The organism is Halomonas profundus, from assembly GCF_020865425.1.
Classification (GTDB): Bacteria; Pseudomonadota; Gammaproteobacteria; order Pseudomonadales; family Halomonadaceae; genus Vreelandella; species Vreelandella titanicae.
In genome coordinates this window covers 690848-806190 of sequence record NZ_CP086344.1, presented here as the reverse complement: position 1 = coordinate 806190, position 115343 = coordinate 690848, and the positions used below count along the sequence as shown (strand labels likewise).

At 55.6% G+C, this 115343-nt stretch carries 103 protein-coding genes, 3 tRNA genes and 1 pseudogene (2 of these 107 running past the window's edge); 36 read left to right on the top strand and 71 right to left on the bottom strand.

Going from position 1 to position 115343, the window contains the following annotated elements; translation table 11 throughout:
* Nucleotides 1–563: the 3' portion of a hypothetical protein gene (locus LMS44_RS03785; RefSeq protein ID WP_009286809.1), read on the top strand. 166 nt of this gene lie to the left of the window's left edge; only the last 563 of its 729 coding nucleotides appear in the window; its start codon lies off the left edge, out of view; the stop codon is at nt 561–563.
* Between the two features lie 20 nt (nt 564–583).
* Here LMS44_RS03785 and LMS44_RS03780 read toward each other — a convergent pair whose 3' ends face one another.
* The gene (locus tag LMS44_RS03780) at nt 584–1096 is read right to left on the bottom strand and encodes an opioid growth factor receptor-related protein (protein ID WP_009286808.1); all 513 of its coding nucleotides are present in this window, start codon (nt 1094–1096) and stop codon (nt 584–586) included.
* Nucleotides 1097–1258: 162 nt separating this feature from the next.
* Nucleotides 1259–2035: a DeoR/GlpR family DNA-binding transcription regulator gene (locus tag LMS44_RS03775; protein ID WP_039858762.1), complete on the bottom strand. Its 777-nt coding sequence runs from the start codon at nt 2033–2035 to the stop codon at nt 1259–1261.
* A gap of 111 nt (nt 2036–2146) precedes the next feature.
* Here LMS44_RS03775 and LMS44_RS03770 point away from each other — a divergent pair, with 111 nt between their 5' ends.
* From LMS44_RS03770 to LMS44_RS03735, 8 genes are all read left to right on the top strand, one after another.
* Nucleotides 2147–2794 (top strand): TIGR00725 family protein, encoded by a 648-nt coding sequence (locus tag LMS44_RS03770; RefSeq protein ID WP_051051937.1) that lies wholly within the window; start codon nt 2147–2149, stop codon nt 2792–2794.
* Nucleotides 2795–2862: 68 nt separating this feature from the next.
* The gene (locus tag LMS44_RS03765) at nt 2863–3429 is read left to right on the top strand and encodes an ABC transporter permease (RefSeq protein WP_498946849.1); all 567 of its coding nucleotides are present in this window, start codon (nt 2863–2865) and stop codon (nt 3427–3429) included.
* Nucleotides 3378–3653 (top strand): hypothetical protein, encoded by a 276-nt coding sequence (locus LMS44_RS03760; protein ID WP_498946847.1) that lies wholly within the window; start codon nt 3378–3380, stop codon nt 3651–3653. Before LMS44_RS03765 ends, LMS44_RS03760 begins: the two co-directional genes overlap by 52 nt.
* On the top strand, nt 3650–4678 hold the full coding sequence (locus LMS44_RS03755; RefSeq protein WP_039858759.1) for an ABC transporter ATP-binding protein: 1029 nt from the start codon (nt 3650–3652) through the stop codon (nt 4676–4678). Before LMS44_RS03760 ends, LMS44_RS03755 begins: the two co-directional genes overlap by 4 nt.
* 9 nt (nt 4679–4687) lie before the next feature.
* On the top strand, nt 4688–5752 hold the full coding sequence (locus LMS44_RS03750; RefSeq protein ID WP_009286804.1) for an extracellular solute-binding protein: 1065 nt from the start codon (nt 4688–4690) through the stop codon (nt 5750–5752).
* A 9-nt stretch (nt 5753–5761) separates the two neighbouring features.
* Complete coding sequence (locus LMS44_RS03745; RefSeq protein ID WP_009286803.1) at nt 5762–6586, top strand: ABC transporter permease; 825 nt, start codon at nt 5762–5764, stop codon at nt 6584–6586.
* A gap of 92 nt (nt 6587–6678) precedes the next feature.
* Nucleotides 6679–8028: an exodeoxyribonuclease VII large subunit gene (gene xseA, locus LMS44_RS03740; RefSeq protein ID WP_039858757.1), complete on the top strand. Its 1350-nt coding sequence runs from the start codon at nt 6679–6681 to the stop codon at nt 8026–8028.
* 80 nt (nt 8029–8108) lie between these two features.
* The gene (locus LMS44_RS03735; RefSeq protein ID WP_498946843.1) at nt 8109–9068 is read left to right on the top strand and encodes a hypothetical protein; all 960 of its coding nucleotides are present in this window, start codon (nt 8109–8111) and stop codon (nt 9066–9068) included.
* A gap of 88 nt (nt 9069–9156) precedes the next feature.
* Here LMS44_RS03735 and LMS44_RS03730 read toward each other — a convergent pair whose 3' ends face one another.
* Nucleotides 9157–9300, bottom strand: a complete 144-nt coding sequence (locus tag LMS44_RS03730) for a hypothetical protein (RefSeq protein WP_022519932.1) — start codon at nt 9298–9300, stop codon at nt 9157–9159.
* Between the two features lie 425 nt (nt 9301–9725).
* Between LMS44_RS03730 and LMS44_RS03725 the strand changes: the two genes are divergently transcribed.
* Both LMS44_RS03725 and LMS44_RS03720 read left to right on the top strand, forming a co-directional pair.
* Complete coding sequence (locus tag LMS44_RS03725) at nt 9726–10580, top strand: SDR family oxidoreductase (protein ID WP_039858755.1); 855 nt, start codon at nt 9726–9728, stop codon at nt 10578–10580.
* A 229-nt stretch (nt 10581–10809) separates the two neighbouring features.
* Entirely contained in the window at nt 10810–11064 is a 255-nt protein-coding gene (locus LMS44_RS03720) for a helix-turn-helix domain-containing protein (RefSeq protein WP_041157636.1), read from the top strand.
* A 90-nt stretch (nt 11065–11154) separates the two neighbouring features.
* Here the strand turns inward: LMS44_RS03720 and LMS44_RS03715 are convergent, their stop codons facing one another.
* The gene (locus LMS44_RS03715; protein ID WP_414123722.1) at nt 11155–12042 is read right to left on the bottom strand and encodes a MurR/RpiR family transcriptional regulator; all 888 of its coding nucleotides are present in this window, start codon (nt 12040–12042) and stop codon (nt 11155–11157) included.
* A 163-nt stretch (nt 12043–12205) separates the two neighbouring features.
* Here LMS44_RS03715 and LMS44_RS03710 point away from each other — a divergent pair, with 163 nt between their 5' ends.
* Complete coding sequence (locus tag LMS44_RS03710; RefSeq protein WP_009286799.1) at nt 12206–13531, top strand: aspartate aminotransferase family protein; 1326 nt, start codon at nt 12206–12208, stop codon at nt 13529–13531.
* Nucleotides 13532–13590: 59 nt separating this feature from the next.
* On the top strand, nt 13591–14148 hold the full coding sequence (locus LMS44_RS03705; RefSeq protein WP_039858752.1) for a carboxymuconolactone decarboxylase family protein: 558 nt from the start codon (nt 13591–13593) through the stop codon (nt 14146–14148).
* Nucleotides 14149–14179: 31 nt separating this feature from the next.
* Here LMS44_RS03705 and argA read toward each other — a convergent pair whose 3' ends face one another.
* The 3 genes from argA to LMS44_RS03690 form a co-directional block, all read right to left on the bottom strand.
* Nucleotides 14180–15493, bottom strand: a complete 1314-nt coding sequence (gene argA, locus LMS44_RS03700; RefSeq protein WP_039858750.1) for an amino-acid N-acetyltransferase — start codon at nt 15491–15493, stop codon at nt 14180–14182.
* Nucleotides 15494–15719: 226 nt separating this feature from the next.
* Nucleotides 15720–16985: an inorganic phosphate transporter gene (locus LMS44_RS03695; RefSeq protein WP_009286797.1), complete on the bottom strand. Its 1266-nt coding sequence runs from the start codon at nt 16983–16985 to the stop codon at nt 15720–15722.
* Nucleotides 16986–16995: 10 nt separating this feature from the next.
* Nucleotides 16996–17676, bottom strand: a complete 681-nt coding sequence (locus tag LMS44_RS03690; RefSeq protein ID WP_009286796.1) for a TIGR00153 family protein — start codon at nt 17674–17676, stop codon at nt 16996–16998.
* 137 nt (nt 17677–17813) lie between these two features.
* Here LMS44_RS03690 and LMS44_RS03685 point away from each other — a divergent pair, with 137 nt between their 5' ends.
* Nucleotides 17814–18713 carry a CYTH domain-containing protein gene (locus tag LMS44_RS03685; protein ID WP_039858749.1) on the top strand — a complete coding sequence of 300 codons (900 nt, stop codon included), beginning with the start codon at nt 17814–17816 and terminating at the stop codon, nt 18711–18713.
* A gap of 51 nt (nt 18714–18764) precedes the next feature.
* Nucleotides 18765–19682, top strand: a complete 918-nt coding sequence (locus LMS44_RS03680; protein WP_009286794.1) for an ion transporter — start codon at nt 18765–18767, stop codon at nt 19680–19682.
* A gap of 106 nt (nt 19683–19788) precedes the next feature.
* On the opposite strand, the gene LMS44_RS03675 is transcribed toward LMS44_RS03680, so the two are convergent.
* The 3 genes from LMS44_RS03675 to LMS44_RS03665 all read right to left on the bottom strand — a co-directional run bounded on the left by LMS44_RS03675 (nt 19789) and on the right by LMS44_RS03665 (nt 22385).
* Nucleotides 19789–20565: an HAD family acid phosphatase gene (locus LMS44_RS03675; protein WP_022519942.1), complete on the bottom strand. Its 777-nt coding sequence runs from the start codon at nt 20563–20565 to the stop codon at nt 19789–19791.
* A gap of 188 nt (nt 20566–20753) precedes the next feature.
* A complete protein-coding gene (locus LMS44_RS03670) occupies nt 20754–21377 on the bottom strand; it encodes an L-threonylcarbamoyladenylate synthase (RefSeq protein ID WP_138800955.1) in 624 nt (207 codons plus the stop codon).
* 87 nt (nt 21378–21464) lie between these two features.
* Complete coding sequence (locus LMS44_RS03665; protein WP_230804895.1) at nt 21465–22385, bottom strand: PHP domain-containing protein; 921 nt, start codon at nt 22383–22385, stop codon at nt 21465–21467.
* 144 nt (nt 22386–22529) lie between these two features.
* Here LMS44_RS03665 and LMS44_RS03660 point away from each other — a divergent pair, with 144 nt between their 5' ends.
* A complete protein-coding gene (locus LMS44_RS03660; RefSeq protein ID WP_022519945.1) occupies nt 22530–22829 on the top strand; it encodes a YciI family protein in 300 nt (99 codons plus the stop codon).
* 158 nt (nt 22830–22987) lie between these two features.
* On the top strand, nt 22988–24994 hold the full coding sequence (gene mnmC, locus LMS44_RS03655; RefSeq protein ID WP_230804898.1) for a bifunctional tRNA (5-methylaminomethyl-2-thiouridine)(34)-methyltransferase MnmC2/FAD-dependent 5-carboxymethylaminomethyl-2-thiouridine(34) oxidoreductase MnmC1: 2007 nt from the start codon (nt 22988–22990) through the stop codon (nt 24992–24994).
* Between the two features lie 1149 nt (nt 24995–26143).
* Here the strand turns inward: mnmC and LMS44_RS03650 are convergent.
* The 13 genes from LMS44_RS03650 to ccmA form a co-directional block, all read right to left on the bottom strand.
* Nucleotides 26144–26419 (bottom strand): YheU family protein, encoded by a 276-nt coding sequence (locus LMS44_RS03650; protein WP_022519947.1) that lies wholly within the window; start codon nt 26417–26419, stop codon nt 26144–26146.
* Entirely contained in the window at nt 26419–28452 is a 2034-nt protein-coding gene (gene ligA / locus LMS44_RS03645) for an NAD-dependent DNA ligase LigA (protein ID WP_230804900.1), read from the bottom strand. Before ligA ends, LMS44_RS03650 begins: the two co-directional genes overlap by 1 nt.
* 196 nt (nt 28453–28648) lie before the next feature.
* Entirely contained in the window at nt 28649–30487 is a 1839-nt protein-coding gene (gene zipA, locus LMS44_RS03640) for a cell division protein ZipA (RefSeq protein ID WP_159176101.1), read from the bottom strand.
* Between the two features lie 640 nt (nt 30488–31127).
* Nucleotides 31128–34622, bottom strand: coding sequence for a chromosome segregation protein SMC (gene smc / locus LMS44_RS03635; protein WP_230804902.1), 3495 nt, complete (start codon nt 34620–34622; stop codon nt 31128–31130).
* A gap of 24 nt (nt 34623–34646) precedes the next feature.
* Nucleotides 34647–35885: a c-type cytochrome biogenesis protein CcmI gene (gene ccmI / locus LMS44_RS03630; RefSeq protein ID WP_039858736.1), complete on the bottom strand. Its 1239-nt coding sequence runs from the start codon at nt 35883–35885 to the stop codon at nt 34647–34649.
* On the bottom strand, nt 35882–36352 hold the full coding sequence (locus LMS44_RS03625) for a cytochrome c-type biogenesis protein (protein ID WP_039858734.1): 471 nt from the start codon (nt 36350–36352) through the stop codon (nt 35882–35884). Before LMS44_RS03625 ends, ccmI begins: the two co-directional genes overlap by 4 nt.
* Nucleotides 36343–36870 carry a DsbE family thiol:disulfide interchange protein gene (locus LMS44_RS03620; protein ID WP_041157622.1) on the bottom strand — a complete coding sequence of 176 codons (528 nt, stop codon included), beginning with the start codon at nt 36868–36870 and terminating at the stop codon, nt 36343–36345. Before LMS44_RS03620 ends, LMS44_RS03625 begins: the two co-directional genes overlap by 10 nt.
* A complete protein-coding gene (locus LMS44_RS03615) occupies nt 36867–38900 on the bottom strand; it encodes a heme lyase CcmF/NrfE family subunit (protein WP_022519954.1) in 2034 nt (677 codons plus the stop codon). The genes LMS44_RS03620 and LMS44_RS03615 overlap by 4 nt, the downstream gene beginning before the upstream one ends.
* Before the next feature lie 52 nt (nt 38901–38952).
* The gene (gene ccmE, locus LMS44_RS03610; RefSeq protein ID WP_230804904.1) at nt 38953–39462 is read right to left on the bottom strand and encodes a cytochrome c maturation protein CcmE; all 510 of its coding nucleotides are present in this window, start codon (nt 39460–39462) and stop codon (nt 38953–38955) included.
* Nucleotides 39459–39650 (bottom strand): heme exporter protein CcmD, encoded by a 192-nt coding sequence (gene ccmD, locus LMS44_RS03605; RefSeq protein WP_022519956.1) that lies wholly within the window; start codon nt 39648–39650, stop codon nt 39459–39461. The genes ccmE and ccmD overlap by 4 nt, the downstream gene beginning before the upstream one ends.
* On the bottom strand, nt 39650–40417 hold the full coding sequence (locus LMS44_RS03600; protein ID WP_230804905.1) for a heme ABC transporter permease: 768 nt from the start codon (nt 40415–40417) through the stop codon (nt 39650–39652). The genes ccmD and LMS44_RS03600 overlap by 1 nt, the downstream gene beginning before the upstream one ends.
* Before the next feature lie 14 nt (nt 40418–40431).
* Nucleotides 40432–41100, bottom strand: a complete 669-nt coding sequence (gene ccmB, locus LMS44_RS03595) for a heme exporter protein CcmB (protein WP_223828158.1) — start codon at nt 41098–41100, stop codon at nt 40432–40434.
* Nucleotides 41101–41225: 125 nt separating this feature from the next.
* Nucleotides 41226–41846 (bottom strand): cytochrome c biogenesis heme-transporting ATPase CcmA, encoded by a 621-nt coding sequence (gene ccmA / locus LMS44_RS03590; RefSeq protein ID WP_190373954.1) that lies wholly within the window; start codon nt 41844–41846, stop codon nt 41226–41228.
* A 197-nt stretch (nt 41847–42043) separates the two neighbouring features.
* Between ccmA and LMS44_RS03585 the strand changes: the two genes are divergently transcribed.
* Both LMS44_RS03585 and LMS44_RS03580 read left to right on the top strand, forming a co-directional pair.
* On the top strand, nt 42044–42424 hold the full coding sequence (locus tag LMS44_RS03585) for a LexA family protein (protein ID WP_230804907.1): 381 nt from the start codon (nt 42044–42046) through the stop codon (nt 42422–42424).
* A complete protein-coding gene (locus LMS44_RS03580; protein ID WP_022519960.1) occupies nt 42424–43050 on the top strand; it encodes an IMPACT family protein in 627 nt (208 codons plus the stop codon). The genes LMS44_RS03585 and LMS44_RS03580 overlap by 1 nt, the downstream gene beginning before the upstream one ends.
* Before the next feature lie 230 nt (nt 43051–43280).
* Here LMS44_RS03580 and LMS44_RS03575 read toward each other — a convergent pair whose 3' ends face one another.
* The 3 genes from LMS44_RS03575 to LMS44_RS03565 all read right to left on the bottom strand — a co-directional run bounded on the left by LMS44_RS03575 (nt 43281) and on the right by LMS44_RS03565 (nt 46777).
* Nucleotides 43281–44603 carry a sodium ion-translocating decarboxylase subunit beta gene (locus LMS44_RS03575; RefSeq protein ID WP_022519961.1) on the bottom strand — a complete coding sequence of 441 codons (1323 nt, stop codon included), beginning with the start codon at nt 44601–44603 and terminating at the stop codon, nt 43281–43283.
* 10 nt (nt 44604–44613) lie between these two features.
* Nucleotides 44614–46428 carry a sodium-extruding oxaloacetate decarboxylase subunit alpha gene (gene oadA / locus LMS44_RS03570; RefSeq protein WP_230804909.1) on the bottom strand — a complete coding sequence of 605 codons (1815 nt, stop codon included), beginning with the start codon at nt 46426–46428 and terminating at the stop codon, nt 44614–44616.
* A gap of 91 nt (nt 46429–46519) precedes the next feature.
* A complete protein-coding gene (locus tag LMS44_RS03565) occupies nt 46520–46777 on the bottom strand; it encodes an OadG family protein (protein WP_022519963.1) in 258 nt (85 codons plus the stop codon).
* A gap of 159 nt (nt 46778–46936) precedes the next feature.
* Here LMS44_RS03565 and LMS44_RS03560 point away from each other — a divergent pair, with 159 nt between their 5' ends.
* Nucleotides 46937–47932: a tRNA dihydrouridine synthase gene (locus LMS44_RS03560; RefSeq protein WP_223828023.1), complete on the top strand. Its 996-nt coding sequence runs from the start codon at nt 46937–46939 to the stop codon at nt 47930–47932.
* A 173-nt stretch (nt 47933–48105) separates the two neighbouring features.
* Here LMS44_RS03560 and LMS44_RS03555 read toward each other — a convergent pair.
* The 9 genes from LMS44_RS03555 to LMS44_RS03515 all read right to left on the bottom strand — a co-directional run bounded on the left by LMS44_RS03555 (nt 48106) and on the right by LMS44_RS03515 (nt 55487).
* Nucleotides 48106–48182 (bottom strand) — tRNA-Arg (locus LMS44_RS03555).
* A 142-nt stretch (nt 48183–48324) separates the two neighbouring features.
* A tRNA-Arg gene (locus LMS44_RS03550) sits at nt 48325–48401 on the bottom strand.
* Nucleotides 48402–48457: 56 nt separating this feature from the next.
* A tRNA-Ser gene (locus tag LMS44_RS03545) sits at nt 48458–48550 on the bottom strand.
* A gap of 133 nt (nt 48551–48683) precedes the next feature.
* Nucleotides 48684–48872: a carbon storage regulator CsrA gene (gene csrA / locus LMS44_RS03540; protein ID WP_007111501.1), complete on the bottom strand. Its 189-nt coding sequence runs from the start codon at nt 48870–48872 to the stop codon at nt 48684–48686.
* Between the two features lie 194 nt (nt 48873–49066).
* Nucleotides 49067–50317: an aspartate kinase gene (locus tag LMS44_RS03535; RefSeq protein ID WP_009286781.1), complete on the bottom strand. Its 1251-nt coding sequence runs from the start codon at nt 50315–50317 to the stop codon at nt 49067–49069.
* 99 nt (nt 50318–50416) lie between these two features.
* The gene (alaS, locus tag LMS44_RS03530; RefSeq protein ID WP_230804911.1) at nt 50417–53026 is read right to left on the bottom strand and encodes an alanine--tRNA ligase; all 2610 of its coding nucleotides are present in this window, start codon (nt 53024–53026) and stop codon (nt 50417–50419) included.
* A gap of 214 nt (nt 53027–53240) precedes the next feature.
* Nucleotides 53241–53705 (bottom strand): regulatory protein RecX, encoded by a 465-nt coding sequence (locus LMS44_RS03525; RefSeq protein ID WP_022519966.1) that lies wholly within the window; start codon nt 53703–53705, stop codon nt 53241–53243.
* Between the two features lie 39 nt (nt 53706–53744).
* Entirely contained in the window at nt 53745–54818 is a 1074-nt protein-coding gene (gene recA / locus LMS44_RS03520) for a recombinase RecA (RefSeq protein ID WP_009286780.1), read from the bottom strand.
* Nucleotides 54819–54947: 129 nt separating this feature from the next.
* On the bottom strand, nt 54948–55487 hold the full coding sequence (locus LMS44_RS03515) for a CinA family protein (protein WP_230804949.1): 540 nt from the start codon (nt 55485–55487) through the stop codon (nt 54948–54950).
* 83 nt (nt 55488–55570) lie between these two features.
* Between LMS44_RS03515 and mutS the strand changes: the two genes are divergently transcribed.
* Both mutS and fdxA read left to right on the top strand, forming a co-directional pair.
* Nucleotides 55571–58132, top strand: coding sequence for a DNA mismatch repair protein MutS (mutS, locus tag LMS44_RS03510; protein ID WP_009286779.1), 2562 nt, complete (start codon nt 55571–55573; stop codon nt 58130–58132).
* Nucleotides 58133–58452: 320 nt separating this feature from the next.
* Nucleotides 58453–58776, top strand: a complete 324-nt coding sequence (gene fdxA / locus LMS44_RS03505) for a ferredoxin FdxA (protein WP_007111508.1) — start codon at nt 58453–58455, stop codon at nt 58774–58776.
* 565 nt (nt 58777–59341) lie between these two features.
* Here fdxA and eno read toward each other — a convergent pair.
* The 12 genes from eno to pilM all read right to left on the bottom strand — a co-directional run bounded on the left by eno (nt 59342) and on the right by pilM (nt 76731).
* Nucleotides 59342–60631, bottom strand: a complete 1290-nt coding sequence (gene eno, locus LMS44_RS03500; protein WP_041157616.1) for a phosphopyruvate hydratase — start codon at nt 60629–60631, stop codon at nt 59342–59344.
* 66 nt (nt 60632–60697) lie between these two features.
* A complete protein-coding gene (kdsA, locus tag LMS44_RS03495; RefSeq protein ID WP_022519970.1) occupies nt 60698–61561 on the bottom strand; it encodes a 3-deoxy-8-phosphooctulonate synthase in 864 nt (287 codons plus the stop codon).
* 12 nt (nt 61562–61573) lie between these two features.
* Nucleotides 61574–63229: a CTP synthase gene (gene pyrG / locus LMS44_RS03490; RefSeq protein ID WP_022519971.1), complete on the bottom strand. Its 1656-nt coding sequence runs from the start codon at nt 63227–63229 to the stop codon at nt 61574–61576.
* 446 nt (nt 63230–63675) lie between these two features.
* Nucleotides 63676–65094, bottom strand: coding sequence for an FAD-dependent oxidoreductase (locus tag LMS44_RS03485; protein ID WP_009286775.1), 1419 nt, complete (start codon nt 65092–65094; stop codon nt 63676–63678).
* A gap of 36 nt (nt 65095–65130) precedes the next feature.
* Nucleotides 65131–69573, bottom strand: coding sequence for a glutamate synthase large subunit (gltB, locus tag LMS44_RS03480; RefSeq protein WP_041157615.1), 4443 nt, complete (start codon nt 69571–69573; stop codon nt 65131–65133).
* A gap of 527 nt (nt 69574–70100) precedes the next feature.
* Nucleotides 70101–71219 (bottom strand): 3-dehydroquinate synthase, encoded by a 1119-nt coding sequence (aroB, locus tag LMS44_RS03475; protein WP_041157614.1) that lies wholly within the window; start codon nt 71217–71219, stop codon nt 70101–70103.
* A complete protein-coding gene (gene aroK / locus LMS44_RS03470) occupies nt 71216–71794 on the bottom strand; it encodes a shikimate kinase AroK (protein ID WP_009286772.1) in 579 nt (192 codons plus the stop codon). Before aroK ends, aroB begins: the two co-directional genes overlap by 4 nt.
* Complete coding sequence (locus LMS44_RS03465) at nt 71794–73854, bottom strand: type IV pilus secretin PilQ (RefSeq protein ID WP_230804913.1); 2061 nt, start codon at nt 73852–73854, stop codon at nt 71794–71796. The genes aroK and LMS44_RS03465 overlap by 1 nt, the downstream gene beginning before the upstream one ends.
* Before the next feature lie 13 nt (nt 73855–73867).
* Nucleotides 73868–74434: a pilus assembly protein PilP gene (locus LMS44_RS03460; protein WP_041157612.1), complete on the bottom strand. Its 567-nt coding sequence runs from the start codon at nt 74432–74434 to the stop codon at nt 73868–73870.
* A complete protein-coding gene (locus LMS44_RS03455; protein WP_027957366.1) occupies nt 74431–75090 on the bottom strand; it encodes a type IV pilus inner membrane component PilO in 660 nt (219 codons plus the stop codon). Before LMS44_RS03455 ends, LMS44_RS03460 begins: the two co-directional genes overlap by 4 nt.
* Entirely contained in the window at nt 75087–75659 is a 573-nt protein-coding gene (locus LMS44_RS03450) for a PilN domain-containing protein (protein WP_041157611.1), read from the bottom strand. The genes LMS44_RS03455 and LMS44_RS03450 overlap by 4 nt, the downstream gene beginning before the upstream one ends.
* 10 nt (nt 75660–75669) lie before the next feature.
* Complete coding sequence (gene pilM / locus LMS44_RS03445) at nt 75670–76731, bottom strand: type IV pilus assembly protein PilM (RefSeq protein WP_041157610.1); 1062 nt, start codon at nt 76729–76731, stop codon at nt 75670–75672.
* Nucleotides 76732–76933: 202 nt separating this feature from the next.
* Between pilM and LMS44_RS03440 the strand changes: the two genes are divergently transcribed.
* Nucleotides 76934–79459 carry a penicillin-binding protein 1A gene (locus tag LMS44_RS03440; RefSeq protein ID WP_230804915.1) on the top strand — a complete coding sequence of 842 codons (2526 nt, stop codon included), beginning with the start codon at nt 76934–76936 and terminating at the stop codon, nt 79457–79459.
* A 118-nt stretch (nt 79460–79577) separates the two neighbouring features.
* Here the strand turns inward: LMS44_RS03440 and LMS44_RS03435 are convergent, their stop codons facing one another.
* From LMS44_RS03435 to LMS44_RS03425, 3 genes are read right to left on the bottom strand one after another with little or no spacing between them, the layout of a single operon-like run.
* Complete coding sequence (locus tag LMS44_RS03435; RefSeq protein WP_041157609.1) at nt 79578–81596, bottom strand: TRAP transporter permease; 2019 nt, start codon at nt 81594–81596, stop codon at nt 79578–79580.
* A gap of 32 nt (nt 81597–81628) precedes the next feature.
* Complete coding sequence (locus tag LMS44_RS03430) at nt 81629–82141, bottom strand: DUF1850 domain-containing protein (RefSeq protein WP_009286764.1); 513 nt, start codon at nt 82139–82141, stop codon at nt 81629–81631.
* Nucleotides 82142–82187: 46 nt separating this feature from the next.
* Nucleotides 82188–83159, bottom strand: a complete 972-nt coding sequence (locus LMS44_RS03425; RefSeq protein WP_027957372.1) for a TAXI family TRAP transporter solute-binding subunit — start codon at nt 83157–83159, stop codon at nt 82188–82190.
* A gap of 361 nt (nt 83160–83520) precedes the next feature.
* Between LMS44_RS03425 and csiR the strand changes: the two genes are divergently transcribed.
* The 6 genes from csiR (at nt 83521) to gabT (ending at nt 90197) form a co-directional block, all read left to right on the top strand.
* Nucleotides 83521–84240 carry a DNA-binding transcriptional regulator CsiR gene (gene csiR / locus LMS44_RS03420; protein ID WP_022520012.1) on the top strand — a complete coding sequence of 240 codons (720 nt, stop codon included), beginning with the start codon at nt 83521–83523 and terminating at the stop codon, nt 84238–84240.
* A gap of 136 nt (nt 84241–84376) precedes the next feature.
* The gene (locus tag LMS44_RS03415) at nt 84377–85555 is read left to right on the top strand and encodes an acyl-CoA dehydrogenase (RefSeq protein ID WP_022520013.1); all 1179 of its coding nucleotides are present in this window, start codon (nt 84377–84379) and stop codon (nt 85553–85555) included.
* A gap of 42 nt (nt 85556–85597) precedes the next feature.
* A complete protein-coding gene (locus tag LMS44_RS03410) occupies nt 85598–86812 on the top strand; it encodes a CaiB/BaiF CoA transferase family protein (protein WP_498946816.1) in 1215 nt (404 codons plus the stop codon).
* Between the two features lie 278 nt (nt 86813–87090).
* Entirely contained in the window at nt 87091–87900 is an 810-nt protein-coding gene (locus LMS44_RS03405; protein ID WP_051051935.1) for an EAL domain-containing protein, read from the top strand.
* Complete coding sequence (locus LMS44_RS03400; protein WP_009286759.1) at nt 87887–88825, top strand: GGDEF domain-containing protein; 939 nt, start codon at nt 87887–87889, stop codon at nt 88823–88825. Before LMS44_RS03405 ends, LMS44_RS03400 begins: the two co-directional genes overlap by 14 nt.
* A 94-nt stretch (nt 88826–88919) precedes the next feature.
* The gene (gene gabT, locus LMS44_RS03395) at nt 88920–90197 is read left to right on the top strand and encodes a 4-aminobutyrate--2-oxoglutarate transaminase (protein WP_009286758.1); all 1278 of its coding nucleotides are present in this window, start codon (nt 88920–88922) and stop codon (nt 90195–90197) included.
* A 78-nt stretch (nt 90198–90275) separates the two neighbouring features.
* Here the strand turns inward: gabT and LMS44_RS03390 are convergent, their stop codons facing one another.
* From LMS44_RS03390 to LMS44_RS03360, 7 genes are all read right to left on the bottom strand, one after another.
* A complete protein-coding gene (locus tag LMS44_RS03390; RefSeq protein ID WP_476488969.1) occupies nt 90276–91580 on the bottom strand; it encodes a TRAP transporter large permease in 1305 nt (434 codons plus the stop codon).
* Nucleotides 91581–91605: 25 nt separating this feature from the next.
* Nucleotides 91606–92118 (bottom strand): TRAP transporter small permease, encoded by a 513-nt coding sequence (locus LMS44_RS03385; protein WP_022520019.1) that lies wholly within the window; start codon nt 92116–92118, stop codon nt 91606–91608.
* Entirely contained in the window at nt 92115–93134 is a 1020-nt protein-coding gene (locus LMS44_RS03380; protein WP_476488968.1) for a TRAP transporter substrate-binding protein, read from the bottom strand. The genes LMS44_RS03385 and LMS44_RS03380 overlap by 4 nt, the downstream gene beginning before the upstream one ends.
* A 134-nt stretch (nt 93135–93268) precedes the next feature.
* The gene (locus tag LMS44_RS03375) at nt 93269–93517 is read right to left on the bottom strand and encodes a YkoF family thiamine/hydroxymethylpyrimidine-binding protein (protein WP_039858708.1); all 249 of its coding nucleotides are present in this window, start codon (nt 93515–93517) and stop codon (nt 93269–93271) included.
* Between the two features lie 9 nt (nt 93518–93526).
* Nucleotides 93527–94354, bottom strand: coding sequence for an alpha/beta fold hydrolase (locus LMS44_RS03370; RefSeq protein WP_233974428.1), 828 nt, complete (start codon nt 94352–94354; stop codon nt 93527–93529).
* A gap of 130 nt (nt 94355–94484) precedes the next feature.
* On the bottom strand, nt 94485–95531 hold the full coding sequence (dinB, locus tag LMS44_RS03365) for a DNA polymerase IV (RefSeq protein ID WP_498946811.1): 1047 nt from the start codon (nt 95529–95531) through the stop codon (nt 94485–94487).
* A 44-nt stretch (nt 95532–95575) separates the two neighbouring features.
* Complete coding sequence (locus LMS44_RS03360) at nt 95576–97039, bottom strand: protein adenylyltransferase SelO (protein WP_498946809.1); 1464 nt, start codon at nt 97037–97039, stop codon at nt 95576–95578.
* Nucleotides 97040–97206: 167 nt separating this feature from the next.
* On the opposite strand from LMS44_RS03360, the gene LMS44_RS03355 reads away from it, so the two are divergent.
* Nucleotides 97207–98430 (top strand): helix-turn-helix domain-containing protein, encoded by a 1224-nt coding sequence (locus LMS44_RS03355; RefSeq protein WP_498946807.1) that lies wholly within the window; start codon nt 97207–97209, stop codon nt 98428–98430.
* The gene (locus tag LMS44_RS03350; protein WP_138800933.1) at nt 98411–98911 is read left to right on the top strand and encodes a PIN domain-containing protein; all 501 of its coding nucleotides are present in this window, start codon (nt 98411–98413) and stop codon (nt 98909–98911) included. Before LMS44_RS03355 ends, LMS44_RS03350 begins: the two co-directional genes overlap by 20 nt.
* A gap of 50 nt (nt 98912–98961) precedes the next feature.
* Here LMS44_RS03350 and LMS44_RS03345 read toward each other — a convergent pair whose 3' ends face one another.
* Nucleotides 98962–99819 carry an NAD-dependent protein deacetylase gene (locus LMS44_RS03345; RefSeq protein ID WP_138800932.1) on the bottom strand — a complete coding sequence of 286 codons (858 nt, stop codon included), beginning with the start codon at nt 99817–99819 and terminating at the stop codon, nt 98962–98964.
* A gap of 106 nt (nt 99820–99925) precedes the next feature.
* Between LMS44_RS03345 and LMS44_RS03340 the strand changes: the two genes are divergently transcribed.
* The 3 genes from LMS44_RS03340 (at nt 99926) to LMS44_RS03330 (ending at nt 103808) form a co-directional block, all read left to right on the top strand.
* Nucleotides 99926–101098 (top strand): UbiH/UbiF/VisC/COQ6 family ubiquinone biosynthesis hydroxylase, encoded by a 1173-nt coding sequence (locus tag LMS44_RS03340; RefSeq protein WP_498946804.1) that lies wholly within the window; start codon nt 99926–99928, stop codon nt 101096–101098.
* A 9-nt stretch (nt 101099–101107) separates the two neighbouring features.
* Entirely contained in the window at nt 101108–102349 is a 1242-nt protein-coding gene (locus tag LMS44_RS03335) for a PDDEXK-like family protein (protein ID WP_022520027.1), read from the top strand.
* 265 nt (nt 102350–102614) lie between these two features.
* Complete coding sequence (locus tag LMS44_RS03330; RefSeq protein ID WP_022520028.1) at nt 102615–103808, top strand: E22 family MetX-like putative esterase; 1194 nt, start codon at nt 102615–102617, stop codon at nt 103806–103808.
* A 99-nt stretch (nt 103809–103907) separates the two neighbouring features.
* On the opposite strand, the gene LMS44_RS03325 is transcribed toward LMS44_RS03330, so the two are convergent.
* Entirely contained in the window at nt 103908–104561 is a 654-nt protein-coding gene (locus tag LMS44_RS03325) for a DsbA family oxidoreductase (RefSeq protein WP_022520029.1), read from the bottom strand.
* 665 nt (nt 104562–105226) lie between these two features.
* Here LMS44_RS03325 and LMS44_RS03320 point away from each other — a divergent pair.
* Together LMS44_RS03320 and LMS44_RS03315 are read left to right on the top strand one after the other, a co-directional pair.
* Complete coding sequence (locus tag LMS44_RS03320; protein ID WP_022520030.1) at nt 105227–105748, top strand: NADPH-dependent FMN reductase; 522 nt, start codon at nt 105227–105229, stop codon at nt 105746–105748.
* A gap of 545 nt (nt 105749–106293) precedes the next feature.
* Nucleotides 106294–106713: a putative periplasmic lipoprotein gene (locus tag LMS44_RS03315; RefSeq protein ID WP_022520033.1), complete on the top strand. Its 420-nt coding sequence runs from the start codon at nt 106294–106296 to the stop codon at nt 106711–106713.
* 106 nt (nt 106714–106819) lie between these two features.
* On the opposite strand, the gene LMS44_RS03310 is transcribed toward LMS44_RS03315, so the two are convergent.
* From LMS44_RS03310 to LMS44_RS03255, 12 genes and pseudogenes are all read right to left on the bottom strand, one after another.
* The gene (locus LMS44_RS03310) at nt 106820–107107 is read right to left on the bottom strand and encodes a HigA family addiction module antitoxin (RefSeq protein WP_022520034.1); all 288 of its coding nucleotides are present in this window, start codon (nt 107105–107107) and stop codon (nt 106820–106822) included.
* Between the two features lie 10 nt (nt 107108–107117).
* Nucleotides 107118–107396, bottom strand: coding sequence for a type II toxin-antitoxin system RelE/ParE family toxin (locus LMS44_RS03305; protein WP_053856897.1), 279 nt, complete (start codon nt 107394–107396; stop codon nt 107118–107120).
* A 108-nt stretch (nt 107397–107504) separates the two neighbouring features.
* Nucleotides 107505–108467, bottom strand: a complete 963-nt coding sequence (locus LMS44_RS03300; protein WP_498946801.1) for a ribonuclease Z — start codon at nt 108465–108467, stop codon at nt 107505–107507.
* Nucleotides 108468–108586: 119 nt separating this feature from the next.
* Entirely contained in the window at nt 108587–108880 is a 294-nt protein-coding gene (locus tag LMS44_RS03295) for a helix-turn-helix transcriptional regulator (RefSeq protein ID WP_498946799.1), read from the bottom strand.
* Nucleotides 108880–109158, bottom strand: a complete 279-nt coding sequence (locus tag LMS44_RS03290) for a type II toxin-antitoxin system RelE/ParE family toxin (protein WP_498946797.1) — start codon at nt 109156–109158, stop codon at nt 108880–108882. Before LMS44_RS03290 ends, LMS44_RS03295 begins: the two co-directional genes overlap by 1 nt.
* A 77-nt stretch (nt 109159–109235) precedes the next feature.
* Nucleotides 109236–110081, bottom strand: coding sequence for an EamA family transporter (locus LMS44_RS03285; protein ID WP_498946795.1), 846 nt, complete (start codon nt 110079–110081; stop codon nt 109236–109238).
* 86 nt (nt 110082–110167) lie between these two features.
* Nucleotides 110168–110388, bottom strand: a pseudogene (locus tag LMS44_RS03280) (MBL fold metallo-hydrolase); the annotation flags it as partial.
* 218 nt (nt 110389–110606) lie between these two features.
* Entirely contained in the window at nt 110607–111740 is a 1134-nt protein-coding gene (locus LMS44_RS03275; RefSeq protein WP_498946793.1) for an MAE_28990/MAE_18760 family HEPN-like nuclease, read from the bottom strand.
* Nucleotides 111741–112922 (bottom strand): DUF262 domain-containing protein, encoded by a 1182-nt coding sequence (locus tag LMS44_RS03270; RefSeq protein ID WP_498946791.1) that lies wholly within the window; start codon nt 112920–112922, stop codon nt 111741–111743. It lies immediately after the preceding gene.
* A 200-nt stretch (nt 112923–113122) separates the two neighbouring features.
* Nucleotides 113123–113989 (bottom strand): DUF7281 domain-containing protein, encoded by an 867-nt coding sequence (locus LMS44_RS03265; RefSeq protein ID WP_498946789.1) that lies wholly within the window; start codon nt 113987–113989, stop codon nt 113123–113125.
* Nucleotides 113986–115230: a hypothetical protein gene (locus tag LMS44_RS03260; protein WP_498947290.1), complete on the bottom strand. Its 1245-nt coding sequence runs from the start codon at nt 115228–115230 to the stop codon at nt 113986–113988. Before LMS44_RS03260 ends, LMS44_RS03265 begins: the two co-directional genes overlap by 4 nt.
* 2 nt (nt 115231–115232) lie before the next feature.
* Nucleotides 115233–115343, bottom strand: partial view of a condensin complex protein MksE gene (locus tag LMS44_RS03255; RefSeq protein WP_022520046.1) — the 3' portion only. 525 nt of this gene lie beyond the right edge of the window; the window shows 111 of its 636 coding nt (coding positions 526–636); its start codon lies off the right edge, out of view — the gene reads right to left on this strand; the stop codon is at nt 115233–115235.

The window sequence follows — 115343 nt, the reverse complement described above, 5'->3', positions numbered from 1 at the left end:
AACTCTACGGTACCTTTATCAAGGCGCTGCTAAGTGATGGCTTTAATAGCCAGATTGGCCACATTGCCACTGAAGTACAGGTATCTCGTCAGACAGATGAAGCCAGCGGCAAAGGCCGAGTGGATATCATTTTCGACTATCGCAGCACCAGTTTTCTCGTCGAACTGAAAGTCATTCGTGCTTCTGTGAACGGTCGTCAACCTGGTGAAGAATACGCAACAACGACACAGCGACTCGTTCGCCCATGGCAGAAAGCCGTCAATCAGCTCATCGAGCTTGATGAAACAAGCCTGGGAAAAGCACTAAAGAAGAAGGTTATCAAGCTCCCTATCGCCCTCTACCTGCATGTGGATAACAGACAAAAGGGCAATACGGATCAATGGGAAGCACTCTGCTCTGCAACACACGAAAGGATCGTATCTCAGTTATACGCGAGCTACCACTTCAGCTATTTCCAGCCACTGACAGACCCGGTGACCACATCACGCCGAAGAGGCTGCCTCGTAGAGGGAACGCCAGACGTAAGGCTTTACGGCTTTACCATTATTGCGGCATGCCAGTAACAATATCCGAATAATACAGGCTACTCCTTATGTGCCTCGCTCCAATACTGGATCGAGGCATCTGAAACGATGCCCTGCTCGGTACCAATACGTATCACCGCTTCCTGTAAAGCCAGCGCCAGATCGTACTGATGGCAAAGCGCCAACGAACGAATCATCCGCGAGATACGTAGGTGATTATGCCCGCCTGCTTTGAGCCAAATATGATCGCGGATATTGAGGCTCGGCTGGGCAGTAATGTTGAGCCCATCCCGCACTAAACCCAAAAAACTTAACATCACATCCAGCGAGACTCGCTGCTGCTCACGCAACGCGCTATCGTCGTGAAATACTTCACGCTCGACATCAGTCAGTAGCGGGGCAAAAGCGTTAAAACGGCCAGCCTCGGGAATGGGAAAAAGCCACTGAATATAATCGTGGGTATGCTCTAGCCAGAAGTGAGATAAGGCCCAGACGGCATCGATATAGCGCCCTTTATGATCCGGTGCCTCGCCACGGTAAAAAGCGATCAACGGTGTTGGGTGGTGGCCCATAGCATTTCCTCGTCATCTCCTGGGTAATACAATGATATTTCGTAACAACAACGCCATTTTACGCCACTAGCCGTAAAGATTCCCGGATTCCCTAAAGCAAGGGACAGCAATGAACGCACCAACGCCCACTGCCCTCTACGTCAGCCAACTCAACCAGCGAGCCTATAAAGCTTCTTGCCAACGCTCAGGGTAGGTCATGAGCGCCTGAATTTCTTCGGGTGCAGGCGCATCACAAATCACTTGATCAAACTCATCAAGATGAGCAACACGCTGGATACCGCGCTGGCATAATTTCGCTGACCCCATCAGCAGAACTTTACGGCCAGCGTGGCGCATCATGGTTTGTTTTACTTCTATTTTTTCACTATCGAAGTCGAGCAGGTAACCCTCTGCATCTATGCCTGAAACGGAAATCATCGCCACATCCAGCCGATAGCTGGTCAGCTCTTTGATGGTGCGCGACCCAGTCAGCGCCCCATCCCGCCCCGCTACCTTGCCGCCCACCACATGGATATCCAACAACTGATGCTGGGCAGCGAGCGTCAGCGCAGCCGTTAGATTATGGGTGACCACGTGCAGCCTTTTACGGTAGTTCAGCAGCTCGCGGGCAACGTGATCGCAGGTTGTGCCCGTATCCAGAAACAGCGCCTCGCCTTCCTGCAACTGCGATACCGCCAGGGTCGCCATACGCCCCTTCTCTACCTGCTGCGAATCCTGTTTGGTGGCGTAGCCAAGCCTAACCTGGGGTTTTTCGATCCGGGCCCCGCCCCGAAAACGCTGCAGCACATTAGCGTCACACAGTTTACGAATATCGCGCCGCACGGTTTGAGCGGAGCAGTTGAGTCGCTGGGCAAGAAATTCGATCGAGGCATGCCCATGCAATTCAACCAAGGCAATGAGTTCGCGATGGCGTGGGTTCAAATGCGCTAGGTCAGTCATCGGTAACAAACAATCCCCTGATAAAAAAATCCGGCCTTGCGACCGTCCGTCATCAAATTGACACAGCGGGGCGCGACCATAACGATCAAATTCTTACATTTTGATCAAAACATGACTCAGACATTACAAATTTATCTTGATGAATGCCAGCGTATCATGACGCACGCAGATGAGCCTCTGTCGCCCAAAATGCGTCCGCTGGGCAAGGCCAGTTGGCCAGCTGTACTGCAATCCCCCTGTTTGCCCCGCGAAGCGCTGATTGCATTAAAGCGCAGTAACACGCCGATGCAGCGCCCCCCGGTAGGCGTTATTGGCCCCCGCGAGGCCACTCAGCAACAGCTTGAAATAGCCTATGCCTTAGGCGCAGGTCTGGCCGAGCTGGGCATTCCGCTGTTATGTGGCGGCCGGGGCGGCGTTATGGAAGCGGCCAGCAAAGGGGCCGCGCTCAAGGGAGGTGAGGTCATCGGTCTGCTTCCCGATACTAGCGCAGAAGCCGCCAATCCCTGGGTCACCCTACCTATTGCCAGCGGCTTGGGCGAGGCACGCAACGTGCTTATCGCCCGAGCCAGTGTGCTGCTGATCGCCGTTGGCGGAAGCTTGGGCACGCACACCGAGGTAGCCTTTGGCCGTCACTTTAATAAGCCTGTACTCACCTTCCCTGATGCCCCTAATGCCGAAGGCACTACGCCTATCTGCAGCGTGGAAGAAGCCTTAGCGCTAACGGCCGCACACCTATGGGGAGTCACACAACCATCATGAATATATCAACAAACGATCAAATTCTTACATTATGGTCATTTATCTCTATTAACAGTTAGGGGCCAGATATGCGACTGATCACTTATTGCTACTTGGTTTACCTGTTGGCCCCTATCGTCCTACTGCTCGTAGGCGCTTTCGGCGACCAGTGGAGCAATACGCTGCTACCTGAGGGGTTAACCTGGCGTTGGTTTATCAGCGTATGGGAAGAAACCACCTATCGAAACGCCATGTTGACGACGCTCAAACTGGCCTTAACCACCTGTCTGATCAATATATTATTAGTCGTACCGCTGGTATATGGCGTAACGCTTAAATTCCCTGCTGTGGCTCAGAGCATCACGCGTCTTCTGGTCATGCTGCCGGTAGCCGTTCCCCAGTTGGTCATAGGCTTTGCTTTCATTCTGGCTTTTAGCACGGCCATGCTGCCCTGGCTAGGCAGCCCCTGGCTGCTAGTGGCAGGGCATGTGGTGGTGACGTTTCCCTACTTTTTTACACCGTGTATGCCGATATCGAAGCCTCTCCCCTCAAAGCCTATGAACGCATGGCTCAATCCCTTGGGGCAGCCGAGTGGCAACGTTTTGTGCATCTCTATTTGCCGCTGGTATACCGCTCGGTATTTACCGGCAGCTTAACGGTTGCGGCGCTGTCCATTGGCGAGTTTGAGCTGAGCAACCTGATTTCAGGTTTTATGACCCAGCCCTACCCGGTGGTGTTGATCCAAGCGTTTTACCGCACCACAGGCTTCGCCTGCGCCGCAACGCTGTTTCTGCTCTCACTCGCTCTGCTGTTCTCGCTGTTTTCCACCCTGGTGCAGTGGCGGCTGGGCCGATCCTCTTCCCGGGAGTTACCGCAATGATTGCGCTAGAAAACATCCAGTTCCACTACCCCCATAGCAGCGTGGGTGTTCACGACATCAACCTGCAGGTAGAAACGGGCGAATTTCTTGTGGTGGTGGGTGCCAGCGGATCGGGAAAAAGTACGCTGTTACAGCTTATCGCGGGCTTCCTCACCCCGCTTCAAGGGCGCGTTCTACTTGATCATCAGGATGTTACCCAACTCTCTTGCGGCGAGCGCGGGCTGGGAATCGTGCCGCAGGATTATGTGCTCTTCAACCATATGACGGTGCTTGGCAACGTCGCCTACCCGCTTAAGGTTAAAGGTGTTCGCCAAGGAGAGCGCCACCGACGCGCCCGCAAGATCCTCCATGATGTAGGCCTTGAGGCGTTGGAACATTGCTATCCATCCCAGCTTTCTGGTGGCCAGCAGCAGCGAGTGGCCATTGCACGCGCGCTGGTATTCGAGCCCCGTGCCCTTCTGCTCGACGAACCGTTTTCGGCGCTCGACGCTTCCCGGCGGGAGTCGATGCGCCAGGAGCTCAAGCATATACAGCGTCAATTCGGCGTCACCACGCTGATGATCACCCATGATCAAGAAGAGGCGCTGATGCTGGGCGATCACGTTGCCGTGCTTGAACAGGGCAAGCTCCTTCAACACAGCGCGCCCCACCAGCTTTACACGCAGCCTGTGAGTGAAGCCGTGGCACGTTTCATTGGTCGCACCAACTTTATCGACGCTCAGGTACTTGATTCGCAGCGGATTGAAACCGCCGACCTGGGCATCCTGGAAGTGGCACCACACGCCTTTACAGTGGGGCAAACCGTGCGCGCCATGATTCGTCCCGAAGCCATTATTGCCAACCCAGCTAGCGATATCGCTAACCAGGCACCTGCCACGGTGATAGAGAGGCAGTTTCTGGGCGCCCAGCAACGTCACTACCTTCTCTGCGGCACTACCACGTTGTCGCTTGAGTCGGCTTCACCGCCGGAAATCATCACTCACGTGGCGCTTCCTCCCACACATATCCACCTGTTCAATCGCTGAGGTACTACCATGAAACGCTCTTTTGCTTACGGCCTACTCTCCGCCCTTAGCCTGCTGCCTTTATCGGCGTATGCGGCTAACACGCTTGACGCTGAGCTCTACGACGGCGAACAAGCACTCTACGATGCCGCCCAGGAAGAAGGGCTGGTTGTATCATTTGATACCGGCCCAACCTGGGCCAATTGGCAAAGCCAGTTTAACCGTTTTACAGAGCGCTACCCCGGCGTTCAGATTGTCTTTAACGACCTGGGCTCGGGTGCCACCGTGGTCGCTTTGGAGCAGGCCCGCAACCGCCCCCAGGCCGATACCGCCTACTACTACGCTTCTTCAGCAATTAATGCGCATGAGAAAGAGCTGTTAAGCCCCTTTACCCCCATCAATTTCGACAGCATTCCCAATGTCTTCAAAGCAGACGCGGGTGAGTGGTTCACGATCCACTCCTTGAACGTGGCCTTTATCGTTAATACGCAGTTAGTCGATGAAGTGCCGCAAAGCTGGGAAGACCTGCTCGATGAGCAGTACCGTAACAGCATTGTGTACCTTGACCCGCGCTCGACCGGGCAAGGCCAAGTTCTTACCCTGGCCGCCAACTATGCAATGGGGGGCGATCTCGATAATTTAACCCCGGGCATCGATTATCTTGCGGAATTGAGCCGCATCGGTAATGTTGCCCGTGTGGTTGGTACCACGCCCTATGCACAGTTCGTGCGCGGTGAAATTCCTATCTGGATCGGCTATGAAAACGACGGTCTAAAAGCCAGCATTACCGATGGCATGGGCGACAACGCAGCGGTGGTGATCCCCGAAGAGGCGTCGGTCGCAGCGCCGTACGCTATTTCACTGGTCAAGAACGGGCCAAACCCGAATGCCGGGCGTCTATGGCTCAACTATGTCATGTCGGACGAGGGGCAACGTACCTTTGCGGAAGGATTTGTTCGCCCTGTCAACGGAGATATCGAGCTGCCCGACACGCTGGTAGAGGCACCGCAGATTCGCCCGCTGGATGTGCAAAAAGCGTCGAGCATTAGCGCTGACCTCAGCCACCAGTGGACTCAGCACGTCCTTAATCAATAAGGCCACGCCATGCCTCGTCTGCGCTTTTTTAGCGTTTTGCCGCTGGTTCTACCCAGCGGCATTATTTACACGCTTTTTTTTATGGTGCCGCTGACACTGCTAATCATTGCAGCACTTGAGTCACCTTTGGTCACGGGTGCTCGTCTTCTTGACGAAGGGCTGGTGTTTAAAAGCCTAATAACCAGCGTTGCTTTATCAATTAGCACTGCGCTCTTGTCGGTCATCGTTGGTGTCGTGATTGCTGAGTTTCTCTATCATCAGCCGGAACGGCGACGCTTTTTTCTTCTTTGGCTGATCTCTCTCCCGCTGATTTTCAGCGGCTTGATTGTGGCATATGGTTTTATCCTCTTGTTGGGGCGGGCAGGCTTTATCACACTGTCCCTGGCATCGCTGGGCGTAGACCCGGCATGGTTTGGCCGCTTTGTGTATACCCCACAGGGATTGGTGTTGGTGTATGCCTACTTCTTGGTACCCCGCGTGGTGTTACTGATGCTGCCGGTGGTTCAAGGGCTTGACCGCCGCCAACTGGTGATGGCCGAAAGCTTCGGTGCCTCTCGGTGGCAGCAAATTCGTGACGTGTACCTACCGCCGTTACTGCCTGCGTTGATCTCCTCTTGGAGCCTTTGTGCTGCAGTGGCTTTTGGCGCCTATGGTACGGCCCTGGCGCTTACCGGTTCACAGATCAACCTGCTGCCGCTCCTGCTTTACAGCAATATTTCCGACGCAGGGTCTGATATGGCTTCTGTTGCTCTTCTTGCGCTGCTAATGATGTGTTGCTGCTTGTTGCTAACCCTTCCCGGCGAATGGATTCGTCGACGTTCTCAGCATCGATAGCGCTTGCGGGGCAACGAATTTGCCCCGCTCTATATTCGATGAGAGCTAGTATTTGATGCTAGGCTACAGTGCCCTGCATTCAGATATCCGCCATGACCCAAACACCCGCCCAAACACTCTCCGTCAGCCAACTCAACCAGCGCGCCAAGCAAACCCTCGAGCGCGATGTGGGCGAGGTGTGGGTAGAGGGCGAGCTCTCTAACGTTTCTCGCCCCGCTTCCGGGCATGTTTATTTCACGTTGAAGGATGACCGGGCGCAGATTCGCTGTGCGCTGTTTCGTCAGCGGGCGCGGTTTGTGTCGGCGCCGATGCGCGATGGCGATCAGGTCAAGCTGCGCGGGCGGGTATCACTGTTCGAACCTCGCGGTGACTACCAGCTAATTGCCGAAGCCGTGCAGGCGGCGGGCCTGGGGGAACTGCTGGCGGCGTTTGAGCGCTTAAAAGCGCAGCTGGAAGGCGAAGGCGTGTTTGCCAACGCCCGACCGCTGCCCTTCCCGCCCCGCAAGCTGCTGATATTGAGCTCCGCCACCGGGGCAGCCATTCGCGATGTGCTGGCGGTACTGGAAGCGCGCTGGCCGCTGGCGGACGTGACGCTGATCCCGGTGCCCGTTCAAGGTGCCGAAGCCGCCCCGGCGATGATTTCAGCACTGGCGCTGCTTAACCGTCAGGCGCGGCTAGACCCTGAGCGGGACGTGATTCTGATCACTCGCGGTGGCGGTAGCCTGGAAGACCTCTGGGCGTTTAATAACGAACACTTGGCACGGGCGATTTTTCACTCCCGGCTGCCGGTGATGTCGGCGGTGGGTCACGAGGTAGATATTACCCTGGCGGATTTTGCCGCAGACATGCGCGCGCCCACCCCATCGGCCGCCGCCGAACGCTTGGTTCCCGACCAACACACCCTTAAGCGCCAGCTTGAACATCAACACAGCCGTTTGCAGAGGGCGATGCAGGCCCGCCTGGAGCGCGACAGCCAGCGGCTGGATACCCTGCGCGCCAAGCTGCGCCACCCCGGCGAACAGCTCAACCGTCAGCGCCAGCACTTAACCGCCCTTGATCAGCGCTTGAATCGCGCCATGCAGTTAACGCTCGGCCAGCAGAAAGCCCAGGTGACACAGCTGAGCAGGCGCTTGGCCAGCCAGGATATGGCGCGGTTGCATCGCGCAGAAAGCGAACGTGTGAGCCAGTTACAGCGCCGTTTGGGGAGTGCGATTCAGCGCCAGTTGGAGAGCCGACAGGCACGCTTGAAAGCCGCGGCGCGGGAGTTAAACGCGGTCAGCCCGCTGGCGGTGCTGGGGCGCGGCTATGCGATTGCCCAGGATGAGCAGGGCCAGGTCATTCGCCGCGCGGAAGATACCCAGCCCGGCCAGAAGCTGAAACTGAAGCTAGGTGAAGGCAGGCTAAGCGTGGAAGTTAAGCGGCGTCTAAAGTCCGGGGGTTAAAGACCGGGGGTTAAAGACCTGGGGTTAAAGACCTAAGCTAAATGGCCGATATCTTCTAACAATGAGGAGAGGATACCGCCATGAAGATTGGATTTTCGTCTTTTACACTAATTAATCAGCGCCAAGATAAGCCGCAGTTTTTAACGCCTACCCGCGTCGCCCCCCAAAAAAGCGAGCCTGCTGAAGACGACCCGTTCACAAAGCGGCTTAAAAAGCAGCAGGAAGCGCTGGAAAGCTTGGCGTCGCTACCTACGCCAAAGGAAGCCTCCCAGCAGCAGGCCACCGATAAAGTGGGCTTCCTGCGTCAGCGGATTGAAATGCTGAAAGCCATGATGGCCTTCGCCTCTCCTGAACAGCTTAAAAACATGGCCAAGGAGCTCAAGAGCATCGCCCGTGAGCTTGCCGGTGCGGCTAAGCTGTTGAACAACCAAGGTGGCGGTGGTGCAGGCATGACCGCTATCCCGTCCGTGGTTGCAACGCCAGCAGTTCCCACGACAGCAGCTCAACCGGCCGTGGCTCAAACCAGCGGGGCCGAATCAGCCGGGGCCCCGGCGGGTGGCGATGAGAGCGCCCAGGCAACGGTTTCCAGTGACGCGCAGCAAGCCGAAGCCAGTGCGCAAACAGCCGAAGATGATGCTGAGAAGGCTGCTGAGCAAGAGGCCGAGAAGGCAGCGGGCGAGCCTGAAAGCGATGAATCCACCGAGCTCGGCGTATTACCAAGCCTACCTAACCTCATTCAGAATGAAGACAACCGCTCGAAATCCAATGGCCCCAGCGCTAGTGAACACGCACTACGCGGCGTACTGACTGACGCCCAAAAAGCGCTGCGCGAAGCAGTTAACGAACTTAAGGTTCGGCTGAATGAAGAAGATAAAGAAGCTCGTCGTGAGCTAAAGAAAGCTGAAGAAGCCATGGAAAAGACTGATCGAGCGGTGGCAGCATCCACTTCTGAGGCCCTCTACTCCTCATTGGGGCAGTTACTGCCTACCTCGCTAGGTGACGTTTCCGTATCAACGTCCTCTATCAACATAGAGGTTTAGCGCTAATAGAAAAGGCGCTACCGGAAGTAGCGCCTTTGTTGTTTTGCGTTGGCCTAAACAATTCTGCATAGAAACAGTGTTGCATAGATTATTTCTTGGTATCCCTGCCTGACTTTTTATCGTCATCGGACTCCGGGTTTACATGATGAGTATCCGGCATCGGATTGGCCTCATCATGGTGGTCATCCTTCTCTTTAGGGGCTTTCTGGTCTTTATCGGGAACTTGAGTCATCGCTTCTTCCTTACCGTAGTGGGTGAGCGAAAGAGTGGGAGGCGTTCGTGGTGCCTCCTATCCCTGGCTGACTTAACTGTAGCCCTTCCCCTTCAACTTGCAATTCACCCTCATAAGCACTCACGACATAACTGCAATTAAACAATATTTAAAACAAACACTTAAAACAAGTAAATAGCTTTATAGCAGCTACATTAGCAATATTGATAGCATCAATAACCTGCCACTATCATTTCTCTGCATGACCAACCGTTTTATTGCTCAGCGTTCGCTTCCTGGTTTGCCGTTGTTACTACCTTGGTCTACGTTTACAGCGTGTAAGGTACTCGAGGATACGAGGGCCTGAACAGTGGTTAGTAAGTGATGTTTTACGATGACTAACCGTATGTGCAAACCAAATTGTGCCAACAATGGAGTGACCGCACATGAGTGATCAACACCAACCACCCCAGCATCAGGATAAACAGCCTGGTGATGAATACGTCATGCGCCCGGAGCCCGAATACATCCGTGAAAGCTACCGGGGCGCCGATAAGTTACTGGACAAGGTCGCGATTATTACCGGTGGCGACAGCGGCATAGGGCGTTCAGTCGCCGTTCACTATGCCCGCGAAGGTGCCGACAGCGTGATCGTGCATCTTAAAGAAACCAAAGATGCAGAAGAGACCAAGCGGCTGGTGGAAGCCGAAGGTCGTCGCTGCTTGGTTTTGAAAGGCGATGTGGCAGCGCCAGCGTTTTGCCGCGAGATCGTCAAGCGCACCCTCGACCACTTCGGCAAGATCAATATCGTCATCAACAACGCCGCAGAGCAGTACGACTGGGACGACATTACCGAGATCCCCGATGATCAACTGCTGCGCACCTTCCAGACCAATATCTTCAGCCACTTCTATCTGAGCAAATCTGCCCTGCCGCACCTCAGCGAAGGCGACACCATTATCGCCACCTCATCGATCAATGCCTTTAAGGGCAACGACACGCTGATCGATTACACCGCCACCAAGGGCGCTATTCAGGGGCTGGTGCGTTCATTGGCGATGTCGCTGATGGATCGTGGCATTCGCGTGAATGCCGTAGCGCCAGGGCCGGTATGGACCCCGCTGATTCCTGCCAGCTTTGAAGATGAGAAGGTAGCGTCATTCGGCGGCCAGGTGCCCATGAAACGCGCCGGGCAGCCCAGCGAAATGGGCCCTGCCTATGTCTATCTGGCCAGCGAGGAGTCTTCCTACATGAGTGGCCAGACCATGCACCTGAATGGCGGCGTTATCTTAAATACCTAAGCGTTTCTTATATAAGATATAGCGCGCATTCCCGGGGTGGCTTTGAGCCACCCTTTTGTTAGAACACTGTTCATACAATCACGGCAACGCCAAAATATTCCCGCTCGGGAATATTTCCTTCCAGAAAGCCTCTCTAATCACTGAAAATTACCGATCGGGAATAATCATAGCGTTTTGATCACTAATATGGTCTATCATTACCGTACGGTAATTTTATTGGACAGTCGCTATGACCTCCCAGATAGAGAGCGCAAAACGTATTCGCAACAGTGAAGAGCTGGGCAAGCTAGTTCAACAAACCCGGCGTGATCAATCATTGCTGCAAAGTGATATTGCCGGGCTTGCGGGTACAGGCAACCGCTTTATCGTCGATCTTGAGCGCGGCAAGCCAACCCTGCAGCTACAAAAAGTACTCGATGTTTTGGATCTAATGGGATTGGAAGTGATTATACAGCGCAAAGGGAATCACCATGGCCGCCCATAGCGAAGCGCTTGCCTGTTGCATGAATGACAAAACGCTGGTCGGCTTAAGTAATGATCTACCCAGATCAAAATGACTGACTGGCCTCGCTTCTCACTGCCGCCTGGGGATAGCCGTCGCATACGTATTGAGATGCGAGAGGTGTTCATCCGCTTGCTGCAAAGCGTCTAGCGTCTTAGGCCTATCGAATTCCGCCAATAAACTGCACAGCACTTCGGAGACGGCTAATGCCGGGGTTAGCGTGTGAAAAAAGCTATCGGTTTCCGTGGGGCATAGAATCGTCTGCGCTGACATCCCCACCAGCGGCGACACTTCACTATCGGTGATAGAAACAATGCCTGCCCCCTTATCTTTTGCCAGTTGGGCCAGTTCCAGCGTCCCTGTTGCATAAGGTTTGATGGAGATAACGAGCAATACATCCTCAGATGTGGCACGAATTAGTCCATCTCCGCCGGTTCCCCCAGGCCCATCCAGGTGAACCGAGCGCTCGCCCAGCAGGGTCATCACGTAATGGAAATGCCAGGCAACGGCATGGCAGGAACGTAAACCCAGCACGTATACCTTTCTCGCTGATCTCAGCCTAGTGGCGGTGGCTTCCAGCTGCCGCAGCGAATCAGGCTCGCAGAGCTTAGCAAGCTGGGCACTTAGCCCCTGAAGCATATGCGAAGCGGTATCGCAGGCTCCCCTTTCACTGCCTTCATCTACCCGCTGGCGAACCTTGGCCGCAAAACCATCGCTCCCCTGACGTAACGCCGCTGCATGCTGCGCCCGAAGTTCGTCGTACCCTGGCAACCCCAAGAATTTGGCAAGCCGTGTCATGGTGGCGGGTTGCACACCCGCTAGGCGCGCCACCTCGCGCATGGACACCAGCGCCACTTCCTCTGGATGCTCAAGCACGTAGCGAGCGGCCTGTTGCAGCTGCGCAGACATGGCATCGTACTGGGCAATAATCTGCTCTCTTAGGGAATCGCTCGGCTGCATAGTAGTTGGCTCTGTGAAGAAATAGTCGGTTGGCTCTGTGAAGATATGATCTACATGTTTCACACTATATTTAAATGATTTATTTGTTGCAAATATCTTTGTGAGTGTGCCAATCTCATTGTCATATGAATTACTCACCGTTTGATAATGAGGGAAAGAGGCTATGACGCGTATTCTTCACCGCGGTATCGGGGCGCAGCTACCTCATGCTGCGTCGGCACAGGGCGTCTATATCACGGATACCACGGGGCGTCGCTATCTGGATGGGTCGGGAGGCGCTGCAGTCACCAGCGTCGGGCACGCCCACCCGGAAGTGCTGGCCGCCATGCGCTCACAGATCGATAGCCTCTGTTACGCCCACACCTCATTTTTCACTACCGATGCCGCCGAAGCACTTGCCGAAAAGCTCGTGGATTTAGCCCCCGCAGGGCTGGATTACGTCTACTTGGTGTCGGGTGGGTCAGAAGCCGTCGAAGCGGCGCTGAAAATGGCCCGGCAGTACTTTGTAGAGATTAATCAGCCCCAGCGACGGCATATCATTGCCAGACGCCAGAGCTACCACGGCAATACCATCGGCGCGTTGGCAACCGGTGGCAATGCCATGCGGCGCCAGCAGTTTCAGCCCATCCTGCCAGAAACCCACCATGTATCGCCCTGCTATGCGTATCGCGACAAGGGCACCGATGAGACGCCCGAGGCCTACGCGGCACGGCTTGCCGAGGAGCTTGAGGCAAAGATTCTGGGACTTGGCCCTGAAGAAGTCATGGCCTTCGTTGCCGAACCCATCGTCGGTGCCACCTTAGGGGCGGTCGCTTCTGAGGCGGATTACTTCAAACGCGTACGTAGCATTTGCGATAAATACGGCGTACTGCTGATCCTCGACGAAGTGATGTGCGGCATGGGAAGAACTGGCACCGTCTTCGCCTGCGAACAAGATGGGGTAGTCCCGGATATCGTCACGATTGCCAAGGGTTTGGGCGGCGGTTATCAGCCTATCGGCGCGGTGATGCTATCGGCCAACATCTACGCCAGTTTTGCCAATGGGTCTGGGCTGTTTCAGCATGGCCATACCTATCTTGGGCACCCTGTGGCCGCCGCGGCCGCCAACAAAGTGGTTGAGATCATTGCACGGCCGGAGACGCTGGCGAACGTCAATGCCATGGGCACGAGGTTACAGAGCGGCCTTGAAGCGGCGCTCGGCGCATCCCCCCATGTGGGCGATATTCGCGGCAGGGGCTTGTTTCGCGGTATCGAGATTGTCGCGGACAGGGAGAGCAAAACGCCTTTCGATCCGGCTAGAAAGATTTACGCCAAGATCAAGCGACAGGCCATGGCGCGTGGCCTGATCAGCTACCCGATGGGCGGCACTATTGATGGCATTAACGGTGATCATATCTTGCTGGCTCCGCCCTATATCATTGCGCCTGACGAAGTAGACCTGATCATTGAGCGTATTGCCGAGGCCATAACCGCCGCCATCGCAGAGTAATAACTCACTCAACAGCTATCTAAACTAAGATTTGAATGACGACTGAAAGGAGACCACCCATGCACTCTTCTCCCTGCCCGCCTGTTTCCGACGCCGACTGGCCTGAGGAGATCCCTGATTTACGCGAGGGCTTTGCTGGCGCACTCAACGTTTATCGCACCATGGCCCATCACCCGGCCTTGCTTAGAGCGTGGGCGCCCTTGCGCCAACACGTTGTTAAGGAGAATGCGTTAGGCCCGGAACTGACTGAAGTGGTGATTTTACGCGCGGGTTTGCGTATGGGCTCTGCCTACGAGTGGGCTCATCATGTTAGTCGTGCACTCGCCCTGGGATTCTCCGAACACCGGATCACGGCTATTCGCGGTACTCCCGAAGGCGTTGACGGTCTTATCGTCAATGCCGTGGATGCGTTATTCGATGAGCGCATGCTGACCAAGGAGCAGGAAGCAGAACTTGCCGAGGCGATTGGACGCAAAGCAGTGATCGACCTGATCGCCATGGTGGGTTTTTATTCGGTGCTGGGCTATCTGCTCAAAACCTACGACACACCGATTGACGACACTATTCAACAAGAAGCGCAAAAACAGCCGGAGCTGTTTTCGCTAATGCCACGTTAAACCAGCTAATCCAGATCTGCTAATAAGCGAATTACGCTAATTGCTTAACCAACACCTTCGATTTACGGGCGTGATTGTAGGTTTCGCGTTTCAGCGGGGGTAGGTCTTCCAGGCTGGCGGCGCGGAAGCCGTGTTCCACAAACCAGTGGGCGGTGTGGGTCGTCAGCACGAAAACTTCAGTTAAGCCGCGCTGGCGGGCGCGGCGCTCCATGGCTTCCACCAGGCGCTCGCCCCGCTCGCCACCGCGGTAGCTGTCGTGCACCGCCACGCAGGCGAGTTCGGCAATGCTGGTATCCGTAAATACATGCAGCGCGGCGCAGCCAATCACCATGCCGTCACGCTCAATCACCATGTAGTCATCGATTTCATGCTCCAGGCGCTCTCTTGAGCGCGCTACCAGCATGCCCCGGCGCTCAAGCGGTTCCAGCAGTTCCAGCAAGCCCGCTACATCGTTGAGCGTGGCCGGGCGCAGCTGTTCGTAGCGGTGCTGGGTAATCATGGTGCCCACGCCGTCGCGGGTGAACAACTCACCCAGCAGGGCATCGTGGTTGCGCCAGGAAAGCAGGTGCGTGCGCGCCACGCCTTCCCGTGCGGCTGTGCAGGCGGCCTGTAAGTGGCGGGCTAGCTCGCTACCTGGCACCGCGGCGCTTAAACGCGGCTCGGCCTCCGCTGGCGAAAGCTGGCGCAGCAGCGCGCCCTGCTCATCTTCCAAGCCTTCGGATTCCCCCAGCAAAATCAGCTTATCGGCTTTCAGCGCCACGGCGGCGTGTTGAGCGACTTCAGAGGCATCCAGATCAAACACCTCGCCGGTACTGGAGAACCCGAGCGGTGGCAGTAGCACCAGCGAGCCTTTTTCCAGCAGGCCTTCAATGGCGCTGGCACGCACCCGGCGTACTTCGCCGCTGTGGTCGAAATCCACCCCTTCGCGCACGCCTAATGGCTTGGCGGTCACCAGATTGCCGGAGATCACGCTCAATTCCACACCGTGCAGCGGCGTGCTGGGCAGGCCAAGGGAGAGCCGCGCTTCAAGCCATAGCCGCTGGTGGGCAGCTACCTGCTCAACATGAGCCATCACCGCGCGATCCGCGACCCAGCGGCCATCGATGCGCGTGGGCTCTACGCCAGCGGCGGTTAGCGACTCGTGCACCTGGGGGCGAATGCCGAACACGACGACCAGTCGCACACCCAGGGTATGCAGCAGCGCCAAATCCTGAATCAGTTGCTCCCCTCGGCCAGACGCCATGGCTTCGCCTTCAATTAAGATGACAAAGGTTCGCCCCCGGTGGGCATTGATGTAGGGGGAAGCGTTACGAAACCAATCAACAAAGGGGAAGCGCGTATCCAAGGGCCGCTCTCCGGCAGCAGGTGAAAGAAACAATCTCAAAAACAATTTCAAAAACAATCTCCAGTTACTTTACCAGAGCACGAAAAACAGCGGCACCTTCAAATGCAAATCTGCTCAATCTAATGCAGATAAACATGAAGATGCCGCTGTGATCTTATCGCTCAGATGCTTCTAAAGCCTTTCGAGCCTTGGCGTACTACGTTTACAACGTGCTGCTTATTATTCGTTAGCCGAACATGCCCTTGAACATGAAGAAGAACAGAATCGCCAGGCCAGCGCCTGCTGGTAGCGTGATCAGCCACGACATGGCAATCGTGCCGATGACCCGCAGGTTCAATGCCGCCATGCCGCGTGCCAACCCCACCCCAAGAATCGCGCCGACCAGGGTGTGGGTGGTGGAAATCGGCAGGCCAGTGCCCGAGGCCAGCACCACCGTCGTGGCTGCCGCCAGGGTAGCGGCAAAGCCACGGCTGGGGGTCAGTTCCGTAATCCCGGTACCCACGGTAGCGATGACTTTATGACCGTAGGTGACCAGCCCCACCACGATACCGCTGCCGCCAAGTACCAGCACCCACCAGGGCACCAGTGCAGAGCCGCCAATTTCACCGCCGGTTTGCACCACGCTGATGACTGCCGCCAGTGGGCCAACCGCATTCGCCACATCGTTAGAACCGTGGGCAAAGGCCATGGCACAGGCAGTGAAGATCATCAGCACGCCGAACACACGCTCAACGTTGGCATAGCCGAAGTGGTCGTTGGTATTGTGCTCAAACTTGATACGCCGCTGCATGATCAGGCCAATGCCCATAATCACCAGGCCCAGCAGGATCGACAGCAACAGGCTCTGATTGAAGGTTAGATCCAACCCCACATGAGATAACCCTTTGGTCAGCGTGACCATCGAAACGATGAAGCCCACCAGAAACACATAACCGGGTACGTAGCGTTTGGCGGCCGTGAACGGGTTGTCGTCCTCGAAAATCAGGTGGTGTACCGATTTAAACAGCACGAAACCGATGGTACCTGCCAACAAGGGGGAGACCACCCAACTGGCGGCAATCTTGCCTACCGCACCCCAGTCCACCGTGGCAGGACCTAGCCCTGCAACCGCAAAGCCTACGATCGCGCCGACAATCGAGTGCGTCGTGGAAACCGGCCAGCCTTTCATGGAGGCCACCAGCAGCCATGTCCCCGCCGCCAGCAGGGCTGCCAGCATGCCGTAGACCAGCAATTGTGGGTCGTCCTGTAGCAGTTCGGGGTCGATAATACCTTTACGGATCGTATTGGTAACTTCGCCACCGGCTAGCCAGGCACCCAGGAATTCAAAAATGACCGCAATCAGGATAGCCTGTTTGATGGTGATCGCTTTCGACCCCACCGAGGTTCCCATGGCATTGGCCACGTCGTTGGCGCCAACGCCCCAGGCCATGAAAAAGCCAAACAAACAGGCCAGGATGATAAAGATTTCACCGTGCTGGGCAATAATCAGCATGAAAGTCCCCTTAGCGGGCAGTCAGGATCTGCAGACGGCTACCCACGCGCTCGGCGCGGTCGGATAGTTCGCCAACCCATTCAATGATCTTGTAGAGAAAGATCACGTCCACTGGCGGTAGCTGGCTCTCAAGCTTGAACAGCTGGCGGCGAATGGTGATCTGTTGGTCGTCGGCTTGGTGTTCGAGGGTGTGCAGCTCACGGATCATCTTCTGCATCACATCCGAGACGTTTTTGCCAAAGCCGGACTCGAGTAGATCCTTGAGCTCTTCTAGCGCTTGACGCGCTTGCGCCACGCAGGCAACGCTGGTTCGAATGTAGTCGCGCATCGGCGCGGCCAGCTCATCCGGCACGCGCATTTTACGCCCCAGCATAATGCCGGTAATGTCACGCACCTTGTTGGCGATCTTGTCCTGCACGCTGATCAGATCAAGCAGATCGGAGCGCGACACCGGAAGAAACATGGTGTTGGGCAGGTTCAACCGCAGCTCTGTTTTCAGCGTATCGGCGTCATGCTCTAGGCGGGTGACGTTTTCGCGCAGCTCAGCCGCTTTGTCCCAGTCATCAACCAGGGTTGCTTCAAAAAACGGCAACAGCTGATCGGCACACTCATTCGTCTTGACGATATGGGCCAATAACGGCTGGAATGGCGAGCGGCCAAACATCGAAGAAAAAGGATTGGAGGTAACCATAATGCCTTTTAGCCTGTTTTCGGGGAGCCTGGAAATGGCGGCGCCAGTATAAAGAGTGCGCCTGCCGCCGTCATGAAAAGTTCACAAATGTAATCAAATATTCATTTAAATGTCACGATAACGAGGTGGCTAGCGTCATGAAAAGCCCAAACCCCATGGAAGTGGAACTTAAACTGGCCCTTGCCCCGACAGGGCCTGCGGCGCTGACTCAACACCCGTATCTCGCTTCACACGCCGTGCGTAAACAATCGCTGACCAATACCTACTTTGATACCCCTCAGGGTGATCTGGCGAAAGCACATATTGCGCTGCGACTTCGCCAGGTAGACGGCCAGGTGCTGCAAACGGTGAAAACCGCTGGCCAAGGTGGCGGCGGGCTTTCCCAGCGCGAAGAGTGGGAGTGGCAGGTTGTTGGCCCACAGTTGGATCTCGCTTCAATTGCCAAGCTCCCCCCTTTTCAAGGCGAACTTAGCGGTGTGCTAGATGCCCTCGCCCCCCAACTCAGCACCGATTTCACACGGCGTAGCTGGCAGCTAAAAGAGGGCGGACAAGGTCAGGAGAGTCATGTCGAGCTGGTATTGGATGAAGGCGAAATTATTAGCGGTGACTACCGCACGCCGATTCGCGAAGCAGAACTCGAATTAAAAGGCGGCGAGCCCGAAGCTCTGTGGGCGCTGGCATTGACCCTTGCTGAACAGGTACCCCTGCGACCCTCGGACAGTAGCAAGGCGGCCCGTGGCAATGCGCTTAGTACCCAACACTGGCCGCTCCCCGAAGCACACTCCCCGGCAGAGTGGCTGCACCGTGCCACGCTGGCGCTGGACGCCTACCACGACAGCCAACAAGCCAGCTTTTTAAACGATGCCCAGCAGGCGCTGGCCACTCTCGCCGAACATCCCGAACTGGATGCCACCGCACGCGCTTATGCCCAGGCGCTGCCTGGCGCGCTCGATGCGGACGGCCAGCCCAATGCAGCCTACGGTAAAGCGGCGTTAGCGCTCGCCCATCGCTTGGCGTACCAAACCGCGCTACGCTAGGTCCTAGCGCACTTTTCAGGACGGCATTGAGGTCCACTTCAGGATGATGCAATGAATTTAAACTTAACCCCCGGCGCGGAAGGCCTACGCACCCGCCTGTTTCATATCATATTTGAGTCTGACACGCCGGGGGCCAAAGCGTTTGATATCGCCTTGATTGTGGCGATTCTACTCAGCGTTGCGGTCATTATGCTGGGCAGTATCGAGACTTATGCCGAGCGGTACGGAGAACTCTTCTTTTATCTGGAGTGGGCATTCACTCTGTTATTTAGCATTGAGCTCATCCTACGCATTTACTGCCTGGAAAAACCGACCCTTTATTTAAAAAGCTTTTATGGCATCGTCGACTTAATCGCGATTTTGCCCATTTGGCTAGTACTACTGGTGCCCGGAGCCCATGGGCTGGTGATTGTTCGCCTGCTGCGGGTACTGCGCATTTTTCGTATTCTGCGCCTGATGGAGTTTGTCGGCGAGGCGCGTCTTTTAATGGATGCCCTTAAACGCAGCATGCGCCAGATATTGCTGTTTTTTAGCGCCATATTAATGGTGATTACCCTGTTCGCGGCGCTGATGTACACCATCGAATCCTCTGAGGCGGGCTTCACCAGTATTCCGATGTCGATGTACTGGGCCATTGTCAGCATGACCACCGTCGGCTATGGCGACATCGTCCCCGCTACTGCGCTGGGTAAATCGATTACGGTGGTACTCATGCTGCTCGGCTACTCGATCATTGCCGTGCCCACCGGGGTGTTTTCCGCCCAGGTGATTCGCTCGATCCGTGAAGAGCGTTACTCCGAAGAAGCCTGCCCCGGCTGCGGTCACGAACGCCATGAAAAACGCGCCCGCTACTGCCTGCGCTGCGGCACCTGGCTGGATGAAGACAGCGAAGACCCGCGCAAGAAGGATGACGACAAAACAGATGACGCTCAAGAAAATAGCCACGAGAGTGACGAAGACAAGAACTAAGACAAAAACACGCCCCAAGACAGCTAAACTAAATCGTCAAACAAAATAGCCAAACCTGGGGCGCGCAGCGTTTATTTAATGCGGTATGGAGTGGTTATCTAACCGATCACTCCACTTCGTGCGGGGCTTCCCAGGCGTCTAACTCAGCCTCGCTCCAGGCACCGTAAGTAGCGTTGGGGAACACGATCCAATCGTTGCCAAAACGCTCGGCATTCTCTTCAACAAGCGCATGCTGCTGGTCAAGGTCGGCGCCCGCGAAGTCACCCGCGAAATCGTGAAGGGAATCCCCCAGCTGCATCACCAGAGTGTGGTTATCCACCACTTCCGCGCGACGTTCTGCCTTGGCAGGCCCCAGCAACATCACGCTCTGTTCAGAGACTTGGGGTAGCTCTAGCGCTTCCAAGGTGGCGATAGTGTCGGCCTCGTTCTCCTGGTAGCGATCAGAGACGTAAAAAATGGCCACGCCCTGCTCATCCGCGTAATCCAGGAACGCTTTGGCACCCGGCATCAAACGCGGCTCGCCTTCACGCTCCCAATGCTTCCATGTGTCCCAAGTGGTGTAGTCGTGGCATGCCTGCATGTCGCGAACCAACAGAGCGCTATTATCCAGCACCGTTTCATCCAGGTCGGTAATGATCGCCAAGTCGTCGCTACCACCATGCGCCTCAATCTGATCCTCAAGCCGGTAGGTGGCGAGGGCAAAACCCTGACGCTGCAGAGCAGCGGCTTCAGCAGACTGCTGTTGATAGCGCAGGCCCATTGCATAAGCTTCCTGGGCACATATTTCTGCGTCATCACTATTTGCATGGCTGGTCAGCGGTAAAGCGGTGAGGCTGGCTAGAGCAGCAAGGGTGCAGAGGCGAGAAGGGAATGGCTTCGTCATTGAATGATCTCCTGGGCTAGGCGATCTCAAAAAGACGAGGCGATTCCTCGCCTTAAAGGATCACAATTTATTATCGAAAAGAACCGTTAGGATCATATTTTATTTTCATTGAACATTCAAATAATGAAAAATAGACAAACTCCCTGCTCATTAAAGCTAAAAGCAGGGATTTGCTCTGAAAAGTGTTTTTAGACGACGAAAGGAGAAATATCGCCGCGCCCTTCACGGATGATTTTCGGCGGCAGTTCGCGCAGGTCGATGACGCTGGTGGGGTCTAAATGGCAGGCGCCGCCGTCGATAATGGCATCCAGGTGGGCGCCAAAACGCTCGCGGATCTCTTCCGGGTCGTTCATGGGCAGGTCATCGCCCACCGGAATCAACGTTACGCTCATCAACGGCTCGCCTAATGCGGCCAGTAACGCGTGGGTAATGCGGTGATCCGGTACGCGCACGCCAATGGAGCGCCGCTTGGGATGCAGTAGCAGGCGCGGCACTTCTGAAGTGGCATCCAGAATATAAGTATAAGGGCCTGGGGTATGGGCTTTCAGCAACCGAAATACATCGTTATCCACCTTGGCGTAGGTGCCAATTTCCGAGAGATCGGAGCACACCAGGGTGAAGTTGTGTTTATCGTCCAGTGAACGTAGCCATTTTATCTTCTCAATGGCTTTCTTCTCACCCAGATGGCAGCCAAGCGCATAGCCCGAATCAGTGGGGTAAGCAACCACACCGCCTTTACGAATGATCTCAATCGACTGATCGATGAGGCGTTTCTGAGGGTTTTCCGGGTGAATCTGAAAATATTGGCTCATTGGTAACTCCTGTCCGTAGGCCCTGCCTATACAGCATAGCCGACTTGGCTTTTAACTGACCGGGCTTTGCAATGACCCGGCTGTGATTTAACCGACCGCCAGCAGGCCGGGTGACGCATCGCGCAGGTGCAGCAGCCGGGGATGCTGCCATATGGGGGGCGCCGCAGTGCGCGGCACTAGGCTCATGCTGCCGGGGGCCGCATGACTGCCAGGGAAGTGAAAATCGCTGCCCATAGAAGCGTAAAGGTCGCGCTCCACTAGCTGACGCGCCAGGTCGCGGGTGCTATCCGGGTTCTGCTGGCCGCTGACCAGTTCAACCGCTTGGCCGCCCGCCGCTTGGAAGGTATCCATCAACAGGCCTCGCTTGCGCCGGGTTAAGCCGTGGCGCAGTGGATGGGCAATCACGGCCACACCGCCGGAATCGACAATCCAGCTCACGGCTTCGCTGATTTCCGGCCAGTGGGCTTTAACATCGCCCTTTTTGCCGCTGCCCAGATAGCGCTTGAAGGCGCTGGCCCAGTCGGGCACCACGCCTTCCGCTACCAGCGCGCGGGCAAAGTCCGGGCGGCCTAGCGGGCGGTCACTGCCAGCGTGCAGGCGCGCTTTTTCCAGCGCGTTGGATAAACCGACTTTTTCCAGCCTTTCGGCGATCACTGCTGCACGCTGTATCCGAGCTTCACGCTGCTGAATCAGGCCTTCCACCATTGCCCCCTGCAAGCCACCGGGCATCAGCGCCACCACATGGATATTGACGCCCTGCCAGCGTGTGGATAACTCACAGCCGGGGATAAGACACAGCCCTGCTTGCTCCGCCGCGCGGCCCGCTTCTTCAATGCCGTCCATGGTATCGTGATCGGTGAGCGACATGTGCGTCAGCCCGCGTTCGGCACACAGGGTTACCAGCTCGGTGGGCGTTAACGCGCCATCGGAAGCGGTTGAGTGCATGTGCAAATCAACTGGGTAGCGCTGATCGGCATCAAAGGTATAGGGAAGTCGAGGCATAAGCATGACGCCGTGTGGCCAGTTTGTCAGAATGCGCTTTTCAGCTGTGAATGAACCCTTCGCAATGGGTAAGATATGGTGCGCGCTTATGCCAGTGCGGTCAATTAACGGTCACTTTGCATCCTCGTCTTATCAAGGAGTTATACCCAAATGCTGTATGCCATTATGAGTGAAGATGTACCCAATAGCTTAGAGCGCCGCTTAGCGGCCCGGCCAGACCACTTGGCACGCCTGGAAGCGCTGCGCGATGAAGGCCGCCTGGTACTGGCTGGCCCTCACCCTGCCATCGACGCTGAAAATCCTGGCGATGCAGGCTTTTCCGGCAGCTTGGTGGTAGCGGAATTCGACAGCCTGGAAGACGCCAAGGCGTGGGCCGACGCTGACCCATACATTATTGCAGGGGTGTATGCCAAGGTAATTGTTAAGCCGTTCAAGAAAGTTATGCCTTGACGCCAATAGGCAAGTATGGAGGGTTCGTCGGCTTTTTCACAGAGCCTGTGGAAAACTCTGTGCAAACCCGGCGGACGCTTTGCGCTAAGCCAGAGATAACGCCAGCGCTAACAAATTGATCATTTTTTAACCACCTGTTCATCAATACGGATACCTGCGTGACCCAACGTTCAAACGCTTTGCCACCGCTTGCGGCATTAACGACGCCAACCCTTACCTGGAACGAGGGAGCCCCCCACGCAACAGCGTTTGATGACATCTATTTCACCCGTGGCGATGGGCGCGCAGAGACCGAACATGTCTTTCTGGGTGCCAATCACCTCCCCGAACGCTTTGCCGCCTGGGAAGCCGCGCGGCCCTTTGTGATTGGCGAAACCGGCTTTGGCACCGGGCTCAATATGCTCTGCGCCTGGGCCTGTTTTGAACAACATGCCCCTTCTTCTGCACGACTGCACCTGTTATCCACAGAGAAGTTTCCCCTTGAGCTAGCTGCCCTTGAACAAGCATTAGCTAGCTGGCCCTCGCTGGCGACTTATACACAGGCGCTCTGTGCCCAGTGGCCCGCCGCGGTTAGCGGTATTCACCGCCTGCACTTAACCGATCGCGTCACCCTTGATCTGCATTTCGGCGATACCACTGAGCGCCTGGAGCAGTTGGATGGTCAGGTCGACGCCTGGTTTTTAGACGGCTTTGCGCCGTCTAAAAACCCCGATATGTGGCAGCCTGAATTGTTTAACGCCATGGCCGCCCGTTCACGCCCCGGCGCGACTTTCGCCACTTTCACCTGCGCAGGCATCGTTAAGCGGGGCCTGAAAGCGGCGGGCTTTAACTGGAAGAAAGTGCCGGGCTATGGCCGCAAGCGGGAAATGCTAGCGGGCAGTATCGAAGCTCCACCAGCGGATCACCGCCGCCAGGCCACTCCCTGGTTTATCCCACCGCCTGCGACACCGGCCAAGCACGTTGTGATAGTCGGCGCCGGGTTGGCGGGAAGCAGCGTAGCGGCAGCGCTGGCACGGCGGGGCATTAAGGTGACAGTGGTGGAGCGCGAAGCACCCGGTGCGGGCGGTTCGGGTAATCGCCAGGGCGCGCTATATGTAAAGCTTGCCGCCGAGACCAATCACCAAAGCCGGGTTTATCTTGCTGGGCTGTTGTACAGCCAGCGCTGGTTAACGCAGCAAAACTCCCCCCAAAGCTTATGGCAGCCCTGCGGCGTGGTGCAGTTGGCAAGCAGTGATAAAGAGGCACGCCGCCAGCAGCGTTTTATCGAGCAACACCCGCTGCCACCTGAAGTCGTCACGGGCATGGAGAACCCGACGTTAACCGAAACGGCGGCAATCACCGTCAGTGCACCTCACGGGCTTTATTATCCACAGGCGGGGTGGGTAAGGCCTAAGGCGCTGTGTGAGTACTTGCTTAGCCAACCAGGCATTAGCTTGCAGCAAGGCGACGTTAGCTCCCTTACCCAACTAGAAAACGGCTGGCAACTGAACTTGGCCGATGGCAGTACGTTGCGGGCGGATCAGGTGGTGATTGCCAGCGCGCATTTGGCTAACTGCTTTACGCAAACGGCGGAATTACCGCTACAGTCGGTGCGCGGCCAGATTAGCGAGCTAACGCTACCCAATGAGGTAGCGGGCCCTAAACGCGTCGTCTGTGCTGGCGGCTATGTGGCGCCCGCTTTAGAGGGTGTGCTGACCTTCGGGGCTAGCTTTGTACCCAACAATGCGACAACTGATGTGACGGATGACGACCATCAGCGCAATATCGATGAGCTGCGCCAGACGCTGCCCGCGTTGGTAAAGGCGTTGGAACAGGCAGGCATTGAGCTGAGCCCTGAGAACCTTAAGGGCCGTGCCGCCGTGCGTGCAGCAAGCCCCGACAAAACCCCTTACGCTGGGCCGGTGCCGGTGGCAGAAGCATGGCGGGCAGACTATTCGCTGCTGAGCAAAGATGCCACCCGCGTGGCGGAGATACCTGGCAGGCACCATCCAGGCCTGTGGATATCCACCGCCCACGGCTCAAGGGGGCTCGCCAGCGCGCCGCTTTGTGCCGAGGTAATCGCCTCACGAATCTGCGATGAACCAATGCCACTAGAAGCGCCGCTGGTCGATCACTTACACCCAGGGCGGCGGATTATTAGTGCAATTATTCGTGGGCAGACTTAATAGACAAGCTTGAGATTGCCGCGTCGCTGCGCTCCTCGCAACGACATTTTTGGGTGGGCGCCTGGCTACAACACTCTCTTGTCATCGCGAACGAAGCGCGGCGATCTCGGATTTGCCTGCCAATGCCAGCAAAGATTGCTTCGTCGCTGCGCTCCTCGCAACGACATATTGGGTGGGCGCCTGACCACAACATTCTTTTGTCATCGCGAGCGAAGCGCGGCGATCTCGGGTTTGCCTGCCAATGCCAGCAAAGATTGCTTCGTCGCTGCGCTCCTCGCAACGACATATTGGGTGGGCGCCTGACCACAACATTCTTTTGTCATCGCGAGCGAAGCGCGGCGATCTCGGGTTTACCTGCCAATGCCAGCAAAGATTGCTTCGTCGTTTCACTCCCCGCAATGACACATTGGCTGGGCGCCTGGCTACAACATTCTTTTGTCATCGCGAGCGAAGCGCGGCGATCTCGGGTTTGCCTGCCAATGCCAGCAAAGATTGCTTCGTCGTTTCACTCCTCGCAATGACACATAGGCGTCATTGCGAACGAAGTGAAGCAATCTGGGGTGGGTGCCCCGACAGGCTGAGATTGCTTCGTCGTTTCACTCTCGCCATGACACATAGGCGTCATTGCGAACGAAGTGAAGCAATCTGGGGTGGGGGCCCCGACAGGCTGAGATTGCTTCGTCGTTTCACTCTCGCCATGACACATTGGCTAGGCGCCTGGCTACAACATTCTTTTGTCATCGCGAGCGAAGCGCGGCGATCTCGGGTTTGCCTGCCAATGCCAGCAAAGATTGCTTCGTCGTTTCACTCCTCGCAATGACACATAGGCTGGGCGCCTGGCTACAACATTCTTTTGTCATCGCGAGCGAAGCGCGGCGATCTCGGGTTTACCTGCCAATGCCAGCAAAGATTGCTTCGTCGTTTCACTCCTCGCAATGACACATAGGCGTCATTGCGAACGAAGTGAAGCAATCTGGGGTGGGTGCCCCGACAGGCTGAGATTGCTTCGTCGTTTCACTCCTCGCAATGACACATAGGCGTCATTGAGAACGAAGTGAAGCAATCTGGGGTGGGTGCCCCACAGGATGAGATTGCCGCGTCGCTGCGCTCCTCGCGACGACATATTGGGAGGCTTTTCGCAAGATGAGGCTAAATATCGCCCTCTTCTTCGTCGTCGGCGACATCGCGCCCAAACGAGCGCCACTGAGCCAGGGTCATCACTTCGGTCATCTCTAGCTCAAGGTCGTGAGCGATAATCAGTTCATTGCGCTCAAGCTGCTTTTTCAGTTCGGCTACCCAGCCGTGCATGCCCTCGCCCGTGGTATCAGTAGTGTCGTAGCCCTGGCGGGTCACAAACGCCTCTAGCAGGGCATTGAGGGTGTCCGGCGGCAGCATTCGGGCGGGTACTTCAATAAAACGGCTCATTAACGCTGCTCCCACTCAGCCAAACGTTCGATAAAGGTGGCTTCGTCCACGACTTCCACGCCCATCTGTTCAGCTTTAGTAAGTTTACTGCCCGCCGCTTCGCCTGCGACCAGGCAGGTAGTCTTCTTCGATACACTACCCGCCACCTTAGCACCCAACGCCTGCAAGCGTGCTTTACCCTCATCCCGGGTCATACTCTCCAGCGAGCCGGTGAGCACCCAGGTCTGGCCTTCCAGCGGAGTAGGGCCTTGGGTGACTTCCGCCTCCTGCCAGGTAATGCCCGCATCAATCAGCGCGGCAATGGTTTCCTGATTGTGCGGTTGGCGGAAGAAAGTATGCACATGGGCGGCCACTATCGGGCCGACATCGTTGACCGCTTCCAGCGCTTCCAACTCAGCGGCTTGAATGGCCTCAAGGGTACCAAAGTGGTTGGCGAGATTGGCCGCCGTCGCCTCGCCTACTTCACGAATACCTAAGGCGTAAATAAACCGCGCCAGCGTAGTCGATTTAGCAGTTTCAAGTGCGTTGACCAAGTTGGTGGCTGATTTCTCGCCCATACGCGGCAGGCTTTGAAGCTGTTCGACAGACAAGTGAAACAGCGCCGCCGGCGTTTCTACCCAGCCCAAATCAACTAACTGCACGATCAACTTTTCGCCCAAGCCGTCAATATCCAGCGCTTTGCGACTGGCGAAATGCTTGAGCGCTTCTTTACGCTGCGCCGCACAGTAAAGGCCCCCCGAACAGCGAGCGACCGCTTCACCTTCAATACGCTCGATATCCGAACCGCACACCGGGCAATGTTCGGGAAAAATGATCTCCCTTGCATCCTCTGGTCGCAGCTCGGTATGCACGCTCACGACTTGAGGAATCACATCACCGGCCCGGCGAATCGACACCGTATCGCCGATCATGACATCCAAGCGTTTGATCTCATCGGCGTTGTGCAGCGTCGCGTTAGACACCGTTACCCCGGCCACGGTGACTGGTTCCAGGCGCGCCACGGGCGTAATCGCCCCGGTTCGGCCGACCTGGAACTCCACATCGTTAAGCGTGGTGACCTCTTCCTGAGCCGGATACTTGAACGCCACCGCCCAGCGCGGCGCGCGGGCAACAAAGCCAAGTTCGCGCTGGTGGCGCAGGTCGTTCACCTTGATCACCACACCGTCGATATCGAAACCTAAATCATCTCGCCTTTCGCCTAACTGGTCACAGTAATCGGCAACGGCCTGAGGGCCTTTGACCACCTTCAATTCTGAACTGGCGCGAAAGCCTAACGTGGACAAACGCTGCATTAGTTCGCTGTGCGCAGTATCCCCTAAGTCTGGCTCCAAGCGCGCAGCCTGATAAGCATGAAACTCTAGCGGGCGTTTTGCCGTGATGCGTGGATCCAACTGGCGCAGGCTGCCTGCCGCCGCGTTGCGGGGGTTGGCAAAGACCTTGCTGCCCTCTTCCCGGGCGCGCTCGTTCAGCGCCTCAAAGCCCGCATGGCGCATAATGACCTCACCCCGTACTTCTAACAGCGCAGGCACGTTTTTACCCATCAGCTTGAGCGGTACCGAGCGCAGCGTGCGCAGATTAGAGGTAATGCCTTCGCCGGTGCGGCCATCGCCGCGGGTCGCACCGCTCACCAACATGCCCTGCTCATAGACTAGCGAGACGGCCGCGCCATCCAACTTTGGCTCGCAGGTAAATTCAAGGTCGTCTGCCGTGCATTCGAGGCGTTCGGCCACCCGTTCAGCAAAGGCGAGGATATCGTCACGGCTAAAGGCGTTATCCAGCGACAGCATGGGGATAGCGTGGGCCACCGATGGAAAGCCATCCGCAGGGGCAGCGCCCACACGCTGAGTGGGTGAATCGGGAGTGACCAACTCCGGATGCTCAGCCTCCAACTGCTGTAAACGCTGAAATTTACGATCATAGTCGGCATCCGTCAGCGTCGGTTCATCCAGTACGTAGTAACGGTAGTTGGCCTCGTCCAGGGCGGCCCGCAGTTGGTTAATCTCTTCCAGAGATTGAGAATCAGACTGACTCATTGGGGTGGGTTCCAGTACTAGCTAAAATCGGCAGCGAAAACGCAAAAGCTAAATTTCAAAAGCTAAATTTCAAAAGCTAAATTTCAAAAACATAAAAAATGACAAAACAACAGCGTATTGAACAGAAACACCCGCCTCCTGGCAAGAAGGCGGGTGTTTCACAGCAAGTGCTGCTTCGTCGGTTAGTAGGCGACGATTAGCGGGCTTGCAGTTGACGATGCAGGCGATGGCGGCGCTCAAACTCACGCACCCGCTGGCGGGCAAACTCGATCGTTTGTGCGGTCATCACGCTGCGGTTTTCGTCTTTTAGCTCGCCGCCCATATGGCGAACCACCACCATGGCGGTTTCTACCATCGCCTCAAAGGCAGCGGCGCTATCGATGGCGCCAGGTAGCGGCATCAACAGCGTGATACCGGGCGTCATAAACTCACCCATCTCTTCAATGGGGAAAGTACCCGGTTTAACCACATTCACCATCGAGAACTGAAGCTCACTAGCATCGCTCTCGGTTTCAAAGCGGTGGAAAACACCCATTTCACTGCTGTAGCGCAAACCGCACACCATCATCAGCTCAAGTAGTTTGGTGCCATCGAAGCCTTCTGGATCACGGGACAGAACGCTAATCACCACGACTTCTTCGGCATTGGACAGCGTCTCTTTAGCGTGTTCACCGTTCACATCATGGCGCAGAGCTTTTTCTAACGTTGGGTGTACGCGGACTCGCTCGTTCATCCCACGCTCGCCGGCCGTTTGGCCGTCATAAGCGTCTGCCTCGAAGCTTTCTTCAAAACCTTCTTCGTGGGCTGCATACTCATGGCTTGCGTAGCGACGCGCCTCTTCATCGGCAGCATGCTGCTGGGCGGCTAGCCTTTCGGCGGCAGCCGCTTCTTCACGAGCTTGGGCCTGCTCTTGAGCAAGGCGGGCACGCTCTGCGTCAGCGGCTTCTTTGGCTTCACGCTTCTGCTCTGCTTCCAGCGCTTTGCGCTCGGCCTTCTGTTGGGCCAAGGCTTGATCACGCACCGCTTTCTCAGCTTTTTTGCGCTGCTTCTCTTTACGCCGCGCAATCAAACGACGCTTCAGCGAGCGCCCCATGCCTTCAAAGTCGACCAGGCGATACTCATCAACTTCGTCATCATCCAACTCGTCGTATTCGCCCGCGGTATCAGAACGCAACTGACGCCGTTTCGGCGAATGCTCATTGGCGTGTTTAGCAAATACTGCATCTTCTGGCTCAGCCCGCAGCACAGGCTCCTGGGTGTGCTCTGGTTCCTGCTGAGTGCGAGGCTGTGCCGCCATTTCGCTGTCTGTTTCAGTGGCAGCTGCGTCACTGGCGGTGAACGAGATAGCATCTGAAGCAGCAGGTTGAGACGCTTCAACGTTCTCTTCTGCCACCGGAGAGCTAGGCGTTGCAGCAGAAGACGCAGGCTGCTCAATTTGTGGTTCCGGCTGCGAAGGTGCTGTCGCCTTGACCTGCGGCCTCTCGGTTTGAGGAGAGCCAGCTTGAGGAGAACCAGTTTGTGCAGAGTCAGTCATTGAGATACTGGGCTCGCGGCGCTCATGTTCAGTGGGCGCATTGTGGGCAGCATAACTAGCAGAAGACGTCGCCGCAGAAGTGACTGGCGGCTCTGTCTTAACGGCTACGCTTGGTGCTGGCTTAGCAACTGATGCTGCTTTATCGAGTTTATCTGCCTTATCAGCTTTGCGCTTGGCGGCTTTAGCAGAGGCGGAACGTCTAAACTCTGAAAGCACTCTAGAAGGCCCAGGATGCTCTTGACGTTCTAACTTTGGTTTATTACCTAAGCCACTATAGTCTGCGGGTTTAACAACTCGAGCACCGCCATTTGGAAGTTCCCAATTGATCTCCGCAGCTTTAGCAGCCTCCTCGGGATCATCTAGCGAACTCCCGGATAGGTCTTTCTCCGCCTGATCCAGACGGGGTACACGACGCTGCCGTTGAAGTCTTCGCACACCGTCAATAACGATGAGCGATACCAACGCCAGCCCTAAAATGATTAGCCACTCTCTTAGTTCCATGTCGAACGTTCCATGGTCGTCTTGCCGGTTGCTAAGGCACGGTGTCTAAAATGTCATGCCTGAATATAGGTAACGGCTATTGAATAATTACCTGCTATCAATAAAGCCAAGCATAGCGCGATTACTACCAAAAGGGCCAATTTTTGCTGCATTTAACGCGATTTTCACGCCATGGCAGAATTCTGCCTCTCTTTAGGCCAGAGAAATCTGACCTTAACTTCAAACAAAAGTGCCGCAATCATTAGATCTAACATCTATAAATAGCTTTATAAAGGAATCCGAGAAGCAAGAAAAGCCGTTTTGACAACCGACACACCCGCCATTGCGTATTGCCTCTATAAGCCGTTTAACCATCTCAAGCGCGCTATTAGTAGGGTTAATATAGTTAAGAAGAACGCTTTAGGACATTTTTTTACGCATTTTTCCAACAAAAAGTTTATCTACTTGGCGTTTGCCGCTTCAGCTTTGCTCACTCTACTATCGCCAATAGTGCTTTCGCTAACTCTGCTTTCGACAATAGCCTCCTTGGAAAAACGCTCTCAACAGAAGTGCTCTTCCAAGAACTCTGCTGCTTAGTCTTCGTTCTCCCAGGTCTCAATCAGAATGCTTTCACTGCTGCTTGGTAGGATAGGGAGTTAGTTTAATCGACCAGCGCCGCCGCTTCTTCAATACCCACCGAGACTAACCGCGATACGCCGGGCTCTTGCATGGTGACACCCATCAAGCGCTCGGCGGCTTCCATGGCAATCTTGTTGTGGGTGATGTAGATAAACTGAACGTTTTCAGACATCTCTTTCACCAGCCTGGCGTAACGGCCCACGTTGGCGTCATCCAAGGGGGCATCGACTTCATCCAGCATACAGAACGGCGCGGGGTTAAGCTGAAAGATCGCAAATACCAGCGACAGCGCAGTCAGCGCCTTCTCGCCGCCCGAGAGCAGATGAATGGTGCTGTTCTTCTTACCCGGCGGGCGGGCCATAATCGCCACGCCGGTTTCCAACAGATCATCGCCGGTTAGCGTTAGCCATGCAGCACCGCCGCCGAATACGCGAGGGAAAAGGGTTTGTAGCCCAGTGTTCACCTGATCAAAGGTTTCGCGGAAACGCACACGGGTTTCTTGATCGATACGCTTAATCGCCCTTTCGAGGGTTTCCAGCGCTTCGGTCAGCTCAGCATGCTGCGCTTCCAGATAATTTCGCCGCTCGGCCTGCTGGTCGTACTCCTCAATGGCAGCGAGGTTGATCGCCCCCAAGCGGCGAATTTTATCCGTGGTGCTTTCCAGGCGTTCCTGCCAACGGGTTTCCGTCGCTTCCTGGGGTAACTGTTCGGCAAGAGTCTCGACGTTATGACCAAGCTCAGCTAACTGCTCATCCTGGGTGGTGGCTTTAAGCGCCAGCGCCTGCACGTCCATGCGCCGCTGCTGGAGCTGCTCGCGGCTCTGTTCCAGGTTGCGCTCGTGCTGCTGGCGGGCAAGTTCATCGTTACGCAGCTGTTCTGCCAGTGCCTGAGCCTGCTGACGAGTGGCGTTTAAGCGCCCTTCCTGCTGCTCGCGCTGATGAAGCAGCTCTTCAAGCTCTTCACCGGCCAGCTCGTCGGGTTCGATCAGCATTTCCCGTGACTCTTCCAGCTCGGCAATCCGCAGCGAGAGCCGCTCTTCAGAGTCACTTGAACGCGCCTGCTGTGAGCGCAGACTATCGCGCTCGGCACTCAAGCGTTCACGCTCCAGCGCCAGCGCCTGCTGCTGCGCTTTGAGCGGGGCGTGCTGCTGGGTCAACTGGTCACGCGCTTCACGCTGCCGGTTGCGCTGTTCGGCGCTGGTTTCCCGCGCTTGCGCCGCGCTTTCCAACTGTTCCATCGCCACATGCCAGCGGGCACGCTGCTCGTCGATGGTAAGCGCCAACTCCGCCTCATCTTCTTGCAGCTGGGCAAGCTCTTCATCGAGTTCAGTGGCGCGACTCTCCAGATGTTCCAAGCGCTGGGCCAGGCTGCGCTCTTTTACCGCCAGCTGTTGCAGGGTGGCGGCGTGGGCGCGCTCCTGTTCGGCCTGCTGTTCACGGGCCTGTTCCAGGGTTTCAATGGTTTCACTGGCCGCTTCACACTGCGCTTCTGCCAGCGCCAGCGCCTCTTCTTCGCTTTCGCGCTGGGCGGTCAGTTCGGCGTAGCGGCGGCGCGTTAATAGCAGCCCGTCGATACCTTCGCCGTTGGCCTGCTGGTTCAGCCAGCCGCGGCCCAGCCAAACGCCATCCTGGCTTACCACGCTTTCGCCAGGTGCGAGGTGCGCTACCTGCGCCTCCGCTTGTTCTGCCGTTTGCGTATAGTGAATGCTCGCTAACCATTCACCCAACGCACCGGCGCCTTTGACCAAGCTGTCTAATCGCTGGCCAGAGGTTGAGGCGGCGGATGGTGTTTGATCAATCAGCCGCCACTCCGTGGCTAAGGCTTCAGGTAAAGCGGCCAGTTGGTGGCGGTTCACCAGGCGGGCATTGAGCCAAGGCGCGAGCAGCCAGGACACCAGCGTTTCCCAGCCGGGCTCAACCTGCAGTGCTTCGCCCAGTTGAGGGGCATCCGCTAAACCATACGCTTCTAAGGTCGTGCCAATAGCAGGATCGTGATCCACCAGGGCGGCATCAATCAACGCTTGAAGTGAGGCCAACTCACCCTGGCGCTGACTGAGTTCAGCGCGCTGATTGTCCCGCGTCTGAGTGGCCTGCTGGTAGGCTGCTTTAGCATCGCCGTAGCGCTGCTGCCATTGATCCCGCTGGGTTTGAAAACCTTCCGACTGCTCCTCGGCCTCGGTCAACTGCGCCTGGCACACAGCGTGCTCTTCACGCAGCGCGGTGAGATCGGCTACCTCGCTGCGCTGCTGACGGCGGCGCTGATTTTCCGCCTGTAAGCGCTGAATACGCTGTTCAAGGTCGCGCAACTGATCCTGGCTGCGATCCGCATCGCGGCTGGCATCCCGCCAGCGGGTTTCGGCATCGGCCCACTGCTGCTCGGCGGCTTCCAGTGCGGGAGATGCGTCGGCCAACGCCTGCTCCAGGCTTTCGAGCTGCTCCTCCAGCGCTTCGTGTTCGGGGAGCAGATCCTCAAAGCGCTCGTCAATGGCGGCTAAACGCTCCTGATCGCCTTCGCTAACGCGGCGCTGCTCGTCCAATTCGCGCCGAGCCGTGGCGATGTCGCTGGCCAGCTGGGTTTCACGGCTACGCCGGTGGGCCTGATCCTGTTCTAAACGGGCGATGCGCGTAGTGGTTTCAAAGAACTGCTGCTGATGGCGATCGAGCACCTCAGAAAGTTCGTCGTGCTGCTCCCGGGCCTGCTCCAGGCGGGTTTCGCACTGGCGGACGCCGAAGACATCTTTTTCTACCGCTATTTCCAATTCGCGAACGCGGCTCTCTTGATGCGATTGCTCGGAGCGCAGGGCGCGCCCGCGCAGCAGCGCCAGCTCGCCCTTGAGCCGATACTCCTGCTCCTTGAGATCCTGATAGCGTTTGGCGGCTTCGGCCTGACGCTTGAGGCGCTCTAGCTGTTTATCCAGCTCTTCGCGAATATCGTCCAGACGCTCCAGGTTCTCCTGGGTTCGCCGCATGCGGTTTTCGGTTTCCCGGCGGCGCTCTTTGTACTTGGAGATACCCGCGGCCTCTTCAAGCGTTGAGCGCAGATCGTCGGGGCGGGCTTCGATCAGCCGCGAGATCATCCCCTGGCCGATAATCGCGTAGGAGCGCGGCCCCAGACCGGTACCCATAAACAGGTCGGCGATATCGCGCCGACGGCATTTCTGGCCATTAAAGAAGTAGTTGGATTGTCCGTCGCGGGTGACCAAGCGCTTAACGGCAATTTCCGCGTACTGGGCGTAAACGCCGCCCATGCCGCCATCGCGGTTGTCGAACTTGAGTTCTATGGACGCCTGGCTGATCGGTTTACGGCCGGTGGAGCCGTTAAAGATAACGTCGGCCATGGATTCACCGCGCAGGGTTTTGGCGGATGACTCCCCCATCACCCAGCGCACGGCGTCAATAATATTGGATTTACCGCAGCCGTTGGGGCCTACGATGGCGGTCATATTGCCATCGAAGGGCACCGTGACGGGATCCACAAAGGACTTAAACCCGACTAAGCGAATCGACGTTAAGCGCATACCGAAGCGGCGTTCCTGTTGCGATTATTCAAAGACACGGTTAATCACCACTTCGGCCGCTTCGTCGTCTTCAATTGGCCCGATGCTGACGCTCTCAAGGTCACCAAACAGATCCCCGGGCTGGGGCGCTGCTTGGCCAGAAGGAGAAACACGCACCACTAAACGGGCTTCCTGTACCTGGGATATTTGCGCCTGGGGAGACATCGCGACACTGTTATCTAGCGTCACGGTCATAGGCAGCTCGGATACCTGTGCCCGCACCACGGCCAGGGGCGGTAACTCGCCCTCAATATCGCGGGCGGTAATAAAGACGCTGGCATCGCCATCTACGCGCCCGACGAGCTCCTCATCCAGCGAGACACGCACACGAATGCCGGTGCCCTCGGTGACGGCTTCTTCGGGTTCAATACCCAATCGCTCCTGAGCCACGCGAATGCCGTCGCGTAGCGAGGACACAGTGTTGGGATCCTCGATATTGGCAATCGCCCGGCGCCAGTGGTCAATAGCCTGCTCGTAATCGCCGTTGTCGAAGGCATTAATGCCCAGCAAGCCCAGCACGGTGGGCTGGCGGGGATCCTGCTCCAACGTCTCGTCGACCAACGCTTGTACTTCGTCGGTAAGCTCGCGCTCAGCCATAAAGAAACGAATTTGCGCCAACTGCGCAAGCAGCGGTGGAATGCGCCCTTCAATCTCGATCAGGCGCTCCAGGGCGTCCACGGCCTTGGGCATTTGTCCGGTTTCACGGTAGAGCGGAAACAGCTCGCTCCACACATTAGGGTTATCCGGCTGGCGTTCGGCCTGCTCCTCCATGCGCTCGATATACATGGCAAGCGATCCATCAGGGTCGTTCTGCACTTCTTGCTGCACGGCCAGTAGCACCAGGTCGCCCTCAGCGCCCTTTTGCTGATACCAAATAACGCTAACAGCGACCACAGCGAGCATCACCACAGGCACGACAATACGGCCGGCGCTGGCAGCCTTTAGCGGCCGACGCTCGCGAAAAGCAGTGTCTTCCAGCAGGCTGCGCTCGAGTTCCAGCCGGTCTTCCTCAAAGCGTGCGGCATCTATGTCGCCGCGTTCAAGAGCCGCTTCCAGTGACGCCAAGCGGCGCTTGAAAATCGCCACGTTCTGCTCGGCGGAGGTGTCGTTGGCTTCAAAATCGCGCTGCTGGTCATGCAGGGCACGCGCGTTTCTTAGCGGCGAAACCAGCAGCCACAGCGCGGGGAGCAGTAGAATGGCAATGGCTATCCAGAGCAGCGTCATGAAGACCCCTTACGGTTAGTCAGCGCGTCTATGCGCTGGCGTTCTTCGGCGCTCAACGCTTTAGCAGAGGCGTTACGGCGGGCGCGAATCATCAGCACAACCACCATCGCACCTAGCAACACCAGGGCGATGGGCAAGCCCCAAAGCAGGTAGGTACGGCTCTCTAAACGCGGGTTGTAGAGAATATATTCACCAAACCGCTGCACCATATGGTTGATAATTTCGATATCCGACTGCCCGTCTTGCAACAGTTGATAAACCCGCTCACGCATATCTGCCGAAATGGGTGCATCGGAATCGTTTATGGCTTGGTTTTCACACAGTGGGCAGCGCATGGAGGCGGTTAAATCGTGATAGCGCTTCTCCATGACCGGGTCGTCAAATTCGCGCAGTTCGATACCACCTGCCGCTGCACCAAACGCTATGACCAGCAGTAGTAGCGCTGCCATGGTTCGCATTAGCGCCATTTTTCCACCTCCGGAAGAATTCGCTCGCGCACGTCTTGCGGTGATACGTAGCCTTTATGGTGATAGCGAATGACCCCGTCGGCATCGACCAGGAATGTCTCCGGGGCGCCGTAGACGCCAAGATCAAACCCTAGCTCGCCTTCCGGATCAAAAATATTAACTTCAAACGGATCGCCAAATTCGCTGAGAAACTGCATGCCTTTCTCGCGGGTATCGCGGTAGTTGACCCCGACCATGCGAATGTCGTTATCAGCCAGTTCCAGCAGTTGCGGCATCTCCTGCTTACAGGCCGGACACCACTCGCCCCACACATTCACCAACGTCACCTCACCCTTTAACAGCGTTTGGTCAACGCGGCGATTCTCATCACGCAGCGTGCTGGCTTCAAAGGTCGGGAACTCCCGCGCCATCAGCGCTGAATCCCGCTGGGAGGGGTCTAGCGAGAGGCCTTGGTAAAAGAACAGCGCCAGGGCTAAAAAACACACCGGCAACAGTAATAGCAGTAGCCGTCGCTTCATGCAGTGGCCTCCCGTGCGCCATTTTGAGTACTGTTCTGAGTACTATCATCCTGGCTAGCCACTTTGGGCGCTTCACGGGTGGATGCGGTACGGCGGTAGCGCTTGTCGAGCACCGCCAATACACCGCCAAACGCCATTAGCAGTGCGCCCAGCCAGAGCCAACGGACGAACGGCTTATACTGCACCCGCATTGCCCAACTGCCATCGCCCAGGTTCTCACCCATGGCGACATAGAGGTCGCGGAACAGCCCTGGGCGCAGGGCCACTTGCGTCATCGGCATACCGGTGGCCAGGTAGAGACGCTTTTCGGGCCGCATGGTAAAGCTGCTGCCTGAGTCGCCGCGCTGCACTTGTAGAATCGAGGTGTCCGCCAGGAAGTTAGCGCCACGACGCTCGGTTAACTCGGTCATGGTGAACTGATAGCCCGCGACTTCGACCGTGGTGCCCGGCGACATGCGCACGTTGCGCTCAATGTTGTAGTTGGACACTACCGTCACGCCGACGATAGTGACCGCAACACCTACGTGCCCCAGCACCATGCCCCAATAAGCCAGGGAGAGCTTACGAACACCGGCCAAAAACGAACTGGCGTGGCGGGTTTTATCGAATACATCACGCACCATCGGCAGCACAATCCACAGTGCAGAGACAATGCCCAGGGAGACAAACAGGTTCCACTCGCCACGGTACAGCAGCGGCATTAATATGCCGATCACCAATGCGGCCACACCGGCTAACCACAGTTTACGAATCAGGTCGCGTGCCGCCATGCTCTTCCAGCGCGTTACCGAGCCAAGCCCCATAAAGATACACATCAACACGGTAAGCGGCACAAACAGGGTATTAAAGTAAGGCGGGCCCACGCTGATTTTCCCCAGCCCCAGAGAATCCAGAATCAGCGGATAGACGGTACCCAGTAGCACGGTGACGGTCATAATCACCAGAAAGATATTATTAACCAGCAGCAGCGCATCCCGGGAGAGCCAGTTAAACCCCACCTTATGACTTACCCGCGGAGCGCGCAGGGCAAACACCAGCAGCGACAGCGTTACCGTAATGGCCAGCAGCATCAGGATAAAGAAACCGCGGGCCGGGTCGTTAGCGAACGCATGCACCGAGGTCAGCACCCCAGAGCGCACCAGGAAAGTGCCCATTAGCGACAGCGAGAAGGTCGAGATCGCCAGCAGCACGGTCCAGCTTTTAAACGAGCCGCGCTTCTCGGTGACCGCGAGTGAGTGAACCAGTGCGGTTCCCGTCAGCCAGGGCAGCAGTGAAGCGTTTTCGACCGGATCCCAGAACCACCAGCCACCCCAGCCAAGCTCGTAATAGGCCCACCAACTGCCTAACGCGATACCCACGGTCAGGAATGCCCAGGCCAGATTCGTCCAGGGCCTTGCCCAGCGCGTCCAGGCCGCGTCTAAACGACCGCCCATCAGCGCTGCAATGGCAAATGCAAAGACCACGGAAAAGCCCACATAGCCCATGTAGAGCATCGGCGGATGCACCACTAGCCCGAAGTCTTGCAACAGCGGGTTAAGGTCGGCGCCATCCTGGGGCATACCGGGCAGTAGCCGCTCGAAGGGGTTCGATGTCATCAGAATAAACAGTAAGAAGCCGACGCAAACCATACCCATCACGCCCATTACTCGCGCGACCATATCCCGCGGCAGGTTGCCGGTAAACAGGCTGGCCGCACACCCCCAGCCCGCGAGCATAAAGCTCCACAGCAGCACCGACCCTTCATGGTTGCCCCACACCGCGCTGAACTTGTAGTACCACGGCAGCAGCGAGTTGGAGTTGTTGGCCACGTTCGCCACGCTAAAGTCGTCCAGCATATAGCTGGCGGTCAAACAGGCGTAGGCAATGGCAATGAACACAAACTGCCCCACCGCCATGGGCTGACCATAGGCCATCCACAGCGGGCGCCGGGTGGCCGCACCGGCCAGCGGCATCACGGCCTGCACCGCCGCCATCAGCAGCGCGATAATGAGGGCAAAGTGGCCAATTTCAGGAATCATTTTGATAAACATGTGCGCTCCGAACCAGCACTGGCGGTAAGGCAAGGCGGTTAAACTGTGGGTCTTAGTATTCGCTTGCTTGGGGTACGCCTTCTTCGTCCAGGCGTTTACCCACTTCCGCGGCTTTGGCCTGGTAGTCGGCTGGCGAATAGCCCGCCTCTTCAAGTGCCTGGGCGACTTCAGGGGGCATATAGTTCTCATCGTGGCGCGCAAGCACTTTATCGGCGTACAAACGACCATCGGACTGAAGCTCTCCGATCACTACCACGCCTTGGCCTTCGCGGAACAAGTCGGGCAGGATGCCGCTGTAGTAGACCTCCAGGTCATCAACGTAATCGGTGACGACAAACTCGACGTCCAGGCTCTCGGGGTCACGGGATACTGAACCCTCTTTCACCATGCCACCGGCGCGAATCTGCCGCTCGATGGGCGCGTCGCCCTGGGCGATCTGTACCGGGCTGAAAAACAGATTGATGTTAGCGCGCAGCGCGTACAGGGTCAGCCCCACGGCAATCGCGGCCAGCGACACAAGGCCCAGGATAATAAAGAGTTTCTGTTTACGTTTAGGCGTCATTGGGCGTTTCCCCTTGCGCTGTTTGCGCGTCTTGCACGGCGTTTCAAGCCTTTGATCAATTGGCGCTGTTCAGCACGCGCATGCCATACGGTGGCGAGCAGCAGTAGCGCTGTCACGCCCCAGGCAGACCACACATAAGGCGCGTGACCACCCATGGCGAGAAATTCGGAAAATGAGTCAAACGCCATTAGCGAGCCTCCTCTGCCGGTAGTTCCACCACTTGGCCGGTCACCAATTCCTGTACCCAGCGTTTGTTAGCTTCGCGGCGCAAAATTTCACTGCGTGTGCGCATCAGCGTTAAGGCAATGAAAAAGCAGTAGAAACCCAGCACCATAATGACCAGAGGCAGCCACATTTCAGTAGGCATGGCCGGGCGCGAGGTCAGCGTAAATGAAGCGGGCTGGTGCAGGGTGTACCACCAGTCCACCGAGTATTTGATGATGGGAATATTGATCACCCCCACCATGGCCAGCACCGAGGCTGCCCGTGAGGCGCTATCGCGGCTGGTAAAAGCCCCACGCAGAGCAATTACGCCCAAGTACAAAAACAGCAAGATCAGCATTGACGTTAGCCGTGCATCCCACATCCACCAGGTTCCCCAAGTGGGTACACCCCATACGGCACCGGAAAACAGCGCGACAAAGGTCATAGCTGCGCCAAGAGGCGCCATCACCGCCGCCGCCATATCGGCGACTTTAATTTTCCAGACCATAAACACCAGGCCGGAAACCGCCATGGCAATGAAGATAGACTGAGCCAAAAAGGCCGCCGGCACATGGACGTAAATAATTCGGAAGCTATTACCCTGCTGGTAATCCGCTGGCGCAAACGCCAACCCCCACAGCGAGCCAGTGACGATCAACAGCGCCGCCGCGGCCCAAAACCAGGGCTGTAATTTGGCACTAATGCCGTAGAACCACTTGGGTGATCCCAGCTTATGTATAAAGGCCCACATAGCGTGTCCTGTCCTTAACCGTTAATACTGATACGCAGCGATGCGGCAATCGCCCACGGCGCCAACATGAGTGAGGCGGCGAGCAGCGCGCCCAGGATAGCCAGGTGTGCGGAGACACCCTCTCCAAAAATGGCCGCCTGCACCGCGCCTGCGCCAAAAATGAGCACCGGGATATACAACGGCAGCACCAGTAGCGAGAGCAGCACTCCACCCCGTGCCAAGCCAACGGTTAACGCCGCACCGATGGCGCCAATCAAACTCAAGCTTGCCGTACCCAGGGCAAGCGACAGCGCCAGCACGGCGTAGCTGCCCGCTGGCAGCGCCAGCATAATACCCAATATCGGCGCCATCAGCGCCAACGGTAGGCCTGTCAGCAGCCAGTGCACGGCCACTTTGGCCAAACTTAGCGCGACTAACGGCTGCGGCGCCAATAGCAGTTGCTCCAGACTACCGTCGTCATAATCGCTGCGAAACAGGCTGTCTAATGAAAGCAGCGCGGCTAACAAAGCTGCGACCCACAGCAAACCTGGAGCAATCACCGCTAACAGCTCAGGGTCGGGCGAAATAGCGATCGGGAACAGCGTGATCACCAGGGCAAAAAACACCAGTGGATTGAGCACTTCGCCACGGCGTCTCAGCAATAGCGTTAAGTCACGCACTAGCGTGGCCTTCACTGCGGTCATTAACCCACCATTATGCTCACGCAGTGGCACTGCTGAAACCTGTTGAGCGGTCTCCGAACTTTGTGAAGAGCCGTGTGAAGAGCTATTTGAAGCGCCATGTAAAGAGCTGTGCAACCCTTTCTCCTTTACCCTAGGGATATCCGTCTGAGCAACGGTGAAGCGGTTAACTCGTGGTGTGTCGTTACTAACACACAGCCCCCCGCCTGAGCGTGGGCAACCAGCTGTCTTTCTAGATCAGCGACGCCGTGGCGATCAATCGCGGTGAAAGGCTCATCCAGTACCCATAGGGCGCGCAGCGTTAACGTTAAGCGCGCCAGGGCAACACGGCGCTGTTGCCCTGCTGAGAGTTGCCCTGCGGGCACATCTTCAAAGCCTGCCAACCCAACCCGTTCAAGAGCTTCCAGGCGCTGATCTTCATTACCACTTTCCCCGCTTAACGCCTGATACCAGGCTAAATTTTCTAACGGGGAAAGCCCTGACTTAATGCCCGGTGCATGTCCTAAATAGAGCAAATTCGCGAGAAAATGTTCACGTGCTTCGTTCATCGCAGCGCCATTCCAGAACAGTTCGCCCTGGTAGTCACTGAGCTGGCCGGAGAGAATTTTCAGAAGGCTGGTTTTACCACTACCATTGGGCCCTTCAATTCGCACTATCTCGCCGCTGCGAACCTCCAGATCTAACCCTTGAAACAGCCAGCGGTCATCGCGTTCACAGGCAAGCTGGCGGGCTTGTAGACACAGGCTCAAGCGTCTCTCCTGGCATATTGATTTCGCGTCGAACTCTACACGTAAAGCCCCTTTCTCGCCACTCACACAATGCGGCGCTGGGTCGCAGCGTGATCTTCATCAATATGTCGTGAGAGCAATTATCTCTGGCACTGTATGCAAAAACAGGTCTACAATGAAAACCACTGTATGAAAGAACATGCAATGGAGATTCTTTGATGACCCTATCGATGGCAGCACCTACCGTTACGTTTGGCCGTAGACAACCGGCACCGCACCCTTACGCAATGGCGCCTAGCATTACCCGACGCAATACCTATGCACTCAAAGTGCGTGGCAATGCACTGTGTGATTGCAACTTGTTCGATGGCGATGTCATTATTATCCGGCGCTATCAACACGATACCCAGACAGAAACTGCCGTTGCCGAAATAAACCAGCAAACGATCGCCTTGAGGCAGCTCTCTATCAGCCGCTTTGGCGTAGAGCTATGGCCAGAAGATACTTTGCAGCCAGCGCTATTTTTGCACAACCGGGATATTCAGGTACTCGGCATGGTAATGGGTGTGAAAAGTGAGACTACCTTTACGGAGCATTAATGCGCTATCGGGTTCCCGAGTTACCCACAGGGTCATGGCACACGGCTGACATTGAAGTAGAAAAGAGCCAATTTATCACCTGGATCTGCCACGCTCCCGATATCAACGCATTCACTACTCTGCTGAATGCGGCGAAAACCGCGCATCCTAATGCCAGCCACCACTGCACTGCCTACATTGCCGGGCCACCCGGCGAGCAAAATCTGATTGGCTTTTCCGATGATGGCGAGCCTGGCGGCACCGCTGGCCGCCCCATGTATCAGGTTCTCCAGGGGAGCCAACTGGGCCAGATTGGCTGTGTGGTCATTCGTTATTTTGGCGGTACAAAGCTCGGCACCGGTGGCTTAGCCCGCGCCTACGCTCAGGCGGTTAGCCATGCCCTTGAGACACTCGCTACCCGGGAAGTGGTTGAGCGCGACACCTACACCCTGCGCCTTACTTTTGCCAATGAAGCGATTGCCCGCGCCTGGTGCGAAGAGCACGACATCCCTATTGAGCAAGCCGACTACGATGGTGATGGCGTTCGCCTGACCATTGGCTGGCCACGGGACTGCCCGCTTGACCTTGCCCCGCTAGAAAACCGCTTGAAGAGTGCTATTGAGGTTCTCTCTGCACCAAAGGCATAACGCAGCAGATGAAAGGGCCCCATATGTCATTGCGAGGAGCTTGCGACGCGGCAATCTCGTTCTGCGGTGGCAAACAAACCGAGATCGCCGCGCTTCGCTCGCGATGACACTCACCGGCCATTGCGAGGAGCCTGCAACGAAGCAATCTCAAGCCTACCCTGAGAACCAACCCCAGATTGCTTCACTGCGTTCGCAATGACACCCCTATGTCGTTGATGGCAGAGGACTAGTTAACCCAGGTATTTAATCATTACCCCGGCCGCGACTGCCGACCCAATAACACCCGCCACGTTGGGGCCCATGGCATGCATCAGCAGGAAGTTATGTGGGTTGGACTCCAGCCCCACCTTATTCGCCACCCGCGCTGCCATAGGCACGGCGGAAACGCCCGCGGCACCGATCAATGGGTTGATGGGCATTTTGCTCACCAGGTTCATCAGCTTGGCCATCAATACCCCAGCGGCCGTGCCGATACCAAAGGCGACAATACCCAGACCTAATATCCCCAGCGTCTCAAATGCCAGGAAACTCTCGGCCATCAGTTTGGAGCCTACCGACAGTCCCAGGATAATCGTGACGATATTGATCAAGGCGTTTTGCGCGGTATCCGACAAGCGCTCGACTACGCCACACTCACGCATCAGATTACCAAAGCAGAACATACCGAGTAGCGGTGCCGCATCGGGCAGAAACAGCGCGACCAGAATCAGCAGCATCAGCGGGAAGATGATTTTTTCCAGCTTGGAGACCGGCCGCAACTGGGTCATCTTGATTTGACGCTCTTTATCGGTGGTCAGCAGACGCATGATGGGCGGCTGTATCAGCGGCACCAACGCCATATAGGCGTAGGCAGCCACCGCGATAGCACCCAGCAGCTCCGGCGCCAGCACGCTGGAGACGTAGATGGAGGTCGGGCCATCCGCCCCGCCAATAATACCAATGGCGGCGGCCTGATTGAGCGAGAAATCCATGATGCCCATCGAGGTGAGCGCCACGGCACCAAACAAAGTGGCAAAAATGCCAAACTGAGCGGCCGCACCTAAAAACAGCGTGCGCGGATTGGCCAGCAGCGGACCGAAGTCGGTCATGGCGCCCACACCCATAAAGATAATCAGCGGGGCGATACCTGAACCAATTGCTACTTTATAGAAGTTGTAAAGCATGCCATCGCTATAGCCGACGCCCACGGCGATATCACGTGCGGCACGCACCTGATCCGGTGCGACGCCATCGTGGGCTATCACTTTTAACGATTCACGCCAGGCTTCCGCATTCGCTAACGGATCCAGCGTCGCGCCCAGCGCTGCCGCTATCTGCTGTAGCACTGCGGGTTTCGCCACCTCGATCGCTTGGTCTAGCGCTGAAATCGCCAACCCTGCTTCGGGAATATTGGCCAGAATGCCGCCAAAGCCAATCGGCACCAGCAGCAGCGGCTCAAACTTCTTATAAATGGCCAGGTAAAGCAGCAGTAGCCCCACCATGATCATGACGGCTTGGCCAAGCTCAAGGTTATATAGCCCAGAGCCTTCCCATAACGTTACTAATTTATCCATTACTGGGCCCTTAGAGCTCGATCAGCGCATCGCCTACGGCTACGCTGTCGCCCTCGCTGACGTTAACCTTAGACACAGTGCCTGCGATACTGACACGCACTTCGGTTTCCATTTTCATCGCTTCAAGAATGATCACCACATCCCCTTCAGCGACTTTATCGCCAGGGCGAACATTAACCTTGAAGATATTGCCGGCCAGCGGCGCATCAATGCTCTCACCAGTGGGTGCAGACACTTCCTCTCTGGGGGCGCCAGTGCTGGCCGCCGTTTGCTCCTGCACTTCGCCCAGTTCACCACCTTCAGACACTTCCACCACGAAGGCTTTACCGTTGAGCTTAACGGTATAGGTTTCCGGGCCACTGCTAGCCACCGGCTCTTTGCTTTCCACCTTGGCGGGTGTCTTTTCAGCACTTGCGTCAGTTGCCTGGGGGGCAGGTTCAAAGGCGTCGGGATTGTCGCGGTTTTTAAGGAACTTCAAGCCGATCTGCGGGAACAGCGCGTAGGTCAGAACATCATCTACTTCGCGCTTGCCTTCGGCCAAGCGAATGCCTTCAGCGCTAGCCTTCTCTTTCAGTTCGGCAGCCAGCCTATCCATTTCCGGTGAGAGGTTATCCGCCGGGCGACAGGTAATCGGCTCGCCGCCTTCCAAGACGCGCTTTTGCAATTCGGCGTTGAAGGGTGCTGGGGCAGCACCATATTCACCTTTGAGCAGCGCCTGAACTTCCTTGGAGATCGACTTGTAGCGCTCGCCCATCATCACGTTCATGACCGCCTGGGTGCCGACGATTTGCGAAGTGGGCGTCACCAGCGGAATAAAGCCAAGATCTTCGCGCACGCGGGGAATCTCGCTTAGCACATCGTCCAGCTTATCGCCCGCGCCCTGCTCTTTGAGCTGGCCTTCCATGTTGGTCAGCATACCGCCGGGCACCTGAGCAATCAGGATGCGCGAATCAATACCGCGCAGCGAGCCTTCAAAGGCGGCGTACTTCTTGCGTACTTCGCGGAAGTAACCGGCAATATCTTCCAGCAGTTCAAGATCCAGACCGGTATCGCGGCCGGTGTCTTTCAGCATTGCCACCACTGACTCGGTGGGGCTGTGACCGTAGGTCATCGACATGGACGAGATCGAGGTATCGACGTTATCAATGCCTGCTTCCACTGCCTTCAAAATGGTTGAGGTAGAGAGGCCGGTGGTGGCGTGGCAGTGCAGGTGCACCGGAATCGATAGCTCTTTCTTGAGCCGGGTGACCAGATCGAAGGCCGTATAGGGCGTCAGTAGCCCCGCCATATCCTTGATAGCCAATGAATCTGCGCCTAAGCCAGCAATGGTTTTGGCGAGATCAACCCAGCTATCCAGGGTATGTACCGGGCTCACGGTGTAAGAGATGGTGCCCTGGGCGTGACCTTCGACGTTACGCACCGCCTGAATGGCGCGCTCTAAATTGCGCGGGTCATTCATGGCATCGAAAACACGGAAGACATCAACGCCGTTGGTTTTCGCCCGCTCGACAAACTTATCGACAACGTCATCGGCGTAGTGGCGGTAGCCCAGCAGGTTCTGACCACGTAGCAACATGGCCTGAGGCGTATTGGGCATAGCCTCTTTTAATGCACGAATGCGCTCCCACGGATCTTCGCCCAAATAGCGGATACAGGCGTCATAAGTGGCCCCACCCCAGGTTTCCAGCGACCAATAGCCAACGCGATCCAGTTTTTCGGCGATCGGCAGCATATCGTCCAGCCGCATACGTGTAGCGAATAGCGATTGATGGGCATCGCGCAGCACGACATCAGTAATGCCTAGAGGGCGTTTTATTTCGTTCATTGTCATGGCTCACAGTAGAGAGTTGTAAGTTTGTAGTAAAAATAACAAAAAAATAGCCACAAGAGGGCCAAAATGAAAAAAATCGAGAAAGTTAACGACGCCGGCTTGAGCGATAACGATGCACTGCAGCACTGATCACCGCCATGACCTCGTCATTTTGCGCAGAGGAACCCGAAGATGGCGACGATTTATTGCCCGTATTAACAGCCACAGGGGCGGGCTGAAAACGCCCAACAAGCTTCGACATCAGCGTAACGCTAATGACCAAAACAGTAAGAAAAACAAACACTACGCCCATACCGAGCGCCATCAACGCCAGCCCTTCTTGCAATAGTTCTAGATCCTGCATAAAGCGATCTCCTTGAAGCCCGGTGTCTTGAAGCACAGCTCAAGTACCATTTTTACGCACATCATGACGCCAATACGGTGAAAGGCGCTTGGCGCAGTAAGGGGAATGCACTAACCTGCCACACTCAGAATAGAATGCAATGGCGCGATAGTGGAAGTCATGGTTGTTAATTTACTACAAAACGGCAGAATCGGCCTAGCCCCGATGGAAGGGGTAATCGACGCCCTGACTCGTGATCTGCTGACCCGGCATGCCGGGTTCGACTGGACGGTCACCGAGTTTGTACGTGTGGTCGATGCGCGCCTGCCGCCAAGAGTGTTTTATAAACACTGCCCCGAGCTTGCGCAACCGCCTGTGGCCACACCAAGCGGCATTCCCGTGCATTTACAGTTACTGGGCTCTGACCCAGTCGCCCTGGCGGCTAACGCGCGCCAGGCGCTTAGCCTGGGCGCGGTGAGCGTCGATCTTAATTTCGGCTGCCCTGCCAAACTGGTTAACCGGCACGATGGCGGCGCCTCGCTGTTACGCCAGCCTGATCGCGTCTATAAGGCGGTTAAAGCCGTTCACGACGCTTTAGAGGGGGAAATCCCGGTAACCGCCAAGATTCGCCTGGGCTTCGCTAATCGCCGTTTAGCGGTGGCCTGCGCCCAAGCCACCGAAGCGGGCGGAGCAGCACAGCTGGTCGTTCATGCACGCACCCGAGACGAGGGCTACCGCCCACCGGCACACTGGGAGTGGATCGGCAAAATTCGCCGCCAAGTGAGCATCCCCGTGGTCGCCAACGGCGATATCTGGACACTGGAAGATTACTGGAAAGCCCGCACCCTGTCAGGGTGTCGCGACGTGATGCTGGGACGGAGCGCCCTGGCCGATCCTTGGCTGGCGCCACGCATTCGCCACTGGCTGCAAACCGGCGAGCGGCTACCTGAGAGTAGCTGGGCGATGCGCGCCAACGTGCTCAAAGAATACGCCGCTCTACAGCGTCAAAAGCTACCCGACCGCGTCGTGGTCTCTCTGGTAAAGCAGTGGCTTGCCCAAATGCGCCAAGGCAGCAGTGAAGCTGAACAGAATTTTCAGCGCGTAAAGCGCATCACCGAGTTAGACCAACTGCTCGACAGCCTTGTTGTCGACGAACAGCAAGCTGCAATGGCTTAGCCCTTCTTTCGCACCACCCCTTTAACAGGCAAAAAAAAGCGCCCTACCGCAAAGCGGGGGCGCTACAAACGATCGCAAGACCGGGGCGCGAGCGACTTCCGGTCAGGCTAGAAACTGGCGGTCAGACTGGAAACAGAAAACCCGCTCTCAATAAGAGAGCGGGTTTTGGAATCTGGCGCGCCCGGGAGGATTCGAACCTCCGACCCCCTGATTCGTAGTCAGGTACTCTATCCAGCTGAGCTACGGGCGCGTAACGTTTTACTAACGTTTACTTTTACTGCGACCAAGACTATTACAAATACTGATTAATGCAATTAGCCTCTGGTACAACTAACTTTAAATACAGCTAATCTCAAATACGATTAACCATAAATGCAGTCAGCATAAAAAGGTGGCGCGCCCGGGAGGATTCGAACCTCCGACCCCCTGATTCGTAGTCAGGTACTCTATCCAGCTGAGCTACGGGCGCATACCTTGTGACCATGCACTTTTTAACAAAGTAAAAGCACTTACTGGCCATGCGATTGGCGGAGAGAGAGGGATTCGAACCCTCGATAGGGCTATAAACCCTATACTCCCTTAGCAGGGGAGCGCCTTCAGCCACTCGGCCACCTCTCCTCAACGGCACGGCGCGAATATTACCGATTTAGTCTTCTTGTGTCTAGTCTTCTACGGATTTTTTTCGCACCGGCCATATCTTACATATAAGCTTACGCTTTAAGCATCGTTTCATCATGCGAGCTCGCAAGGCTTATTCCACTTCATTTTCACTGTTTCGTTCACGCTGAATACGCTGGTAAATCTCTTCACGGTGAACTGCCACATCTTTAGGCGCATTTACGCCGATACGTACTTGATTGCCTTTCACACCTAGCACGGTGACGGTGATTTCATCACCGATCATCAGCGTTTCGCCAACACGGCGAGTTAGGATGAGCATGGCTGATCTCCTTTTCAGACGTTTTATGCAACGGGATATGTCAGCCGGAGGCAACACCATGCCATTATGCGACATAGTGTTCCCTGTCACCAATGACTCCGGCTCCATGACACCTTATACCTCCCGTTGAAAGAAAGCTCACCACCACACGGCAGTAAGTACCCCTTCAGCGTAGAAGGTTTAAGGTATTAATGTTATTCAGATTCGATATCTGCCTTATCTAAACCAAAAGCTTTGTGTAATGCATTAACAGCAAGCTCCATATGCTTCTCATCAATCACGACCGAGATTTTAATCTCAGAGGTGGAGACCATACGGATATTGACGTTTTCGTCGGCTAGCACACGGAACATTTTCGACGCCACACCGGCGTGAGAACGCATACCGACACCCACTAAAGAGACCTTAGCAATATTGTCGTCGCCACGCAGCTCACCGCCGCCCAAATCAGGAATCACCGTCTCTTCAAGCAGCTTCTTAGTGGCTTTGTAATCGCCCTTAGCAACCGTAAAGGTAAAGTCGGTATAGTCTCCGGCCGGCGCCACGTTCTGCACGATCATGTCCACTTCGATATTGGCATCGGCAATGGGGCCTAGAATGCGTGACGCCACACCCGGCACGTCCGGTGTATTCAGCAGGGTTAATTTTGCTTCATTTTTGGTGAAAGCGATACCGGAGATCAGTGGTTCTTCCATAGCGTCCTCGTCTTGGTCGGCTTCTGCAACAATTAGGGTACCGGGGCCGTCTTCAAAGCTCGACAGCACCCGCAGGGGTACGTTGTACTTTCCGGCAAACTCTACCGCGCGGATCTGCAGCACTTTAGAGCCGAGACTGGCCAGTTCCAGCATCTCTTCCACGGTAATGCTCGTTAAGCGCTGGGCTTTGGAGCAGACGCGGGGATCGGTGGTGTATACCCCGTCAACATCGGTGTAAATCTGGCACTCATCGGCGCCTAGCGCGGCGGCTAGCGCCACCCCTGTGGTGTCAGAACCACCACGGCCCAGGGTGGTGATATTGCCGTCTTCATCGACCCCTTGGAACCCGGCCACAACCACTACCTGACCAGCGTCCAGATCGGCCTTGAGGTCTTCGGTTTCAATGCGCTGGATACGCGCCTTGGTATAGGCACTATCGGTATGAATACCTACCTGGGCGCCTGTGTGCGAAGTGGCTGGCACACCGATTTGCTGCAGCGCCATAGCGAGCAGTGAAATAGTTACCTGCTCGCCGGTCGACAGCAGCATATCCATCTCGCGCGGTGCGGGATCGTCGTTAAGCGCCTGTGCCATGTCCGTCAGGCGGTTGGTTTCGCCACTCATGGCGGAGACCACGACCACTACCTGATGGCCTTGATCGCGGAAGCCCTTAACCTTTTCCGCTACGGCCTTGATACGCTCGACAGAGCCCACCGAAGTGCCGCCGAACTTCTGTACGTATAGTGCCATATGCCGTTTTTCCTATGCGTTCGGGAATGGAGGGTGAAAGTGTCACAAGTTTTAAATAAATAATAAGGCCGGTGACAATAATGCCACCGGCCCAGAGGTTTAGCTAAGAACGTTTTCCAACCATGCTGGTACGCTCTTCAACGCATCCGGCAGGGCGTCGGGTTGACTACCTCCCGCTTGGGCCATGTCGGGGCGGCCACCGCCCTTCCCTCCTACCTGGGAGGCAACATGGTTCACCAGCTCGCCGGCTTTCACTCGGCCGGTCAGATCCTGGGTGACCCCAGCGATCAAACTCACTTTGCCCGCCGCCTGGTCGGCAACGCCGAGGATAATCACTCCAGAGCTTAGCTTGTTCTTAAGCTGGTCAAGGATGCCGCGTAAATCTTTGCCTGATACGCCATTCAGCTGCGTCGCCAGCAGCTTCACGCCATTGACCTCCTGCACCTGGCTGAGCATATCGCTACCCGCTGCACTGGCTAGTTTGGCCTTGAGCTGCTCAAGCTCTTTTTCCAGGCTACGGTTGCGCTCAACCAGTGATTCTACCCGCGCTTCGACCTGTTCAGGCTTGGTCTTCAAGCGCTCACCCAAGCGCTCGAGGCGGGCTTCCTGCTCGCGAAAGTGGGCCAGCGCATTTTCGCCGGTGATCGCTTCGATGCGGCGCACGCCAGAAGCAATGCCCACTTCGCTCATCACATGGCAGCAGCCAATATCACCGCTGCGTGCCACGTGGGTACCACCGCATAACTCGATCGAGAAGTCATCGGCCCCAATGGTCAGCACGCGCACGTTCTCGGCGTATTTGGCCTCAAACAGCGCTGCTGCGCCCTTGGCCTTGGCTTGATCCAGGCTCATCTGCTCGATCTTGGTCGGCGCATTAGCCAGAATCTGTTCGTTGACCAGCCGTTCGACTTCCGCCAGTTGCTCAGCGGTCATCGGCTCGAAGTGGCTAAAGTCGAAGCGCAGGCGCTCGGCGTTCACCAGCGAGCCTTTCTGCTGTACGTGATCACCCAGCACCATGCGCAGCGCTTTATGCAGCAGGTGGGTGGCTGAGTGATTGCGAATGGTGGCTGTGCGCAGGCTGGCATCCACTTCACCACGCACGCTTGCGCCAACGCTTAGCGAGCCTTCTACCATCATGCCCTGGTGAAGATGATGACCGCTCTGCTTTTGGGTATCAGTTACCTGGAAACGGCCGCCGTCGACATACAGGTAGCCGGTATCGCCCACCTGGCCGCCTGACTCGCCGTAAAACGGCGTGCGGTCTAGTACCACGACACCCTTCTGCCCCGCTTCCAGCGCTGCCAGTGGATTGCCCTCGCTGTCGACCAGCGCGGTTACCTTGGCCTGATCTTCCAAGCGGTCGTAGCCGGTAAAGGCAGTTTCGCCCTCCAACTCGATGGAGGCGGTGTAGTCGGCACCAAATTGGCTGGCCGCCCGTGCGCGTTCACGCTGGGCCTCTAACGCCTGCTGAAAGCCATCTTCGTCCAGGCTAACGCCACGCTCACGACAGACGTCGGCGGTAAGGTCGAAGGGAAAGCCGTAGGTATCATAAAGCTTAAACACCGTCTCACCCGGCAGCACCTTGCCATCCAACTCGGCCAGTGCCGCATTCAAGAGCCCCATACCGTGATCCAGGGTGCGTGCGAACTGCTCTTCTTCTTTCAGCAGTACACGGGCAATTTGATCGCTCGCTTCACGCAGTTCCGGATAAGCATCGCCCATCTCCGCATCCAGCGCCTCCACCAGCTTGTGGAAGAACGGCTCAACCGCGCCCAGCTTGTGGCCGTGACGAATTGCACGGCGAATGATCCGACGCAGGACATAGCCGCGCCCTTCGTTGGAAGGCAGCACGCCATCAGCAATCAGGAAGGCACAGGAACGGATATGGTCGGCAATTACGCGCAACGAAGGCGTAGCGGTATCAGGGTGCCCGGTCGCTTTCGCAGCGGCTTGCAGCAGGTTCTGGAACAGGTCGATCTCATAGTTGGAGTGGACGCCCTGCATGACAGCGGCGACACGCTCCAGCCCCATACCGGTATCGATGGAGGGCTTGGGCAGCGGGTTGAGCGTGCCCTGGGCATCGCGATCAAACTGCATGAACACCAGGTTCCAGATTTCGATATAGCGATCGCCATCCTCTTCCGGGCTGCCCGGCGGGCCACCCCAAACCTCAGGGCCGTGATCAAAGAAGATTTCCGAACTGGGGCCGCAGGGGCCGGTGTCGCCCATCTGCCAGAAGTTATCTTCATCCAGCTTGGAGAAGCGCTCAGGGTCGATGCCAATCTCATCTTTCCAGATGCGCTCAGCTTCGTCATCGCTGATGTGTACCGTTACCCACAGCTTGTCTTTGGGAAGTCCCAGCGTTTCGGTTAAAAACACCCAGGCAAAGCGAATGGCGTCGCGCTTGAAGTAGTCGCCAAAGCTAAAGTTACCCAGCATCTCAAAGAAGGTGTGGTGGCGTGCGGTATAGCCGACGTTGTCTAAATCATTATGCTTACCGCCCGCGCGAACGCAGCGCTGCGCAGAGGTGGCGCGCACGTAAGGGCGCGGATCGCGGCCTAGAAACACATCTTTAAACGGCACCATGCCGGCATTGGTAAACAGCAGCGTCGGGTCGTTGCCCGGCACTAATGAGCTGGTGGGTACAATCGTATGCCCCTGCTCTTCGAAGAAGGTGAGAAAGGCCTGTCTAATCTCTGCGCTTTTCATAGGGTATCCGTAACAAGAAAGCGTGATGTCCCAGGGCGCTGTTGCCGCTACCCTCAGGGGTCGCAAAGCAGCCATTATAGCGCAGTTGTCAAACGACTAAAGCCGCACTTAGTGGCAGAAAGGCAAACAGCCACGTAAACAACTGGATGAACAAGCGTATTAGAGCGCTACTAGAAATGTAAGAGGGGGTATTGTATAGGCTGGGGAAAACGTATTACAGACAGGAGAGCGCGTAGCGAATTTGTTCAAAATCGAAGCCGCGACTAGCGAGAAAACGTTCACGCCTAGCGCGCTCTTTGGGGGTCTCACCGGGGCTATCAAAACGCCGCGCCAGGGTTTCCCGGGCCAGCTCAAACCAGTCGACCTGCTCGCCCCCCTCCACTTCTTCAAAAGCGGTGGCAAGGGTTTCCTGGTCTATGCCGCGCTGGCGCAACTCGCCTTTAATACGAATCACGCCTTGGCCACGCAGTATGCGCGAGCGCACGAAACTGGCCGCAAAGCGCGCGTCAGACTGCAGCCCTTGTTCAACCAAGGCGTCCAGGCACTCATCAATAGCGGCATCGTCGAAAGACTTTTTCTTCAGACGCTGAGCAAGCTCGGCGCGGGAGTATTCGCGCCGAGCCAGTAAACCAATGGCGATATCACGGGGCGTAGCATCACGCTGGGAGGTGAATGCCATCAGCTTATCTTAGCTAGCATTAGCTTAGTGAGTATCGTCTTACAGCAGATCGTCATCACCCGCATCCAATTCTGCCGCTGCTTCGGCAGGCGCATCTTCCTTCTCCTTTTTAGGATCGGGCTTGGCCAAGAGCTGCTCACGAATCTGCGTTTCGATTTCGAGCATAATTTCCGGGTGCTCTTCCAGATACAGCGCTGAATTGGCTTTACCTTGACCGATTTTCTTACCTTTATAGCTGTACCAGGCACCGGCTTTGTCGACTAGGTTGCACTGCACGCCCAGGTCGATGACCTCACCGGCGTGGTAGATACCCTTGCCGTAAAGAATCTGGAATTCAGCCTGACGAAATGGCGGTGCCACCTTGTTTTTGACTACTTTCACGCGGGTTTCGTTACCGGTGACTTCATCACCCACTTTCACCGAGCCGGTACGACGAATATCCAGACGCACGCTGGCATAGAACTTCAGCGCGTTACCACCAGTGGTGGTTTCGGGGCTACCAAACATGACGCCGATCTTCATGCGGATCTGGTTGATGAAGATCACCAAGCAATTGGCGTTTTTGATATTACCGGTGATTTTACGCAGTGCCTGAGACATCAAACGCGCCTGTAGGCCAACGTGGGAATCACCCATTTCGCCTTCGATTTCAGCGCGCGGGGTCAACGCAGCGACCGAGTCGATAACAATCACGTCAACACCGCCGGAGCGTACCAGCATGTCGGTAATTTCCAGCGCCTGCTCGCCAGTGTCCGGCTGGGAAATCAGTAGATCATCCAGGTTGACGCCTAGCTTTTCTGCGTAGCTAGGGTCAAGGGCGTGCTCGGCATCCACGAAGGCACACACTTTGCCCTGTTTTTGCGCCTGAGCAATCACCGAAAGGGTCAGGGTCGTTTTACCCGACGATTCCGGGCCAAAGATTTCGCACACACGGCCAAACGGCAGCCCGCCGATGCCGAGGGCGATATCCAGACCCAATGAACCGGTGGAAACCGACGGCATGACGACACGCGGTGCGTCGCCTAGACGCATGACGGTGCCCTTGCCGAACTGACGGTCGATTTGGGTGAGTGCAGCGTTTAGCGCTTTAGTGCGGTTGTCATCCTGAGCCATTCAGAGATTCCTCATAACAAGCTGTATAATTAGCCAGTAGTATGCCAAAGATTGCGCCGTAAACAAATCCTTGATCGCGCTTTCTCTCATCTATTTTATCAACAGCCTTTTTGCATATGCGCCTTTTTCTTACGGCTGGTTCGTCTTGCTCGCCTTCTCGCGCTCATTCAGGCGCACCACCAGCCCAACCAAGGCCTGACGCACGGCCTGCTCTCGCACCGACTGACGGTCACCTGGAAAGTGAAAGCATTCAGCTTCCTGGGCAGCAGCATCTCCCCAGGCCAACCAAACCGTACCCACCGGCTTTTCAGCGCTCCCCCCCTCTGGGCCTGCAACACCGCTAACGGCAACAGCTAAGCCCGCGCCACTTTCATTACAGGCGCCCAGCACCATGGCTTTGACGACCTCCTTGCTGACAGCACCGTGCTCGGCCAGCGTGGTCTCAGGCACCCCCAATAAGCGCGTTTTAGCAGCATTCGCATAGGTCACATAGCCCGTCGTAAAGTAAGCAGAGCTACCCGCCACCTCGGTAATGGCGCTGGCAATGCCGCCCCCCGTACATGACTCAGCGGCGGTCACTTCCACATTCAACTGCTTACACAGCCGCCCCAGCCGCTGAGCTAACAGGGTTAAATCAAGATTTTTCAGGCTAGTTTCGCTGGGCACTATGGTCGCTCCTTCAAGTGAGTCGTCTATTCAGCGTAGAATACTGCGTTTAGCTTTCTCAAAGAAATTGCTCAATCAGGACGCCCATGTCACAGGCCACTCCCCCTAACACGCCCATGATCACGCAATATTTAAAGATCAAGCGCGAGCACCCCGAGGTACTGCTGTTCTACCGCATGGGGGATTTTTATGAACTGTTTTTCGACGACGCCAAGCGCGCCGCCGCACTGCTGGATATTACCCTTACCCAGCGTGGGCAGTCAGGCGGCAAGCCTATCCCGATGGCGGGCGTCCCCTATCACAGCGCTGAGGGCTATCTGGCCCGCCTCGTCGCCGGTGGGGAGTCGGTGGCTATTTGTGAGCAAATTGGCGACCCCGCGACCAGCAAAGGGCCCGTTGACCGCCAGGTGGTGCGTATCGTCACCCCCGGCACGCTCCACGATGAAGCGCTGCTCGATGCCCGCCGCGACAACGTGCTGGTATCCGTTTCACCCGGAAAAGAGAGCTGGGGCCTTGCCTGGCTGGAGCTCTCCAGTGGTCGCTTCAACGTACTGGAAGTAGACAGCGAAGCCGAAATGCTCGCCGAGCTGACGCGTCTCTCCCCGGCCGAGCTGCTGGTACCCGAAAGCTTAACGCTACCCGAGGCCTGGTCGCAGAAACGCAGCCTGCGCCGCCAGGGCGAGTGGCTGTTTGATTTGGAAAGCGCTACCCGTAGCCTCTGCGACCAGTTCGAAGTGCAGGATTTACGTGGCTTTGGCTGTGCGCACTTAACCTCTGCGCTAATTGCTGCCGGGGTATTGATCGATTATGCCCGGGACACTCAGCGCTCGCGCCTGCCCCACGTGACCGCCATCAGCGTTGAGAACCGCGACGACGCGGTGGTGATCGACGCTGCCAGCCGCCGTAATCTGGAAATTGATATCAACCTGGGCGGCAGCAGCGACAACACCCTGGCCAGCGTGCTGGATACCTGTACCACCGCCATGGGTTCACGGCTACTCAAACGCTGGCTTAATCGGCCACTGCGTCAACGCGAGATTGTCCAGGCCCGTCATGCGGGTGTGGCGCTGCTAAGCCTGGATGCCGCCTATATGCCGCTGCGCGAGACGTTGAGCGCGGTGGGCGACGTGGAGCGCATTCTGGCCCGGGTGGCGCTGTATAGCGCCCGCCCGCGCGATTTGGCACGGCTGCGGGATGCACTGGTAACGCTTCCGGAACTGGAGCAACAGCTTAGCGAGGTTGAGAGCGGCAGTGCGCTGGATAACCTGCGCCCGCATATTCGCCCCTACCCAGAAATGGCCGATATGCTCAGCCGGGCGCTGGTAGAAAATCCGCCGGTGGTGATCCGCGATGGCGGGGTGATTGCCGATGGCTTTGATTCAGAGCTCGATGAGCACCGTGGCATGGCCGAAAACGCGGGCGACTATCTTATTCAGCTCGAGCTTCGCGAGCGCGAGCGCACGGGGCTAGCCAATCTCAAAGTGGGCTACAACCGGGTGCACGGCTACTTTATTGAGCTACCGCGTTCACAAGCCCAGCAGGCGCCCGCCGACTATATTCGCCGCCAGACACTTAAAAATGCCGAGCGGTTCATTATCCCCGAGCTCAAAGAGTTTGAAGATAAGGCACTCTCCGCTAAATCTCGCGCGTTGACGCGTGAAAAATGGCTCTACGATCGCCTGCTTGGCGATCTCAACGCAAGCCTTCACGCGCTGCAGAGCACCTCGCAAGCCTTGGCGGAACTGGACGTACTGTGCGCCTTTGCCGAGCGCGCCGAGGCGCTGAACTGGGTGCGTCCAACACTCAGCGAAACCACCGGGATTCAAATTGACGCGGGACGACATCCGGTGGTCGAGCAGGTGAGCGAGACACCCTTTGTGCCCAACGACGTGACGCTCAATCCTGACCAGCACATGCTGATTATTACCGGCCCTAACATGGGCGGTAAATCGACCTATATGCGTCAGACGGCGCTCATCGCCCTTCTCGCTCACTGCGGCAGTTTTGTGCCCGCCGATGCCGCCGAGATCGGCCCGCTGGATCGAATATTCACCCGCATTGGCTCATCGGATGACTTGGCCGGCGGGCGCTCTACCTTTATGGTCGAGATGACTGAAACCGCCAACATTCTCCACAATGCCACCCAGCAAAGCTTGATCCTGATGGATGAAATTGGCCGCGGCACCAGTACCTTTGACGGTCTGTCGCTCGCCTGGGCAAGCGCTGAACATTTGGCAAAAGGACGCGCGCTAACGCTGTTTGCGACCCACTACTTTGAAATGACGGCGCTGCCTGAGCATATGGAAGGGGTGGCCAATATCCACCTAACGGCGACCGAGCATGGCGACAGCATTGTGTTTATGCACCGCATCGAAGCGGGCCCGGCCAGCCAGAGCTATGGTTTACAGGTGGCGCAATTAGCGGGTGTGCCCAACCATGTGATTAAACGTGCCCGCGAGAAGCTGATAAGTTTGGAGCAGCGCGATGTGGATAACACGGCGCAGGCGCCGCGAACCGCACCGCAGCAAAACGATCTGTTCGCCGCTGCACCGCATCCGGTGGTCGAGGCGTTGGAAAACGTCGATATGGATGGTTTAACACCGCGGGAAGCGCTATCACTATTGTATCAGTGGCGAGACCTGATCTAATGGTGCTTATAGCATGAAAGGCGATAAGTTAGATTCAGGTGCCAGGGCAGGTTGAAGCGAGGGTCTTTCGACAGGGCCGGAAAATGTTCCCGACTATTCCGGCATTTCCGCCATCCATGGCGGTCAGATGTCGAAAGTAGCGTCTTCGCGGAAACCTGTACTGGCATTGCTACCAACTGGGATCATATGGCGCTTGCCGCCAGGTATGCGCACCTCTAGAATGTCGTTCAAACTTTTAGCTTATAAAAAACGGCTGATTTATAACCATTCACGATTGACCATGGCTGGGAGTTACCCGGCCCTGCAAGAGGGATAGCAAGATGACGTTTGTCGTTACCGAGAACTGCATCCAGTGCAAATACACCGACTGTGTGGAAGTCTGCCCGGTCGACTGTTTTTACGAGGGCCCGAACTTCCTGGTCATTCATCCTGACGAGTGTATCGACTGCGCGCTGTGTGAGCCCGAGTGCCCCGCCGAGGCGATATTCTCCGAGGATGAGCTGCCGGATGGACAGGAGGCCTTTATCGAGATTAACGCTGAGATGGCCGAAGTATGGCCCAACATCGCCGAAAGAAAAGACCCGCTGCCGGACGCCGAAGAGTGGGATGGCAAGCCCGGCAAGCTTGAGAAACTAGAGCGCTAAACGCTGTGACGGTTTAAAAATCAGCACATAGCTCTTTTTAAAGGCTCTCTTTAAAAATTCTCTTTAAACCAGCGCTGGTTGTTAAAAACAGCGCTGGTTTTTTTGTGTTTTCAAAAGTGTATCGTCAAAAATGTGCTGCCAAATTGCGGGCAAAAAAAGGCGACCCGTAGGCCGCCCGCTCCAAGCACTTCCTCTGACCACTCCCTGGATCAACCTCCTCAGATGACGTCCTTGCCAGGGCTCACCTCACTGTATCACCCGGCGCATCTGACCTACATCCCGCTGCATCCTGACTGAAGCGTCCTTGCCTCCCCTTGTCCTGTGTATATTGTGTCAGATCATGGCCGCTTCTCAACAAAGCCAAAATGCAAAAGGGCGAGTCGCTGCGACTCGCCCTTTTTAAAAAACTACTTATTAAACAATATCTTAAACTTTACTTAGTGGCAAAGTAAGCTATTTCTTACCCTAAACCGAGCGATTCTCGTCGGTATTTGTAAGATATCTCTTACAAAATTTTGAGACATCTCTTACAAGCACCTCTAAAAATTCGCTCGATATTGGCATTTTACTGCCCTTTAATGGCTTTCAAACCTGGGTAGGTCACATCACCCAGCTCTGCTTCAATCACCAGCAAACGGTTGTACTTGGCAACCCGATCAGAGCGGCAAAGTGAGCCCGTTTTGATCTGACCGGCACAGGTACCCACCGCCAAATCGGCAATGGTGGTATCTTCGGTTTCACCGGAGCGGTGAGAAATAACCGCCGTAAAGCCAGCATCCTGCGCCATCTTAATCGCGTCCAGCGTCTCGGAGAGCGAGCCGATCTGGTTGAACTTGATCAGGATAGAGTTACCGATCTGCTCATCGATACCGCGCTTGAGAATCTTGGTATTGGTCACGAATAGGTCATCGCCCACCAGCTGCACTTTATCGCCCAGCTTATCGGTCAGCGCTTTCCAACCCGCCCAATCCGATTCATCCATGCCGTCTTCGATAGACACAATCGGGTAATCGGCACACAGGCCTGCCAGGTAATCGGTAAAGCCTTGGGCGTCGTAGCTTTTGCCTTCACCGGAAAGGTTGTACTGACCGTCTTTGTAAAACTCAGACGAAGCACAATCCAGCGCCAGCGTGACGTCTTTACCCAGCTCATAGCCAGCATCGGCAACGGCTTGTTTAATCACCGCTAGCGCATCAGCGTTAGACGCCAGGTTAGGCGCAAAGCCGCCCTCGTCACCGACGGATGTAGAGAGCCCTTTCGCGGAGAGCACTTTCTTCAGCGCGTGGAAAATTTCCGCGCCCATGCGCAGCCCTTCACGGAAGTTAGGCGCGCCCACTGGCTGCACCATAAATTCCTGGATATCGACGTTGTTATCCGCGTGCTCGCCGCCGTTGATGATGTTCATCATCGGCACCGGCATGCTGTACTGGCCAGGTTGACCGTAGAGCTCGGCAATGTGGGCGTAGAGCGGTACGCCTTTGGCGTTAGCAGCTGCTTTAGCCGCCGCCAGCGAAACGGCTAGGATGGCATTCGCCCCCAGATTCGCTTTGTTTTCAGTGTCGTCCAGCGCCAACATGGCATCGTCCAAGCCGCGCTGATCACGCGCATCCATGCCCATCAGCGCTTCACGAATTTTGCCATTGACCGCATCGACTGCTTTCAGCACGCCTTTGCCCAGGTAGCGCGACTTATCGCCGTCACGCAGCTCTAACGCTTCCCGGGAGCCGGTTGAGGCACCGCTGGGGGCACAGGCTTCGCCGACAGCACCGCTGGCTAGGCGGACGTGCGCTTGCACGGTCGGGTTACCACGGGAATCCAGCACTTCCAACGCACTGATAGCAACAATTTTGGTCATGGCAGTATCCTTTCCTGTTAGTCAGATAAAATTATTAATATAACGACCTGATTAGCTAAATACAGCTTAGCGAATCGTTAGCGGCTCAAACCCTTTGACCAGCGCATCCAACTGGGCAAGCTGAGTCAAGAACGGCTCTAATTGATCCAGCGGCAATGCACAGGGACCATCGCATTTGGCGTTGTCTGGGTCAGGGTGGGCTTCCAAAAACAGCCCGGCAAGGCCGACAGCCACGCCTGCACGCGCTAACTCAGCCACCTGGGCACGGCGCCCATCAGCACTATCGGCACGCCCACCGGGGCGCTGCAGCGCGTGGGTCACATCGAAAAATACCGGGTAGCCGGTTTGCTTCATATCACCAAAGCCCAGCATATCAACAATCAGATTGTTGTAACCAAAGCTTGAGCCGCGCTCGCAGAGCATCAACTGGTCGTTACCCGCTTCCTGGAACTTGCTGAGGATATGACGCATTTCATGGGGCGCCAAAAACTGCGGCTTTTTGATATTGATAACCGCGCCGGTTTTGGCCATGGCGACCACCAAATCAGTTTGGCGAGCCAAAAAGGCCGGCAGTTGGATAATGTCAGCGACTTCAGCGGCTGCTTGCGCCTGCCAAGGCTCGTGAACGTCAGTGATGATCGGCACGTTGTGGCGAGCTTTGATATCGGCCAGTATCTGCAGCCCTTTCTCGATACCCGGGCCGCGGTAGGAGTGAATCGAACTGCGATTGGCTTTGTCAAAGCTGGCCTTAAAAACGTAGGGCATACCCAGCTTCTGGGTCACCGTGACGTAGGCTTGAGCGACTTCGTCGGCAAGATCGGCCGACTCCAGTACGTTCATGCCACCCAGCAGCATAAGCGGCAAGGAGTTACCGGCGGTTAAGCCGGCAACGTTAATATGACGCTCTTGAGATCGGTCTTGAGAAGCCATGCTTCTGCCCTCTTATTCCTGCGAGTTCGCGTGGGCGCGACTGCGCGCTGTTTTGTAATCCAAGGCGGCGTTCACAAAGCCAGAGAACAGCGGGTGACCATCACGGGGAGTAGAAGTGAACTCCGGGTGGAACTGGCAGGCTACGTACCAAGGGTGGTCAGCCAGCTCGATGACTTCAACCAGCGATTGGTCGACGCTCTTGCCTGAGATAACCAAGCCCGCCTTTTCAAGCTCATCGATAAACTGGTTATTGACCTCGAAGCGGTGACGGTGGCGCTCGACAATCTCATCCGAGCCGTAGGCTTCGCGTGCTTTGGTTCCCGATGCCAAATGGCATACCTGGCCACCTAAGCGCATGGTGCCACCTAAATCAGACGCTGCATCACGCAGCTCGACTTTGCCTTCTGGGCTTAGCCATTCGGTGATCAAACCTACTACCGGGTGCTGGGTGTCGTGGGTGAACTCGGTAGAGTTGGCGTCGTTCCAGCCTGCCACATTACGGGCAAACTCAATCACCGCCACCTGCATACCCAGGCAAATACCCAGATATGGCACGTTGTTTTCGCGGGCGAATTGAGCGGTCATAATCTTGCCTTCTACGCCACGTTCGCCAAAGCCGCCGGGCACCAGAATAGCGTCTTTACCCGCCAAGCGCTCGGTGCCATGACGCTCAATGTCTTCGGAGTCAATATAGTCGACATTGACCTTGATACGACCCTGGATACCGGCATGAATCAGCGCTTCGTTGAGCGACTTGTAGGCATCCAGCAGCTCCATGTATTTACCGACCATGGCAATACTGACGGATTTGAGCGGGTTGAGCTTGGCATCAAGTACCTTCACCCACTCGGATAAATCTGCTTCCGGGGCTTCCAGGCGCAGCTTATCGCAAACGATCTCGTCCAGACCGTGTTCATGGAGCATCAGCGGAATGCGATAGATCGTATCGGCATCCTGCAGCGGTACCACGGCACGCTCTTCGACGTTGGTGAACAGAGCGATTTTGCGGCGCTCGCTCTCTTCCAGCTCAACTTCGCTGCGGCAAATCAGAATATCCGGCTGGATACCGATAGAGCGCAGCTCTTTAACGCTGTGCTGGGTCGGCTTGGTTTTGGTCTCACCCGCCGTTTTGATGTAGGGCACCAGGGTCAGGTGCATAAACAGCGCGCGGTTGGCGCCCTGCTCACTACGAATTTGGCGGATCGACTCCAGGAAAGGCAGTGATTCGATATCACCAACCGTGCCGCCGATCTCTACCAGCGCCACATCAAAACCTTCACCGCCCGCGTAAACGCGCTCTTTAATCTCGTCGGTGATATGCGGAATGACCTGGACGGTGCCACCGAGATAGTCGCCCCGACGCTCTTTACGCAGCACGTGCTCGTAAACACGGCCGGTCGTAAAGTTGTTGCGCTGGGTCATTTTGGTGCGAATAAAGCGCTCGTAATGCCCGAGATCAAGATCGGTTTCGGCGCCATCTTCTGTGACGAACACCTCACCGTGCTGGAAGGGGCTCATGGTGCCCGGATCCACGTTGATGTACGGGTCGAGCTTGAGCATGGTGACCTTAAGGCCGCGGGCCTCTAAAATCGCCGCAAGCGAGGCGGAGGCGATGCCCTTGCCAAGAGAGGACACAACGCCGCCGGTCACGAAGATATATCGTGTCATGGATAACCTGTCGAAACGTGATCAGAAGGCACGGCAGAAAGCCACGCCAGGATGGGTCGACAGACTAGCAGATTACGACCTAAGGCTCAATTTGAACTGCACTGCTTAAAGTACGCACTGTCATTCTGAAGCATCGCATCTTGTCATTGCGAGGAGCGCAGCGACGCGGCAATCTAACCCAGATCGCCACGCTTCGCTCGCGATGACATTATGCTAAATATGCGCTGTAATTGTGAAGCATCGCGCCCTGTCATTGCGAGGAGCGCAGCGACGCGGCAATCTAACCCAGATCGCCACGCTTCGCTCGCGATGACATGAAGCTAAATACGCGCTGTAAATTGTGAAGCATCGCGCCCTGTCATTGCGAGGAGCGCAGCGACGCGGCAATCTAACCCAGATCGCCACGCTTCGCTCGCGATGACATTAAGCCTATAAAGGCACTTCTTTCACACGCCCAGGTAATCCAGAATACCTTCTGCAGCCTGGCGACCTTCGTAAATCGCCGTGACCACCAAATCAGAACCGCGCACCATATCGCCACCGGCAAAGATTTTTTCGTTGCTGGTTTGGAAGGCGTACTGGCCGTGCTCCGGCGCGGTGACGCGATCGCGCTCGTCCACCTGAATATTGGCGCTATCGAACCACGGTGCAGGGCTTGCCTGGAAACCGAAGGCGATAACCACGGCATCCGCCGCAATGATCTCTTCAGAACCGGGCACTACTTCAGGACGCTGACGGCCGTTTTCATCAGGTTCACCCAAGCGTGTGCGCACAACCTTCACGCCCTCGACCTTCTCTTCACCGACGACCGCCACCGGCTGACGGTTGAACAGAAACTCAACGCCCTCTTCACGAGCATTGGAGACTTCACGGCGCGACCCCGGCATGTTGCCTTCGTCACGACGGTACGCACAGGTCACGCTGGTAGCGTTTTGACGAATCGAGGTACGGTTACAGTCCATCGCCGTATCACCGCCGCCCAGCACTACCACACGCTTGCCTTCCATAGAGATATAGTCGTTGGGATCTTTTTCAAAGCCCAGGCAGCGGTTGACGTTGGCAATCAGGAAATCGAGGGCCTTGTACACGCCCGGCAGATCTTCACCGGGGAAGCCGCCTTCCATGTATTTATAAGTCCCCATCCCCAGGAAGACCGCGTCGTACTCCTGCATCAAGGTCTCAAACTCGATATCGGTGCCAATCTCGGTATTCAGGCGGAACTCGACGCCCATCTCTTCAAAGACTGCCCGGCGGCGCTCCATCACGCTCTTTTCCAGCTTGAACTCGGGAATACCAAAGGTCAGCAGGCCACCGATTTCCGGGTACTTGTCGAACACCACCGGCTTGACGCCGTTACGGGCCAAAATATCCGCACAGCCCAGGCCCGCGGGGCCTGCGCCAATGATGGCGACTTTTTTATCCGTCCAGGTAACGTGGGACATATCCGGACGCCAGCCCATGGCAAACGCCGTATCGGTGATGTACTTCTCCACCGAGCCGATGGTGACGGCACCAAAGCCGTCATTCAGCGTGCAGTCGCCTTCGCACAGACGATCCTGCGGGCACACGCGACCACATACTTCGGGCAGCGAGTTGGTTTTGTGCGACAGCTCAGCGGCTTCAATAATGTTGCCTTCCACCACCAGCTGTAGCCAGTTGGGAATATAGTTGTGCACCGGGCACTTCCACTCACAGTACGGGTTACCGCAGTGCAGGCAGCGATGCGCCTGGCTCGCCGCATCGGTGGGCTTGTAAGGTTCGTAAATTTCCGCAAACTCTTTGGCACGGGCACGGGCGTCTTTCTTCTGTGGATCCTGACGACCCACATCAACAAACTGAAAATCGTTATTTAAACGGTTAGCCATGATCTCTCTCCTGTCAGCGTGAGGGGCATAAACGGGTTATTGCGGCTGACGCCGAGACTGATCCAGCAAACTACCCAAGCTGGCCGCTTTTGGCTTAACCAGCCAGAAGTGGCGCGCATAGTCGCTGAAGTCTTCCAGAATAGCCGCCCCACGCGCGGAACCCGTCGCGGCCACATAGGCTTCGATCATTTCACGCAGGTGACGACGATACGCCTCCATGGCCTCTGTGTTAACGCGGTGAATCTCGACCAGTTCGTGGTTGTACTTATCCACGAAGGTGCGCTCTTCATCCAACACATAGGCAAACCCACCGGTCATGCCCGCGCCGAAGTTGACTCCGGTCTCACCGAGCACGCAGACCAAACCGCCGGTCATATATTCGCAACAGTGGTCGCCAGCGCCCTCGATCACCGCTGAGGCACCAGAGTTACGTACTGCAAAGCGCTCGCCCGCGGTACCGGCGGCGAATAGCGTTCCGCCGGTGGCACCGTAAAGGCAGGTGTTGCCGATAATGGCCGTTTTATGACTCTCAAACTGGCTGACTTTGGGCGGCACAATCACGATACTGCCGCCATTCATACCCTTGCCGACGTAGTCGTTGGCGTCGCCTTCCAGGAAGAGATTCAGACCCCGAGCATTCCACACCCCGAAGCTCTGCCCCGCCACGCCAACGAAATTGGCCGTGACCGGCGCCGCTTCTAGCCCCTCTTCACCATAGCGTTTGGCAATGGCACCAGAGGTGAGTGCGCCCACGCTGCGGTCACAGTTGGTGATGGTGAAGTGGAATTCACCGCCCGACTGGCTTTCGATAGCATCTTTCAGCGCCGCCAGCACTTCCTGGTTTTTAGCGCCCGGATCGTGGGGCACGTTACGGCTAACCCTGCAGAACTGCGGCGCATCTTTGGGTACAAAATCATTGGCCAGCAGCGGCGTTAGATCGAGCTTACGCTGGGAAGCCGTATCGCCTTCAAGTACTTCCAAAAGGTCGGTACGCCCGATCAAATCAGTGAGCTTGCACACACCGAGCATGGCCATCAGCTCACGCACTTCTTCGGCGATAAAGCGGAAGTAGTTCTTGACCATATCCACGGTGCCGCGGAAGTGCTCGCCGCGCAGGAAGTCATCCTGAGTCGCGACCCCAGTGGCACAGTTGTTGAGGTGACAGATGCGCAGGTACTTACAGCCCAACGCCACCATGGGCGCGGTGCCGAAACCGAAGCTCTCGGCGCCAAGAATCGCCGCTTTGACAACATCCAGACCGGTTTTCAGGCCGCCATCGGTCTGCAGGCGAATCTTGTCGCGCAGCCCGTTGATGCGCAGCGCCTGATGCACTTCCGGCAGCCCCAGCTCCCAGGGTGAACCGGCGTGTTTGATCGAGGTCAGCGGGCTTGCCGCTGTACCGCCGTCGTAGCCTGATACGGTAATCAAATCCGCGTAGGCCTTGGCCACACCGGTGGCGATCGTGCCGATCCCCGGCTCGGAAACCAACTTCACCGACACCTGAGCCTCAGGATTGACCTGCTTGAGGTCAAAAATCAGCTGGGCCAAATCCTCGATAGAGTAAATATCGTGGTGCGGGGGCGGCGAAATCAGCGTGACGCCAGGGACTGCGTAGCGCAGCCGAGCAATCAGTTGGTTTACCTTGCCGCCAGGTAGCTGACCGCCCTCACCTGGCTTGGCACCTTGGGCGACTTTGATCTGCAGCACTTCCGCATTGACCAGATACGCCGGGGTCACGCCAAAGCGGCCTGAAGCAATCTGCTTGATCTTGGAGCTGCGAATGGTGCCGTAGCGGGCTGGATCTTCACCGCCCTCACCGGAGTTGGAACGCCCGCCGGCTTCGTTCATGGCCTGGGCCAGCGCTTCGTGGGCTTCCGGCGATAGCGCACCCAGTGACATACCGGCGCTATCAAAGCGCGGCAATAAATCTTCAACCGGCTCTACGTCTTCCAGCGCAATCGGTGTTTCCGCAGGCTTGAGCTTGAGCAAGTCACGAATAGTGGCCACAGGCCGCTCGTTCACCAATTGAGCAAACTTTTTCCACTTGGTATAGCTGCCTTCCTGAACCGCCGCCTGTAGTGACATCACCACATCGGGGTTGTAGGCGTGGTACTCGTGGCCGTGCACATACTTGAACATGCCGCCCTGGGAGATGCCTTTACGGGGAATCCAGGCATCTTTCGCCAGCAGCGCTTGCTGCATCTGAAGCTCGGCAAAACCGGCGCCTTGAATGCGCGACGCCATACCGACAAAGCAGAGATCCATTACTTCATCTGCCAAGCCCACGGCTTCAAACAGCATCGAGCCGCGGTAGGAAGCCAACGTCGAGATACCCATTTTAGACAGGATCTTGAACAGGCCTTTCTGCAGCCCTTTACGGTAGTTCTCACGACCGTCAGCCGGGTTGCCGGTCAGCTCGCCCGTGCGGTGCATATCCGCCATGACCTGATAAGCGAGCCATGGATAAACCGCCGTAGCGCCCACGCCAAACAGCACCGCCATTTGGTGGGCGTCGCGAGCGTAGCCGGTTTCTATCACGATGTTGGCGTTGGGGCGCAGCGCCAACCGGCCTAAGTGAGAGTGCACGGCACCCACGGCCAGGGCAGCCTGAATGGGGATCAGCCCTTTCGTCAGCTCCGCATCGGTGAGCACCAAAATGACCTTACCGGCGCGGACTTGAGCTTCGGCCTCTTCACATAAAGCCTTAAGCGCTTGATGCAAGCTCTGCTGTTCGGGATCGTAACCCAACGACAGTGTATAGCTGGCAAACGCAGGATCGTCCTGGCTAACCAGAGCGGTAAACTTGCGTGGGGACAGTACCGGCGTGGTCAAGATCAAGCGGTGCGCGTGCTCAGGCGTCGCTTTAAAGACGTTAAGCTCAGCGCCACAGCAGGTTTCCAGCGACATCACGATCGCTTCGCGCAGCGGGTCGATGGGCGGATTGGTGACCTGGGCAAACTTCTGACGGAAGAAGTCAGTTAGCAGGCGCGGGCGGCTCGACAGCACCGCCATGGGCGTATCGTCGCCCATGGAGCCAACGGCTTCCTGACCACTCTCTGCCAGCGGGCGCAGCACCTGGTCACGCTCTTCGAAGCTAACCTGGAACAACTTCTGCTGAACGTTGAGCGAATCGGCATCCATGGTTTGGAAACGCGCAAGCTCGGTCAGTGCCGACTCTAAATAGTTCGCCTCCTGCTTAAGCCAACGCTTATAGGGGTAGGCGGATTTCAGCCGCTCATCGATATCGGTGGTGTGCAGCACTTCGCCGGTTTCGGTATCCACGGCGAGCATTTGACCAGGGCCAACGCGGCCTTTAGCGACCACGTCTTCCGGCTTATAGTCGTAGGTGCCAATTTCAGAGGCCAGGGTAATATAGCCATTCTTGGTCATTACCCAGCGCGCCGGACGCAGGCCGTTACGGTCAAGCATACACACCGCTTGGCGGCCGTCGGTCATCACTACGCCCGCCGGGCCGTCCCACGGCTCCATGTGCATGGAGTTGTATTCGTAGAAGGCGCGCAGCTCGGCGTCCATGGTCTCTACGTTCTGCCAGGCGGGCGGCACCATCATGCGTACCGCGCGATGCAGCTCCATACCGCCGGTCAGCAACACTTCCAGCATGTTGTCCATACTGGAGGAGTCGGAGCCGGTGGTGTTAACGATCTCGTCCAGCTCGGTGATATCCGGCAGACGCTCGTTAACGAAGTTGGCTTTACGCGAGTTCGCCCAGCCGCGGTTGGCCTCAATGGTGTTGATCTCGCCGTTATGGGCCAATAGACGGAACGGCTGTGCCAACGGCCAGCGCGGCGCGGTATTGGTCGAGAAGCGCTGGTGAAACACGCAGATGGCGGTTTCCAGGCGCGGGTCATTCAAGTCCTGATAAAACGCCGGTAGGTCTTCCGGCATCACCAGGCCTTTATAGGAGACCACTTCTGACGAGAGCGAGGCGACGTAGAAGTCTTCTTCACCGCGTAGCGCCTGCTCGGCACGGCGGCGGGCCATAAACAGGTCAACATCGAAGTGTTCACCCTGGCCTGGCTGCACAAACAGCTGACGAATACGTGGCAGGCAGTCCAGCGCCATGGGGCCGCAAACGCTGGAATCGGTGGGCACATCGCGCCAGCCAACCACGTTCAGCCCACGTGCTTCCAGCTCGCCAGTCAGGGTATCGCGGGCATGCGCTTCACGGGCATCATCGTTGGGTAGAAACACCACACCCACGGCAAAGCGTTCGCCCAGCTCAGCATCAAACGCCTCTTTGGCCAGCGCCTGCATAAACGGGGTCGGCATTTTCAACAGCAGACCGCAGCCATCGCCGGTTTTGCCGTCGGCAGCGATACCACCCCGGTGGGTCATGCAAGTCAGGGATTCAATGGCAGTTTTCAGCAAATCGTGGCTAGCCTGGCCTTCCATATGGGCAATCAGGCCAAAACCACAGTTATCGCGAAACTCGCCAGGCTGGTGAAGACCTCTATTCATGGGCGTGCCTCTACTAGTCAGCGTATTTTTTTAGCAGCGTGCTTATGGTATAAAGGACGGTTTCGCTTTTTTTATAGTGCTTATAACCTGCCCAGAATGGGGTACTTCCCAAGTTCGCTGCCGCAACAAAATGGCCGGTCAGCATAGCGATTGCTAGCCACTTTGCGCAATCTCTTGGCGCCCACATTGTTAGAGAAACTCTTTTCAAATCCTGTATTTGCATCCTCATTCAAGGAAAAAATACATATACTTCAACCACTTGTAACAAGGTAAAACGCTATTTTAACGCTCTTTATTTTCCATTAAACTTTAGTCTAGACAGCGCCCAAAAACCCATGCCGATAGCGCATAAGGCATACGGATTATATAAAACAGCGTTCGACAAATGGGCTCACGATGTAGCCGAGCGAATAAAAAACCGCCCAATGAAAACCACTCTACGTAAGGAGCGATCCATTGGGCGGGTAGGATATAGCTGGCCAGTTTTTGGAATGAATAAGTTTTGAAATGACTAGCTTGTGAAAGGATTACTTTTCCACTGGACAGCGCGGGTAATCATCGAGCAGCGTGCGAAGGACATCAACGGGCGTGGCATCGCTAACACAAGCATCGCCCAGGGCGTTAAGCAGCACCAATCGCAGCCGCGTATCGATATTTTTCTTATCCAGCCGCATGCGGGTTAAAAAGTCATCGCTGGTCATATTCGCCGGTGCCGCTAACGGTAGCTCGGCGCTCTCGATCACCGCCAGGCTGCGTGCTAGCGCCGCATCGGTGAGCCAGCCCAAGCGTCGGGAAAGCGTTGCCGCCATGGCCATGCCAGCGCCCACGGCTTCGCCGTGTAGCCAGTTGCCGTAGCCCTGATGCGCCTCAATGGCATGACCAAAGGTGTGGCCCAGGTTGAGCAGCGCGCGGACGCCCTGTTCCGTCTCATCTTCGGCAACAATGTCTGCTTTGATTTGGCAACTGCGCGCAATGGCGTCTGCGACGACCTCAGGCTCCACATCAAGTAGTGCGGGCATGTTGGCTTCCAGCCAGCTTAAAAACGCTTCGTCGCGGATCAGGCCGTACTTGATAACCTCGGCCAGCCCGGCGGAGAGTTCGCGACGGGGCAGACTCTTGAGCGTATCAATATCCACCAGCACCGCTTTGGGCTGCCAGAAGGCGCCAATCATGTTTTTCCCCAGCGGATGGTTAACGCCGGTTTTACCCCCCACCGACGAATCCACCTGGGAAAGCAGCGTGGTGGGCACTTGGATAAACGCTACACCTCGCTGATAGGAAGCGGCGGCGTAGCCGACCATATCGCCGATCACTCCACCGCCTAAAGCAATTAGCGTGCAGCGGCGGTTAAAACCGGCCTCTAGCAGCGCGTCCCAAATACGGCTGACCTGTTCGATGGTTTTGTATTGCTCGCCATCGGGGAGTATGACCGTGCGCACTTCCAGATGATCCGGCAGGCTAGCGCAAAGCGTGTCCAGGTAGAGCGGCGCGATAGTCTCGTTAGTGACGACCATCACCTGCTGGCCGGCCAGATAAGGCGTTAGCATATCGGCACGCCCCATCAGCTCGGTGCCAATATGAATCGGATAGCTGCGCTCGTCTAAAGCAACATGAAGGGTGCGTTGCGCGCTGGCTGTCGAGTTCATGGCGATACCTTATGGTTAAGCGTTTTAGCCGACGATGATGAGGGCTCGAGTGGATCTACCAGCCGATGCACCCGGCGCAGGATTTCATTGACCACCGCTCGCGGGCTGCGCCGGTCGGTGCGCACGGCAATATCCGAGGTGGCGCGATAAAGCGGGTCGCGCTGGGCAAACATATCGTTGAGCACCTGCTCGCGGTTGGCGCACTGCAGCAGTGGCCGGTTGCGATCTTTCGCTGTCCGTTTGAGCTGCTGGTCGACGGTGGTCAGCAGATAAACCACCGTGCCACGCTCGCGAAGTGCGCGGCGATTCTCTTCGCGCAGCACCGCACCGCCGCCTGTGGCGACGACGACCGGAGAGAGCCGGGTTAGCTCATCAATCATATGAATTTCCCGCAGGCGAAAGCCTTGTTCGCCCTCGACATCAAAAATCCACGGGATATCTGCCCCGCAGCGGTCTTGGATGGCGTGGTCACTGTCGTAAAACGGGCGCGCAAGCTCGGCCGCCAATAGGCGACCAATGGTGCTTTTGCCAGCCCCCATGGGGCCTATGAGAAATAAATTGGGTAAATCCTGCATCAGCGAACCGTTAAGCCATCGTCTAGGAGTCGTGGAGTAATAAAGACTAACAACTCTACCTTTTCATTGCTCTCTTCGGTATAGCGAAACAGTCTACCGAGCAAAGGAATATCACCCAAAAGCGGTGTTTTGGCGATTTGGCGCAGCTCTTCGGTGGTCAAAATTCCGCCTAACACCACCGTTTGGCCGTTATCTACCAGCACTTGGGTCTCAATTTGGTTGGTATCAATCGGCGGTTCACCGCCAAACGCCGATTCACGAAAGCTGTCATTTTTAATCACCAGATCCATAATAATGCGGTTATCCGGGGTAATCTGCGGGGTGACTTCCAATGAAAGCTCGGCTTCTTTGAATTCGGTATCCGGATTGTCGTTGCCATCCACACTCTGGAAGGCACGCTCTTCACCCTGGCTAATTTTGGCGGTACGTTGATTGGCGGTAATAATTCTAGGCTGAGAAATAGTCTGGCTTTTCCCTTCACTTTCCAGTGCGCGCAGCTCCAAATCCAACAGGATATCACCGGATAAGTAGCCAAAGCTAAAACCGGTGCCCGGCCCAGTGGCAGCACCTAAATCCACAGCCAAGCCGCCCTGTGCCCGGTTGATGCCATCAGGGTTGATATCCCGTCGGCTGAAGGTGCCATCTTCCCCCTCCTGAAAGCCGCGGGTACTCGACATCCCCCAGTTAACTCCCAGTTCACGGGAAGCAGTGTCCCTTGCAATGACAATGCGCGCCTCAATCTGTACCTGCCGAACAGCCACATCCAGGCGGTCAATGGTGCGGGCAATATCGCGCACTTGATCAGCGGTATCTTGCACCAGCAGTGTATTGGTGCGGTTATCAATGCTGACGCGTCCCCGCTCGGTAAGCAAACCAAAGCCATCACCGTCACCTCCGCGTAGCAACTGAGCTAAATCTTTGGCCCGCGCATACTTGATCTCGATAAACTCGGTAACCAACGGCGAGAGTGTTTCGCGCTGATTGCGTGCCTCTAGTTCCTGGCGTTCCAAATCGGCCAATTCACTAGCGGGCGCTACCACGATCACATTGCCCTGCTCACGGCTCGATAGCCTCTTGCTTTGCAGAATCAGTTCGAGCGCCTGATCCCAGGGCACATCATTTAAATTGAGCGTTACACGCCCCGATACGCTATCGCTGGCGACTAAATTTAGCCCGGTAAATTCGGCCAGTTTCGCTAGCACCGAGCGTACTTCTATATCCTGAAAATTAAGACTCAACCGTTCGCCGGTGAAGCGTTCACCTGTCGTCTGGGAGGGTTGCGCCTTCTGACTGGCGGGCTGGACTTCCACAGTCAGCGTGCGGCCATTTTGCGTGGAGATCATCGCATAAGCGCCCTGCGTGGCGATCGCTAACTGGGTGGCGTCCTGGCTGGTGCGGGGCGTAATCCGTGTTATGGGAGTGGCGAAATCGGTGACATCGTAGATTTGGTTAAGCGAGTCTGGCATCGCCACATCGCGCAGATCCACCATCACTTGATCGGGGCCGCCTTCCCGTACATTCGCCTCGACGCCTTCGCGATCAAAGGTGACTATCAACCGTCCGGCACCATCTGCACCGCGACGAAAGTCAATATTCTCAACCTGCGGCCCTTCATCGGTTTCAAGCCCCGCTGAAGCGATGCTGGGCGAAGGGCTAGGCAAGCGGCTGGCACCTGAAGCAAAGGTAATGCGTAGGCGATCATCCATTACCCGTGATGTGAACGCCTGCGACTCGCTCAGATTGACCACCAAACGCGTGCGGCCATTGCCCTCCAGCGCGGTAATCTGTTCGATACCGTTACGATTAACGTTGATGCGCCGATCAGTGAGACCACTTTGGGTTGCTGCCAAATCCAGCGTCACTCGGGGAGGAGAGTCTAAGCGGTAGCTGCGTAGTTCAGGCATATCACCGGTAAAACGCAGGTCAAGATGGGTTCCACCGTTCTTAGCGGGTTGAACCTCAATACCGGTCAGCACCGAGGCAGCTGCCAATGAGGGCAACAGTAAGCATAGTGCGGCCATGGCCATGTAGAGAGTGATTCGCCAAGCTGTAACTGCCATGAGCTGTATCCGCTTACTCGCTGTTTTCGTTGATGACTAGTGACACTTGCCGCTCCTGCCACCCTTCAGGCTGAGTGAACACCCGTTCGGTAACGCGTATTTCTTGGGCGTTGATCTGGGAGATACGCCCATAGTCGGTGCCCATATAGTTACCCTCTTTGACGCTGATCACGTTGCCATCCGGCGATGCAATCAACGCCACTTGTCGCTCTCCCATACGCATAGTACCGACCAATCGCAGCTCTTGCAGTGAGAAGCGCTCCAGCGGCTCTGGCGCGCGCTGCCGGTCGGGAGCGAGCGCAACTTCGCCTCGATCAGCGCTATCCTGAGCAATCTCGTCGGGAGGCAAAAAAGGGCTACGCCCGTCGCTATACAAGTAGGATAAATCTTGGTTTTCGGGCAGCGCGACAGCCATAACCGGCGGTTGCCCGCCAGGGGACTGACGAATATCGGCCAGCGTGCCTTCAAGCTGAGCCAAGTCGGCGTCTGCACAGCCGGTGAGCACCACCGCGGAGACCGTCAAGGTGACGGCCGAGGTTGCCCTTCTTGTTGCTACAAAAAGCAGTTGTTCAGCTCTCATGGCGCCTGCGCCCCCTCTGTGGAGGTTTGGTCGCTCTCCTCCACATAGCGGTAGGTGCGGGCCAAGAGCGAAAGACGCAGCGCTTCGCCGCGGCCATCGGCGGGTTCCAGGTTAAAATCGTGCTGGGTCACCATGCGGGGTAGCGAGGCGATATCGGCACTAAAGCGCGCTAACTGGTGATAGCCGCCACGCACCTGTATATCCAGCGGCTGCTCGACATAATGGGCCTGGGCTTGCGCTGGGCGCAGCCGAATCGTTTCAATGGTCAGGCGGTTATCGGCGGCGGCATCGCTAATGCTATCCAGCAGCGAGGGGATTTCTGCATCGGTAGGGAGCATGGTACGCAAGCGCCCCACCTGCCCTTCCAGGGTCGCCAACTGATCGCGCATTTCCGGCAGGAAGGCCGCTTGCGAGGCTTTGCTGCGGTATTCGCTCAGCAGCCTGGCTTCTTGGCGCTGGGCGACCATCAAGGCCTCGCGCTGTTCACTCACCACTAGCCACAGCATGACGCTCAATGCTGCCAGCAGCGCCAAGCAGCAGCACAGCACTTTTAATAGCCACGGCCAGCCGCCGGCCTCTTTAACGTCTAGATCCCGCCAGTCGACATCCCACAGGCGCTGCCACTCAATAGCCCACTGCTCGCGGTTAAGCGTCATGGAAGCGCCTCCTCAGCACCTTGCGGCAGCGCTGCGGTGGCCTGTTCCACATCAAAACGAAATACCCGGCCTGAGCCGTTTTGCTCACTCTCTACCGCCAATAACGAGGGCACAGCCAACCCCGGCAGAGCGGCAATGCGGCGCAGTTGCTCGGAAACCTGGCGCTCACTGTCTGCCACCGCAGTGATACTGACGTTATTACCGTTCTTCGATAAGCGTTGATAAATGACGCCATTGGCCACGCTCTCTGCCACATCATTCAACAGCTGCACAGCATCCGTTCGCTCGGTCTGCAGCGCCTGAAACACCGCGATCTGCTCGCCTAATCGCTCGGCGTCGCTGGCGTAGCGTGAGACGCTCTCGATATCGGCATTAAGACGCTCAATGTGGCTACTAATGTAAGCATTACGTTGCTGCTGGGCTGCCAGCTTGAGCTGGTAAAAATGCGAGATCAGCAGGCCAAGTACAACACCCACCACCAGCATGCCTGCCACCACGACGTAGAATTTGCGGGTTCGCCGTTCACGTTGCGCTTCACGCCAGGGCAGTAGGTTAATGGTCATGCTCATTGGCGAACCCTCATTGACTCACCCTCATGGCCAAGCCACCCGCGGTGAGCATCGCTGGGGCATCGCTAGTCAACGCCTGAAGGTTCAAGCGCTTGTCCACCCGCATGCGCTGGAAGGGGTTGGCAATGGTCACCGACATACCGCTATCTTCAGCAATGCGCTCGGCAAGCCCTGGAATCACACTCGAACCGCCCGCTAATACGATGTGCTGCACTTTTTGCTGACGCCCGGCGGTGTAATAGAGCTGCAGGGAACGCCCCACCTGCTGCACCACGGTTTCCAAAAAAGGGTTGAGCACACGCTCATGGTAATCATCGGGTAGCCCGCCGCGCTCTTTGGCGAAACCCGCTTCCTCCATGCTTAAACCGTAGCGGTCGCGAATCGCATCGGTGAGCTGACGACCACCAAACACCGTATCGCGGGTATAAACGATATGCCCACCGCGGACGACGTGGAAAGCATTCATATTGGCACCAATGTCCACCAGACCAACACAGGCGGTAGGGTCACTCTCCACCTTAAGCTGGCGCCGCAGCTCGGCAAGTGAACGCTCCATGGCGAAGGTCTCCACGTCCACTGCCGCGGGCTCTAAACCTGCCTGTTCTAGCGTGTCGGTAAGCTGCGTCACATCCTGCTGCCGACAGGCGACCAACACTACCTGCTGGTGCTCATCGTCAAAGGGTGCGGGGCCAAGGCACTCAAAATCAAATGCCACTTCATTGAACGGAAATGGAATATGGCGGTCGGATTCGGCCACGATGCGCTCTTCGATCTCCTCATCGCTTAGCCCGATAGGGAAGCTCAGCGTTTTGGTAATCGCGGCGCTAGCGGGAACAGCCACTGCGGCTTTACGGGTAGAGGGTTTAGCGTGCTCCACGGCACGGCTAAGCACACTGGCAACGTCATCGATATCGCGAATTCGACGCTCCACAACCGCCCCTTCGCGAAGTGGCCGCACGGCATAGCTTTCTACCTGGTAATTATCGTGGCATTGTTTTAGCTCAAGCAGTTTGACGGTCGCCGAGGTAATATCGACGCCAATCAACCCTTTACCAGGTTTTAGAAAGCGCATATTGGGTCTGGCTCCACCTGCTTGTCGCCCGTTTTCACATGTGATTTGAGGTTACATGATTTTTAGTTCCGTCACACGCGAACCCACTTAGCGCATATCAACACTGGTGGCCGCCGCTTCAGGTTCCTATAATGGCTGCCAATTGCATGATACGGCTGTTTAGATGCCGATCTTTTCATTCTTCCCAGGGTGCTCTTCGTACATGACGTTTCTTCGAACCCTTATTGTGTCGCTGTTTTTCCTCATCGTCTCGTTGGTGGGCGCCACTGCCTTAGCCGTGGTGGGGGCCGCCATTTACTTTGCCCCAGGGCTGCCCGACGTCCGCCAACTGCAGGACTTCGAACTGCACACACCGCTACGTATTTTCACCCAAGACGGTAAATTGATTGGCGAGTTCGGCGAAGAGCGCCGCATGGCGATCAATTTTGATGAAATTCCGCAGGATATGATCAATGCCTTGATCGCCGCCGAAGATGCCAGCTATTTTGACCACGCAGGTGTCGACCCGCGGGGCTTGGCGCGGGCGGTGGTTCAACTTGCGATGAGTGGCGATATCCAATCGGGCGGCTCGACGATCACCATGCAGGTCGCGCGTAACTATATGCTGACACTCGATCAGACGTTTACGCGTAAAATTCGTGAAATCCTGCTGGCACTACAAATGGAGCAGATACTCGATAAAGAGGAAATCTTCGAACTTTACGTGAACAAGATTTTCCTGGGCAATCGCGCCTACGGTATCGCTGCCGCCGCTGAAACCTATTACGACAAACCCCTCGCCGAGCTTAGCCTAGCGCAAACGGCCATGATTGCGGGGTTGCCCAAGGCACCTTCTGCCTTTAACCCGCTGGCTAACTCCGAGCGTTCGCTGATTCGTCGCAACTGGATTCTGTTCCGTATGCGCGAACTCGGCTACATCGATGATGCCACCTATCAGACAGCGGTTCAGGATCCTGTAACGGCCCGCCGCCACTATACCCAAGCTGAAGTCGATGCCGCCTATGTCTCCGAAATGGCACGTCAGTATGCCGTGGAACGCTTTGGCGATGACGCTTACACCGGTGGCTATCGTATTTACACTACGATTGATAGCGAGCTGCAGCCCTTTGCCCGCCAAGCGCTGGCCAACGGCCTGACGGCCTATGACCTTCGCCATGGCTGGCGCGGGCCGGAGCAGCGTGAGATCGCGGCAAGCCTTGTCGAGGCCCAGGAGCAAACCGCGACCCAAGGCCTGGAGGAGGAGCTTTCTGAGTCTCCCGAAATTCGCCAAACCGCACGCCAAGCCGCCCAGCGCAGCCAAACGGAAGTCGAAGGGATCGAGGGCGACGTCAGCAACTGGGTTCAGGTGCTTGAGCGCACGCCCAATTATGGCCTGCTTCAGCCCGCCATCGTGGTAGAAAGTAGCGGCCGCGAAATGCAGGTGCTAACTCGCAACGATGGTCTACAGACGATCGGCTGGGAAGGTTTGAACTGGGCACGCCCTTACCTGAGCCCGCGGAGCCGCGGAGCTGCACCCAGCTCGTCTGAGGAGATTGCTGTACGGGGTGATATGGTGCGCGTCATTGAGAATGAAGACGGTTCGCTACGCCTCTCTCAACAGCCGGATACCGAAGGCTCGCTGGTCGCTCAAGACCCTCAAACGGGTGCTATCCTGGCACTCCAGGGCGGTTTCGACTTTAACGCCAGTAAGTTCAATCGTGCTGTACAGGCACGACGCCAATCAGGCTCTATCTTCAAGCCGTTTATTTACTTAGCGGCCCTTGAGGATGGAGAGATGAACGCCGCCAGCGTCGTTAACGATTCGCCCGTGGTTCTCGACGATGGCAGTAACTCATTGTGGCGTCCGGTCAACTCCAGCCGTGACTTTCAAGGCCCTATGCGCTTACGTCCAGCCCTTGCCCGTTCGCGCAATCTAGTCACTATTCGCGTTCTACAAACCATGGGGCTGGATTACACGATTAACTTTTTGGAGGGCTTCGGCTTCTCTCCCGCCCAGCTCCCTCGTGGCTTATCATTAGCGCTAGGCAGTGCGAGCTTAACGCCGATGGAAATGACCAACGCTTACGCGGTGCTCGCCAACGGTGGTTTCCAGGTGTCGCCCTGGTTTATTGAGCGGGTTACCCGTGACGACGACAATGAGCTGATTGATGAAGCCACGCCGCAGGTTGCCTGCCCCAGCTGTGCCGAAGACCAGGAGACAGTGGAAATTGATGGCCGCGAATACCCGATCGCCAAACGGGTAGCCGACCCGGCCGCTGTCTATATTCTGCGCGATATGCTGCGTGACGTTATCACCTCGGGCACTGGCCGCGGCGCACTGAGCCTTAACCGTGAGGATATCGTCGGCAAGACTGGTACCACCAACAGCCAGCGTGACGCCTGGTTTGCGGGCTTTAACAGCGATCTAGTCACTACGGTATGGGTCGGTAAGGACAGCAACGAGACCATTTCTGAGTATGGTTCTCAGGCCGCGCTACCCATTTGGGTAGAGTTTATGGGGGATGCCCTGGAAGGTACGCCAAACGCCGTGCCCGAGCGCCCCGCGACGATTGTCACTGCGCGCGTAGACCCAACGACAGGCCAACGTTTATCTGACGGCCAGTCTGGAGGTATCACTGAACTGTTCCATAAGGATCACTTGCCGGATTACCAGCAGCGCCGTATCAGCCGCGAGCTGGAAGAAGCCAGTGGTTCTGAGGGTTCAGGCACCGCTGAGTCGATCTTCTAACTCGATCTTCTAAACCAGTCAATCCTGTAGCACACCAAGCAAAAGGCCCGGAGATTATCTCTCCGGGCCTTTTCTGTTACTGGCTACCTTTGGGTCTGTATATAGGGTCGCCTAACGTTTAACCACTAACGGGGGTCGCAGGTGCTTCGCGCTTACTGGCCAACCAGTTAGCACCAATGGCGACGATCATGACCGCGACACCAGCAATTTCGGTCATCAGATTAGGATAGAACACCCCAAAGATCGCGGCGGTAATCGCGATGCGCGGTAGCCACGACATTTTGGTAAACAGATAGCCTTCCAGCGCCGCGGCAAAGGCACCTAATGCCAGAATGGCAATCACTCCATTCCAGATGACCACCGGCACCGGGCCACCAATGATAATCTCAGGGTTGAAGACCATAAACAGTGGGATCAGGTAGAGCCCTTTGGCAAATTTCCACGCCTGGAAGCTGGTTTCCATCGGCTTACTGCCCGCAATCGCCGCCCCGGCAAAGCCTGCCAAGGCGATGGGAGGCGTCACGTTGGAATCCTGGGAGTACCAGAACACGACCAGGTGGGCGACCAGCAGCGGCACACCAAACTCGGCTGTCAGTGCAGGGCCGACGAGGACGATGAGCACGATATAGCTGGCGGTAACGGGCAGCCCCATCCCCAGTACTAAGCTTGCCAACAGTACCATCACCAGCGCCAATACCAGGTTGCCGCCGGAGAAAGCCAGCATCATGGAGGAGAATTTCAGTCCCAAGCCGGTTAAACCCACTACCCCAACGATAATCCCGGCGACTGCACAGGCCATGGAAACCGCTACCGCATTGCGAGCACCTAGTTCCAAGCCCTCGATCAGCTTGGCAAAGCCTGTACGTACCACGTCTTTAACGGCCGTTGCGGTCACTGGCTGGCCCTGCCTGGGCGCCACAAAGAAGAACCACAGCACATAGCGCAATACCGCTACCGCCAAAATGGTGATCACTGCGTAGTAGCCTACCCGCATGGGCGACATACTCATCGCCAGCAGCCAGACCAGCACCGCCAACGGCAGCAGGAAGTGCCAGCCATCCTTCATGACCTGGCGCATCTGCGGCAGTTCATCCTTGGGTAGCCCCTGCATGCCCTGCTTGAGAGCGATGATATGCACAAACAGGTACACCGTCGCGAAATACATGATCGCTGGCAGGATACTGACCTTGACGATGTCCAGATACGGCGTATTGGTGTACTCAGCAATCAGGAACGCCCCGGCCCCCATTAACGGCGGCATGATTTGCCCGCCGGTCGAGGCCGCCGCTTCGATACCACCTGCCTGCTTGGCTTTGTAGCCCAGCCGCTTCATCAATGGAATGGTAAAAGCACCGGTGGTGACCACGTTGGCAATCGCGCTGCCAGAAATCGAGCCCATGCCCGCCGACGCCAATACCGCCGCCTTGGCTGGCCCGCCACGCTGGCGGCCGGTCGCCGCATAGGCCATATCGATAAAGAATTTACCCGCCCCGGTGCACTCCAAAAAAGCACCAAAGAGGACAAAAATAAAGATATAGGTCGCCGCAACGCCTAGCGGCAGGCCGAAAATACCCTCTTGCCCCAAGTAGAGTTGACCGGCAACTCGATCAATGGTGTATCCGCGGTGTTCCAGAATGCCCGGCATCCACTCGCCAAGCCACGGCAGCTCGCCCCGCGGCCCCGCAAAGGCATACACAATCGCCAAGAGGCCAATCACGGTCATACCAAAACCTACCGCGCGACGGCTGGCTTCCAGTACCGTCACCGTGGCAATACAGGCGACCAGAATATCGGTCTCATTCCAGAACCCTGCACGGCTAAAAATCTCATCCAGGTTGAGTACCAAGTAACCACCGGTGAGAATCGCCCCGGCAAAAAACACTAGATCAAGCCCCCAGCCCAATACACCACGTTTGCGAGTGGGCCCAAAGGCTGGAAACATTAGAAATGCCAGCACCATAATCAGTGCCAGGTGAATACTGCGCTGATAAAAAAGCCCTAAGGGCTGAATACCGGCAGAGTAGAGCTGAAACAGGGAAAGACCCACCGCCACAATGGTGATCGACCACAGCACCATGCGGGGTTGAATCACATTACCGCCGGGCACCACGCTCGACGGTTGATTGGATTCGCTCATGAAGTCCTCGGAAGCGTTAACTAATGTCGTTTTTATTCACGCGGGGATGCGTGAGGGTCTATCAACTGAATGGTTACGCGTTGTCCAGCGGCGTGCTCACTGAGGCTCACTGGCGCATGCTCACCGCCAGGCCACACCACACGATGATTAACAGCCGGTGAACCTACCCTCAACACATAACGGTTATTGGCTACAGGCTCGTTAATGGCATTAATCCAGTAACCGCCCTCACCGTCTGATACCTGCTCGCCGCGGCCAAAAATATGCCCAAGCCCTGCGGCGAAATCGGGTTGATGGCTACGCTCTAATTGCATGACGCCCGCTACATTACGATAGCAGTCCAGCACCGTGAAATGTTCAACGGAGTGCTGCCACTTAATACACCAGCGACCGTCAGCCGGCACCGCTTCATCCACTAGCGTGTCGCCTTGTTCGGTCACCACGGCTAGGCGCATAAACGCCGACGCCGAAGCGGGGGAAGCCCCCACTTCGGCGAACGGACAACATGCAATCAGTAGCGCCATCAGTCGTCGCTGCCACTGCATGGCAATGTCCTTATGGCAATCTGATTATGAAAATATCATTACACGATTAAGGACGCAGACGATCCGGGATTTCAGCACCGACTTCTTCGAAATAGCGCAGTGCGCCCGGGTGCAGCGGCACGGGGGTCGACTCCATAGTGAACTCAACGGTGGTGTCGTTAGCCGCCGGGTGAACCGCAATCAGCTCATCGGTGTTTTCAAACAGCAGTTGGGTGAGTTGATAAGCCAGCTCTTCGTCCATATCGGCATTAACGACCAGCACGTTGGGGATACCGATGGTCTGAACGGCTTCGTCCATACCGTCGTACATACCCGCAGCAAGCTGGTAGGGAGCAAATACCGCTTCTTCTTCCTGGGCATTGGCTACCTCTTCATCAGACAAGCCAATCAGGCGAATATCGCGGGTGGCTGCCAGGTTGAGAATCGAGCTGGTGGGTGGCCCAACGCTCCAGAAGCCGGCGTCGATATCACCGTCTCGAATGGCATCAGCGGTTTCGTTGAAGTTAAGGCGCTGGGGAGTGAAGTCTTCATAGCTAATGCCATTGGCTTCAAGCAATGCACGGGCGTTCAGCTCGGTGCCGCTACCCGGTGCACCGACGGAAACGCGCTTACCCGCTAGATCAGCAATCGATTCGATATCCGACTCGGCCAGGGTCACCAGCTGTACCGCGTTGGGATAAACCGACGCCAGTGCGCGAGTATTTTCAATCTGGCGACCTTCAAAATCATCCGTGCCGGTATAGGCTTGATAGACCGTATCGGCCAGAGCCAGGGCAAGATCCGCGTCACCGCGCATGATCAGGCCCATATTTTCAACCGAGGCACCGGTCACTTCAGCAGTCGCCTGAGCGCCTTCGATATGGTTGTTGATCATTTCGGCAAAACCACCGCCGATAGGGTAGTAAACGCCACCAGTACCGCCAGTCGCGATTGAGAGTTGTTGAGCGCTTGCTGGAAGTGCAACCGCGAGCATAGAAGCGGCAGCGGCTGTGGCGTATAGAGAGCGTAGAGTTTTCATGAGCATTTCCTCCGTCCTGCTTGGACTTATAGGTATGGTTGACGATAAAAAGGAGGTGTTGAAGCCCCAGCTTCTGGCTGCCGTCACGACGAACCGGAAGCGGTGGAGGTGAAGTTAGCACGGCTTATGCGTTGGATGCTAATAGGGCGTTATCAGCGCAGCAGTGCCTTTACCTCATACAGCCATGAGTGCCTCAGAAGGTGTAACCGCCCAGCAGCTGGATCGAATAGCCAGCTATTAAAATCCTGAAATCCCGCATAAATGTCTTATTTTATGCCGAATTGTTATTATTTATTGATAATGGCCGTCAATTTCGCCCACCCCACCGTTATTATTGATTCAGGATAGGAGCCACACTGCTATGGAGCCCGGTTTTAAAGAGGACAATAGTCGGGATAAAGGCGCGCCGCGGCAGAACCTCGCCATTAGTGCTTACCGCCAACTCAAGCACGACATTATTCGTGGCCGCTATGCGCCTGAGCAGAAGCTGCTGATGAGCAGGCTCAAAGAGCAGTACGGCGCCAGCACCGGGCCGCTACGGGAAGCGCTATCGCAGTTAGTCTCTGACCGCCTTGTGGTCGCGATAAGCCAGCGCGGCTACCGGGTAGCACCCATGTCGCTGGCCGAACTCAACGATATTTACGACGCCCGGGCTCAGCTTGAAGGGCTGATCCTGCGCTTGGCTATAGAGCGCGGCGACGACGATTGGGAAGCCACGGTGCTGGCTACCGCACATCGGCTGGCCAAGGTCACCGACATCAACACCCCCAACGACCTGCTCGACATCTGGGATCAGCGCCACAAAGCCTTCCATACCGCCATTGCCAGCGGCTGCAACTCCCCTCACCTACTGCAAATGCGCAACACCCTGTTTGACCAGGTAGAGCGCTACCGCCACCTGTGGTTGCAGGAAACCGTGATGTCGTCCCAGGCGCTGGAGCTTAAGCGCCAGGAGCACGCTGCGCTGGTCGATGTCATTCTGGCGCGCGATACCGCCGAAGCCGACACCCTGATGCGCGATCACCTGATGACCCCCGTACCGATCATTACCCGCGTCCTTCAAGAGCGCGGCATCGGCTGAGCTTTTCGCTTCGGCTCTTCGTCCCAGACCAAAGTTCTACGTTTTAAAAAAATGTAGATATTTTAAAAAAACGGCGATACATTGGCTGCAAGCTATTTTGCATCTATTCCTTCCCACTATCCGAGGAATCTACGCCATGACGCATTTCAACTGGGACGACCCGCTACTTCTGGAACAACAGCTCACCGATGAAGAGCGCCAGATCCGCGATGCGGCCTACGACTACTGCCAGGAAAACCTTCAGCCCCGCGTGCTAACCGCCTTCCGTGAAGAGCGCTTTGACCGCGAGATCATGACCGAAATGGGTGAGCTTGGCTTGCTGGGCGCCACCGTTTCCCCCGAGTACGGCGGCGCAGGCGTTAACCATGTAGCCTACGGTTTGATTGCCCGCGAAGTGGAGCGCGTAGACTCCGGCTACCGTTCGGCCATGAGTGTGCAGTCATCGTTGGTAATGTACCCCATCGAGACCTATGGCTCTGAAGAGCAGAAGCACAAGTACCTGCCTAAGCTTGCCAGCGGTGAAATGGTTGGCTGTTTTGGCTTGACCGAACCCGACCACGGCTCTGATCCGGGTGGCATGATTACCCGCGCGGAAAAAGTCGACGGCGGCTACCGCTTGACTGGCGCAAAAATGTGGATCACCAATAGCCCAATTGCCGATATCGCGGTGGTATGGGCGAAATCAGCGGCTCACGACAATCAGATTAAAGGCTTTATTGTCGAGCGCGGCACCGAAGGTTTCACCACGCCCAAAATCGAAGGCAAAGTCTCTTTGCGCGCATCGATTACCGGTGAGATCGTGCTGGATAACGCCTTTGTTCCCGAAGAGAACCTGCTGCCCAACGTCAGTGGCCTGAAAGGCCCCTTCGGCTGCCTCAACAAAGCCCGCTACGGCATCGCCTGGGGTGTGATGGGCACGGCAGAGTTCTGCTGGCACGCAGCGCGCCAATACACCCTCGACCGCAAGCAGTTTGGCCGCCCGCTGGCCGCCAACCAACTGATCCAGAAAAAGCTCGCCGATATGCAGACCGAGATCACCCTTGGCTTGCAGGCAGCCCTGCAGGTGGGCCGGCTAATGGATAGCGGCAACTGGGCACCGGAAATGGTCTCGCTGATCAAGCGCAACAACTGCGGCAAAGCGCTGGATATCGCCCGCCAGTCTCGCGATATGCACGGCGGTAACGGCGTCTCCGACGAGTACGGTGTTATTCGCCATATGGTCAATCTGGAGTCGGTAAACACCTACGAAGGCACCCACGATGTACACGCTCTGATTCTGGGTCGTGCTCAGACAGGCATTCAGTCGTTCTTTTGATCACCGCATTTTGACCATTTGTCACTTATTAACGGAGCCTCTATGAGCGAGCTAACCAAACCACTGGCTGGTATTAAAGTACTCGATATTTCCCGTGTGCTGGCCGGGCCTTGGTGCGGACAAATGCTTGCGGATATGGGGGCGGACGTGATCAAGGTTGAGCGCCCCGGTAGCGGCGATGACACTCGCCACTGGGGCCCTCCTTGGCTTGCGGGCAGCGAAGAGTCGGCCTATTACCTATGCGCTAATCGGGGTAAACGCTCGGTAACCGTTGATATGGCCAAGCCCGAAGGCCAAGTGGTGATTAAACAGCTGGTCGCTCAATCGGATGTGTTGATAGAGAACTTCAAGGTCGGCGGCCTGAAACGCTACGGTCTGGATTACGCCAGCTTAAAGGCGCTTAACCCCAGGCTGATCTACTGCTCGATTACCGGTTTTGGCCAGGAGAGCCCCTACGCTCATCGCGCCGGTTACGACTTTATGATCCAGGCCATGGGCGGAATCATGAGCCTGACCGGTAAACCTGACAGTGAACCCGGCGGCGGCCCGGTAAAAAGTGGCGTCGCTTTCACCGATATTTTCACCGGGCTGTATGCCGCCAATGCGATCTTAGCGGCGCTATATCAGCGTCGAGATAGCGGCGTGGGGTGTCATATTGATATGGCACTAATGGATGTCCAGGTGGGGGTACTCGCCAACCAGGCGCTCAACTACCTAACCTCTGGCAATGTGCCTCAACGGTTGGGTAACGCTCACCCTAACATCGTGCCGTATCAAGCGTTTGCCACCCAGGATGGCCATATGATTATGGCTGTCGGCAACGACGAGCAGTTCAAGCGTTTTTGCGCGGTGCTTTCGCTACCGGCTTTGGCGGAAGATCCACGCTTTGCCACCAATGGCGCCAGGGTAAACAATCGTGCTCTGCTCGTTCCGCAGCTGGAAGCGGCGTTGGCCCAGCGCAGCACTGATGAATGGCTAGCCGCTTTTGAAGCCGTAGGCGTTCCCTGCGGGCCGATCAATACGCTGGATCGGGTGTTCGACGACCCCCATGTGAAAGCCCGCGGGCTTAAGCAAACCCTGCCCCACGACCAAGCAGGCCAGGTGGATCTGGTCGCTAACCCTATCCGTTTTAACGGTGCCCAAATGAGCGCCACTACGGCGCCGCCTCACTTAGGCCAACATACGGAAAGCGTGCTGGAAGAACTTGGTATTAGCTTGGAGCAGCGCACTGCGCTTCGCGCAGCAGGCATCATTTAATAGCACTAATGGTTTATGCACTCGATTTATGCACTTCCCTCTTATAGGCGCCTACTTGGCGCCTTTTTTTAAGCCAAAAGAAGCGACCAATATTGCAAGCTAAGAAGCAGGCACCTGGCTAATGCTTCGCAATCCATTATTGTACAAAAGCTATACAAAAAGTATATTAAGACCTAAAGTTAAGAGCGTTGAATGCTTCAACATAGGCTATAGGCATTAATCTATCTAATGTTATGGCATTAACAGCGCCATCCAACACCCATCCCTCAGGAGCAGCTATGAGCCAGTGCGCACGCGTCAATGGCAGTTGCAAACGCTGTGAAGGCGACTTGCCCTTTGAGTTCACCATGGCCTTTCAGCCAATCGTGGATCTATCGCTGGCCCAAATCGTCACCTATGAAGCACTGGTTCGTGGGCCGTGCGGTGAATCCGCTTGGAGCGTCATTTCGCAAGTGACTGATGAGCTCCTCTACCGTTTTGATCAGGCCTGCCGGGTAAAAGCAATCGAAATGGCCAGCGCACTGGATATGCAAACCGACCTTTCGATCAACTTTCTGCCCAACGCCGTTTATGAGCCCGAAGCCTGCATCCAGGCAACGTTAGCGGTATCAAAACGGGTGGGTTGGCCTACCCATCGGCTTATTTTTGAAATCACCGAAACCGAGCGCGTCCGCGACCGGCAACACCTGTGCAATATTATTAATGCCTACCGCTCCATGGGCTTTAAGACGGCGCTTGACGACTTTGGCAATGGTTACGCCAACCTTGACCTGCTCACTGACTTAACCCCCGATAAACTTAAAATCGATCGTGAGCTGGTGATGAACTGCGATAAGGATCTTCGCCGCCAAGCACTGTTAAACGCGATCATCCTGCTCGCCCAAGAGCTCGATATGACTCTTATCGCCGAAGGTGTCGAGACTCGTGCCGAAGCCTTATGGCTAGCACGGGCTGGCATTGTCCAGCAGCAGGGTTTCTACTTTGCGAAGCCTTCCATCAACTCGCTGGGCCAGGACATTACTCCCCTGCTCGCTGGGTTAAAAAGTGAAGCGCATGACAAGTTAGGAGCGATGGATGCAAGATATTAGTCCTGATCAGCTTTACCAGCTTTTTAACCGCTCCAAGCGCAACACCGAAAACGTCATCAAAGCGGCACCGATTGGAATCTGTATTACAACCCCTTCGGGTCACTTTGAAATGGTCAATCCAGCTTACTGTGAATTTTATGGCTACCGGCAGGAAGAGCTTTTAGGCCAGCACCTTACCCACGTAGTGCCCGAAGAGAACCATGCGATTTTATCAGCGCTGCATGCTGAGTTTATGCAGGGCAACGAGGATCAAGAGCTGCGCCAAGAGTGGGATGTGGTTCTCAAAAACGGCGGAAGACGCACCATCATCGCCGAAGCTGCGCGTATTGAGGCTGACGACGGCGAACCGCGTAAAGTCACTTTTATAATCGACATTACCCAGCGCAAACAGCTAGAAGAGCGGCTCAAGCAGGCTAATGAGCGCTTGGATCATTTGGCTCACCACGATGAGCTAACGGAGCTGCTCAACCGTCGTGCCGGTTTGCAGCGCCTGGATGAAGAGATCAAGCGCTGCGAGCGGTATGGAACACCTTTCAGCATCGCGATCTATGACCTGGATGACTTCAAAGCGATCAACGATACCTATGGGCACAGCGCGGGCGATAGCGTTTTACAACAGATCACCTCCTTAGTGAGTGCTGTACTGCGCGATACCGATTTGCACATACGATTGGGCGGTGAAGAGTTTTTAATCATTATGCCAGGCGTAAATTCTGAAGAAGCCTACCAAGGCATGGAACGCATTCGTGAAAGCGTCGCGCAACAAACGTTTACTAAGCACCAATTAACGATGACGCTCTCATCGGGGATTGCCAGCTACGTTGAAGCCTCGGGCAAACGGCTACTTGATCGTGCTGATAAAGCTATGTACCAAGCTAAACAGACGGGGCGCAACCGTGTTGTCATTGCCTCGTCATCCATGTAGGCAACGCTTTTAAACTTCACAATCAGGCCCCTATCAGGCACCCCTATTAAGCACTATGCTAAAAGATCAATCCTCATCAATTAGGAAGTAAGCCATGAGCAGCAATGCCGAACTAAACGAGCTAAAACATAAATACGTCGCTGCTGGCGCTGCAAGCCCCGCAACGGCGTTCGCCGACCACGCTGAAAACGCTGAAATCTGGGACGCGGACGGCAACCGCTTTATCGACTTCGCAGGCGGCATTGGCGTACTCAACGTAGGTCACCGTCACCCCAAAGTGGTCGCAGCGGTAAAAGCCCAGCTCGATAAGCTGATGCATACCTGCCAAACGGTCATGCCTTATGAAGGCTACGTGAAAGTCGCGGAAAAACTCAGTCACATCGTGCCCGTTCGTGGCCATGCCAAAGTCATGCTGGCCAACTCGGGTGCGGAAGCGCTGGAAAATGCGGTCAAGATCGCCCGCGCCGCCACTGGTCGTTCTAACGTTATCTGCTTCGATGGCGGCTACCACGGCCGTACCTTCTTCACCATGGCCATGAACGGCAAGGTGGCGCCTTACCAGAGCGACTTCGGCCCCATGCCGGGCACCGTTTTCCGTGCGCCCTACCCGGTGCCTTACCACGGCGTTAGCGAAGACGAAGCCATTCGCGGCCTGAAAATGACGCTGAAAACCGATGCCAACCCCAAAGATACCGCGGCCATCGTGCTCGAACCGGTGCTTGGCGAAGGCGGTTTCTACCCGGCCTCTACCAGCTTCCTGACCAAGGTTCGCGAAATCTGCGATGAGCACGGCATGCTGATGATAGTCGATGAAGTGCAGTCAGGCTTTGGCCGTACCGGCAAAATGTTTGCCATTGAGCATAGCGGCGTTGAGCCGGACATTATGACCATGGCCAAGAGTATGGCCGACGGTATGCCGATTTCCGCCATCGTAGGCACCGACAAAGTGATGGACGCTTCAGGCCCTAACTCGCTGGGCGGCACCTACACCGGCAGCCCCACTGCCTGTGCGGCGGCGCTAGCGGTCATGGAAGTGTTTGAAGAAGAGAACATTCTGGAGAAGAGCCAGGCCCTGGGCGACAAGCTGGCCAAGCGCTTCAACGTGTGGGCAGATAAGTTTGATTGCATCGACCACGTGCGCAACATGGGCGCGATGGCTGCCTTTGAACTGGTGTCGAACAAAGCCGACCATACGCCTAACCCAGAACTAGCGGCCGCGCTATGCAAGAAAGCCCGCGAAGAGGGTTTGATCCTTCTTTCCTGCGGCATGTACGGCAACACCATCCGCTTCCTGATGCCCGTCACCATTCAAGATGACGTGCTCAATGAAGGCCTGGATATTATTGAGTCCTGCCTGGATTCACTGGTGTAATTAAGCGTTAGTCAGCAAGAACCAAACCGCCGCCCAAATTTGGGGCGGCGTTTTTACTTGTGTGGATACCTAACCGGTTTATTGCGCCATGAAGCGAGGCAGCCACAAAGCAATATCCGGCCATACGCTGATGATCAAGGCCGCCACGCACATCAGCAGGAAGAAAGGTAGCGCTGCCAAGGCCACCCGGCTGATGCTTTCCCCCGTCAGGCTTTGCAGCACAAACAGGTTGAATCCGACTGGAGGCGTTATCTGGCCAAGCTCGATCATGATGATCAGGAAGATGCCAAACCAGATGGGATCGAACCCCGCCAGCAGTACGATCGGCAGCGTAATCGGCAGGCTCATCACGGTGATCGAAATACCGTCCAGGAAAAGCCCCAGCACCACATAGAAAACCGCCAGCGCCAGCAACAACGACATCGGGGTAAAGTTTTGCGCGGCGATCCACTCCGCAAGCTCCCGGGGCAGGTGCAGGTAGCCCATCGCCGTGGAGAGCAACGTGGCGGTAATCAACAGGCTGCACACCATGATACTGGTGATTAACGTGCCTCTGAACGCCTCAATAAACAGCCGCGCCGAAAGCTGGCGCTCGACACCAAGCAGCACCAGCGTTGCGGCCACGCCCACCGCCGCCGCCTCCGAGGGCGTGGCAATACCGCTATAGATAGAGCCAATCACGATGCTGATCAACACCAGCACGGGCAGAAGAAGCAGAATGGATTGCCCTACGCTCTGGTCAGTCGCCGCCTGTTTGGGTGCCAACGACGGCGACAAATAGGTCCTCGCGCCGATATACACGCTATACAGCAGCGCAATTAACAGGCCCGGCACTACCCCCGCCATGAACAGCTGGCTAATAGAGACTTCCGCCTGAACGCCATAGACGATCATCACGATCGAAGGCGGAATCAACAGCCCCAGGCTACCGGCGCCCGCCAGCGAACCGATCGATAGGTTGCGATCGTACCCCCTCGTTTTCAGCTCCTGGGTGGTGATTTTGCCAATCGTCGCGGTCGTCGCCGCGCTGGAGCCGCTCACCGCCGCAAACAGCGTACAGCCAAGCACGTTGGTGTGGAGAATACCGCCCGGCAAATGGCGGGTGATCGGCACCAGCCCTTTGAAAAGCCGCTCGGAAATATTGGAGCGAAAAATCAGCTCGCCCATCAATATAAACAGCGGGATAGCCGATAACTCCCAGCTATTACTGGCACGATAGAGAATTCGCGAAAAAATCAGACCGATACGATCAGCACCGAAGTCGCCAAACAGCCAAAGCGAGCCAATGGACACGGCCAGCATGGATGCAAAAATCCAGGTGCCCATCGACAAAAAGAACAACAGCAGTACGCCGACCCCGACGGCCGACCAAAAAATATCCATAACGCCTTTCCTATTAGTCGCTGCTTCAATTGACGCTAGACGAGTAGCCTGAACGCAGAGCCATTATTTTTAGGGCTCTGACTAACAGAGTGATGGAAATTAACCACATGCCCACGAGGATGGCGCTCTCCGGCAGCCAAATAGGCGTCTCTGCCATGGTTTCACTGACGGTGCCGCGGCTGTAGCTACGCAGAACATTCTGAAACCAGAAGGTCGAGAGCCACACAAAGCAACCTGCCGTTACCAAGCTGCTGAATAGCTCCAGCGGCCAGCGCATGGTTTCAGGAAAGCGTTCCAGAAGCAGAGAGACACGGATCAGCCCACCCTTCTCCAGCACATAAGGCAGGCCTAAAAAGGACATCGTAGCCACGGCATAGCCGATATACTCATCGAGGATAAACGTCGAGTGGCCAAACAGCCTCAGCGCTATCTCTAACAGGATATGGCCGAGCATATAAATAATGAGCAGCACGGCAATGACAGCACCGACCCGATTGAGCAGTTTAGAGATACGCTCAATGACATTGAGCGCCCTCATTCGGCGCCTCGGAACTCGCTCAAGATCGACTCGCCGTCATCACCAGTATTCTCCAGCCAGCTCTCGACCACGCCACTGGCGGCTTCCTTGAGAGGCGTTAGCAACTCGTCCGAGACGGGATCACTGATCACGACGTCGTGCTCACTAAGCGTCTGGTAGTTTTCTTCGGTACGCGTTTCAACCGCTTCCCAGTTGTGTTGGTCAGTCAGGCTGGCCGCTTCCATGACCGCATCCTGTTGAGCGTCGGCAAGCGATTCGAACGCATCGCGATTCATGTGCACCATGTTAAGGGGAATGGCGTACTGAACCCCGGCAAAGTAATTCTGATGCTCCCAAAAGCTGGCATTGGCCCCCGCTTCGGCGGACGTTAACACCGCCTCGATACCGCCGGTGGCCAGTTGGGGTACCACATCGGCCCAGGACAGGCTGACCGGCGAGGCACCTACATTTCTAAATGTCTCGGTACCGTTACGGTCAAAGGTGCGAATCTTCAGGCTCTCAAGATCGTCCTGGCTCGCGACCTCGTCTTCCGACCAGATACCGCTCGGCGGCCAGGGCGAGGCATACAGCAGCACCTGGTTATTATCGGCGAACACCTCTTCGTAATAGGGTTTTGCTATGTCATAAAGTCGCCGCGCATCGGCAACATCGTCGACAATAAAGGGGAGCGAAGAGAGTAGAAACAGCGAATTGATGCCGCTCATGGTGCCCGAGAGGGTATCAGCTATCTCGACGGCGCCATCGGCCACGCCATAAAAATGATCGCCGGAATTAAAGCCGAGCGAGCCACCCGTATGCAGCGTGATATCAATTTCGCCATCGGTTAATTCGGCAAGCTTATCAATAAAATAGGCATCGCCCTGAGCATGAATGGAGGACGCATTATACTCATTGGAGAAGTCCATACTGACCGACTGGGAATGCGCATAGCCACTGACGAGTAGTGCCCCTAGCGCTATCGAAAGTTTTTTACCTGAATGAGGGAATTTGTTATTTAAATCAGCAGGATGGAACATTCTTTTAACCCCTATTTTTGATTGGTATAGGGATTAAACTACAGTCATTTGGGAACCATTTATGTCCCATAGCGACGCGAACGGACCAGACAACGACACGCCGCCCAGTGGACGGCGTTGCCTATGCTGCGTGATTAGCGTGGCCGACGATCGCCTTCGAGGAAATTAGCCGTAAAGACCGCTTTGCCATGGGTCTCAAACGACCACTTCATCACCTCAGTTAGCGCTGCCATCACAGCATCGAACTCGCCAAATACCTGGGTGCTCATGCGATTCGGGTGTACTTCCAATCCTGTCGCCTCAAGGCGTTTCACCACCTCTTTGACCACCGGCTTGAAGTCATCGGCCAACGGGTAATAGCTAAGCTGTACGGAAAGATACATAACGCCTCCTTACGCTGTGTTTTGGGGCTGACGGACGCTGGATAAACGCTGCCAGGCAGCCAAAATAGCGGCACGGGTCTCGTCCGGATGCTCCATCGGGAACATATGCGTACCGGGGACTTCACTCACCGATAGCCCTCTACGCTTCAAGCGTTTTATACGTGAAGCGGTCAATAGGTGGGACTCTTTGCCCGCCACCAGTTCTAACGGTACGCCCAAACGCTGCGGCAGGCGCGATAGGTGATCCGGCAGGTGGCGGAAAATTTCCACCTCAATACTCGGGTCAAAGGTCAGCTCTGCACTGCCATCATTTAGCAAGCGCGTCCCTGCTTCAATGTAGTCGTTGAGCGCCTCCGGGGTAAAGCGACGAAACAGCCCCCGGCGACCCAGCGAGCTTGCCATCGCTTCGCGACTCGGCCACACGGTGCGCCGCCCCAAGGTTTTTCCAGCAGGGGTAACCCGATCCACAAAGCCAAACCGCTTGGCGGCTTTCATTGCCCAGGCGTCCTTCCCCAGCATCAAAGGGGGATCAAGCATAATCACCCCGCAGAAGCGCTCGGGCTGCTTATCCGCGGCCATGGCCATTAGCGTGCCACCCAAAGAGTGCCCCACGCCCAGAAGCGGCGTATCCGTCTCGGGTAGGTAGCTCAGCAGCTCATCCACCAAGTTGCCCCAGTTATGATTAACGGGGTAGTCAGGGTGGTGACCCAGGCGATCCAGAGGGTGCAGATCAAAGGTCTCTGCCAGTGGGTTCAGCAGGCTGCGATAGCTTAAGCCCGGAAAACCATTGGCATGGGCAAACACTAAACGGGGACGTTGGGCAGCATTAGCAGGCATGGCAAGGCTCGCGCGTTAAAAAGGCAGGAAGACGGCTAATGTGAAACATGATTATTTACGCCGCCTATCATACATCTGTTTTAACGCGCTCCTGCATGAGCGTCAATCGACAAAAGGATTAACAGGCTAATTAAAACAGCGACAATTGATGCTCCTGGCTGTTGTCCGCCAGTCGATACCCTACTCCAAGCAGGCGGACGGGCCGCTCGCCCCTGGCCCAACCAACGTTAAGCAGAGTTTCAAACTGCTCCAGGTTAGGCGCGGGGTCGGCGTGTTCGACGGTGGTTTGGGTAAAGTCGTTGAACTTCACTTTTACGATTAACCCGCGCACCGCCAGTGGCGGGTCAAGCCGTGCGTAGCGGCGCTCTAAATCTTCGATCAGCGCGGGTAGCTCTCGGTGGCAGGCATCGAGGTTGGGTAAATCCTGGGCGTAGGTCTGTTCGGTGCTGACCGACTTGCGCTCCCGGTGGGTTTTCACCGGGCGCTCGTCCCGCCCCCAGCTCAGCTCATACAGCCGCCGTCCAAAACGGCCAAAGTGCTCGACCAGGTCGGTTAGCGTGCGGGTACGCAGGTCAGCGCAGGTGTGAATATCCAGCCCCGCCAGTTTCTCGGCCGTGCGCGGTCCTACCCCGTGGATTTTCTTGACCGGCAACTGTTGTACGAAGCTATCGACCTTATCCGGCGTAACCACGCACAGGCCGTCGGGTTTGTTCCAGTCGCTGGCAATTTTGGCCAGAAACTTGTTGGGCGCTACGCCCGCCGAAACGGTGATCCCCACTTCGCGGCTGACCCGTTCACGGATCGCTTCAGCCATTAGCGTCGCGCTGCCGTGATGCTGGGTGACCTCCGAGACATCCAGAAAGGCCTCATCCAGGGAGAGCGGTTCGATCAGTTCAGTCACATCGCGATAAATGGCGAAGACCTGGCGGGCGACCTCTTTGTATTTGGCCATCTCACCGCGGATCACGGTGAGATGCGGGCAGCGCTTGAGTGCCTGAGCCATCGGCATGGCCGAGTGAATGCCAAATTCTCGGGCGGGATAGTTGCAGGTGGCGACCACCCCGCGCTGCTCGACGCTGCCGCCAATCGCAATCGGTATATCCCGCAGCGCGGGATTATCGCGCATTTCCACTGCTGCATAAAAGCAGTCACAGTCGCAGTGAATGATTTTGCGCACCGGCTAGCCTTCCAACTGTAAAAAAACACAGTCTAGCATAGGCGTTATGTGCCACAGAAGGTTCTTAGCACCTGCTCATTTTCCGTGGCGGGCGCCGCTAAACGGCGCGCTTCAACAGATTCATCGAACGGCTTAGTCACCACTGCCAATAAGGTGTGGAAAGGCGCAAAATCACCGTCGTAAGCGGCATCAATGACCTCTTGAACCCGGTGGTTACGGGGAATAATGACCGGGTTGGCGCTTCGCATGGCCGCAAAACGCTCACTATCTTGGCTGGCTATCTGCGCTTGCTGCCAGGTATCCAGCCACGCGGTCAAACCGTCAGGCTGAGTCGTCAGTGCCAGCAGTGCCTGGCGGTACTCATCGCTCGGCGAGGAAGCGTATTGCGTGAGCGCGTCAAAGGTGGCGGTCATGTCCATCCGCCCCTGATGCATCTGGCTTTCGAGACCTTCCATTAGCGCTTCGGCTTGAGGGCTTTCCACCGCTAAACCGAGCTTATCGGCATGCAGGCGGACTTGCTCGGCGCTGAACAGTGATTCAAAGCGCCGGATGGCGTCAGTGGCCTGCTCCACGACCGCGTCGCCCTCTTCCCGCATCAACGGCAGCAGCGTTTCGGCAAAGCGGGCCAGATTCCACTGAGCAATCGCTGGCTGGTTGGCAAAGGCGTAGCGTCGGCCTTGATCGATGGAACTGTACACCTTCTGCGGATCGAACTGCTCCATAAAGGCGCAGGGGCCGTAATCGATGGTTTCGCCGGCGATGCTGCAGTTATCGGTATTCATCACGCCGTGAATAAAGCCGACGCTGATCCAGCGGGCAATCAGCACTGCCTGGCGGGCAACTACCTCCTCCAGCAACGCCAAATAAGGATCTTCGGCGTTGGCAGCACCTGGATAGTGGCGTTCAATGACATGATCCGCCAACGCTTTTAACGATGCTTCATCTCGCCGTGAGGCGGCGAATTGGAACGTTCCTACGCGGATATGGCTGCTGGCCACGCGGGTAAAGACGGCGCCGGGCTCAGCCATTTGCCGGACCACTCGCTCGCCGCTCGCCACGGCCGCAAGGGCACGGGTGGTGGGAATCCCCATGGCGGCCATGAACTCGCTGACCAGGTACTCACGCAGCACCGGCCCTAACGGCGAACGACCATCGCCACCACGGGAAAACGGTGTGCGGCCGCTGCCTTTTAGCTGCACATCGCGGCGAACGCCATTCTGATCGATCACTTCGCCCAGCAGCAGCGCACGGCCATCGCCCAGTTGCGGCACAAAGTTACCGAACTGATGCCCGGCGTAACCTAAGGCGCCCGGCTTGGCATCCGGCATGGGCTGGTTGCCGCTAAACCAATCAGCAAGCGTTGTAGAGTCAGGTAGCTCTGTGGCCCCTAGCTCATGGGCAAGCGGCGCATTGAACGCAATCAGCTCCGGGCTGGCCACAGGCGTTGCTTGGGTGGCGACCCAGAGGGGTTCAGGCAAGGTGGAATAGAGATGTTCGAATGACAGCACGATAGGCTCCGCTTTTAGTGGCAATAACTACCTAATACCCTAGCATTCTACTCAACTAAACGCCGAGGCGATGTTGCCAAACATACCAAATGTTAAAAACAGCGAGCTGACGCCACTGCCAAGGGATTTTTATAATCGGGACACGCTTGAAGTGGCGAGAGATATGCTTGGCTGCTGGCTGGTACGTGAGCATAAAGTCCGGTCACTTTTCTCTTAATAAAGATTTCTGTGAATTTTTTCCGCTGGTTATTGTTTGGCACAAGGTTTACTTTTCACAAAATACTTTTATAAAAGTAAACCGAGTGACATCTATGCTAGGTCAACGAATCCATCAGGCACGCCTTGCTGCTGACTTGACGCTTGAAGCGTTGGGCCAGCAGCTTGAGGTTTCCAAGGCGGCAATACAGAAGTATGAAAAAGGTAAAGCAACACCCGACTCCTCTAAATTGCTCAAGATCGCTAAAGCGTGTGGCGTTCGCACAGAATATTTTTTCCGAAAGTCGACGGTAACGTTGTCGAACATCGAATTTCGTAAACACAGCACGTTTGGGAAGAAGCGTTCTGACGCTATACAAATCCGCATTACGGAAATGATTGAGAAACGTGTCGAATTGCTTAACGCGTTCCCCGAGTTGCCCATTCCACACTTCGCAGTCCCTGGTTGTGTACCTCGCCAAATAGAAGATTTGGACGAGATTGAGGGCATCGCAGAGAATGTACGACACGCATGGGAGCTTGGGTTAAATCCAATTGCCGACTTGACCGCAGAGCTTGAACCCTTGGGGTTGTTGGTAATGGCAGTCGACGTGGAACACAAAGCATTTTCGGGCATGACTGCTACAGCAATGACAGTAGATGGGCAGTACTACCCTGTCATAGTGGTGTCTTCTCGCTGGCCTGGGGATCGCCAGCGTTTTACTCTCGCCCACGAACTGGCTCACGTGCTTTTTGCAGGTCGATTGACGGACGGAGTAAATGAAGAAAAGGCATGCGACCGTTTTGCTGGCGCGTTTTTAGCCCCAAGAGAGTCCGTTGTTAAGGAGCTTGGCTCTCAGCGAAAGCGCTTAGAGCCACAAGAACTTTACCATCTAAAGCATGAGTACGGCCTTTCAATGGCCGGGTGGGTAATGCGTGCGTTTCAATGTGGCGTTATCCATGACGGGTTGCGAGAGGCAACGATGCGAATGTTCTCGGCTCGCGGCTGGAGGACTAACGAGCCCGGCGAGGTGCTACCTAACGAAGCCCCTGCTCTATTTGAGCAGCTAGTATATCGGGCATTAGCAGAAGACCTTATTTCCGAGGCAAAGGCGGCTGAACTGCTCGGCATCCCAAGAATGCGCTTCTATCGAGAACGCCTAATGGAGTCTGCTGATGCTGTTACTCATCAGTGACGCCAACGTAATAATTGATTTAGAGGCTGGGGGCATACTGGAAACACTCTTTCAGCTTCCTTATGTTTTCGCTATGCCTGACGTGCTTTATGAAGAAGAAATTGAAGACGGCAGCCCGTACCTAATTGATATGGGGTTAAAAACACTCGTTGTTGAATCCTTGTACATCGATTATGCGATCACCTTGGGAGAAGAGCATGGCGAAGAGCCCGGCTTGTACGACAGGCTAGCGCTGGCTTTAGCTAAGCAGGAAGCCTGCCCGTTGCTTACGGGAGACAATAATCTGCGCGCCCTTGCTGGGCGCGAAGGTGTTGATATAAGAGGCACGCTATGGGTGTTCACTGAGATGATTGAGTTCGGGCTATTGTCCAATGAGGAGAGCTTAGCCTCCCTTGATTTGATGAAAGCACGCAAACGCAGATTGCCTTGGGACGATGCCAAAAAACATATCGAACGGGCAAACTTTGGCTCCAGGCAATGAGGAGCATGGTAAAAAGTTTCCCAGGAAATGCTATCAGTGTTTCAGGCGCTCTAGTTTCCGTGCAAACAGCGCACAGCCTGCTCAAGCACCGGCGTCAACGGCGCCCGCCACTGGTGGGTCAATAGCGCATCTGCCCGGGTGACGCCGAGCGATAGCGATGCCAGAGGGATGCCCCGCTCATGGGCGGCGCGGCAAAAACGGTAGCCGGAAAACACCATCAACGAGGTGCCCACTGCCAGTACCGCCTCCGACTCTGCCAGCGCTACCTGCGCTGCAAGCCGCCGTTCGGCGGGCACCACATCGCCGTAGAACACCACGTCAGGCTTCAGGATGCCGCTGCAGCGCGGGCAGTCGAAAATGCGAAAGGTGCTGAAGTCAGTTTCCAGGTCGGCATCGCCATCCGGAGCGTGCCCCGCCTGCAAACCAGTAAAGCTCGGATTCATGCGCGCCATTTCGGCATGCATGGCGTGGCGCATCATTTGGTAGTCGCACACCATGCACTTCACCATGTCCGCTCGGCCATGCAGGTCGATCACCCGGCGGGAACCGGCGCGCTGATGTAAGCGGTCAACGTTTTGGGTCACCAACTGCTGGATATAACCCTGTGACTCCAGCGTGGCCAACGCACGGTGTGCGCCGCTGGCTTGGGCTTCGCGCATGGCGCTAAAACCGATCAGCGCGCGGGCCCAGTAGCGCTGGCGAACGTGATGAGAACTCATGAAGTCGCCATGCTGCACCGGGGGTGGCCGCTTCCACTGACCATCCGCATCGCGATAGTCCGGAATGCCACTGTCGGTACTCACACCGGCACCGGTAATCACCCACAGTTTGGGGTGCCGCTCAATAAAATCAGCCAGTTCCTCGCCCGCCTGGGCAACGCTTTCTGCAATTTCCACGGCCTGCGTCAATCGTTCACCTCTAGGCAATGTGGCTCAAACTCAACGATACTGTATAGCAACAGCGGGCCATGCAACGCGCCCTTTAACGGTTATTGTGCACCCAGGAGATACTCTTATGCAGCACGATCATGACATTATTATTGTCGGTGGCGGCATGGTGGGCGCCGCCCTGGCGGCCCGCGTGGGTCATGCGGGCTTCTCCGTAGGGCTGGTGGAGCACGGCGATGCCCCTACTCCCCCTAGCGGTGACTATGACCTGCGTATTTCCTCGCTGAATGCGCGCTCGTTAGCGTTCGTTAAGGCCAGCGGCACGGCTTTACCTGAGGAGCGTAGCTGCCCGTTTCGGCATATCGATGTTTCCAACCAGGACGGCACCGGCCACTCGCTGTTTTCCGCTCACGATAGCGGCATGGATGACTTCGGCATCTTTATCGAAAACCGCACGTTGCAGTACGCGTTATGGCAACGGTTAGAACAGCTGCCCAGCGTCACCTGCTACACCCAATGCGCGCCGTTAAGTACGATCACCTCAAGCACTGGCCGCCTGCTGGAGCTGGATAATGGCAAAACCCTAAGCGCCCGTTTGATCGTCGGCGCCGACGGCGCGCAATCGACCCTACGTGAGCTAGCGGGGATTAACGTTAGTAGCCACGACTACCATCAGCGGGCGATGATCATTAACGTGGAAACTGAGCTGCCCCAGCAGGATGTCAGCTGGCAGGTCTTCACCCCTACAGGCCCCATCGCCATGCTGCCGCTACCAGGCCATCGCGCTTCCTTGGTGTGGTACGACACAGATAGCACCACCCAAGCCCGCGAACAGCTTGACGATGAGGCACTTAAAGCAGCCATCGAAATGGCCTTCCCTAAACGCCTGGGTAACCTCATCCGCATCGTCGCCCGGGCCAGCTTCCCCATCAAGCGCCAACATGCCCACCGCTATATCGGCAAGCGCCTGGCACTTATTGGCGACGCGGCCCATGTGGTGCACCCGCTGGCAGGCCAGGGGTTAAATATCGGCCTGCACGACGCCGACACCCTTGCCGAGATCATTATCCAGGGCCGCGACCCCGGCGACTATGTCAACCTACTCCGCTTTGAGTGCCAGCGCCGCGCGGCCAACCAAGCGATGATCGCCGCCACCGACAGCTTTCACCACCTGTTTACCGGCGCCAAGCCGCTGCGCCAACTAGGCGATCTAAGCCTGCAAATAGCCGAGCGCTTCCCTTTCGCCAAACGCATGATGATGCAGCAAGCCAACGGGTTGAATCCGTTTAAATTCCATTAGGATTCATCAATGTATTCAGAATCGAATGATTTGGCAGCTTTGGAGCGGTTTTTCGAGAAGCTGGCACTGCTGCCCAAGCCAGAACCCCTGACACCCAATTTGTTTTCGGTTGCAGGACCTGGTCAGAATGAGAACCGACTATCCGACTTAATGGCCTTCTTTATGGGCGGTTATCCCGGTGCGCCTCACTGGTTAGCCAAGGCCGTTCTGCATGCACTAGTTCGTAAAGAGCGATTCGATCATGACCATCTACAGCAAGTCGACTGGGAAGCAGTCACTACCGAACGGGAAGCAGGGAGCTGGAATGTCGAAAGCGAATCGATCAAGCGCTTGGACTTATTGGTTTCAGGAAACAACTTCGTATTGGGCATTGAGCATAAAGTATGGGCTTCGGCGACTAATAATCCGTTTTATGCCTATGACGACTTGCTGAAAAGCTATGAAGTTAATATCTACAAATGCGTTTTATGCCCAGATGACTCCAAGGAAGGCGTTCAGGCACCCGCCACTAACGCAGGCTGGCCAACGTTATCCTACTCGGAAGTATTGGTCTCAGCTTATGAACTGTACGGGAAAGACGTAGCCCCATCTGATCAGACGAAATGGCAAATTTTCTATCAAGAGTTGTTACAGCACCTCACTTCTATCGCCCATCCAACTGAAGAAAAGACAATGACGAAAGTCGAACTGAATTTTTCGTTGAAGCATTTCAATGACCTGTATGAAGCATCTCAGCGTTTGGAGCAATTCGAACAGGAGTTGATGGCGGAAGGTAAAAGCCATATTGCGGCTGCATTGCAAATAGCTACCAGCGATATCCATACCAAGAAAAAGCCGGAAATTTGGAGTGAAGAGACAAGAGTATGGCGCTTCTTCCCCAGTGCTTGGAGTAATACAGGAGCCTCCCAAATATGCCTCGTTTATTATCCTTCATCAGAGTCGGAAGGTGATGAAAGCATCGGTTTTGAAGTTCGGGCCTACTTGGAAAGCCAGGTAAGCAGTGACCCTTGGCTGAAAAAAATCGAACGGGCATTTTTAAAGGTAACGCCTGTCACCAAACACCCAGACTGTACTTGGTACAGAGAAGGCCATGGCAACGACACTTGGCCTGAAACCGCTGGGCGCTGGTTGGCTTTGAGTGCTTGGCCCCGGGAGTACACCAAGACAGGTGCGATGAAAGCACTGGGTGATTTAGCCAAATGGGTGGATGAACACGCTTTCGAGACAGAAACCAATATAGCCGACTCATGAGGCTAGGGCGGACGAGAGGCCGCAGTAGCATCAAGGCATCAGCGCGGAGCAAAGACGTCTATTACTAGTAGTGGTCCCCCGTGGTAAACATTGTTAACCACTCGTTCTTCCTCAAGCACTTAATATGTTAAACGGTGCTGAATGATGATGCAGCAAGCCAACGGGTTGAATCCATTCAAAATGCGCTAGGGTCTACTACGCTGAGAGGGTGGTCACTGCCGGTGACCCATAACAATCACAATAACCCCTCGTTAAAGGCAACCCTATGGCATCTACACGATATGCGCTGTTCACGGCAACGCTCTGTTCCGGCCTTGGCCTCCTTCTGGCTTCTCCCCTGTGGGCCTGGGATGGCGTCGTCGAGAAGCAGACCTTTGAAATGGACAGCTTCACTACCCATGGCGGCGAGACGATCCCCAACGTCACGGTGGGTTGGGAAGCCTACGGCGAGCTCAATGACGCCCGCGATAACGTCATTCTGATCACCCACTTCTTCTCTGGCACCAGTCATGCGGCAGGCCGCTATGAGGTAGATGGGCAGCCGACCGGCTACTGGGATGCCATCATTGGCCCCGGCAAGCCACTCGATACCGATGAGTACTACATCATCTCCTCGGATACGCTGGTTAACCTGAATGCCAAAGACCCCAACGTCACCACCACCGGGCCCGCCTCCATCAACCCTGACACCGGCGAGCCCTGGGGCATGGACTTCCCGGTCGTCACCATCCGCGACTTTGTCGAGGTACAGCGCGAGCTACTCGAAAGCCAAGGCATTGAATCGCTGCATGCGGTGATGGGTGCCTCGATGGGCGCGCTACAAGCTATCGAGTGGGCCAGCGCCTATCCTGACCGAGTTGAACGCTTAATCTCAGTGATTGGCGGCGGCGTTGCCGACCCTTGGCTACTGGCCACGCTAAGCGCCTGGGCAGCGCCGATTCGTTTAGACGCCAACTGGAACGAGGGTAACTACTACAACGGCGAACCACCTACCGACGGGCTAAAAGAAGCGCTAAAACTGGTGACACTCAACGCCAACCACTGGCAGTGGGCTAACGAAACCTTTAACCGCGATTGGGCCGATGAAGCGCGTGACCCCGCTCAGGATATCAACGCCCGCTACGCGATCGAACAAACGCTGGATGATATCGCCGCCGCCCGCGCTGCCACTTCTGACGCTAATCACCTGCTCTATCTAGTGCGCGCCAACCAAACCTTTATGGCGGGCCACGGCGAGTCGTTAGAGGAAGGGCTTGCCGCCATCGAAGCGCCGACCCTGATGCTGTATAGCGAAAACGACCTCGTCTTCGCGCCTGAAGGTGTGCGCGGCACCGCAGAGTTGATTGAATCAGACGGCACCGACGTGACGCTTGAAACCCTGGATGGCAATCGAGGCCACTTGGATGGCGTTGTTTCCATCAATCAAGCAAGTGATACGTTGCGGGCGTTTTTGCAGTAAGGGGGGTAGCGCTGGCTTTGAGTCTTAAAGCCAGCGCTTAAGAAGTTGCGATATGAACCAGGCTAACTAGCCGCCATTCAGGCCAGAGCCTCTAAAACATTATCGGTTGGCGTTCTCTTCGGCCACCTGGCGAAGCGCATCGACAAGCACGTCAGCTGGCTGGGCACCAGGAATCAGGTAACGTCCATCCAGAATGAATCCCGGCACGGCGCTTACACCCGCTTCTATGAAATGCTGCTCTGCCGCGCGTACTTCGTCTGCGTACTGATCAGACCGGGCGATGGCCTCGGCAACATCACCATCAAGCCCAACCTCAATGGCCTTCTCCCGCAAAACCTCTGGGTCTGAAGGGTTTTTCGCCTCACCGAAGTAGGCATCGAAAAGTGCTAACTGCAGGGGCGTCTCTAGATTTTGCGTGGCGGCCCACGCCAGCACGCGGTGGGCAGCGAAGGTATTGTTCGCTCGACGCTCCTGGGCGCCACGAAAATTTAATCCAAGCTCTTCGGCCACCGCCATAATCTCACGCTGGGACTGCGCCATGCTGGCCGCGTCCTTGCCGTACTTGCGGCACAAGTGCTCCAGGATCGGCTCGCCCTCGGGCGGCATGTCAGGGTTGAGTTCAAAGGGCTGCCAGAAGAGTTCAACGTCGATCTCGCCATCAAGGGTTTCTAGCGCTTGTTCCAAGCGCCGATAGCCGATCGCGCACCACGGGCAGGCGACATCAGATACTAGGTCAATTCTTACCTTCTGCATGATAGATCTCCTCGTTGGGTTCGGTCGTCAGCGCTCAAACTGCGCTAAGCCTTGGCTTTTATCAAGCAACACCTAAACGCAACCCGCCTAGTCGGTTGTGCACTTTTTCCAACCCATTGACGGCGTTGGTAAGCAAAAGCCTCTTACTCACGGCTTAGCAGCTTACTAGTTCCAACGCTGGGGGTTGAACTGGTAACGAGGACTAAAGTTCGTCAGCACCAGGTGGGCAGCTCTGTCGATTCGGCAAACGCGGCGATCATGACTTTCCCTGGTTTGTGTTTGAAGATTAAGGAGTCATGGCTTTCAAGAATGTAGCTTGCACCTTATCAAGAGAAAGGCAACCACACCCGATGCAGTCTGTCATCATATCTCTCAGTTCAATTAACTGCGTTATCTTCCTGTTTAGCTCGCCTCGCCACCTAGAGCCCAATTTGTCCCAATCAACAAGAGTGACACGGGTATGATTCGGAAGCTCTTCAAGCTCAAATAAAATGCCTATAAGTTTATTTTTCGCACCCCTCTTGACCTAAACCTTAGTTGAGGTTTCAGAATAGCCCTACGTCAAAGCCAACTCAAGCTTATCGCTTCAGATAACATTTTTATTAAAAACGTGTAACTAAAACCAAACCAACACCCTTGAAAAAATAAACTCAGAGGATTTTAAAATGAAAGTACTTTCCTTCGGCGCTAGCAACAGCAAAAGCTCCATTAACAAAAAGCTGGCTTTTTATGCAGCACAACAAATCAGCGATGCAGATATTTCGTTAATCGATCTTAACGACTTTGAAATGCCAATATTTAGCGAAGACAGAGAAAAGGAGTCTGGCATCCCTGAATTGGCGCATGCTTTTTACAACGCTATCGGTGAAGCAGATGTCATTGTAATGTCATTCGCGGAACACAATGGGACTTATACGTCAGCCTATAAAAACCTATTTGACTGGACATCACGAATAGATATGAAAGTATTTCAAAATAAACCCGTTCTTATGCTATCTACCTCGCCTGGTCAAGGTGGGGCACAAAGTGTCTTAGCTTCCGCACAAGCGTCAGCTCCCTATTTTTCAGCAACCGTTATAGGCGCGCTTTCCTTACCAAGCTTTTTTGACAATTTTGACTTAGAGCAGGGTGTTGTCACTAACCAGCAGTTTAACCGAGACCTACTTGGAATATTAAGTAAGATTTAAATTTTTCTATTTTTGGGAAATCATCTGCAGTCTGTCATTACAGGCGCTATAGAAACTGATAGCGCCTGCCATCACCAGTGGCAAAATCGCTGCGACTCGAAGGATATGACACCTGGAGAATGACTTGGCTATGTGCTATTTCAGACCATAACAAGCTTCTTCACGTTAAGCTCTTCACGATATGGGTCAGCACCACAACCAAGCTCAAGGACTGGCCCGCAGTGAGCTCGATCAGTGATAAGAGGCAACCAGCGTTGGAGCCAGGGGTCTGAATACATGGGGAATCCTGAAGATATCTAATTAACAGTGATTTCATAAATTAATTTAACTCTACCCCATTGATTCCCACACGAGCAAAAATAAATTCAGCAGTGCTTAAAGCAACCATCGGGCGTATCTCGGTGCATAATCATCAAAGTCAGAGATAGCTTTTAAAATGCCTCAGCGGCGCATAGCACATCGACATATACCAAAATACGATCAAACTGATGAAAGTACATTCCGCCCTATACTGAGAAGCACCCAGTAATGATAAGGAGGCAGCTATGAAAAAAGCATTATTAGCGCTAATCACTACGATGCTGATAAGTGGGTGTAGCAACAGCAACACCACCGCATCAAACGCGCCCGTTTCAGATACTGCAACCGAGCAAAACCAACCCCACCATCAGGTTACCGATCAATGGGTCGGCCGATGGATTGGCGTTGAAGGGTTATTCCTGGAAATCAGCAAGGACGAGCCTGCAGGCCCGGGACATTATCTCCTTCACATGCGCTACGGCCTGGATGACGACCAAATCGGCACCTTCGAAGGGCAGGCCACCACCGAAGGCATTAGCTTCAACCGCGGAGACGGCCCGCAGTTGCTTCGCTCGGGCGACGGCGAAGCCACCGGCATGAAGTGGCTATTGGAAAAGGAAGATTGCTTGGTAGTCGCAACAGGTGAAGGCTATTGCCGCGACTGACCTGAGCGGTGGTCACTCAAGGAGCGGCGGGATAAAAGCAGTTATTCAGCCGCTAGTTCAGCAAAGTGGCCCGCTTAATCCAGGGTGTACTTAAACCACCGCTGCTTTAAGCGGCAACCAGCCTCTTTACTTTAAGCTCTTTGCGATGCTGTTCGGCATGCCAAAGCTCGTATTGGGACTGCTGGTTCAACCAGCTTTCCGCAGAGGTATCAAACGCAATAGAAAGCCGCACAGCCATTTCAGGACTAATACCCGCTTTGCCGTTCAGCACGGCACTGAGCGTTTTGCGGCTTACACCCAGCGCTTCAGCAGCAGCTGTCACAGTAAGGCCTAGAGGCTCCAAGCAAAGCTCGCGTAATACTTCACCAGGGTGGGGAGGGTTGTGCATCAACATTGGCGCTACCTCAGTGATAATCTTCGTAATTCACTATCTCGGCATCTCCGTTCTCGAACCGGAACGTCACGCGCCAGTTACCACTCACCGTGACTGACCAGATTCCAGAGCGCTTACCTGAGAGTTCGTGCAAGCGAAGACCTGGCAAGTCCATATCGTTGACATCTGACGCTGCATTAAGTCGACCAAGAATAAGCCGAAGTCTCTTTGCATGCGCGGCCTGAATCCCTGCAGTGCTGCCGGATTTAAAGAATTTTGCCAAGCCTTTGTGTTTGAAGCTTCGGATCATCTATCAAATGTACCCTGCTACGTATCAGGTGTCAAAAGCATATAAAAATCAAAAATAACCAAGAAACTGACTATGCCACTACAGGAGATAGCACGATTAGATTAAAGACTACTTGCCCGCCACTTCAGTAAAGTGGCCCGCCTTATCCAGGGTGTATTCGCCAAAATCCTGCGCCAAATAAAGCGAGCCTGAATAGGCGTTCTCGGCCTCTTTGCGGATATCTTCGATGGAGGGCGTCGCCTTGAGGTTGAGCTGGTAACGGGGGCTAAAGTGCGTCAGCACCAGATTAGGTAGCTGTACGGTTTCGGCAAACGCGGCGACAAGCTTAGCGTAACTATGCCCCACATCACCGGCCTTCTGGGCCATTTCTTCGGTGTAAGTGGCTTCATGCACCAGCACCTGGGCCCCCGCGCAGGCATCAAACAACAAATCAGGCTGGTCATTGTCCCCAGCGATCACCACTTTTCGCGGCTTGTATTTGAAGATCAGGTAGTCATGGCTTTTTAACTGCACGCCTGCAAACTCAACATCAAACCCTTGCTTCAACTGCCCCCACAAAGGCCCTCTCGGAATGCCCTTTTGGGTCAGCTTTTCAATGTTTAAATCAGCATCGACCTTTCGCTCCGTAAACCCATAAGCATAGGACGGCGCCCGGTGTGAAAGCCTGAACGTGGTAACCGCGATGTTCTCAAACTCAACGCTTGGCAACTCATCCGAGTCGATAAACTCCAGGGCGAATGGCAAGCATAGCTGCGTGGCCTCACAGGTAGCCTCCAACCACGCCTTGATACCTGCGGGTGCCACAATGGTAAGCGGCGCTTTCCGGCCACCCATACCCGCACTCGCCAGTATGCCCGGCAGCCCATAGCAGTGGTCGCCGTGCACATGGGTAATCAAGATGGCCTTCAATGAATGGAACGACAGCTTCGTGTGCAAAACCTGATGCTGGGTGCCCTCACCACAATCAATCAGGTACCAGCCCTTCCCCTTGCTCTCTCGTAGAGCGACGCCGGAGACATTTCTTGTTTTGGTGGGTACACCGGCTGAGGTGCCTAGGAAGAGTAAATTCATATCGCGTCCGTGCTTTCTTTTTAGAAACCTGAACCTAGGCTGGCGGCATACAGATTTCCAATACGTTTGGGTGCTCAGCTTTTTTACGACAGGATGGCCAACGACAACAGTAGCTATTGCTAAGCGGCTTCAAAATCCAATGGCTGAAGGTCGTCCAAATTAATGGTGCTGCGAGCCATCCATAGATCATACATATCCTGCATTGCCAGCCAGCTTTCCGGGGTTCGCCCAAGAACCTTCGACAAGCGCAACGACATTTCGGGGCTAATACCGCTATCCCCTTTAAGCAACCGTGACAAGGTGGATGGTGAAACGCCCAAACTGGACGCAAGCTGACGAGAACTAATACCAAAAGGTTCTAGATAAATCTCCCGAATAAATTCGCCGGGATGCGGTGGGTTATGCATTGTCATTAGTGATAATCCTCATAATCAAGAATGTAGGCGTTGCCATCCCGAAATTCGAACGTCATGCGCCAATTTCCGTTGACCCAAATCGACCATCGCCCTTTGTCTTTCCCCTTCAATGGGTGAAGCCGAAATCCGGGGATATCCATGTCTTCCACTGAAATAGCCGTATCCAGAGCAGCAAGCTGCATGCGTAACTTCTTGGCATGATCTACCTGTATGCCAGCGGTGCTACCAGACGAATAGAACTTTTTCAGTCCTTTGTGACGGAATGACTTAATCATGAGGAAACTATAGCCTGTTGCGCATCAAGCAACAACCAAGGAGGTAAAATCACCACCGATGACTTCATGGATGAGTTTCAAGGCTTAGAACGCCTCAACGCAATCCCGCAAGCGATCAGGCCTGAAGAAACAAACCGCCATACACCGAAGCCTTCTTTCAGAATGATGGTGGAAATTAGCGCAGCGAACAGCACGCTGGTTTCACGTAAGGCCGAAACCATACCAAGCGGGGCGTAGGCCATGGCCCAGATAACGATCCAATACGCCCCGACCTGCATTCCACCGCCAGCGATGGCTGGTGCTAGGTTGCTGCCTATCACTTTTTTTATCTCCTTGGCTTTCCATGTCAGGGCAATAGCAAACGTCAGTAAGCCATTACCGAGCGTCAACAACACAGCAAAGCCGAACACCGAGCCAGCTTGTCGGGCGCCCAGGCCACCCACTAGCGTGTAGGAGGCAATAAGGGCGCCCGTACCAAGAGCAAGGAGAATAGCGCGGGGGTTTCTGGTGATACCGGTACTGGTATCGAATGAAAGCGACATCACACCAACGCCAAGAAACAGCACTCCGAGTAACGGGAGAAGCCCCAACATTTCGCCAGCGAATGCGGCTGCGCCTAGAGTAACGAGTAATGGCGCCGACCCTCGGGCGATAGGATAAACTTGACCAAAATCACCATACTGGTAAGCCATCGGCAAAGAGAAGTGATACGCCGTATGAATCAAGATGGCTAGGCCAAGAAGCGGCCAACTGGCAGGATCTGGGAGCGTCACGAAAGGCAAGATGAGAGCAGAAACGAGACTGCCCAATAAGGTGATCACCGCCATAACGGCGATCCTGTCACCACTCACTTTAACGATCGCATTCCAACTGGCGTTAAAGATGGCAGCGAGCAGTACAATCATTGTTATTTCTATGCTCATATCACCGTATCCTTGAGCTGTAGGATGCTACGTTAAGAAAAACTAGTTTTCCCAGCATAGTCCAAATTCCTATTCACGCATGTGGCCGCACTTGCCAGTATGCCCGGCAGCCCATAGCAGTGATCTCCATCAAGATGGCTTTCAGCGAATGGAACGACAGCTTCGTATGCAAAACCTGATGCTGGGTGCCCTCACCACAATCGATTAGGTACCAGCCCTTCCCTTTGCTTTCTCGCAGAGCGATGCCGGAGACGTTTCTTTGCTTGGTGGGCACACCAGCGGAGGTGCCTAGAAAAAGTAGGTTCATAGTTTTAAGGGGATGGCCTTTTGAAGGTGATGATGTTGAAGAGGTTGCGCCGGAAATCCGCTTGACGAGTGAGGAAGTTGCTTCCGCTGATGCTGCACACTTCCTCTGTGTTTGAAAAGTAGCTTTGAAGCCTCATTGACTGCCCAGAAAATTTCTGCGAGCAAATGGTGGAAACTATGGATTTTATTGAAAGCAATAAGCAGTCACGCATTACCTAATTATGCTGCAACTCCGACAAAAATATTCCTCTTCCGCATATGAGAATTAGTTTTAAAATCTACTTTTATCGAAAACGGGGATTTGTGAGGTGCCTCCAAAATATCAACAACGCCATCTCGGTTTCGTATTGACATAATATACCCGCAGATCACATCAGCAGCGCTGCTTTCATTTATTGCAAAAACTTTATCCCCAACCGAAATATTTTCGCACTCTTCGTAATGATCAGGAAGCGAAAGCTCTTGAAACTCTAGGACACTGATACCACCATAAACCTTGCTAGGCCTCCCTAAATCAATTTTAGTGGCGATCTGAAACGAATAAGAATTCAATTTTGAAAGCACAACGGAGTGTAAAGCTAAGCCGTATTGGCGAATTATTCCTATACGATCTAAAAGCATCTCCAAAGATTCTATCTCATCAATACGAACTCCATGAGCTATTTCATTTCTCCTTTGAGCCAAATTATCTAGTTCTGATGTCAACAAAGAGATCAGAATTTTCTTTTCAAGAGCCTCTTCTGAAGAATGTTTGCGAGACAGCGCTTCGGCTAGACTAACCTCATTCAGGCATAACCTGGATATCCCGTGGATTCCAATTCTTGTAAATATCTCATGAATTGAATCATAACGGAAATTAGAACTATGATTAACAAATGCATCACAATTAAGCACATAATCCTGGGCTTCTACCAGACAGTCGTGCATATTTTTTACAGCCTCACCTAGTGAAGAATGCCTATAATCGTCACTAACCCCTCTCAATTTCTTAACTTTACTTATATGCTCAAGAGAAACATCAAGGTGATTCCTTCTTATCTCATGAGGAAGGCTTTTATAATCCACAGATTGTTCGCAGATAGCTTGAAGATACTCAATAACTATATCTTCCACATATCTTTCTAAAAATCCATAAAGAGATATTATTCCATTTTTATATGAGTAAACCTTGGAGTCCGTTAAAGCAGGGCTTATTTTTTCAGCTAAAAAATCTCGAAACTCAACTTCAAATGAACTATTACCTTTATACTTTTTCACTCCGACTTGAAAATAAAGCTGGCAGTTTTTTTCATAATTAAGATGATTCACTAAGCCATCTATACTAGTTAAAAACTCTGACAATGACTGGAGCATTTAAATAAACCTATCAAAGAACTCATTAAACTTTAAGTCCCTTCCCTCTAAAGCTGATTGGTTGGTATTTCTACCCTCGAAAGCGGCATAATTTTCCTTGTAAAAACTTATGATAGCCTCATTAATTTCTTCTTTTCTATCAACAAGCGTATCGCGAAACTCAAGTCTCTGGCTCAAGGAATTCATCATGGGATCATATACAGCAGTTGTGGGCCGCTCAAACCAACCCCAGCCTGTTTTTCTTTTTCTGTAAAGAAAAAAAGCTTTATCCTCAAAAAGCTCGTATGCCATATCTATAGTATTAACAAACAGTTCATCTAAATTATCCAAAGTCTCTGTAGTAAAGTAATTTCCTTTTTCCAAGTAAAAATCCAGATAAGATTCTAAAGAACCTCGCTGCAAACTAGCTCTTTGTCTATATGCAAAGAACCTCAGAACTAACTCCACATCACCCATAGTTTTAAAGAGTTTGTTCTCTGCTCGCTCGGAATGGATTCGGTCAGGATTTCCATCTTCAAGGGGTATCCCCCAAGCCTTACATAAACTTTCATTTTCAGAAAGCCTAATACAAAGCCTATTTAGCCTACCATCGAAATTAGCGTTTCTTTTCTCTTGAGGAGTAAGTTTTTCACCGCCGCTATTTATTCGGTCAAAAACCATCTGCTTAAGGTTTTCAGCTTCTTCACTAGTTTTTGCCGTTTCATGCAAAAGAATTATAGAAGATATATATCTTCTATCTACACCTTGCTTGACTAGCTTTGGGAGATCGCTATACTTCTTACCATTAAGCTCAGGCCATTTTGTAAGTTCTTCAAGCTCAAATTCATCATCATAGAATGAAGAGATTGCAGTAAGCCTTTGCAAGCCGTCCATGACTTCGTATGAAGAATACTCATATTCATAAAGAAAAATAGGAGGTATGGGCACATTCATTATCAAAGACTCAATTAATGATGATCTTTTTCTATTGGTCCACCTATGTCGCCTTTGATACTCTGGGTTCATTTTGTAGCTATCACTATGTACCATTGAGGAAATAGTATTTAGCGGGTACCTAGCCTGCTCAGTTACAATTCTTATCTCGCCCTCACGATACTTGCTATTGATCTCTTCATCAGACATTCTTAGTGGCTGATCATCGATCATTTCGCGCGCAATGTTTTCACCTTCAAAGAGTTCCATTCACCACCTCTTCTTAAAAATATTTTTCAACATAAATCTATACACCTTAGTACATGAACTTAATGAATGTATTCATCTAATTAACTGGGGTTATGTCGCCAGCCAAATGTCTTCACCCCCGTTGGTTTTTCTACCTACAAAGATAGTTTAGGCGATATGGTCAACATTCGCATGCCGTATCGCTTTGCTTCGTTCACATTCTAACCAAGCGCCACCACCACCGCCCCCTCAAACCACTGCTGCTTGAGACCCCGCTGCTTTTCAAGCAGCAGCGTCAGATACTCGCGCAATGTGTGGGCAGATGGCAACGCGGCAAGGTGCTTACGCAGCCTGCGCTGATAAGTAAACTGCTCAGCAGGCACATGCAATGGCGTGGCGTTCTGGGTGAGCCATTCGATGCTGGGTAGAAGCAAGTGAGTGGCGCCACTATCGAGCGCTAGCGTGACGCCTTTTACATCGAAGTCCCCAGCGTAGATGTGCGGCCGGTGGGTTTTGCGCCACGCCTCGGCCAGTAACGCAAAGCCGCCGCCATAGTGACTGTCGCCTCGGTAGGCGATGAGCGGGTTGGCATAGCCACTTAGCGCTGAAATATCCGGTGTAAATTTATAGAAGCTGTCCAGGTTTTCGACCTGAATCAGGGCGCTGAACGCGCTCAGCTTTAGCCCCATTACATCTACATCGCGAATAGCGCGTGGCTCGTTGGCAAGCCCGGTTGTTGGCTGGGGCGGAAAACTGACGAGTACCCGCCGTGCGCGGGGGCTTTCGCGGCTTGCTTTGTTTTCCTCTACACCCTCTTTCGCTTGGGCGCTGCTGGTTAGGCCGCTGAGTGAGCGGCCTAGTGGTGCTATGCGGGCGCTCTCTAACACGTCATTGATCTGCGCCAGCAAGGTGGCGTCAAAACGCAGCGCTTTACCGTTGATTCGCATGGCCAGGTCAATGTCGTGCTGGTGGCACCAGGCTACCACGTCGTCTACCCACTGGCGGCGGGGCTTCTCCACCGTGGGCTGGCGGAGCAGTTCGCGGGCGACGCCGTTAAGGCCATTGCGTGCGCGGCTGGGTAGGTTCATACGGCCAGCTGCAGTTCTACATCGTGGATCAGGCGCAGGTGGTTGAAGGTACTCGCCTGACTTTCCTGCTGTTTGAGCCGAAACGCCTTCTGATCGCTGCGCGGCAGGCCCTGGTATTCGGAAATCACCTGGAAGAGCCAGATTTCCTCCGGCCATTCCAGCGGGCTTTCGTGCAGGTACTCAAGGGCGCTGACCGGCTCTGCTTGGGGCTGGTCGATCACGCTTAAATAGAAGTGCTCCACATCCTGTTTGAGCGCCTGCTGGCGGGCAGCGGCTAAGCTGCTCTCCTGGGCTTGGGCAGGGGCCGCGGCTTCTACGGTTTGCGTGGTGTGGCGCGGCTGGGGTAGCTGGTGCAGCAAGTCGGCGAGCATCCGGCTGTCCAGGTTACGATCCAGCGCCGGGGCGGCCGCCGCGCTTAGCGGTGCAGCTTGATTGACCAGCCCTGGCACTTCGCTGCGCCGGGCGTAGTTGCCCGGCACAAAGCCGGGATGTTCCCGCATAAAAGCGGCCATGCCGCTGATCAGGCGGCTGCGCGCCTGCTGCTTGCGAAAGCGCGCCATCAGTTCGATCAAGCGCCGCTGCACTTCGCGCAGGCTGGTGTAGTGGTGGCTTAGTTGCTGCTGAAGCTGGCTGATCAACAGCTTGCGCAGGCCGCCGTCGCTGCCCACCAGTTCGATCAGCTCGTCGAAGTCGATCAGCGCCAGGCCATCCAGCAGTCTCGCGATCTGCTTCTGGGCGCGGTCGTTTTCGCGGATTTTGTCGTTGAGCTGACTGACGAAACCAAAATCACTATTCAGCCGCTGCCATAAACTGTCGATGGCATCGGCGAAGCGTCCGTTCAGGTCGTCGACCTCTTGGCGCAGGCGCATCAACTGCTGCTCCAGCCGCCAGTGCTCGCCGCGGCTACGCGCCTCCCGATAGCTATGTACCAGGGCGCGAATCAGTTCCAGGGTTTCCGCTACATCGGCGTTCACATGGCGGCGGGTCTCGTCGGCAAGCATCTCGGCGATCAGTTCGCGCACCTTGGGCGCCAGCTTCACGCCGCTCTGCTCATCCGGTCGCCATAGAATGCGCGCCGCCAGCAGCTTGCGTAGCGCGCTATCGCTGAGCGATTCCAGCGGCACTTCATCGCGGGTGTAGGCCTGCATCAGCACATCGGCATGCTTGCCGAGCAGCGCCAGCCGTTCGCTGCCGGTTTTCAGCAGGCGGCTTTCCAGAGCGTGTTCCCCATTAGAACCCATGCTCACAACAGGGCCTCCTGGGAACCGGAGCCTTCCTCGCTACCCTCTTCGATGGGCAGGTTCTCTTCATCGCGAATAAAGCGCACCAGATCCACCAGGTAGTCGATCTTGCC

Coding starts and splice junctions, on each gene's coding strand:
- LMS44_RS03525 (WP_022519966.1), bottom strand. CDS start 53,705: ATGGCATTCACCTCCCAGCGTGATGCTACGCCCCGTGATATCGCCATT.
- LMS44_RS03705 (WP_039858752.1), top strand. CDS start 13,591: ATGCACTCTTCTCCCTGCCCGCCTGTTTCCGACGCCGACTGGCCTGAG.
- ccmB (WP_223828158.1), bottom strand. CDS start 41,100: ATGACCGCAGTGAAGGCCACGCTAGTGCGTGACTTAACGCTATTGCTG.
- LMS44_RS03450 (WP_041157611.1), bottom strand. CDS start 75,659: ATGAGCATGACCATTAACCTACTGCCCTGGCGTGAAGCGCAACGTGAA.
- xseA (WP_039858757.1), top strand. CDS start 6,679: ATGACCCAAACACCCGCCCAAACACTCTCCGTCAGCCAACTCAACCAG.
- LMS44_RS03430 (WP_009286764.1), bottom strand. CDS start 82,141: ATGCAGTGGCAGCGACGACTGATGGCGCTACTGATTGCATGTTGTCCG.
- LMS44_RS03410 (WP_498946816.1), top strand. CDS start 85,598: ATGAGCGAGCTAACCAAACCACTGGCTGGTATTAAAGTACTCGATATT.
- LMS44_RS03600 (WP_230804905.1), bottom strand. CDS start 40,417: ATGTGGGCCTTTATACATAAGCTGGGATCACCCAAGTGGTTCTACGGC.
- ccmD (WP_022519956.1), bottom strand. CDS start 39,650: ATGGCGTTTGACTCATTTTCCGAATTTCTCGCCATGGGTGGTCACGCG.
- LMS44_RS03330 (WP_022520028.1), top strand. CDS start 102,615: ATGGCATCTACACGATATGCGCTGTTCACGGCAACGCTCTGTTCCGGC.
- LMS44_RS03685 (WP_039858749.1), top strand. CDS start 17,814: ATGAAAAGCCCAAACCCCATGGAAGTGGAACTTAAACTGGCCCTTGCC.
- oadA (WP_230804909.1), bottom strand. CDS start 46,428: ATGAACGAAATAAAACGCCCTCTAGGCATTACTGATGTCGTGCTGCGC.
- LMS44_RS03775 (WP_039858762.1), bottom strand. CDS start 2,035: ATGACTGACCTAGCGCATTTGAACCCACGCCATCGCGAACTCATTGCC.
- aroK (WP_009286772.1), bottom strand. CDS start 71,794: ATGCAGGATTTACCCAATTTATTTCTCATAGGCCCCATGGGGGCTGGC.
- LMS44_RS03735 (WP_498946843.1), top strand. CDS start 8,109: ATGAAGATTGGATTTTCGTCTTTTACACTAATTAATCAGCGCCAAGAT.
- LMS44_RS03780 (WP_009286808.1), bottom strand. CDS start 1,096: ATGGGCCACCACCCAACACCGTTGATCGCTTTTTACCGTGGCGAGGCA.
- zipA (WP_159176101.1), bottom strand. CDS start 30,487: ATGGAACTAAGAGAGTGGCTAATCATTTTAGGGCTGGCGTTGGTATCG.
- LMS44_RS03680 (WP_009286794.1), top strand. CDS start 18,765: ATGAATTTAAACTTAACCCCCGGCGCGGAAGGCCTACGCACCCGCCTG.
- fdxA (WP_007111508.1), top strand. CDS start 58,453: ATGACGTTTGTCGTTACCGAGAACTGCATCCAGTGCAAATACACCGAC.
- LMS44_RS03695 (WP_009286797.1), bottom strand. CDS start 16,985: ATGCTGATTATTGCCCAGCACGGTGAAATCTTTATCATCCTGGCCTGT.
- LMS44_RS03385 (WP_022520019.1), bottom strand. CDS start 92,118: ATGAGGGCGCTCAATGTCATTGAGCGTATCTCTAAACTGCTCAATCGG.
- LMS44_RS03310 (WP_022520034.1), bottom strand. CDS start 107,107: ATGTTGATGCACAACCCTCCCCACCCTGGTGAAGTATTACGCGAGCTT.
- pilM (WP_041157610.1), bottom strand. CDS start 76,731: ATGCGCTTTCTAAAACCTGGTAAAGGGTTGATTGGCGTCGATATTACC.
- LMS44_RS03565 (WP_022519963.1), bottom strand. CDS start 46,777: ATGCAGGATCTAGAACTATTGCAAGAAGGGCTGGCGTTGATGGCGCTC.
- LMS44_RS03720 (WP_041157636.1), top strand. CDS start 10,810: ATGACCTCCCAGATAGAGAGCGCAAAACGTATTCGCAACAGTGAAGAG.
- LMS44_RS03315 (WP_022520033.1), top strand. CDS start 106,294: ATGAAAAAAGCATTATTAGCGCTAATCACTACGATGCTGATAAGTGGG.
- LMS44_RS03750 (WP_009286804.1), top strand. CDS start 4,688: ATGAAACGCTCTTTTGCTTACGGCCTACTCTCCGCCCTTAGCCTGCTG.
- eno (WP_041157616.1), bottom strand. CDS start 60,631: ATGACCAAAATTGTTGCTATCAGTGCGTTGGAAGTGCTGGATTCCCGT.
- gltB (WP_041157615.1), bottom strand. CDS start 69,573: ATGAATAGAGGTCTTCACCAGCCTGGCGAGTTTCGCGATAACTGTGGT.
- recA (WP_009286780.1), bottom strand. CDS start 54,818: ATGGCTCAGGATGACAACCGCACTAAAGCGCTAAACGCTGCACTCACC.
- ccmE (WP_230804904.1), bottom strand. CDS start 39,462: ATGACGCCTAAACGTAAACAGAAACTCTTTATTATCCTGGGCCTTGTG.
- LMS44_RS03300 (WP_498946801.1), bottom strand. CDS start 108,467: ATGAATTTACTCTTCCTAGGCACCTCAGCCGGTGTACCCACCAAAACA.
- LMS44_RS03380 (WP_476488968.1), bottom strand. CDS start 93,134: ATGTTCCATCCTGCTGATTTAAATAACAAATTCCCTCATTCAGGTAAA.
- LMS44_RS03485 (WP_009286775.1), bottom strand. CDS start 65,094: ATGGCTAACCGTTTAAATAACGATTTTCAGTTTGTTGATGTGGGTCGT.
- LMS44_RS03725 (WP_039858755.1), top strand. CDS start 9,726: ATGAGTGATCAACACCAACCACCCCAGCATCAGGATAAACAGCCTGGT.
- LMS44_RS03340 (WP_498946804.1), top strand. CDS start 99,926: ATGCAGCACGATCATGACATTATTATTGTCGGTGGCGGCATGGTGGGC.
- LMS44_RS03625 (WP_039858734.1), bottom strand. CDS start 36,352: ATGGCGCTAATGCGAACCATGGCAGCGCTACTACTGCTGGTCATAGCG.
- ligA (WP_230804900.1), bottom strand. CDS start 28,452: ATGAGTCAGTCTGATTCTCAATCTCTGGAAGAGATTAACCAACTGCGG.
- LMS44_RS03335 (WP_022520027.1), top strand. CDS start 101,108: ATGTATTCAGAATCGAATGATTTGGCAGCTTTGGAGCGGTTTTTCGAG.
- LMS44_RS03425 (WP_027957372.1), bottom strand. CDS start 83,159: ATGAAAACTCTACGCTCTCTATACGCCACAGCCGCTGCCGCTTCTATG.
- ccmI (WP_039858736.1), bottom strand. CDS start 35,885: ATGACGCTGCTCTGGATAGCCATTGCCATTCTACTGCTCCCCGCGCTG.
- LMS44_RS03710 (WP_009286799.1), top strand. CDS start 12,206: ATGACGCGTATTCTTCACCGCGGTATCGGGGCGCAGCTACCTCATGCT.
- LMS44_RS03575 (WP_022519961.1), bottom strand. CDS start 44,603: ATGGATAAATTAGTAACGTTATGGGAAGGCTCTGGGCTATATAACCTT.
- LMS44_RS03580 (WP_022519960.1), top strand. CDS start 42,424: ATGCGCTATCGGGTTCCCGAGTTACCCACAGGGTCATGGCACACGGCT.
- LMS44_RS03690 (WP_009286796.1), bottom strand. CDS start 17,676: ATGGTTACCTCCAATCCTTTTTCTTCGATGTTTGGCCGCTCGCCATTC.
- LMS44_RS03295 (WP_498946799.1), bottom strand. CDS start 108,880: ATGACAATGCATAACCCACCGCATCCCGGCGAATTTATTCGGGAGATT.
- LMS44_RS03465 (WP_230804913.1), bottom strand. CDS start 73,854: ATGGCAGTTACAGCTTGGCGAATCACTCTCTACATGGCCATGGCCGCA.
- LMS44_RS03715 (WP_414123722.1), bottom strand. CDS start 12,042: ATGCAGCCGAGCGATTCCCTAAGAGAGCAGATTATTGCCCAGTACGAT.
- csrA (WP_007111501.1), bottom strand. CDS start 48,872: ATGCTCATCCTAACTCGCCGTGTTGGCGAAACGCTGATGATCGGTGAT.
- LMS44_RS03440 (WP_230804915.1), top strand. CDS start 76,934: ATGACGTTTCTTCGAACCCTTATTGTGTCGCTGTTTTTCCTCATCGTC.
- LMS44_RS03765 (WP_498946849.1), top strand. CDS start 2,863: ATGCGACTGATCACTTATTGCTACTTGGTTTACCTGTTGGCCCCTATC.
- LMS44_RS03375 (WP_039858708.1), bottom strand. CDS start 93,517: ATGTATCTTTCCGTACAGCTTAGCTATTACCCGTTGGCCGATGACTTC.
- LMS44_RS03320 (WP_022520030.1), top strand. CDS start 105,227: ATGAAAGTACTTTCCTTCGGCGCTAGCAACAGCAAAAGCTCCATTAAC.
- LMS44_RS03270 (WP_498946791.1), bottom strand. CDS start 112,922: ATGGAACTCTTTGAAGGTGAAAACATTGCGCGCGAAATGATCGATGAT.
- LMS44_RS03585 (WP_230804907.1), top strand. CDS start 42,044: ATGACCCTATCGATGGCAGCACCTACCGTTACGTTTGGCCGTAGACAA.
- LMS44_RS03400 (WP_009286759.1), top strand. CDS start 87,887: ATGCAAGATATTAGTCCTGATCAGCTTTACCAGCTTTTTAACCGCTCC.
- LMS44_RS03305 (WP_053856897.1), bottom strand. CDS start 107,396: ATGATCCGAAGCTTCAAACACAAAGGCTTGGCAAAATTCTTTAAATCC.
- aroB (WP_041157614.1), bottom strand. CDS start 71,219: ATGAACTCGACAGCCAGCGCGCAACGCACCCTTCATGTTGCTTTAGAC.
- LMS44_RS03660 (WP_022519945.1), top strand. CDS start 22,530: ATGCTGTATGCCATTATGAGTGAAGATGTACCCAATAGCTTAGAGCGC.
- LMS44_RS03455 (WP_027957366.1), bottom strand. CDS start 75,090: ATGACGCTTAACCGCGAGCAGTGGGCTATTGAGTGGCAGCGCCTGTGG.
- csiR (WP_022520012.1), top strand. CDS start 83,521: ATGGAGCCCGGTTTTAAAGAGGACAATAGTCGGGATAAAGGCGCGCCG.
- LMS44_RS03770 (WP_051051937.1), top strand. CDS start 2,147: ATGACTCAGACATTACAAATTTATCTTGATGAATGCCAGCGTATCATG.
- LMS44_RS03665 (WP_230804895.1), bottom strand. CDS start 22,385: ATGCTTATGCCTCGACTTCCCTATACCTTTGATGCCGATCAGCGCTAC.
- LMS44_RS03460 (WP_041157612.1), bottom strand. CDS start 74,434: ATGAGAGCTGAACAACTGCTTTTTGTAGCAACAAGAAGGGCAACCTCG.
- LMS44_RS03405 (WP_051051935.1), top strand. CDS start 87,091: ATGAGCCAGTGCGCACGCGTCAATGGCAGTTGCAAACGCTGTGAAGGC.
- LMS44_RS03435 (WP_041157609.1), bottom strand. CDS start 81,596: ATGAGCGAATCCAATCAACCGTCGAGCGTGGTGCCCGGCGGTAATGTG.
- LMS44_RS03285 (WP_498946795.1), bottom strand. CDS start 110,081: ATGAGCATAGAAATAACAATGATTGTACTGCTCGCTGCCATCTTTAAC.
- smc (WP_230804902.1), bottom strand. CDS start 34,622: ATGCGCTTAACGTCGATTCGCTTAGTCGGGTTTAAGTCCTTTGTGGAT.
- LMS44_RS03675 (WP_022519942.1), bottom strand. CDS start 20,565: ATGACGAAGCCATTCCCTTCTCGCCTCTGCACCCTTGCTGCTCTAGCC.
- LMS44_RS03260 (WP_498947290.1), bottom strand. CDS start 115,230: ATGGGTTCTAATGGGGAACACGCTCTGGAAAGCCGCCTGCTGAAAACC.
- LMS44_RS03560 (WP_223828023.1), top strand. CDS start 46,937: ATGGTTGTTAATTTACTACAAAACGGCAGAATCGGCCTAGCCCCGATG.
- LMS44_RS03325 (WP_022520029.1), bottom strand. CDS start 104,561: ATGCAGAAGGTAAGAATTGACCTAGTATCTGATGTCGCCTGCCCGTGG.
- pyrG (WP_022519971.1), bottom strand. CDS start 63,229: ATGACACGATATATCTTCGTGACCGGCGGCGTTGTGTCCTCTCTTGGC.
- LMS44_RS03615 (WP_022519954.1), bottom strand. CDS start 38,900: ATGTTTATCAAAATGATTCCTGAAATTGGCCACTTTGCCCTCATTATC.
- kdsA (WP_022519970.1), bottom strand. CDS start 61,561: ATGGCTTCTCAAGACCGATCTCAAGAGCGTCATATTAACGTTGCCGGC.
- LMS44_RS03370 (WP_233974428.1), bottom strand. CDS start 94,354: ATGCCTGCTAATGCTGCCCAACGTCCCCGTTTAGTGTTTGCCCATGCC.
- gabT (WP_009286758.1), top strand. CDS start 88,920: ATGAGCAGCAATGCCGAACTAAACGAGCTAAAACATAAATACGTCGCT.
- LMS44_RS03730 (WP_022519932.1), bottom strand. CDS start 9,300: ATGACTCAAGTTCCCGATAAAGACCAGAAAGCCCCTAAAGAGAAGGAT.
- LMS44_RS03650 (WP_022519947.1), bottom strand. CDS start 26,419: ATGAGCCGTTTTATTGAAGTACCCGCCCGAATGCTGCCGCCGGACACC.
- LMS44_RS03275 (WP_498946793.1), bottom strand. CDS start 111,740: ATGCTCCAGTCATTGTCAGAGTTTTTAACTAGTATAGATGGCTTAGTG.
- LMS44_RS03415 (WP_022520013.1), top strand. CDS start 84,377: ATGACGCATTTCAACTGGGACGACCCGCTACTTCTGGAACAACAGCTC.
- LMS44_RS03290 (WP_498946797.1), bottom strand. CDS start 109,158: ATGATTAAGTCATTCCGTCACAAAGGACTGAAAAAGTTCTATTCGTCT.
- LMS44_RS03755 (WP_039858759.1), top strand. CDS start 3,650: ATGATTGCGCTAGAAAACATCCAGTTCCACTACCCCCATAGCAGCGTG.
- LMS44_RS03745 (WP_009286803.1), top strand. CDS start 5,762: ATGCCTCGTCTGCGCTTTTTTAGCGTTTTGCCGCTGGTTCTACCCAGC.
- alaS (WP_230804911.1), bottom strand. CDS start 53,026: ATGAAAAGCGCAGAGATTAGACAGGCCTTTCTCACCTTCTTCGAAGAG.
- LMS44_RS03535 (WP_009286781.1), bottom strand. CDS start 50,317: ATGGCACTATACGTACAGAAGTTCGGCGGCACTTCGGTGGGCTCTGTC.
- LMS44_RS03620 (WP_041157622.1), bottom strand. CDS start 36,870: ATGAAGCGACGGCTACTGCTATTACTGTTGCCGGTGTGTTTTTTAGCC.
- LMS44_RS03265 (WP_498946789.1), bottom strand. CDS start 113,989: ATGAACCTACCCAGCCGCGCACGCAATGGCCTTAACGGCGTCGCCCGC.
- LMS44_RS03670 (WP_138800955.1), bottom strand. CDS start 21,377: ATGAGCCAATATTTTCAGATTCACCCGGAAAACCCTCAGAAACGCCTC.
- LMS44_RS03350 (WP_138800933.1), top strand. CDS start 98,411: ATGCTGTTACTCATCAGTGACGCCAACGTAATAATTGATTTAGAGGCT.
- mutS (WP_009286779.1), top strand. CDS start 55,571: ATGTCACAGGCCACTCCCCCTAACACGCCCATGATCACGCAATATTTA.
- LMS44_RS03390 (WP_476488969.1), bottom strand. CDS start 91,580: ATGGATATTTTTTGGTCGGCCGTCGGGGTCGGCGTACTGCTGTTGTTC.